The sequence below is a fragment of the Methylosinus sp. Sm6 genome, assembly GCF_019802345.1.
In the GTDB taxonomy this organism is placed as follows: domain Bacteria; phylum Pseudomonadota; class Alphaproteobacteria; order Rhizobiales; family Beijerinckiaceae; genus Methylosinus.
In genome coordinates, this window is the sequence record NZ_JAINDZ010000009.1 from 1 (window position 1) to 113185 (window position 113185).

Annotated in this window: 98 protein-coding genes, 1 tRNA gene and 1 pseudogene (1 of these 100 cut by a window edge); 52 read left to right on the forward strand and 48 right to left on the reverse strand. The window is 67.0% G+C overall.

The window, feature by feature from the left end:
* Window positions 1–212 precede the first annotated feature (212 nt).
* Entirely contained in the window at window positions 213–3926 is a 3714-nt protein-coding gene (locus K3F48_RS07970; protein ID WP_222574897.1) for an S-layer family protein, read from the forward strand.
* A 151-nt stretch (window positions 3927–4077) separates the two neighbouring features.
* On the opposite strand, the gene K3F48_RS07975 is transcribed toward K3F48_RS07970, so the two are convergent.
* A complete protein-coding gene (locus tag K3F48_RS07975) occupies window positions 4078–4671 on the reverse strand; it encodes a DUF3426 domain-containing protein (RefSeq protein ID WP_222574898.1) in 594 nt (197 codons plus the stop codon).
* Between the two features lie 144 nt (window positions 4672–4815).
* Here K3F48_RS07975 and ftsE point away from each other — a divergent pair, with 144 nt between their 5' ends.
* From ftsE to K3F48_RS07995, 4 genes are all read left to right on the forward strand, one after another.
* Window positions 4816–5478: a cell division ATP-binding protein FtsE gene (gene ftsE / locus K3F48_RS07980; RefSeq protein ID WP_222574899.1), complete on the forward strand. Its 663-nt coding sequence runs from the start codon at window positions 4816–4818 to the stop codon at window positions 5476–5478.
* Between the two features lie 7 nt (window positions 5479–5485).
* Window positions 5486–6463, forward strand: a complete 978-nt coding sequence (locus K3F48_RS07985; RefSeq protein WP_255608646.1) for an ABC transporter permease — start codon at window positions 5486–5488, stop codon at window positions 6461–6463.
* A gap of 115 nt (window positions 6464–6578) precedes the next feature.
* On the forward strand, window positions 6579–7295 hold the full coding sequence (locus K3F48_RS07990) for a YdcF family protein (RefSeq protein WP_222574901.1): 717 nt from the start codon (window positions 6579–6581) through the stop codon (window positions 7293–7295).
* A 679-nt stretch (window positions 7296–7974) separates the two neighbouring features.
* On the forward strand, window positions 7975–8748 hold the full coding sequence (locus K3F48_RS07995; protein WP_222574902.1) for a 1-acyl-sn-glycerol-3-phosphate acyltransferase: 774 nt from the start codon (window positions 7975–7977) through the stop codon (window positions 8746–8748).
* A gap of 196 nt (window positions 8749–8944) precedes the next feature.
* On the opposite strand, the gene thpR is transcribed toward K3F48_RS07995, so the two are convergent.
* Together thpR and K3F48_RS08005 are read right to left on the reverse strand one after the other, a co-directional pair.
* Complete coding sequence (gene thpR / locus K3F48_RS08000; RefSeq protein ID WP_222574903.1) at window positions 8945–9496, reverse strand: RNA 2',3'-cyclic phosphodiesterase; 552 nt, start codon at window positions 9494–9496, stop codon at window positions 8945–8947.
* A 255-nt stretch (window positions 9497–9751) separates the two neighbouring features.
* On the reverse strand, window positions 9752–10486 hold the full coding sequence (locus tag K3F48_RS08005; protein WP_222574904.1) for an arylesterase: 735 nt from the start codon (window positions 10484–10486) through the stop codon (window positions 9752–9754).
* A gap of 17 nt (window positions 10487–10503) precedes the next feature.
* On the opposite strand from K3F48_RS08005, the gene K3F48_RS08010 reads away from it, so the two are divergent.
* The 6 genes from K3F48_RS08010 to K3F48_RS08035 all read left to right on the forward strand — a co-directional run bounded on the left by K3F48_RS08010 (window position 10504) and on the right by K3F48_RS08035 (window position 18518).
* Window positions 10504–11196 (forward strand): ABC transporter ATP-binding protein, encoded by a 693-nt coding sequence (locus tag K3F48_RS08010; protein ID WP_222574905.1) that lies wholly within the window; start codon window positions 10504–10506, stop codon window positions 11194–11196.
* Window positions 11193–13742 carry an ABC transporter permease gene (locus tag K3F48_RS08015; RefSeq protein ID WP_222574906.1) on the forward strand — a complete coding sequence of 850 codons (2550 nt, stop codon included), beginning with the start codon at window positions 11193–11195 and terminating at the stop codon, window positions 13740–13742. The genes K3F48_RS08010 and K3F48_RS08015 overlap by 4 nt, the downstream gene beginning before the upstream one ends.
* Window positions 13743–14040: 298 nt before the next feature.
* Complete coding sequence (locus K3F48_RS08020) at window positions 14041–15054, forward strand: DUF2232 domain-containing protein (RefSeq protein ID WP_255608649.1); 1014 nt, start codon at window positions 14041–14043, stop codon at window positions 15052–15054.
* Between the two features lie 157 nt (window positions 15055–15211).
* On the forward strand, window positions 15212–15778 hold the full coding sequence (rplI, locus tag K3F48_RS08025; RefSeq protein ID WP_222574907.1) for a 50S ribosomal protein L9: 567 nt from the start codon (window positions 15212–15214) through the stop codon (window positions 15776–15778).
* Window positions 15779–16073: 295 nt separating this feature from the next.
* Complete coding sequence (locus tag K3F48_RS08030; RefSeq protein WP_222574908.1) at window positions 16074–17579, forward strand: replicative DNA helicase; 1506 nt, start codon at window positions 16074–16076, stop codon at window positions 17577–17579.
* Window positions 17580–17621: 42 nt separating this feature from the next.
* A complete protein-coding gene (locus tag K3F48_RS08035; RefSeq protein ID WP_222574909.1) occupies window positions 17622–18518 on the forward strand; it encodes an FkbM family methyltransferase in 897 nt (298 codons plus the stop codon).
* A 19-nt stretch (window positions 18519–18537) separates the two neighbouring features.
* On the opposite strand, the gene K3F48_RS08040 is transcribed toward K3F48_RS08035, so the two are convergent.
* Entirely contained in the window at window positions 18538–19134 is a 597-nt protein-coding gene (locus tag K3F48_RS08040; RefSeq protein WP_222574910.1) for a glutathione S-transferase family protein, read from the reverse strand.
* Window positions 19135–19191: 57 nt separating this feature from the next.
* On the opposite strand from K3F48_RS08040, the gene K3F48_RS08045 reads away from it, so the two are divergent.
* Window positions 19192–19851, forward strand: a complete 660-nt coding sequence (locus tag K3F48_RS08045; RefSeq protein ID WP_222574911.1) for a class I SAM-dependent methyltransferase — start codon at window positions 19192–19194, stop codon at window positions 19849–19851.
* Window positions 19852–19983: 132 nt separating this feature from the next.
* On the opposite strand, the gene K3F48_RS08050 is transcribed toward K3F48_RS08045, so the two are convergent.
* Together K3F48_RS08050 and K3F48_RS08055 are read right to left on the reverse strand one after the other, a co-directional pair.
* Complete coding sequence (locus K3F48_RS08050; RefSeq protein WP_222574912.1) at window positions 19984–20538, reverse strand: Uma2 family endonuclease; 555 nt, start codon at window positions 20536–20538, stop codon at window positions 19984–19986.
* Window positions 20539–20542: 4 nt separating this feature from the next.
* Entirely contained in the window at window positions 20543–21178 is a 636-nt protein-coding gene (locus K3F48_RS08055; RefSeq protein WP_222574913.1) for a glutathione S-transferase family protein, read from the reverse strand.
* Between the two features lie 99 nt (window positions 21179–21277).
* Between K3F48_RS08055 and K3F48_RS08060 the strand changes: the two genes are divergently transcribed.
* Both K3F48_RS08060 and K3F48_RS24830 read left to right on the forward strand, forming a co-directional pair.
* Window positions 21278–21508: a hypothetical protein gene (locus K3F48_RS08060; RefSeq protein WP_222574914.1), complete on the forward strand. Its 231-nt coding sequence runs from the start codon at window positions 21278–21280 to the stop codon at window positions 21506–21508.
* Window positions 21505–21759, forward strand: a pseudogene (locus K3F48_RS24830) (type II toxin-antitoxin system RelE/ParE family toxin); the annotation flags it as partial. The gene K3F48_RS08060 and the pseudogene K3F48_RS24830, both read left to right, overlap by 4 nt.
* A 35-nt stretch (window positions 21760–21794) precedes the next feature.
* On the opposite strand, the gene gyrA reads toward K3F48_RS24830, so the two are convergent.
* On the reverse strand, window positions 21795–24530 hold the full coding sequence (gene gyrA / locus K3F48_RS08065; RefSeq protein ID WP_222574915.1) for a DNA gyrase subunit A: 2736 nt from the start codon (window positions 24528–24530) through the stop codon (window positions 21795–21797).
* A 289-nt stretch (window positions 24531–24819) separates the two neighbouring features.
* Window positions 24820–26016, reverse strand: a complete 1197-nt coding sequence (locus K3F48_RS08070; protein WP_222574916.1) for a hypothetical protein — start codon at window positions 26014–26016, stop codon at window positions 24820–24822.
* Window positions 26017–26196: 180 nt separating this feature from the next.
* On the opposite strand from K3F48_RS08070, the gene K3F48_RS08075 reads away from it, so the two are divergent.
* The 3 genes from K3F48_RS08075 (at window position 26197) to K3F48_RS08085 (ending at window position 27356) form a co-directional block, all read left to right on the forward strand.
* Window positions 26197–26475: a hypothetical protein gene (locus K3F48_RS08075; RefSeq protein ID WP_222574917.1), complete on the forward strand. Its 279-nt coding sequence runs from the start codon at window positions 26197–26199 to the stop codon at window positions 26473–26475.
* 130 nt (window positions 26476–26605) lie between these two features.
* Window positions 26606–26679, forward strand: a tRNA-Cys gene (locus tag K3F48_RS08080).
* A 365-nt stretch (window positions 26680–27044) separates the two neighbouring features.
* On the forward strand, window positions 27045–27356 hold the full coding sequence (locus tag K3F48_RS08085) for a CCDC90 family protein (protein ID WP_222574918.1): 312 nt from the start codon (window positions 27045–27047) through the stop codon (window positions 27354–27356).
* Between the two features lie 256 nt (window positions 27357–27612).
* Here the strand turns inward: K3F48_RS08085 and K3F48_RS08090 are convergent, their stop codons facing one another.
* The gene (locus K3F48_RS08090) at window positions 27613–28902 is read right to left on the reverse strand and encodes a glycosyltransferase (protein ID WP_222574919.1); all 1290 of its coding nucleotides are present in this window, start codon (window positions 28900–28902) and stop codon (window positions 27613–27615) included.
* Window positions 28903–29221: 319 nt separating this feature from the next.
* On the opposite strand from K3F48_RS08090, the gene K3F48_RS08095 reads away from it, so the two are divergent.
* The 3 genes from K3F48_RS08095 to K3F48_RS08105 are packed head-to-tail and all read left to right on the forward strand — an operon-like array spanning window position 29222 to window position 33850.
* Window positions 29222–29653 (forward strand): isoprenylcysteine carboxylmethyltransferase family protein, encoded by a 432-nt coding sequence (locus tag K3F48_RS08095; RefSeq protein ID WP_222574920.1) that lies wholly within the window; start codon window positions 29222–29224, stop codon window positions 29651–29653.
* A 54-nt stretch (window positions 29654–29707) separates the two neighbouring features.
* Entirely contained in the window at window positions 29708–32905 is a 3198-nt protein-coding gene (locus K3F48_RS08100; protein ID WP_222574921.1) for an error-prone DNA polymerase, read from the forward strand.
* A 42-nt stretch (window positions 32906–32947) separates the two neighbouring features.
* The gene (locus tag K3F48_RS08105; protein WP_222574922.1) at window positions 32948–33850 is read left to right on the forward strand and encodes an MBL fold metallo-hydrolase; all 903 of its coding nucleotides are present in this window, start codon (window positions 32948–32950) and stop codon (window positions 33848–33850) included.
* Between the two features lie 31 nt (window positions 33851–33881).
* Here K3F48_RS08105 and K3F48_RS08110 read toward each other — a convergent pair whose 3' ends face one another.
* On the reverse strand, window positions 33882–34658 hold the full coding sequence (locus tag K3F48_RS08110; RefSeq protein WP_222574923.1) for a DUF1499 domain-containing protein: 777 nt from the start codon (window positions 34656–34658) through the stop codon (window positions 33882–33884).
* A 141-nt stretch (window positions 34659–34799) separates the two neighbouring features.
* Here K3F48_RS08110 and K3F48_RS08115 point away from each other — a divergent pair, with 141 nt between their 5' ends.
* The 5 genes from K3F48_RS08115 (at window position 34800) to K3F48_RS08135 (ending at window position 40109) form a co-directional block, all read left to right on the forward strand.
* Window positions 34800–35003 (forward strand): hypothetical protein, encoded by a 204-nt coding sequence (locus K3F48_RS08115; RefSeq protein ID WP_222574924.1) that lies wholly within the window; start codon window positions 34800–34802, stop codon window positions 35001–35003.
* 201 nt (window positions 35004–35204) lie between these two features.
* Window positions 35205–35561: a hypothetical protein gene (locus K3F48_RS08120; RefSeq protein ID WP_222574925.1), complete on the forward strand. Its 357-nt coding sequence runs from the start codon at window positions 35205–35207 to the stop codon at window positions 35559–35561.
* Between the two features lie 96 nt (window positions 35562–35657).
* The gene (locus K3F48_RS08125) at window positions 35658–36200 is read left to right on the forward strand and encodes a sigma-70 family RNA polymerase sigma factor (protein ID WP_222574926.1); all 543 of its coding nucleotides are present in this window, start codon (window positions 35658–35660) and stop codon (window positions 36198–36200) included.
* Window positions 36201–36321: 121 nt separating this feature from the next.
* Complete coding sequence (locus tag K3F48_RS08130; RefSeq protein WP_222574927.1) at window positions 36322–37263, forward strand: FecR domain-containing protein; 942 nt, start codon at window positions 36322–36324, stop codon at window positions 37261–37263.
* Window positions 37264–37370: 107 nt separating this feature from the next.
* Window positions 37371–40109, forward strand: coding sequence for a TonB-dependent receptor (locus tag K3F48_RS08135; RefSeq protein WP_222574928.1), 2739 nt, complete (start codon window positions 37371–37373; stop codon window positions 40107–40109).
* Window positions 40110–40220: 111 nt separating this feature from the next.
* Here K3F48_RS08135 and tuf read toward each other — a convergent pair whose 3' ends face one another.
* The 8 genes from tuf to K3F48_RS08175 form a co-directional block, all read right to left on the reverse strand.
* Window positions 40221–41411 carry an elongation factor Tu gene (tuf, locus tag K3F48_RS08140; RefSeq protein WP_222574929.1) on the reverse strand — a complete coding sequence of 397 codons (1191 nt, stop codon included), beginning with the start codon at window positions 41409–41411 and terminating at the stop codon, window positions 40221–40223.
* A 192-nt stretch (window positions 41412–41603) separates the two neighbouring features.
* On the reverse strand, window positions 41604–43949 hold the full coding sequence (locus K3F48_RS08145; protein ID WP_222574930.1) for a TonB-dependent receptor: 2346 nt from the start codon (window positions 43947–43949) through the stop codon (window positions 41604–41606).
* A gap of 190 nt (window positions 43950–44139) precedes the next feature.
* Window positions 44140–44814 (reverse strand): phosphoribosylanthranilate isomerase, encoded by a 675-nt coding sequence (locus K3F48_RS08150; protein WP_222574931.1) that lies wholly within the window; start codon window positions 44812–44814, stop codon window positions 44140–44142.
* Between the two features lie 135 nt (window positions 44815–44949).
* Complete coding sequence (locus K3F48_RS08155) at window positions 44950–46254, reverse strand: dihydroorotase (RefSeq protein WP_222574932.1); 1305 nt, start codon at window positions 46252–46254, stop codon at window positions 44950–44952.
* Between the two features lie 185 nt (window positions 46255–46439).
* On the reverse strand, window positions 46440–47804 hold the full coding sequence (locus K3F48_RS08160; RefSeq protein ID WP_222574933.1) for a TIGR03808 family TAT-translocated repetitive protein: 1365 nt from the start codon (window positions 47802–47804) through the stop codon (window positions 46440–46442).
* A 123-nt stretch (window positions 47805–47927) separates the two neighbouring features.
* Window positions 47928–49061, reverse strand: coding sequence for an acyltransferase (locus K3F48_RS08165; protein WP_222574934.1), 1134 nt, complete (start codon window positions 49059–49061; stop codon window positions 47928–47930).
* A gap of 389 nt (window positions 49062–49450) precedes the next feature.
* Window positions 49451–49789 (reverse strand): septum formation initiator family protein, encoded by a 339-nt coding sequence (locus K3F48_RS08170; RefSeq protein WP_370631377.1) that lies wholly within the window; start codon window positions 49787–49789, stop codon window positions 49451–49453.
* Between the two features lie 37 nt (window positions 49790–49826).
* Complete coding sequence (locus tag K3F48_RS08175) at window positions 49827–53354, reverse strand: DUF3971 domain-containing protein (RefSeq protein ID WP_222574935.1); 3528 nt, start codon at window positions 53352–53354, stop codon at window positions 49827–49829.
* A 176-nt stretch (window positions 53355–53530) separates the two neighbouring features.
* On the opposite strand from K3F48_RS08175, the gene K3F48_RS08180 reads away from it, so the two are divergent.
* On the forward strand, window positions 53531–54016 hold the full coding sequence (locus tag K3F48_RS08180) for a peroxiredoxin (RefSeq protein WP_222574936.1): 486 nt from the start codon (window positions 53531–53533) through the stop codon (window positions 54014–54016).
* A 22-nt stretch (window positions 54017–54038) separates the two neighbouring features.
* Here the strand turns inward: K3F48_RS08180 and K3F48_RS08185 are convergent, their stop codons facing one another.
* The 9 genes from K3F48_RS08185 to K3F48_RS08225 all read right to left on the reverse strand — a co-directional run bounded on the left by K3F48_RS08185 (window position 54039) and on the right by K3F48_RS08225 (window position 61863).
* Complete coding sequence (locus K3F48_RS08185; protein WP_255608663.1) at window positions 54039–54392, reverse strand: hypothetical protein; 354 nt, start codon at window positions 54390–54392, stop codon at window positions 54039–54041.
* Between the two features lie 104 nt (window positions 54393–54496).
* The gene (locus K3F48_RS08190) at window positions 54497–56101 is read right to left on the reverse strand and encodes a LysM peptidoglycan-binding domain-containing M23 family metallopeptidase (RefSeq protein ID WP_222574937.1); all 1605 of its coding nucleotides are present in this window, start codon (window positions 56099–56101) and stop codon (window positions 54497–54499) included.
* Window positions 56102–56280: 179 nt separating this feature from the next.
* A complete protein-coding gene (locus tag K3F48_RS08195) occupies window positions 56281–56964 on the reverse strand; it encodes a protein-L-isoaspartate O-methyltransferase (RefSeq protein WP_222574938.1) in 684 nt (227 codons plus the stop codon).
* Window positions 56965–56971: 7 nt separating this feature from the next.
* Window positions 56972–57736: a 5'/3'-nucleotidase SurE gene (surE, locus tag K3F48_RS08200; protein WP_222574939.1), complete on the reverse strand. Its 765-nt coding sequence runs from the start codon at window positions 57734–57736 to the stop codon at window positions 56972–56974.
* A gap of 192 nt (window positions 57737–57928) precedes the next feature.
* Window positions 57929–59251 (reverse strand): serine--tRNA ligase, encoded by a 1323-nt coding sequence (serS, locus tag K3F48_RS08205; protein WP_222574940.1) that lies wholly within the window; start codon window positions 59249–59251, stop codon window positions 57929–57931.
* Window positions 59252–59443: 192 nt separating this feature from the next.
* Window positions 59444–60226 (reverse strand): twin-arginine translocase subunit TatC, encoded by a 783-nt coding sequence (tatC, locus tag K3F48_RS08210; RefSeq protein WP_222574941.1) that lies wholly within the window; start codon window positions 60224–60226, stop codon window positions 59444–59446.
* Window positions 60223–60603, reverse strand: a complete 381-nt coding sequence (locus K3F48_RS24255) for a twin-arginine translocase subunit TatB (RefSeq protein WP_255608667.1) — start codon at window positions 60601–60603, stop codon at window positions 60223–60225. Before K3F48_RS24255 ends, tatC begins: the two co-directional genes overlap by 4 nt.
* 39 nt (window positions 60604–60642) lie before the next feature.
* Window positions 60643–60885 carry a twin-arginine translocase TatA/TatE family subunit gene (locus tag K3F48_RS08220; RefSeq protein ID WP_222574942.1) on the reverse strand — a complete coding sequence of 81 codons (243 nt, stop codon included), beginning with the start codon at window positions 60883–60885 and terminating at the stop codon, window positions 60643–60645.
* Window positions 60886–61065: 180 nt separating this feature from the next.
* Entirely contained in the window at window positions 61066–61863 is a 798-nt protein-coding gene (locus K3F48_RS08225; RefSeq protein ID WP_370631378.1) for a hypothetical protein, read from the reverse strand.
* A gap of 208 nt (window positions 61864–62071) precedes the next feature.
* Between K3F48_RS08225 and proB the strand changes: the two genes are divergently transcribed.
* The gene (gene proB / locus K3F48_RS08230) at window positions 62072–63196 is read left to right on the forward strand and encodes a glutamate 5-kinase (protein ID WP_222574944.1); all 1125 of its coding nucleotides are present in this window, start codon (window positions 62072–62074) and stop codon (window positions 63194–63196) included.
* A gap of 113 nt (window positions 63197–63309) precedes the next feature.
* On the opposite strand, the gene K3F48_RS24260 is transcribed toward proB, so the two are convergent.
* From K3F48_RS24260 to K3F48_RS08245, 3 genes are read right to left on the reverse strand one after another with little or no spacing between them, the layout of a single operon-like run.
* The gene (locus tag K3F48_RS24260; protein WP_370631382.1) at window positions 63310–63846 is read right to left on the reverse strand and encodes an aquaporin; all 537 of its coding nucleotides are present in this window, start codon (window positions 63844–63846) and stop codon (window positions 63310–63312) included.
* Window positions 63780–64193 (reverse strand): hypothetical protein, encoded by a 414-nt coding sequence (locus K3F48_RS24835; RefSeq protein ID WP_370631383.1) that lies wholly within the window; start codon window positions 64191–64193, stop codon window positions 63780–63782. The genes K3F48_RS24260 and K3F48_RS24835 overlap by 67 nt, the downstream gene beginning before the upstream one ends.
* The gene (locus tag K3F48_RS08245; RefSeq protein WP_222574946.1) at window positions 64138–64461 is read right to left on the reverse strand and encodes an Ig-like domain-containing protein; all 324 of its coding nucleotides are present in this window, start codon (window positions 64459–64461) and stop codon (window positions 64138–64140) included. The genes K3F48_RS24835 and K3F48_RS08245 overlap by 56 nt, the downstream gene beginning before the upstream one ends.
* A 187-nt stretch (window positions 64462–64648) precedes the next feature.
* On the opposite strand from K3F48_RS08245, the gene prfA reads away from it, so the two are divergent.
* The 3 genes from prfA (at window position 64649) to K3F48_RS08260 (ending at window position 66423) form a co-directional block, all read left to right on the forward strand.
* Window positions 64649–65719, forward strand: a complete 1071-nt coding sequence (gene prfA / locus K3F48_RS08250; RefSeq protein ID WP_222574947.1) for a peptide chain release factor 1 — start codon at window positions 64649–64651, stop codon at window positions 65717–65719.
* A gap of 133 nt (window positions 65720–65852) precedes the next feature.
* The gene (locus K3F48_RS08255) at window positions 65853–66104 is read left to right on the forward strand and encodes a hypothetical protein (protein WP_222574948.1); all 252 of its coding nucleotides are present in this window, start codon (window positions 65853–65855) and stop codon (window positions 66102–66104) included.
* Window positions 66105–66186: 82 nt separating this feature from the next.
* Window positions 66187–66423, forward strand: a complete 237-nt coding sequence (locus tag K3F48_RS08260) for a hypothetical protein (protein WP_222574949.1) — start codon at window positions 66187–66189, stop codon at window positions 66421–66423.
* 25 nt (window positions 66424–66448) lie between these two features.
* Here the strand turns inward: K3F48_RS08260 and purH are convergent, their stop codons facing one another.
* The 3 genes from purH to K3F48_RS08275 form a co-directional block, all read right to left on the reverse strand.
* Window positions 66449–68041: a bifunctional phosphoribosylaminoimidazolecarboxamide formyltransferase/IMP cyclohydrolase gene (purH, locus tag K3F48_RS08265; protein ID WP_222574950.1), complete on the reverse strand. Its 1593-nt coding sequence runs from the start codon at window positions 68039–68041 to the stop codon at window positions 66449–66451.
* Window positions 68042–68149: 108 nt separating this feature from the next.
* The gene (locus K3F48_RS08270) at window positions 68150–69355 is read right to left on the reverse strand and encodes a heparinase II/III family protein (protein ID WP_255608671.1); all 1206 of its coding nucleotides are present in this window, start codon (window positions 69353–69355) and stop codon (window positions 68150–68152) included.
* Between the two features lie 619 nt (window positions 69356–69974).
* Window positions 69975–71378, reverse strand: a complete 1404-nt coding sequence (locus K3F48_RS08275; protein WP_222574951.1) for an RsmB/NOP family class I SAM-dependent RNA methyltransferase — start codon at window positions 71376–71378, stop codon at window positions 69975–69977.
* 94 nt (window positions 71379–71472) lie between these two features.
* On the opposite strand from K3F48_RS08275, the gene K3F48_RS08280 reads away from it, so the two are divergent.
* The 7 genes from K3F48_RS08280 to K3F48_RS08310 all read left to right on the forward strand — a co-directional run bounded on the left by K3F48_RS08280 (window position 71473) and on the right by K3F48_RS08310 (window position 84090).
* Entirely contained in the window at window positions 71473–71685 is a 213-nt protein-coding gene (locus K3F48_RS08280) for a DUF1674 domain-containing protein (protein ID WP_222574952.1), read from the forward strand.
* A 72-nt stretch (window positions 71686–71757) separates the two neighbouring features.
* On the forward strand, window positions 71758–74424 hold the full coding sequence (locus K3F48_RS08285; RefSeq protein ID WP_222574953.1) for an MMPL family transporter: 2667 nt from the start codon (window positions 71758–71760) through the stop codon (window positions 74422–74424).
* Window positions 74421–74846 carry a DUF2147 domain-containing protein gene (locus K3F48_RS08290; RefSeq protein WP_222574954.1) on the forward strand — a complete coding sequence of 142 codons (426 nt, stop codon included), beginning with the start codon at window positions 74421–74423 and terminating at the stop codon, window positions 74844–74846. The genes K3F48_RS08285 and K3F48_RS08290 overlap by 4 nt, the downstream gene beginning before the upstream one ends.
* 197 nt (window positions 74847–75043) lie before the next feature.
* A complete protein-coding gene (locus K3F48_RS08295; protein WP_255608675.1) occupies window positions 75044–76600 on the forward strand; it encodes an efflux transporter outer membrane subunit in 1557 nt (518 codons plus the stop codon).
* Window positions 76597–77853 carry an efflux RND transporter periplasmic adaptor subunit gene (locus K3F48_RS08300; RefSeq protein ID WP_222574956.1) on the forward strand — a complete coding sequence of 419 codons (1257 nt, stop codon included), beginning with the start codon at window positions 76597–76599 and terminating at the stop codon, window positions 77851–77853. The genes K3F48_RS08295 and K3F48_RS08300 overlap by 4 nt, the downstream gene beginning before the upstream one ends.
* A gap of 13 nt (window positions 77854–77866) precedes the next feature.
* Window positions 77867–80995: an efflux RND transporter permease subunit gene (locus tag K3F48_RS08305; RefSeq protein WP_222574957.1), complete on the forward strand. Its 3129-nt coding sequence runs from the start codon at window positions 77867–77869 to the stop codon at window positions 80993–80995.
* Complete coding sequence (locus K3F48_RS08310) at window positions 80992–84090, forward strand: efflux RND transporter permease subunit (protein WP_222574958.1); 3099 nt, start codon at window positions 80992–80994, stop codon at window positions 84088–84090. The genes K3F48_RS08305 and K3F48_RS08310 overlap by 4 nt, the downstream gene beginning before the upstream one ends.
* A 117-nt stretch (window positions 84091–84207) precedes the next feature.
* Here K3F48_RS08310 and K3F48_RS08315 read toward each other — a convergent pair whose 3' ends face one another.
* Both K3F48_RS08315 and bluB read right to left on the reverse strand, forming a co-directional pair.
* On the reverse strand, window positions 84208–84495 hold the full coding sequence (locus tag K3F48_RS08315; RefSeq protein ID WP_222574959.1) for a hypothetical protein: 288 nt from the start codon (window positions 84493–84495) through the stop codon (window positions 84208–84210).
* A gap of 179 nt (window positions 84496–84674) precedes the next feature.
* Window positions 84675–85412 carry a 5,6-dimethylbenzimidazole synthase gene (gene bluB, locus K3F48_RS08320; protein WP_222574960.1) on the reverse strand — a complete coding sequence of 246 codons (738 nt, stop codon included), beginning with the start codon at window positions 85410–85412 and terminating at the stop codon, window positions 84675–84677.
* Window positions 85413–85850: 438 nt separating this feature from the next.
* Here bluB and K3F48_RS08325 point away from each other — a divergent pair, with 438 nt between their 5' ends.
* Window positions 85851–86255, forward strand: a complete 405-nt coding sequence (locus K3F48_RS08325; RefSeq protein ID WP_222574961.1) for a DUF2147 domain-containing protein — start codon at window positions 85851–85853, stop codon at window positions 86253–86255.
* 62 nt (window positions 86256–86317) lie between these two features.
* On the opposite strand, the gene K3F48_RS08330 is transcribed toward K3F48_RS08325, so the two are convergent.
* Both K3F48_RS08330 and K3F48_RS08335 read right to left on the reverse strand, forming a co-directional pair.
* Window positions 86318–86698: a hypothetical protein gene (locus tag K3F48_RS08330; RefSeq protein WP_222574962.1), complete on the reverse strand. Its 381-nt coding sequence runs from the start codon at window positions 86696–86698 to the stop codon at window positions 86318–86320.
* Window positions 86699–86777: 79 nt separating this feature from the next.
* Window positions 86778–90287, reverse strand: a complete 3510-nt coding sequence (locus K3F48_RS08335) for an indolepyruvate ferredoxin oxidoreductase family protein (RefSeq protein WP_222574963.1) — start codon at window positions 90285–90287, stop codon at window positions 86778–86780.
* Between the two features lie 354 nt (window positions 90288–90641).
* Between K3F48_RS08335 and K3F48_RS08340 the strand changes: the two genes are divergently transcribed.
* From K3F48_RS08340 to K3F48_RS08350, 3 genes are all read left to right on the forward strand, one after another.
* Window positions 90642–91283, forward strand: a complete 642-nt coding sequence (locus K3F48_RS08340) for a DUF1007 family protein (RefSeq protein ID WP_222574964.1) — start codon at window positions 90642–90644, stop codon at window positions 91281–91283.
* The gene (locus tag K3F48_RS08345) at window positions 91280–92290 is read left to right on the forward strand and encodes a nickel/cobalt transporter (protein ID WP_370631379.1); all 1011 of its coding nucleotides are present in this window, start codon (window positions 91280–91282) and stop codon (window positions 92288–92290) included. The genes K3F48_RS08340 and K3F48_RS08345 overlap by 4 nt, the downstream gene beginning before the upstream one ends.
* Window positions 92291–92455: 165 nt before the next feature.
* The gene (locus tag K3F48_RS08350) at window positions 92456–94177 is read left to right on the forward strand and encodes an AMP-binding protein (RefSeq protein ID WP_222574965.1); all 1722 of its coding nucleotides are present in this window, start codon (window positions 92456–92458) and stop codon (window positions 94175–94177) included.
* Between the two features lie 187 nt (window positions 94178–94364).
* On the opposite strand, the gene K3F48_RS08355 is transcribed toward K3F48_RS08350, so the two are convergent.
* The 3 genes from K3F48_RS08355 to K3F48_RS08365 form a co-directional block, all read right to left on the reverse strand.
* Window positions 94365–95630 carry an adenosylmethionine--8-amino-7-oxononanoate transaminase gene (locus K3F48_RS08355; protein ID WP_222574966.1) on the reverse strand — a complete coding sequence of 422 codons (1266 nt, stop codon included), beginning with the start codon at window positions 95628–95630 and terminating at the stop codon, window positions 94365–94367.
* A 502-nt stretch (window positions 95631–96132) separates the two neighbouring features.
* Window positions 96133–96765: a dethiobiotin synthase gene (gene bioD / locus K3F48_RS08360; protein ID WP_222574967.1), complete on the reverse strand. Its 633-nt coding sequence runs from the start codon at window positions 96763–96765 to the stop codon at window positions 96133–96135.
* Window positions 96762–97892 (reverse strand): 8-amino-7-oxononanoate synthase, encoded by a 1131-nt coding sequence (locus K3F48_RS08365; protein WP_222575021.1) that lies wholly within the window; start codon window positions 97890–97892, stop codon window positions 96762–96764. Before K3F48_RS08365 ends, bioD begins: the two co-directional genes overlap by 4 nt.
* A gap of 199 nt (window positions 97893–98091) precedes the next feature.
* Between K3F48_RS08365 and K3F48_RS08370 the strand changes: the two genes are divergently transcribed.
* Window positions 98092–98439 (forward strand): Rieske 2Fe-2S domain-containing protein, encoded by a 348-nt coding sequence (locus K3F48_RS08370; protein WP_222574968.1) that lies wholly within the window; start codon window positions 98092–98094, stop codon window positions 98437–98439.
* Between the two features lie 178 nt (window positions 98440–98617).
* Here K3F48_RS08370 and K3F48_RS08375 read toward each other — a convergent pair whose 3' ends face one another.
* Window positions 98618–99256 carry a ribonuclease T2 gene (locus K3F48_RS08375; RefSeq protein ID WP_222575022.1) on the reverse strand — a complete coding sequence of 213 codons (639 nt, stop codon included), beginning with the start codon at window positions 99254–99256 and terminating at the stop codon, window positions 98618–98620.
* 310 nt (window positions 99257–99566) lie between these two features.
* Between K3F48_RS08375 and K3F48_RS08380 the strand changes: the two genes are divergently transcribed.
* The 4 genes from K3F48_RS08380 to K3F48_RS08395 all read left to right on the forward strand — a co-directional run bounded on the left by K3F48_RS08380 (window position 99567) and on the right by K3F48_RS08395 (window position 102951).
* Window positions 99567–99992, forward strand: a complete 426-nt coding sequence (locus tag K3F48_RS08380; RefSeq protein ID WP_222574969.1) for a hypothetical protein — start codon at window positions 99567–99569, stop codon at window positions 99990–99992.
* Between the two features lie 364 nt (window positions 99993–100356).
* On the forward strand, window positions 100357–100698 hold the full coding sequence (locus K3F48_RS08385) for a hypothetical protein (protein ID WP_222574970.1): 342 nt from the start codon (window positions 100357–100359) through the stop codon (window positions 100696–100698).
* 121 nt (window positions 100699–100819) lie between these two features.
* A complete protein-coding gene (locus K3F48_RS08390) occupies window positions 100820–102136 on the forward strand; it encodes an SGNH family hydrolase (protein WP_222574971.1) in 1317 nt (438 codons plus the stop codon).
* Between the two features lie 206 nt (window positions 102137–102342).
* Window positions 102343–102951: a L,D-transpeptidase gene (locus K3F48_RS08395; RefSeq protein ID WP_222574972.1), complete on the forward strand. Its 609-nt coding sequence runs from the start codon at window positions 102343–102345 to the stop codon at window positions 102949–102951.
* A gap of 48 nt (window positions 102952–102999) precedes the next feature.
* Here K3F48_RS08395 and K3F48_RS08400 read toward each other — a convergent pair whose 3' ends face one another.
* From K3F48_RS08400 to K3F48_RS08410, 3 genes are all read right to left on the reverse strand, one after another.
* Window positions 103000–103191, reverse strand: coding sequence for a hypothetical protein (locus K3F48_RS08400; RefSeq protein WP_222574973.1), 192 nt, complete (start codon window positions 103189–103191; stop codon window positions 103000–103002).
* 8 nt (window positions 103192–103199) lie between these two features.
* Window positions 103200–104618 (reverse strand): glutamate synthase subunit beta, encoded by a 1419-nt coding sequence (locus K3F48_RS08405; protein WP_222574974.1) that lies wholly within the window; start codon window positions 104616–104618, stop codon window positions 103200–103202.
* 107 nt (window positions 104619–104725) lie between these two features.
* On the reverse strand, window positions 104726–105613 hold the full coding sequence (locus tag K3F48_RS08410; protein WP_222574975.1) for a branched-chain amino acid aminotransferase: 888 nt from the start codon (window positions 105611–105613) through the stop codon (window positions 104726–104728).
* A gap of 249 nt (window positions 105614–105862) precedes the next feature.
* On the opposite strand from K3F48_RS08410, the gene K3F48_RS08415 reads away from it, so the two are divergent.
* Genes K3F48_RS08415 through K3F48_RS08425 form a run of 3 tightly spaced genes read left to right on the forward strand, consistent with a single transcriptional unit; the run spans window position 105863 to window position 108563 of the window.
* Window positions 105863–106420, forward strand: coding sequence for a MarR family transcriptional regulator (locus K3F48_RS08415; protein ID WP_222574976.1), 558 nt, complete (start codon window positions 105863–105865; stop codon window positions 106418–106420).
* Window positions 106417–107199, forward strand: coding sequence for a response regulator (locus K3F48_RS08420; protein WP_222574977.1), 783 nt, complete (start codon window positions 106417–106419; stop codon window positions 107197–107199). Before K3F48_RS08415 ends, K3F48_RS08420 begins: the two co-directional genes overlap by 4 nt.
* Window positions 107196–108563: an ATP-binding protein gene (locus tag K3F48_RS08425; protein ID WP_222574978.1), complete on the forward strand. Its 1368-nt coding sequence runs from the start codon at window positions 107196–107198 to the stop codon at window positions 108561–108563. Before K3F48_RS08420 ends, K3F48_RS08425 begins: the two co-directional genes overlap by 4 nt.
* 135 nt (window positions 108564–108698) lie before the next feature.
* On the opposite strand, the gene K3F48_RS08430 is transcribed toward K3F48_RS08425, so the two are convergent.
* Window positions 108699–108911, reverse strand: a complete 213-nt coding sequence (locus K3F48_RS08430; protein WP_222574979.1) for a hypothetical protein — start codon at window positions 108909–108911, stop codon at window positions 108699–108701.
* A gap of 60 nt (window positions 108912–108971) precedes the next feature.
* Window positions 108972–109622, reverse strand: a complete 651-nt coding sequence (locus tag K3F48_RS08435; RefSeq protein WP_222574980.1) for an alpha/beta hydrolase — start codon at window positions 109620–109622, stop codon at window positions 108972–108974.
* Between the two features lie 113 nt (window positions 109623–109735).
* Between K3F48_RS08435 and K3F48_RS08440 the strand changes: the two genes are divergently transcribed.
* Together K3F48_RS08440 and K3F48_RS08445 are read left to right on the forward strand one after the other, a co-directional pair.
* Window positions 109736–109927, forward strand: a complete 192-nt coding sequence (locus K3F48_RS08440; RefSeq protein WP_222574981.1) for a hypothetical protein — start codon at window positions 109736–109738, stop codon at window positions 109925–109927.
* Between the two features lie 131 nt (window positions 109928–110058).
* Window positions 110059–110373: a hypothetical protein gene (locus tag K3F48_RS08445; protein WP_222574982.1), complete on the forward strand. Its 315-nt coding sequence runs from the start codon at window positions 110059–110061 to the stop codon at window positions 110371–110373.
* A gap of 54 nt (window positions 110374–110427) precedes the next feature.
* On the opposite strand, the gene K3F48_RS08450 is transcribed toward K3F48_RS08445, so the two are convergent.
* Entirely contained in the window at window positions 110428–111411 is a 984-nt protein-coding gene (locus K3F48_RS08450) for a tetratricopeptide repeat protein (protein WP_222574983.1), read from the reverse strand.
* A gap of 107 nt (window positions 111412–111518) precedes the next feature.
* Window positions 111519–112733, reverse strand: coding sequence for a PepSY domain-containing protein (locus tag K3F48_RS08455; protein WP_222574984.1), 1215 nt, complete (start codon window positions 112731–112733; stop codon window positions 111519–111521).
* Between the two features lie 244 nt (window positions 112734–112977).
* Between K3F48_RS08455 and rnd the strand changes: the two genes are divergently transcribed.
* Window positions 112978–113185, forward strand: partial view of a ribonuclease D gene (rnd, locus tag K3F48_RS08460; RefSeq protein ID WP_222574985.1) — the start only. The gene runs 959 nt beyond the window's last position; the window shows 208 of its 1167 coding nt (coding positions 1–208); it begins with the start codon at window positions 112978–112980; its stop codon lies off the right edge, out of view.

A 113185-nucleotide genomic window follows, 5' to 3' on the forward strand; every position in this document is an offset into this window, starting at 1 on the left:
AATAACAAGCCGGACCCACGCCAATACGAGATAATACTATGCCTATCTTGAACCGGACAGCCGTGCGACAAGCGCGGGCATGACGCGGTCGCACGGAATTTGTTAACCTGGATTCGAAGCCCTGGCAGACCCGAATTGGCGCATTGCCGAGCGCCAGTCGAACATGGTAAATTCGCATCCGAATATTCGCTGAGTTTACTGAGAGGTTCGCCATGCCGTCGCCTCCGCCCTATTCGGCTGACTGGAATACATCGAGCGGAAACTGGTTCGCCGCCGGCAATTGGACCGAGATCGATCCGGTCACCAATGCGATCGTGCATTATGTGCCGGGCGCCGACAATGCGGTGACGCTGAGCTACACAGCCCCCTTCACCGTCGACTACAACGGCGTCGACGAGATCTGGTCGCTGAGCGGCACCAATGCGACGCTGAACATCAATGGCGGCTCTCTCGCCGTCGATCACGACAGCTTCCTCGGCGGCGTGATCAATCTCGCCTCGGGCGCCAGCCTGTCCGCCGCCGCCGGGGCGACGCTGACATTTTTCGGCGGGTCCATCGCCGGAACGTTGGGCGGCGCCGGAACCATTCAGTTTCAATATGGCGACTTCGACCTGAATGCGGGAACGGCGCTGTCGGTCGCAAACCTCATTCTCGGCGTCTACGGCAATGGAACAGTGTCCCGGACGACGCTCGGCGCCAACCTCACCTACGCCGGCCGCTTCACCCAGATCGACTATTCCGGCAATCAGGCGCTGCTGCTGCTCAATGGCCACACGCTGAAGCTCACGGGCGGAGCGACGCTCGACGGGACCATTTCCGGGCCCGGCCGGGTGATCGTCTATGGGCGAGTGGACGAGCCGACCGGCTATGGCGGCAATTCGATCGTGGGCGGGGCGACATTGGAGGCCGCCTCCGGCGCGACGATCACGCAGAACGGCTCCGTCTTCCTCGGCGACGCCTCGAGCAAGGGCACGCTGCGGATCGACAGCGGCGCCACTTATTCGATCGCGACCATCGGCACGATCAACAGCGGCGGGAACAGCCTGCTCATCAACAACGGCCGGCTCGTCGACAAGGCGGTGGGCGCGACGGCGAGCTGGATCAACGGCGGCTTCACCAACAACGGCCGTCTGACCGTCGCGACGGGCGCGACGCTCAATTTCGCTTTTCCCGGCGCCGGGGTGGAGACCTTCGGAGGGACGATCGACGGCGGCGGCACGCTCTCCTTCAGCAATGGCGTCAAAGCGCTCGTCACCTCGACCGCGGTCACGGTCGGCCATTGGACCATAACCGACGGAACGACCGAGCTCGGCGTCGACCTGACCTATGGCGGCGCTTTCAAATTCGAGGCCGCCTTCGGCGTGCTCGACCTCGCCGGACATACGCTGACCTTGACCGGCGCATCGAATTCGCTCGCCGCCCCCTATGGCAATATCAAAGGCGGCGGAAGGCTGAAGATCGCCGGCGCCGTCACTTTCGGCGATTTGGCGGTCGGCTACGACGACGTCGCGACGACGATCGAAGTGGCGGGCTCGGCCAAGCAGACGGCGGGAATTTCCCTTCATGGGACCCTGCAGATCGACAGCGGGGCCAGCTATCGCATCGCCGGCGGATCGATCTCGTCGAGCGGCGCGAGCGGCGCGACGACGATCAACAGAGGAACCATTCTCGACGTCGCGCCCGGAACGAGCCGGATACTCGGCGCATTCACCAATGCCGGCGTGCTCACCATCGCCGCCGGCGCGACGCTCGAGTTCTCCGGCGTGGAGAAATTCGGCGGATCCATCGGCGGCAATGGCGCGCTCTCGATCGGCTTCGGCGCTCAGGCGCGGATCGACACCGCCGATGTGACGGTCGCCAGGCTGATCATCAATGGCGGCAATGGCGGCGGCACGACCACGCTCGGCGTCCATCTGAGCTACGCCGGAAACTTCACCTTCGCCAGTCAGTTCGGAACGCTCGACCTCAATGGGCACAAGCTGACCTTGAGCGGCGTCTCCAGCCTCTCCGGAACCATCGGCGGCTCCGGCAGAGTGAAGGTGACGGGCTCCTCGACCATCGCCGGGCTGACGATCGACCAAGGCTCCGGCGCCGCGACGCTCGAGGACGCCGGATCGATCACTCAGACCGATCCGCTGACCCTCGACGGCGCGCTGCTGATCGACGCCGGGGCGAGCTACAAGATCGTCTCGGCGCCCTACGGCGGCGGCATAAACAATGGCGGCTCGGCGACCATCACCAACAATGGAACCTTCGCCGTTCAGACATCCGGGGCGGCGACGATCCAGGGCTCCTTCACCAACACTGGCGCTCTGACCATCGCCGCCGGGGCGACCGCGAATTTCTCCGGCGTCGAGACTTTCGGCGGATCGATCAGCGGCGCCGGCACGCTCGCATTCGGCTTCGGCGCGCGAGCGACGATCAACACGACGAATGTCACCGTCGCCAATCTCTACATCAATGGCGGCAATGGCGGCGGCGTCGCCAAGCTCGGCGTCCATCTGAGCTACGCCGGAAACTTCACTTTCGCCAGTCAGTTCGGAACGCTCGACCTCAATGGGCGCAAGCTGACCTTGAGCGGCGTCTCCATCCTGTCCGGGGGGAATGTCGCGGGCCCGGGTCGGCTGTATATAACGGGCTCTTCGACCATCGGCGCGCTGTCGCTCGGCAACGGCGCCGCGGTGCCGACGCTCGAGGTCGCCGGGATGGTCGAGCAGAATAATTTTCTCGCGCTGTCCGGCGCGCTCGTCATCGACGCCGCCGGCGTCTGGAAAATTGTCGCCGACACCGGAATCACACTCTCGGGCGCCGGGTCGATCGCCAATTCCGGCTTGCTCGAGAAGACGGCGGGGACAGGCCTCGGCGACATTTGGCTGAACGGCCTCGCCTTCGCCAACGCCGGCACGGTGCTGGCGAAGAGCGGCGCGCTGCGGATCCACGGCTCGCTCGCCAACAGCGGGCTCGCAAAGGCCGACGGCGCGACGCTGATCATCGACGGCGCCCTGACCGGCTCCGGCTCCGCGGCGATCGACCATCAGGGAACGCTGCAGATCGGCGGGGCCGTCGCGGCCGGGGAAGAAATCAAGTTCCTGAGCGCGGCGGGCGAGACGCTCGATCTTTTGACGCCGTCGAGCTTCGCCGGACAGCTGGACGGTTTCGGCGATGGCGATCTCCTGCGGCTGCATGGCGTCGCCGCCACCGCCGCGAGCATCTCGGGCTCGAAGCTGCATGTGACCGCCGCGGGCGGCGTCGCTTATGATTTCACGCTCGCCAACGTCCAGGCCGGCTATTTCACCATCGACGTGCATGACGGCGAGAGCGACGTGCGGCTGACCACCGGCGGCGACGAACTGACCGGCGCCGAGACCGACGACACGATGTTCGGCGGCTCGGGGATCGATATTCTGAACGGCGCCGGCGGCAATGACTGGCTGAGAGGCGGCGGCGGCAAGGACGTCCTCGACGGCGGCGCCGGCGTCGACACCGCCGATTACTCCGACAAGACGGCTTCGGTCGTCGTGACATTGAATGGCGCGACCAACGCCGTGGTGAAGGTCGGCGGCGTCACCGAGGACACGATCCGCAACATGGAGAATATCGCCGGCGGCTCCGGCGCGGATCGGCTGACCGGCGACAACTCGGCCAATTCGCTGTGGGGCGGCGGCGGCGGCGACATGCTGAAAGGCGGCGGCGGCGCCGACACTTTCGTATTCACGCCCTCATTCGGCAAGGATACGGTCGCCGACTTCGCCGCCATCGACAGGCTGCAGATCGATCACACGCTCTTCGCCGATTGGACGAGCCTGCTCTCGCATACGGCGCAGGTCGGGACGAGCACGGTCATCACGCTCGACGCCGCCAACACAATCACGCTGCAGAACTTCGTCGCCGCCGATCTGACTCAATCTCAAGTCAATTTCGTCTAGTGGCGTGCGTCGCCGAATTTGCAGCCTCTCGAGAGCGAGCCTGAAGGCTCGCGGTCCAGGGGCCGCGTTCGGACCGCGAGCCTTCAGGCTCGCTCAAATCGGCTGAATCCACCCACTAGAGCGGCTTGCGCGTGGGGAACGGCGCGACGCCTCACTTATTGCCGGCCTGCAGCGCCGTGAAGCGCACCATCACATCGGTTCCGTCCGCCGGCGGCGAGGCGAGGCGCGCGCGAAAGGCCAGCGTCTCGCCGGGGGCGAGGCGCGCCTTGGGCGGCGTCTCGGTCCAGACATAGCGCTCGCGCCCGTCGGCGCCGCGCACGGAGAGCGCCACTTTCGGCACCCGATTCGATTCCGGCCGCAGATTGACGATCTCGCCCTCGACGGTCAGCACCTTGCGCGAGCCCTCCTCGGCCACCTTGGAGGTGACGGAGCGCAGATCGAGGCCGATGAGATTGACCTTCAGGCCGGCGGCCGAATAGAGCCCCGCGGTCGCGGGCGCGAGGCGAACGATGCGCTCGCGCAGGCCGATCAGGCCCATGGCGCCGATCATCACGGCGATGGCGGCGGCGATCACGGGCAGCCGGCTCGGGCGGCGCTCCTGCCACGCGTCCTCCTCGGGCGGCGGCGCGCGCCAGAGGCGCGCATGGGCGCGCTCCCAATCCTCGAGCGCCGCTTCGGCGCTCGAGGGCTCGTTCGGCCGCAAGCCGTCGAGAGCGGGATAGAAGGGAATGGGACGCTCGCGCATGAGCCGGCCTCCGAGCCGCCGCCGGCGCGCAGAAATCATAACGCCGGGCTACTTCGCCATTAATGCGCGATATGGTTAAGAGCGCGTGAACTGCTAAAGTTCGACCTGTGATTCTGACGCCGCTTCGCGAATGGAAGGCGCCTCTTGCTGAGCTTCGAGGATGTCGGGCTGCGCTATGGGACGGGGAGCGAGATCCTCACCGATCTCAGCTTCACCGTCGAGCCGCGCTCCTTTCAATTTCTGACCGGTCCCTCGGGCGCCGGAAAGACGACGCTGCTCAAGCTCGTCCTGATGTCGCTCGAGCCGACGCGCGGGCGAATCACTCTGTTCGGCCGGGATGCGGCGACGCTACAAAAGGATGAGGTCACCGATATCCGGCGGCGCATCGGCGTCGTCTTTCAGGACTTCCGCCTGCTCGATCATCTCTCGCTCTACGAGAATGTCGCGCTGCCGCTGCGCGTCATCGGCCGGGACGAGGGGAGCTATCGCGCCGAGGTGCTGGAGCTGCTGCGCTGGGTCGGGCTCGAGACGCGCATCACCGCCCTTCCCAGCGTGCTCTCGGGCGGCGAGAAGCAGCGGGCGGCGATCGCGCGGGCGCTGATCGTGCGGCCCGAGCTGCTGCTCGCGGACGAGCCGACCGGCAATCTCGACCCGACGCTCGCGCGAAGGCTCCTGCGCCTCTTCGTCGAATTGCACAAGAGCGGCACCTCGGTCGTCATCGCCACCCATGATCTGGCGCTGATGGACCAATATGAGGCGGCGCGCCGGCTGGTGCTCGCCGACGGCCGCCTGCATGTCTTCGAGTGAGCCGCGCATGATTCGAGCCCTGCTGGCGCGACGGACGACCGTCGAGACGAAGGACGAAGCGACAGCCGTCCCGCTCGACGAGGCGCTGGCGCGCGAGACGCCGCTCGTGCCGACCACGTCGATCGCCGGGCGCTCGCTCGTCATCGTCATCGCCATCATGACGTTTCTCGCCGCGCTCGCCGCCGGCGCGGCGCTGCTCGTCGCCGACGCCAGCGTCGATTGGCGGAGCGAGGTGGCGCGCGAGGCGAGCGTGCAGATTCGCCCGGTCGCCGGCCGCGACGTCGAATCCGATGTCGTTCGCGCGACGGCGATCCTCGTCGCCGCGGAGGGCGTGCGCGACGTCAAGATCTACACGAGAGCGGAGTCCGAGGCGCTGCTCGCGCCCTGGCTCGGCCAGGGACTGGATTTCGCCGAATTGCCGGCCCCGCGCATGATCGTGCTCAAGCTCGTCGAGGGGAAGCGGCCCGATCTCGCCCAATTGCGGCGCGAGCTGGCCGAGCAGCTTCCCAACGCCGCGCTCGACGATCACAGACTATGGGTCGAGCGCCTCGGCCAGATGGCGGGCGCCGCCGTCGTCGTGGCGTCGCTGATCTTCGTGCTGATCGTCGTCGCCGCCGGCCTCACCGTCGCCTTTGCGACGCGCGCCGCGATGGTCGGCAATCGCGAGATCATCGAGGTGCTGCATCTCGTCGGCGCCGCCGACCGCTATATCGCCCGCCAGTTCCAGCGGCGCTTCGTCGCGCTCGGCCTGCGGGGCGGGCTGATCGGCGGCGGCTGCGCCATGGCGTTCTTTCTGCTTTCCGGCTATCTCGCGGATCAATGGCGGGCGACGCCGGGCGGCGACCAGATCGAGGCCATGTTCGGCAGCCTCTCGCTCGGTCCGCGCGGCTTCGCGGTCATTGCCGCGATTTCGGCCGCGGCGGGCCTGCTCACCGGCTTCATGTCGCAGGAGATCGTGTTCCGCCAGCTGCGTCGGCTGCAGTAGGCAGCGGGGTCTCCCTCTGCCCTGCCCCTCCGCCACCGCCCTCTGGACAGCCTTCAGCGGCGCTCACACATTTCGACAATGGTCGCATCGCGCGACGAACAGGGACGAGACGCGCGTGACAGCAGGCCCTCGAGCGCAGAGACGACGGCGATCGACCGCGCCGCGACGCGCGGCGACGCTGGTCCTGTGCGCCGCCGGCTTCCTCGTTTCGGCCTTCGTCGCCGGCTTCATAGGCTTCGCGCTGTCGCTCGAGCGCGCCGAGCCGGTCCTCACGGTGCAAGCCGACGGAGTGGTGGTGCTGACCGGCGGCTCCGATCGAATCCAGGAGGCGGCGGAACTTCTCGCGCGGGGGCAGGCGCGTCGTCTGCTCATAACGGGCGTCAACAAGTCGACGCGCGGCGCGGAAATCGCAAAGCTTCTGCCAGTCTCGCGGCAATTGTTCGATTGCTGCATCGACCTCGGCTATGAGGCGCTGGACACCGCGGGCAACGCCGCGGAGACGCGCGCATGGGCCATGGCGCGCGGGATCGACGGCTCGCTGATCGTCGTCACCTCCAATTATCACATGCCTCGCGCTCTGGTCGAGCTGTCCGCCGCCCTGCCCGGCGTCGAGCTCTATCCCTTCCCCGTGATCAGCCCACATTTGCGAGTCGACGACTGGCTCGAGGACGTGAGCGTCGCGCGGCTCGTCGCGGCGGAATATGTGAAATATCTCTTGGCGCTGGCGCGCACCCGCGTGGCGCGCTCCTCCACCGCTGAGGACTATGGAGGGGCCGGCGCGAGCGCGGTCGCCGATCGACGCGAGCGCGACGCTCGCACGCCGGCGCGCTAGAGCGCTTTCCGATCCAGGGCCCGGGCCGCGCGTCGCCGAGCCCGGGCAAACCTCCTGCCGGTTTCGGCGCCGTCTCCATTGGCGGACGCGGGCCGTGGATGCGACGTTTCGTTCGGCGCCGACGAGCGCGCGCCTGTGAAATTTGGAACGGAGCATCTCAAATGTCCGCGAGTGACGACGCAGGGTTCGCTTTTTCCAGAGCCCCGGCGCTTTCCGCGACTGCGGTCGCCGCTTTCTCCCTCGCGCCGCATCTGTTCCTGCCAGGCCCGGCTTCCCTGGGATTTGCGGCCGTGCTGCTCGGCGTCATCGCCGGCGTCTATTTCGGCTTCGCCATTATGAACGGAACCTTTCGCGACCAGCTGACCGAGCTCGTCGTCGCATCGGGGTTCGGGCTCGCCGCGCTGCTCGGGCTGACGCTCAGTCCCTGGCTTCTGCCGGCGGCCTATATCGGCCACGGACTCGGGCGAAGCTCGGCCTCGTGCAGATCCCTCTATGGTACGTTCCCTGGTGCGCCGCGATCGATCTCTTCATCGCCGTCGGTCTCGTTGTGCTCTGGCGGCTTCACGGCCTGCTGTAGCGTCGGCCGGCGGCGGGGAGCCTCTTGTTCTCGACGCGGACTCCGTCCTATGAACGGCCGCGCCGATGGAAAGGGCCCAAAGCAACGTCAGGTCGTCGTCAAATGCTGTTCCTGCGCTCGCTGCTGTTCAACGTCGTCTTCTTCACCAATGTGATCGTGCTGATGCTGATCTGGCTGCCGGCGCTCGCCATGCCGCGGCATGCGTCGCTCGCTCTCGGCCGGGCCTGGGGGCGCACGTCTCTCTGGTGGCTCGAGAAGATCGTCGGGGTGAAGGTCGAGTTCCGCGGCCTCGAAAATATTCCGAACGGCGCCGTGATCGTCGCCTGCAAGCATCAGTCGATCTGGGACACTTTCGTGCTGCCCCTGCACTTTCCCGATTTCTCCTACATTTTGAAGCACGAGCTGATCTATATTCCGCTGTTCGGCTGGTATCTTCTGGCCGCCGAGCAGATCGCCATCGATCGCGCCAAGGGCGGCCGGCTGCTGCCGCAAATCACGCGCAAGGCGAAGGCTCTGTTCGCGCAAGGGCGGCAATTGTTCATTTTTCCCGAGGGCACGCGCCGGCCCGTCGGCGCGCCGCCGCAATATAAGTTCGGCGTCGCCCATATTTATTCGGAGACCGGCGCGCCATGCGTGCCGGTGGCGCTGAATTCCGGCCTGTTCTGGCCGCGCCGCTCCTTCATCATCCGGCCTGGAACCGTCGTCCTCGAATATCTGCCGCCGATCGAGCCCGGCCTCGACGCCAGGGTCTTTTTCGAGCGCCTGCAGGAGGCGATGGAGACGGCGACCGAGCGGCTGATCGAGGAGGCGGTGGCGCTCGACCCCGCGCTCGGCGAGATCGTCGCCCGCAACCGCGCCGCCGCGCCGACCGCCTGAGCGCTCAGGCCCAGGGCGGGCGAAGGATAAAATCCCCAACCCTCGTCCTGAGGAGCCGCCGCTGGCGGCGTCTCGAAGGACGGCCGTGGGGCAAAATCAAAGGTTTCTCCCCGTTGCCGTCCTTCGAGACGCCCGCTTCGCGGGCTCCTCGGGACGAGGGGTTGGGGAAAAAGTCCTTCTTCCGATTCCCCTGCGGTCAGGCCGCCGCCGCCTTGCCGCGCAGCGGATAATCCGCCTCGACGATATAGGGGCCGCCGCCGACCGAATCGCGCGAGGAATAGAGAACGAATCGCGCCGCCTCGAAGCGCAAGGGCGGAAAATAGCCGCGCGTCCCGAGATAGGCGGCGACCGCCGAGCTCGGCGCGCCGCGCAGCCGCGCCAATGTCACATGCGGCAGGAATTTGCGCGGCTCGGGCGGCGCGCCGAGGCGCCGCAGCAGCCGCTCGTGCTCGGCCTGCAGTTCGGCGAGAGCGGCGTCGGCGCGCGCCTTGACGATGATGGCGCGCGGCTTGACGCCGCCGAAGGAGTCGAGCCGGTCGAGCTGCACCGTCACCGGCGGACGGCGGACGGCGGCGAGCGTCATGGCCACGTCATGCGCCATGGCCTCGTCGACATCGCCGATGAAGCGCAGCGTGATGTGGTAATTTTCAGCGTCGATCCAGCGCGCGCCCGCAAGGCCTCCGCGCAGCATGGAGAGATCGGCGGCCACCCGGGCCGGGATTTCGAGAGCGGTGAACAGTCTCGGCATGGGTCCTCCATCCTGGTCGATCGCGGGCGTAAAGCGTCGCCGATAGCGATTGTCTCGTCGTCGGATGGGCCGCTCGCGGCGGATCGAAGCGGCTCTGGCGGGCGCCTCCTCACGAGTTCGCGCGTCGCGCGCAGCGGAAAACCGGATGTCATTATATCCTGAACCGCGCCTTCGCGGCGCCTCTCTCACAGGCGCCACGCGACTTTTTTTCGGCCTGACGCAAGCTTACACGCGATCGCGATCGCCGGCCTCCGTTCAGCGCGCGGCTCCGCCGGATTTTCCGGCGCGGATTGCGTCGAGTGTGTTTTCGACCACCGGCGCGATCCCTTCGACGATCCGCTCGACGCCCGCCCGGCTCGGATGCAGTCCGTCCGGCAAGGTCATGCCGTCGACGCCCAGAACGCCCTCCAGGAAGAACGGATAGAGCGGCAAGCCGCGCTCGGCGGCGAGAGCGGGAAAGATCGCGTCGAACTCGCGCTTGGTCTCTTCGCCGTAATTGGCGACGCTGACCATGCCGGCGAGCAGCACCCTGATCCCTTTTTCGTCGCAGGCGGCGATGATCTTCTCGAGATTGGCGCGCGTCCGCTTGGGATCGAGGCCGCGCAGGCCGTCATTGGCGCCGAGCTCGAGGATCAGGAGATCGCCGCCCTCCCGCAGCCCATAGGCGATGCGTCCCGCCCCCTGCCCGGTCGTCTCCCCCGAGACGCCGGCGTTGACGACCTTCGCATCATAGCCGTCCTTGCGCAGCCTCCGCTCCAGCGCCGCGGGAAAGGCGGCGTCGGCCGGCAGCTGGTATCCGGCCGTGAGGCTGTCGCCGAAGGCGATGATGCGCAGCGGCTCCGCCGGAGCCGCCTCGGCGCCCAGCAGTCCGGCGCCGAAAGCGAGAAGCGCGGAAATGCGCCGCCCGCTCCTGGAAATCAGCGACGCCTTCGCATAAGTCGGAGCGATGCGGTCGCCTCGCGCGCATCCCGCGTCGGAAATTCTCGTCATCTTCGGAAAGCCTCTTCGTGCAGCCGCCGATCATCGAACTCGAGGACGTCGATCTTACCCTCGGCGCGGGCGCGGCGCGTGCCCACGTGCTGAAAAAAATCAGCCTGACCGTGAACGAGGGCGAGGCCGTCGGCCTCATCGGCCCGTCGGGATCGGGCAAATCCACACTGCTGATGACCCTCGCCGGCCTGGAGCGTCCCGATTCGGGCCGCGTCGTCGTCGACGGCGCCGATCTGACGCGCCTGTCCGAGACTGCGCTGGCGCGCTATCGCGGCCGCCGGATCGGCGTCGTATTCCAGTCCTTTCAGCTCATCCCCGCCATGACGGCGCTCGAGAATGTCGCGGTTCCGCTGGAGCTCGCCGGCCGCGCCGACGCCTTCGCACGGGCGAAGGAGGAGCTGGAAGCGGTCGGGCTCGGCGCGCGGCTCGCGCATTATCCGGCGCAACTCTCCGGCGGCGAGCAGCAGCGCGTCGCCTTGGCGCGCGCGCTCGCGCCGGACCCGGCGATCCTCGCCGCGGACGAGCCGACCGGCAATCTCGATTCGGAGACCGGCGCCGCGATCATCGATCTCATTTTCGCGCAGCAGGCGCGGCGCGGCGCCACTCTGGTGCTGGTGACGCATGACGCCACGCTCGCCGCGCGCTGCGGCCGCGCCGTGCGGCTGCGGTCCGGGCGGATCGAGTCCGCCGAGACGGCCGCGCGCGCATGAGAAGCCCGCGCCTGCCGCTGCCGCTTCGCTTCGCTCTGCGCGACCTTTTGGGCGATCTGCGCGGCTTCGCCGTCTTCATCGGCTGCATCGTCATCGGCGTCGCGGCCATATCCGGGGTCGGCGCGGTCTCGCATTCGCTGACGGCGGGCCTCGCGCGCGAAGGACGGACGATCCTCGGCGGCGACGTCGCCCTCGCCGTCACGTCGCGCCGACTCGCGCCGGAGCAGCGCGCCGTCCTCGAGCGCGCCGGACGAGTCGGCGAAATTGCGCTGGTGCGGGCCATGGCGCGCACGCAGGCCGGCGAAGCCGCCTTGGTCGAGATCAAGGCCGTCGACGGCGCGTTTCCGCTCGCCGGCTCCGTGACGCTCGCGCCGCCGCAGGCCTTGGGCGAAACGCTGGGCGCGAGCGACGGCGCCTTCGGCGTCGCCGCCGATTCGACGCTGATCGCGCGGCTCGATCTCAAGGTCGGCGATCGGCTGAACATCGGCGCCGCCTCCTTCATCCTGCGCGCCGAGCTCGTCGCCGAGCCCGACAAGCTCGCCGGCGGGCTCGCTTTCGGCGCGCGCGTCCTGATGAGCGACGCCGGCCTCGCGGCGACGGGGCTCGACCGGCCCGGCGTCATTTTGCGCCGCGTGGCGCGCGTCGCGCTCGGCGACGGCGCTCGGATCGCCGCGGACGCCGAGGTCGAGCGATTCGTCGGCGCGCTCGGCGCCGCCTTCCCGGACGCCGGCTGGGAGCTGCGCCGGCGCGACGCCGTCTCGCCGCAGTTCTCGCGCAATCAGCAGCGCTTCACCCAGCTCCTGACCCTGGTGGCGCTGACGGCTCTGGTCGCCGGCGGCGCGGGCGTCGCCAACGCGGTCGACGGCTTCGTCGCCCGGAAGCGCGATTCTTTCGCCATTCTCAAGGCGTTGGGCGCCTCGGGCGCGCGCGTCTTCGCCATCGCTTTCACCGAGGTGCTGCTGGTCGCCGCGCTCGCCGTCGCCGGCGGCCTCGCGCTCGGCTCGGCCCTTCCCTTCCTGCTCGCCCGCGCGCTCGGCTCCATCGGCCTGCCCTTCGCTCCTTCGGCCGATCTCCACAGCCTCGCCGTCGGCGCGCTATGCGGCCTGCTGGTGACGCTGATCTTTTCGCTCGGCCCGCTCGGCCGCGCCTATGGGACGCCGGTGGCGCGGCTGCTGCGCGAAGAAACCGAAGCGGCGCGGACCCCTCGCCGATTCGTCGCCGGCGCCTTGGCTTCGGCGGCGCTGCTCGTCGCCGCGGTTCTGGCCTTCTCGGCCGATTTGCGCCTCGCCGCCGCTTATGCGGCCGCGACGGGGACGGCCTTTCTGCTGCTGCGCGGCGTCGCAGCGCTCGCCGTGCTGGCCGCATCCCGCGCACCGCGCTTTGCGAGCCTCAGGCTGCGGCATGCGGTCGCCAACATCCGCCGGCCGAAGAATCTCGCGGCGCCGCTGGTGCTGTCGATCGGACTGACGCAGACGCTGCTCGTCGCTCTCACGCTGATCGAGGCCTCCGTCCACGCCGAGCTCGCGCCGACCGACAGGGCCCGCACGCCGAGCTTTTTCTTCATCGATGTCGCCAAGGAGCAGGCGGCGGAATTTTCCGCCTTTCTCTCCGCCTTCGCGGCCGACGCGCGGCTCGAGCAGGCGCCGATGATGCGCGGGCGCATCGTCGCGGTGAAGGGCGTGCGCGCCGAGACGCTGAAGCCGCCCGACGACATCGCCTGGGCGCTCGAAGGCGATCGCGGCGTGACTTTTTCCGCGGATTTGCCCGGGGGCTCGACGCTCGCCGCGGGACGATGGTGGCGGGCGGACGAGGACCTCGCGGAGGCACCGCTCGTCTCGCTGGAAACGCGCATCGCCGAAGGGCTCGGCCTGTCGATCGGCGACGAGATCGCCGTGAATGTGCTCGGGCGCGAGCTGACCGCGCGGGTCGCCAATCTGCGGCGCGTCGACTGGCGCAGCTTCGGCATTAATTTCGTCATGGTGTTCTCGCCCGCCGCCTTCGCCGACGCGCCCTATTCGCAAATGTACACGGTCGCCTTCGATGCGCGCGACGACAGCCGCGATGCACGGCTGACGCGGGAGGTCGCCAAGCGCTTTCCGATGATCGCCGCCTTGCGGGTGAAGGATGCGCTCGATGCGGCCGGCGATCTCGCCGACCGGCTGACCACCGCCGCGCGCGCGGCGGCGGCGATCGCGATTCTGACGGCGTCACTGGCGCTCGGCAGCGCCGTCGCCGCCTCTCAGCAGACGCGCCTGCGCGACGCCGCGGTTCTCGGCGCGCTCGGCGCGACGCGCGGCTTTCTGACGAGCGCCTATGCGATCGAGTTCGCCCTGCTCGGCGCAGCCGCCGGCGCGGTCGCGGTCGCCGCCGGGACCGGCGCGGCCGCATTCATCCTGGTGAAATTAATGCGGATGGATTTCGCCTTCCATCCATGGGCGGTCGCCGCCACGACGCTCGGAGCGCTGGCCTTCGCCATTGCGCTCGGCCTCGCCGGCAGCTGGCGGATCCTCGGACGACGGCCCGGCGCCGCGCTGAGAGGCCGCTAGACCAGTGGCGTGATTCAGCCGATTGAGCGAGCCTTCAGGCTCGCTCCCGAGAGGCTTCGAATTCGTCGACGCAAGTCCCTAATGCCGCTGGCGCATTTTTCGGGCGATTCGGCCGCTTTTCGTCCCCTCTCGGGCGATTCGAGCGCGTTTTCGGCGGGCGAAACATTCCGCGGGCGAAACTCTTGCCCGCGAGACGCGCAGGCCGTAAAAGGCTCCCTTCGCCAGCGTCCCGCAAGGCTGGACGCGAGACGCTCGCGCTCGCCCTCGAGGATCCCTAGCCGAGAAGATCCGTAGTCGAATGCCTCAATCGCTGCCAGACCGCAGGAAGCCGCCCGTCCCCGACAATGGCGACGTTTCCCTGCCGAACATGTTCGCTTCGCTCGGCGGCGGCGTGGCGGCGGCGGCCGTCTTCGCCGTGCTCACAAAGGGCACGCTGGCCGGCCTGCTGCTGGCGCATCTGTCGCCTCTGCCGCTGATGATCGTCGCGCTCGGCTTCGGACTGCGCCATGGCGTGACCTCGGCCCTGATCGCCACCGGGCTGCTGTCGATCTGGCCCAATCCGGCTTTCGGCCTGACCTACGCCGGCATTGTCGCCATTCCGGCGATGATCGCGTCCTATGTCGCTCTCGGCGCGCCGTTCCGCGGAACGGAGCGGGTCGCGAGCAATCGCGCGGCCACGGCCGTGCTCGGCGCCGGCGTCGCGCTGATCCTTGCCTTCGGCGCCGCGGTCGCGATCGCGTCCGTTCATTTCGGCAACCTCGACGAGGCGCTGAACCCGCTCCGCGCCAAGGCCTATCTGATCATCGAGGACATGCTCCGGGCACAGGACCTCGGCGACCGCGTCGACGCCAAGCATCTCTCCGGCGTCGCGGCATTCGCCTTTCCGGCGACGGTCGCGGCCTATGCGCTGCTGATTCACTCGCTCAATCTCTGGGGCGCCGGCAAGCTGGTGAAGGCCTCCGGCCAGCTCACCGCTCCCTGGCCGGACATCGCCGCCGAATTCACGCTCCCGCGCGTGGTCGCGGCCGCCTTCGTCGTCGCGGCCGCCCTCGCCGCGATCGGCGATCTTCCCGGCGAACTCGCCCTCATCGTCGCCGAGACGCTCGGCCTCGCCTTGGCGCTGCAGGGACTCGCCGTCGCGCATCTGCTGCTGCGCGACGCCAAGATCGGCACTGTGGCGCTGCTCGTGGGCTATTTCACGATCGGCCTGTTCGGCTGGCCGATCCTTTTGTTCACCGCCGTCGGCGTCGCCGACGCCGCTTTCTCCTTCCGCGCCCGCAAGCGGGCGACCGCGCCGCAACGGCGCGGCTGACGGAGAGACGGCCATAGGGGCGGATCCCCTGGAGCGCTTTCCGATCGAACGGAATCGTTCGATCGACCAGAATTCGCTCAAACGGAAAGAATGCTAGAGCGTTATCCGATCCGTTCGGATCGGATAACGCTCCTAGGAGAGACATGAGGAGAAGACGATGGTCGAGGTGATTCTTCTGGAGCGCGTGGCCAAGCTCGGCCAGATGGGCGACACGGTGCGCGTTCGCGACGGCTACGCCCGCAACTTCCTGCTGGCGCGCGGCAAGGCGCTGCGCGCGACGGAGTCGAACAAGAAGCATTTCGAGACGCAGCGCTCGCAGATCGAGGCGCGCAACCTCACCGCGCGCAAGGAGGCCGAGCAGGTCGGCGAGAAGCTCGAGGGTCAGACCTTCGTCATCATTCGCCAGGCGGGCGAGAGCGGCCATCTCTATGGCTCCGTCGCGACGCGCGACATCGCCGATGCGGCGACCGCGGGCGGCTTCTCGCTCGGCCGCAGCCAAATCGAGCTGCAGCACCCGATCAAGGCGCTCGGCCTGCACAGCGTGCCGGTGCATCTGCATCCCGAGATCGAGGTGAAGATCGTCGTCAACGTCGCCCGCTCGGCCGAAGAGGCGGAGCGTCAGGCGCGCGGCGAGGCGGCGACGGCGCGCGAGGAGACGACGCTCGACGATCTCGGCCTCGAGGTCGGCGCGGCGCTGGCCGAGGCCGGCGACGTCGAGCTCTGAAGGCTCGCTTCGAATATAGCCCGAATCAGCGACGGCCGGAGGCGGAAACGCCTTCGGCCGTTTGCTGTGGCGGCGCCGTTGCAGAACTGCCACACTCAACAGCAATCCTGCGATTCATCGATTCATTTTCACTAGGCGTGTGGAAATGACTCACAAGCGCGCCGCCGCGCCTTTGCGCGATCTTTGTCATTGGCGCCGCGCTCCCATTGGGGCAGAGTCCGCTCCGTTCTTTCGAGCGCTGGTCGCGTTGAGTCTCACGGCGTCGAAGACATTTCAGCGCCACACGCGAGAGACCATGCCAGCAATCGAACAATTGCCGGGCCTGCGGACATTGCAGGTCGCGCCGCTCGACGCCCCGAACTATCGCACGCCGCCCCACAACATCGAGGCGGAGCAGGCGCTGCTCGGCGCCATTTTGATGAACAACGACGCCTTCGACCGCGTGTCCGATTTTCTTCTGCCGGCGCATTTCTCCGAAGAGCTGCACCGACGCATCTACGAGGTCGCCTCGACGCTCATCCGCGCCGGACGCACCGCCACGCCCATCACTCTGAAGACGCATCTCGGCGACATCGAGCTGCCCGGCGGCGTCACCATGCAGGCCTATGTCGCGCGCCTCTACCGCGAGGCGACGACGATCATCAATGCGGAGGACTACGGCCGCACCATCCACGATCTCGCCGTGCGGCGCGAATTGATCACGATCGGCGAGGACGTCGTCAACGCCGCCTATGACGCGCCGATCGATTCGACGCCGCGCCAGCAGATCGAGGAGGCCGAGCGGCGTCTCTATGCGGTCGCCGAGACCGGCCGCTACGAAGGCGGCTTCCAGCGCTTCTCCGACGCGCTCGTCACGGCCATCGACATGGCGAGCAGCGCCTATCAGCGCGACGGCCATCTCTCCGGCACGGCGACGGGGCTCGCCGATCTCGATGAGAAGATGGGCGGCCTGCAGCGATCGGACCTCATCATCGTCGCCGGCCGCCCCGGCATGGGCAAGACCGCGCTCGCCACCAATATCGCCTTCAACATCGCCAAGGCCTATCAGGCCGAGCAGCAGCCGGACGGCTCGCTGAAGACGGTGAATGGCGGCATCGTCGGCTTCTTCTCGCTCGAAATGTCGGCCGAGCAATTGGCGACGCGCGTCATCGCCGAGCAATCGGGCGTCGCCTCCTATAAGATTCGCCGCGGCGACATCAACGAGGACGACTTCCGCCGCATCACCGACGCCGCGCGGCAGATGCAGAGCATTCCCTTCTTCATCGATCAGACCGGCGGCATCTCCATCGCCCAACTCACCGCGCGCGCGCGGCGGTTGAAGCGGCAGCGCGGACTCGATCTGCTCGTCGTCGACTATCTGCAATTGCTCTCGGGCTCGAAGTCGCGCGGCGACAATCGCGTGCAGGAGCTGACCGAGATCACCACCGGATTGAAGGCGCTCGCCAAGGAGCTCGCCGTGCCGATCGTCGCGCTGTCGCAGCTCTCGCGTCAGGTGGAATCGCGCGACGACAAGCGCCCGCAGCTCTCGGACCTCCGCGAATCCGGCTCGATCGAACAGGACGCCGACGTCGTGATCTTCGTCTATCGCGAGGAATATTACCTGCGCAATCGCGAGCCGCGCGAAGGCACCGAGGAGCATATCACCTGGCAGAACGAGATGGAGCGCGTGCATGGCCGCGCCGAGGCGATCATCGGCAAGCAGCGCCACGGACCCACCGGCACGGTGACGCTCGCCTTCGAGGCCGAGGTGACGCGCTTTTCCAATCTTGCGGAGGAGGACAAGCTGCCGGCCAGAATGTGAACGATTCTCATATTGCGAGTGCATTTTTTTAGGAGCGGACTCATGATCGCGCATTTACTGCTGAAAATCAGGGAAGCCTATCATCCCTTGTTCTATTTGAGACGGTACCGCCTATTCAGGGAGTTCGTGAAGCTGCTCGACTTCACGATCGGCATCCGATTTCCATTCGTCGACCACAAGATATTCATCAGCTTCTCGAAAAACGCATCGCTGTGGCTGTCCCGCGGAGAGGCGGGAGAGCAGAGAGAGCGCGAGAATTTTCTCGAGATCGTGTCCCGCGGCGGCTTCACGACATTCTACGACGTCGGCGCGAACGTCGGCGTCTATGCGTTCATGTTCAAGAGCCGAGTCGAACGGGGCCGCGTTCTCCTGTTCGAGCCCGATCCTGGCAACGCCGCGCGAATCCGGTCGACGATCGCGAACAGCTCGCTCGGCGACGTCGAGCTGCTCGAATGCGCCGCATCGGACAAAAAATCGCGTGAGGACTTCTATGTCGACGAGGCGTCCTCGGCGACGGGAACGATCCGAGACGACGGCGCCCTCACGTCTTTTCACGCGGTGTATCACGGCGTCACGCCGAACAAGATCGTCGTCGACACAGTCACTCTCGACGAGATCGCATTATCGCGCTTCGACCCCGACATCATCAAGATCGACGTGGAAGGCGCCGAAGCCAAGGCGTTCGCCGGCGCATGGAAGCTGATTCAGCGGCGCCCTCCGGCCATCATGTTCGAATGCAGCACATTCGACGTCAGCATTCGCGAAAAGCTTCTCGCCGCCGGCTATGAATTATTCGACATGGAGACGCTCGAAAGCGCATCGAGATTGCACCTCAACAATTTGGCGCTGCACCGCCAGCGCCATCGCGACCTCATCGAAGCGATCCGCAAGCGCGACGGCGCCGAGGCGCGGCGCCTCGCCGAAACGAGCGGCGCATAGACCCCGAATAGAGGTTCGGTCACACGGCGCGCGTCGCCTCGAAGACCGGAACCTCGCGCGCAAATTCGTCTAGCCAGACGGCGAGCGCCGAATGAGCCTCGCGCCAGGCGCCGGCGAAGCGCAAATCGAGATAGCCGAGCGCGCAAGCGACGGCGATGTGGCCGATGGCGACAGGAAAGGCCGGCGGATGCGCGTTCAATTCGGCGAGGGCGCGATCGATCTTGCCCTGCTGCAGCGCGATCCAGCTCGGATCGCGCAAATTCTCGGCGCGGGTGATCTCATAGCGTATGAGCAGCGCCGCGTCATTGATTCCGTCGCCGAGCGCCTGCAATGTCAGCGCGGCGACGCGCGCGGCGGGTTCTGTCGGGATCAGCTTGCCGCCGCCCGCGAGAAGGTCGAAATAGTCGCAGATCACGCGACTGTCATAGATCGTCTCGCCGGACTCGAGGATCAGCGTCGGCACTTTGCCGAGCGGATTCTGCGCGCGCAGAGAATCGGCGGGATCGGTGGCGCTGGCGCCTTCGAGCGTCAGGCTCGCGCCGAAGCCGCAGAGCTCGGCGGCGATGCGCGCCTTGCGGGCATAGGGCGAGGCGGCGGAATAGCGTAGGATGGGCATGGGACGATCCTTCCCGAACGAATTGCGAGCTCCCACAGCGAATAGGGCTTTCGAGAGATGACCGCCAGTCCCCGAGAGGTCGAAGCCGGTCAGGCCGTGTATACGCCCGCCGTGCTGCGGCTCTACGACCTTCTCGTGCTCGGCGTCTCCAACCGTTACGTCTGGAAATGTCCGACGCAGCGGCTCCTCGCGCATTACGATGCGCATGTGACAGCGAATCATCTCGATGTCGGCGTCGGCACGGGCTATTTTCTCGACCGTTGCCGCTTTCCCACAGCTTCGCCGCGCGTCGCGCTGATGGATCTCAATGAGAATGCGCTTCGTTTCGCGGCAAATCGCATCGCGCGCTATGCGCCGAAGACATTTCGGCGCAATGTGCTGGAGTCGATCGCCTTCGAGGCCGAGCCTTTCGAATCGATCGGCGTCAATTATCTGCTGCACTGCCTGCCCGGCTCGATCGCGGAGAAGGCGCTTCTCTTCGATCATCTGCGGCTGCTGATGACGGAGGGCGCCGTTCTGTTCGGCTCCACTCTGCTGCAAGGCGGCGTCACGCGATCGGCGGCGGCGCGTCGGCTAATGGCCTTCTACAATCGCAAAGGCGTGTTCTCGAACGAGGCGGATGATCTCGACGGGCTGACCCGTGCGCTCGAGCAATGTTTTCGCGACGTCTCGATCGAGGTCGTCGGCTGCGCGGCGCTGTTCTCGGCGCGCAGGTGAGCGGATTTGCTATCCCTCGTCAGTCGAGCCGAGGCGTTTCGAAGAGCGAGCCTGAAGGCTCGCTCTCGAGAGATCGCAAACGTTCGGAGCGAATCTGATCGCTCGAATGATTCCGTTCGAGCGGAAAGCGCCTCAGAGCGCGCCATAGAGGGAAGACATCGGCAAAGTCAGGCCGGGCGGATCGAGCGCGATCTCGCCCTCATGATGGACGCGCGTCAGAATATCGCGCCCCTCCCCGCGCCGGTGATGAATGACGAGCGGCTTGTCGGGATCGATGATGAGATAATGGACGACGCTCGGAATAAGGAAATAGCCCTCGAGCTTGCCGAGCGCGTCATTGCGCCCGGTGGACGGCGAGAGCACTTCCACGACGATCATCGGCTCGCGAATGAGCAACGTATCGGACGCGAGCTCCGGCCCGCAATAGAGCTGCGCGTCGGGCTCGAACACCGTAGATGCGTCGACGCGCACGGCCATGCCGTCCGGCAGCACATGGCACGGCGCGCCGGCGCGTTGCACGGCGTCCGTCAGCGCGAAGGCGACCGAGAGCTTCATCTTCGCATGAGCCAAGCGCTCCGCGGCCTGGGCGTAGACCTCGCCGTCCATCAGCTCATAGCGTCCTTGCTGCGCCTCGGCCCAGACGACGAATTCTTCGGCGGTCATCTTCTCTTTCGGGACCGCGTTCATCGGCTCAGCCTTTCAGATCGGCGAAGGGAACCATCACATGCTGGCGATAGGCCGGCCGCTCCTGCAGCCGCGCATACCAGGCCTCGACATTGGGGAGCGCCGGGCGCTCGATATCGAGCTCGAAATAGCGATAGAGCGTCGTTCCGGCCGGAATGTCGGCGAGCGTCAGATCGTCGCCCGCGACATAGGGCCGGCCCGCGAGCCATTGGTCGAGAAAGGAATAATGGCTCGCGCAACGCGCGATCGCCGCGCGGATCGCCGGCCAGTCGCGCTTCTCCTCCGGCGTGCGGTAATAGGCGACGAAGACGCCGTCGACGAAGGTGGGCTGCAAGCTCGTCTGCGCCCAATCCATCCAGCGATCGGGGTAGGAGCGCGCGGCCGGATCGGCCGGAAAGAAGCGCTCGCCGCCATAGCGCGCCGCGAGATAGCGCAGAATCGCATGGGATTCCCAAACGGTGACGCCCTCGTCCTCGATCACCGGAATGCGCCCATGCGGATTGCGCGAGCGGAACTGCGGATCGTCTAGGCCGCCGAAGGCGCCGCCGAGCGGCACATGCGCATGGTCGAGCCCGAGCTCGTCGACGAGCCAGAGGACCTTCTGAACATTAAAGGAATTGCGCCGACCGTAGATCGTGAGCATGAGAAAATCCTTCGCCGATGCCGGGACGAGCCGGACGCGCGCCGCTGGCGTTCCGAAAAAAAGCGCCTATTCTTCCCTCATGCAAGGGGTGATCGACGCATGAGCAAGCTACTCGAACTGGCGATTGCGCGCTCACGGGCGCTGCCGGAGGCCGAACAGGACCGGATCGGCGCGCTGCTGCTGGAGGCGATCGAGCCGCAAACGCCTTGCGCCCCGCTGGATGCGGAGACGATCGAGGCGTTGGACGAGGCGCTCGCGCAGTCCGAACGCGGGGAGTTCGCTTCGGAAGATGAGATTCTCGCCTTGTGGTCGCGCCGCGGCCGGAAATGAAAGTCCGATATACGCGGCGAGCGCAACGGGACCTCGAGCACATGCTCGACTACCTCGACGAGCGTAGCCCGCAAGGCTCCGAAAGCGTCGAACGCGCGATCCGGCGTACGACAGAGACGATAGCTGTCTTTCCCTCGGGAGGACGACTGGCGGGACATAGAGACGTCCGCGAACGTCCCGCCTCCCCTTATCCATGTATCGTCTATTGGACAGTCGTCGGCGAGGAGGCGCATATTCTCCACATCCGTCATGCGGCGCGCCGCCCTCCTTTGGATTTAAGAGCGCCCTACTCCTCCACGACTTCCGCCTCGGCGCCGGTCTCGCCGATATGCTCGACCGACACGACCCGCTCGCCCTCGGCGGTGTCGAACACGATCACGCCCTGCGTGCCACGGCCGACGATGCGGATGCCGTCGACCGGGCAGCGGATCAGCTGGCCGCCGTCGGTCACCAGCATGATCTCGTCGCCGCTGCCGACCGGGAACGACGCCACGAGCTTGCCGTTGCGGGCGTTGACCGCCATGGCGACGATGCCTTTGCCGCCGCGTCCGGTAATGCGATACTCGAACGAAGAGCTGCGCTTGCCATAGCCGTTCTCGGAGACGGTCAGGATGATCTGCTCGGCCTGCTCCATGTCGCGGAAGCGCGCCTCGCTCAGCTCGATCGACGCCGAGCTCTCCTCGACCTCGGCCGCGCCCTCCTCCGCGCCATTTTCCTGGGCGCCGGCGCGCCGCTGCGCCGCGGCGCGCTTCAGATAGGCCGCGCGCTCCTCGCCGCTCGCCTCGAAATGCCGCAGGATCGACAGCGAGATCACCCGATCCTCGCTGGCGAGCGCGACGCCGCGCACGCCCATGGAGCTGCGGCTCTGGAACACGCGCACATCGGTGACCGGGAAGCGGATGCACTGCCCCTCGCGCGTCGTCAGCAGCACATCGTCATTCTCCGAAGCGGTGGCGACATCGACGATCGCCTCGCCCTCGTCGAGCTTCATGGCGATGATGCCGGAGCGGCGCACATCAGAAAAATCCGAGAGCTTGTTGCGCCGCACCGTGCCGCGCGTCGTCGCGAAGATGGCGTCGAGCGTCGCCCAGCTCGATTCGTCCTCCGGCAGCGGCATGATGGTGGTGATGCGCTCCCCCTGCTCGAGCGGCAGAAGATTGACCAGCGCCTTGCCGCGCGCCTGCGGCGCCGCCAGCGGCAGGCGCCACACCTTCTCTTTATAAGCGCGTCCGAGCGAGGAGAAGAACAGCACCGGCGTATGCGTCGAGGCGACGAACAGGCGATGGACGAAATCCTCCTCCTTCGTCTGCATGCCGGAGCGGCCCTTGCCGCCGCGCCTCTGCGCGCGATAGGTCGAGAGCGGCACGCGCTTGATATAGCCGGCATGGGACACGGTCACGACCATGTCCTCTCTCGCGATGAGGTCCTCGTCCTCGACGTCGCCGTCGCCCTCGACGATCTGCGTGCGGCGCGGCGTCGCATATTGCTCCTTCACCGCACGCATCTCGTCCTTGACGATGCCGAACAGTTTTTCACGAGAGCGAAGGATCTCGAGATATTCGGCGATCTCGGCGGCGAGCTTGTTCAGCGCCTCGGCGATCTCCTCGCGGCCGAGCGCGGTGAGACGCTGCAGGCGCAGATCGAGAATGGCGCGCGCCTGCGCCTCCGAAAGGCGGATGGTTCCGTCCTCGTGCAGCACATGGCGCGGATCGGCGATCAGCGCCACCAGCGGCGCCATGTCCTTGGCCGGCCACATGCGCGCCATCAGGGCCTCGCGCGCCGTGGCGGCGTCGGCCGAGGTGCGGATGAGGCGGATCACCTCATCGATGTTGGCGACGGCGATGGCGAGGCCGACCTGCAGATGCGCCGCGTCGCGCGCCTTATTGAGCCGGAACTTGGTGCGCCGCGTGACCACGCTCTCGCGAAAGTCGACGAAGGCGACCAGCACGTCCTTCAACGTCAGCAGCTCCGGCCGCCCGCCGTTGAGCGCGATCATGTTGACGGGGAAGCTCGACTGCAGCGCCGTGTGGCGCCAGAGCTGGTTCAGCACCACATCGGCGACGGCGTCGCGCTTCAGCTCGACGACGATGCGCATGCCGTCGCGGTCGGATTCGTCGCGCAGATCGGAGACGCCCTCGATCTTCTTCTCGCGGACGAGTTCGGCGATGCGTTCGATCAGCGCCGCCTTGTTCACCTGAAAAGGAATCTCGGTGAAGATGATGGCTTCGCGCTCCTTGCGCAAAGTCTCGATCTCCGCCTTGGCGCGCATGATGATCGAGCCGCGCCCGGTCGCATAGGCGTTGCGAATGCCGCCGCGGCCGAGGATCGTGGCCGCCGTCGGGAAATCCGGGCCGGGCACGATCTCCATCAGCTCGGCGACGCTCATGTCGGGACGGTCGATCAGCGCGATGGCGGCGTCGATCACCTCGCCGAGATTATGCGGCGGGATGTTGGTCGCCATGCCGACGGCGATGCCGCCGGCGCCGTTGACGAGCAGGTTGGGGAAGCGCGCCGGCAGAACCGTCGGCTCCTCCTCCTTCTCGTCATAGTTCGGCTTGAAATCGACGGCGCCTTCGTCGAGATTTTCGAGCAGGGCGAGCGCGGGCTTGGCGAGCCGCGACTCGGTGTAGCGCATGGCCGCGGGCGGGTCATTGTCGACCGAGCCGAAATTGCCCTGCCCGTCGATGAGCGGCAGCCGCATCGAGAAGGGCTGCGCCATGCGCACCAGCGCGTCATAGATCGCCGCGTCGCCGTGCGGGTGATATTTACCCATGACGTCGCCGACGATGCGCGCCGATTTTACATAGGGCTTGTCGGGCGTATGGCCGTTCTCGTGCATCGAGAACAGGATGCGCCGATGCACCGGCTTCAACCCGTCGCGCACATCGGGCAATGCGCGGCTCACGATCACGCTCATCGCGTAATCGAGATAGCTGCGCTTCATCTCATCGGCGATCGATACCGGGCGAATGTCGGAGCCGGGCGCAGCCGCTCCAGTCTTCTCTGAGTCGTCGTCGGCCAAGGGCTCCGCCAATCCGATAGTCGTCGCGGGCGACCTGCGACCGAAGCTGGTCGCAGCGCAGCCGCCTCTATTCGAGAAGGACCGCCGCCTCGTCGCCTTGGGCGAGGCGTCGCCGAAGCCGCGCCGGGGAACATCGAGCGCCCTGTCGGTCGCGCCGTCGAGGCCCGTCGTCGGCGATTTCGCCGCCCTCGGGCGACGCTCGCGATCGTCGACGTTCTATAGGCGATTCTGCCGTGAGGCGCCAGTTTGTGACGCCACGTCCGAGCCACCTCCGCCACCGCGGCGCGGATCAACTCTGGCCGGCGGCCTGAAGCTTGCGGCGGGCGCTCATCACGAGCGCGCGCGCGCCGGGGGAGCCCGGCTCCAGCAGCTCGATTCCGTCTTCTTTGTCCTGATCCCAGCGACGCGCGTCGGCTTTGGGCGCCGGGCTTTCCGAAGCGCCGGCGGGAATGTCCTCGGCCTGCGGCGTCGACGCCGGAGCGGCCCGCGCCCGCAGGGTCGCGGAAATCTGCGCCCATTCGGCGGCGGTCTGCGTCTCGCGATCGCTGTCCCCCTTGCGACGACGCAAATTGCGCAGCCGCGCGAGCAGCGCGAGCGCAACAGCACCGCCCCTTGCGCGCAGGACCGCGAGAAGAGGCGCGAGCCGACCGGGCCTCGGCGGCGACGGAGCGGCGACGGACGCCGGAGCCGGCGCAGAGGCGAGCGCCGGCGCGCGCCGCGCTTTCAGGCGACGCGCCGCCGTCAGGCCGAGGATTGCGAGAACGGCGGCAATGAGCGCCCAATCGGTCCAAGAGCCCGAGTCCTGCTCCTCCTCGGCAGGGATCGCCACTGGCGGCGGCAATTCGGCGGCAGGCGCGGGAGCGGCCTCGATGGCCGGATCCGCCGGCGATGCGGCTTCCGACGCCTCGGCGCGAGGCGGGTTCGGCGTGTCGGCGCTCGGTTCGGCGGCGGGAGCCGCCTCCGCCCCCGGCGCGGACTCCGCCGAAGCGAGCGGCTCCTCTGTGGGAGGCAGCGGATCCGCCGCGGAAGGGAGCGGCGCCTCCGCCATTGGAGCGGGCGCCGGCTCCTCCACGCGCTCTAGCGGGGGCTCTGGATGCGCATCGGCGGCGAGCGTCTCTCGCATCTGCGCTTCGGGCGGCTTTTCAGGCGCCGGAGCCGGCTGTGGCGTCACCGCCGCCGCTGCGGACTGCTCCGAAACCGCGCCGATCACGGGCTCGCTCTCGGGCGCCGCCGCCGGGCCGGCCGCAACGGCGGGCGCGGCGACTGCCGCGCCCGGCGCCCCGCGGCGGACGGGCGCCAGCGGCGGCAGCTGCACGACGATCTGGTCGAATCCCTCGCGTCGGGGCGGCGCGATTTCGTCGATCGTGGCCTCGCGCCGCGGCGCGCGATGCGCCGGCTGCGCAGCCAGGGGCGCGGCGAGGCCAATCGCGAGAAGGACAGGAGCGCCCGAGACGAGCAAGCGGGCGAACGCAGGCGACAACCGCATCAGGAGCTCCACGGACGCGAGACGACGCCGGGAGCTTGGCCAGCGGTGCTGAAAAAAGACTTATGCGCGTCGAGCGTCGCTATGGGATAGTTGACGAATCCCTAATGGACCATTCACCACTCGTTCAAGCTTGATGGCGAGTATGCAGCCTGTCGCTCCGCTTCGTCCTTGGAGAAGAACATGAACGCTAAGCAACTGTTGCTCGCCGCGGCTCTGGCCGCCGGCGCGGCGCTGGCGAGCGCGCCGGCCGCGCACGCCATGCCCATATCGCCCGCTCCCGGAGCCCAGGAGCCTCATCCGCTCGTGCAGGAAGTCGATTTGCCCTGCGCGCGCGGCTGGTGGCTCAATCGATGGGGCCGCTGCGTGCCCAAGCGGGCTTGGGGCCCGCCGCGCCGGTGGGGCCCGCCGCCCTATTGGAGACGCCCCCCGGTTCGCCGCTACTATTACCGCCACTGGTGACGGCTCGACGCGAGGCGGAGCCCAGACTCCGCCTTGCGCGAATTCGGACGGGACGCTTGCCGTCCGCAGATCGCTCCTGTAAGAGCGGGCCTGCTCTCGGCGACGCCATTGGTCGAACGCCGGCGCACGGGGCCTCGTGGCGGAGTGGCTACGCAGAGGACTGCAAATCCTTGTACGGGGGTTCGATTCCCTCCGAGGCCTCCAATAAAATCAATACCTTAAACCGATTTCGAGAAGCCGTCAAAAACGCCTTCGGTGAACCGTCTTTGCCGAGCCCGATCCGCGTCAGCCCCTTGTCCTCACTTCTTTAGTATTGCGGCCCCGCCAAGTAAGTATCCCCCGGCAAGGCCGGGGGCTTTAGGAGGTGAGCCGCGCGAGCGGAGAAAGCCGGCCGGCCTCCCGCCTCGGCCGAGGCTATGGCGAAGCGCGCCGCGCTCGAGGCTACAGGCGTGATCTTCGTGGCGGAGAACGGCGAAGGGCCGGGCGTGAGGCTGAGGAAGGGGCGCCGCGCTGGACGCGAAGGCGCAGCCAAGCCATATTCCGCCTGAAAGCTCGGGAAAGGACCGGGAATGAGCGCCGCCGTCGCCTTCGACACGCTGAAATTCGTCCGCAAGCTGGAAGCCGGCGGCTTCACACAGGCGCAGGCGATGGCCGCCGCCGAGGCGTTTGCGGACGCGACGAGCCAGGAATTGGCGACGAAAGCCGATCTCGCCGCCGTCAAAGCCGAGATGAAAGCCGATTTGCGCGATGTCGAGGTCAGGCTCGAGGCGAAGATCGAGACGACGGCCGCGTATCTCAAAGTCGATATACTGCGTTGGCTCGTCGTGACCCAGGTCGCGCTCGGAGGATTCATCTTCGCGGCGTTCAAATTCGTGAAATGACAACATCTCGCGCAACATCGAGAAGCGCCCGGCTGGCGGGATAACGACCGCGGCGAGCGAGAAAGACGACAAGGCGCGAGCGCATCGCAGGAGGCGCTGAGCTGCGCGCCTCGCTCTACCGAGCTGTGCCGAGACGCTCGCCGAGCGCATGCGGACAGAAAACGCGCCGACCTATTCGAACGACGGAAAGCGAGCAGTGGCAGCGCGCCGCGATATGCATGCTCCTCTTCGAGATTCTGCGATCACTCTATGCAAGCTAAACGCGCTCCGCCCAATCGGCGACGGCTTCGACCCCAGGCTCCCCGCGGATCGATAGGGCGAAGCTAGACGCGGCGCGCTGATAGCTGTCGTCACAGAGCTCCGCGAGAGCGCGGGTGACATTTGGCAGATTATAGCTGGAGAGCTTCAACGCCAGGCCGACGCGCAGACGCCGGACGCGCTCGCCGTGATCCGGCTGGTCGCCGAAGAACGGCGCTATCAATTGCGGCTTTCCCGCTCGCAGGGCCTGGGCGGTCGTTCCAATCCCGCCGTGATGCACGATGCATGCGGCGAAGGGGAAGAGATCATCGTGCGGGGCCTCGGAGCATAGGAATTCGTCTGGTCCGATCGAAGCCGACAGCCTCGCGGCGTCCTTTGTCCCGGCGAGCAGGACCGCACGGCGCCCGAGAGCGCGGGCCGCTTTTATGCTGACGTCGTAGAAGTCGCCCGACACTTGCGGAGCGAACGACCCCAAGGTGAAAACGATCGGCGCGCTCCCGGAGGTCAGGAAACGCGTCAAAGGCTCGCCGAGCCCGCGCCTTCTCTCGTCTCGCGCTTCGTAGAAGGGAAAGCCTGGAACCTCCATATTGGCCGGGCCATCCGGCGGGCGCGGCGCGAAACGGGACGAATAGAGCCCGAAGATTTTCGACGCGCCATTCTCGCCGCCGAAATCGAGGAAGAAATCCTCATCGGAGCGCGGCAGCCCGAGCGTTCTTCGGAACGCATGGAAGCGCGTCATCCGCATGTTCACGCCAATCCTTATGAATGAGCGGATCAATCTGTTGAAGCCGATCGCCGCGCGCGAGCCAGGCTGAAGAATGTAGGGCGCGGGAGGGGTCAGCGACGGATTTGCAGCCGATTGCACATACAAGGGCGCAAGGGCGACTCTCGCAGTCGGGAGACCGGATGCTTCAGCGGCCAAATTGGCGCCGACGAGCAGATTGTGCGTGACGATGGCGTCCGCTCCTTGCGCCGCGGCCAGAGTGTCGTCGTAGGTTTCCGCAAGGAAGCGAAGATAGATCTCGTCCAAGATGAAGTAAGGGTTCTTCAGCATGATCCGGAAGGCGCCGGCAGGATCGACGCCGAGCGCGCCGACGATGTCGTTCTCATGCGGTCGCAAGCGAGCATATGCGAGCCCCTCGCGCTCTATCGACCCTTTATGCATCTCGGGCGCAGCGACGACCACGTCGAGGCCGCGCCGACGCACCGCGTGAGCCATGGCGATAAACGGATATATGTCGCCGAGAGTGCCGAAGGTCGCCAGCAATATGCGCTTGCGCCGCCCCATTCGCTCTTCCGCAAATCAAAGGCGCTTCACAGCCAGCGCGCCGTCTCATGTCCTCGAGAACAACGCGGCCTCGGCGCGCGGGGATGTAGATGTATATGATAATGTCCTTTATGGATCAATCGATTTGTGACATGCGAATATCCGTCGCCGCAGACGTTCCTGTGACAATAGCGACGGTTTTCCAGATAGATCGGACGAATGACCATGCCGCGCTCATGAGTGGGCCTTCTCGTTGAGCCGGCGTGTGATACAAACAAGATGCGAAGTCGGGTCTCTTGCGGGGAGCATTAACATGCAAGACAGGGCTGATGTTCGGATCATGCCGCCGATCATTCTGATAGCCGCGCTCGGACTCGGGCTTATGGCGCGAGCTCATTTCGGCGCGAGGATTCTCCCGTCCGAACCGGCCGCGGCAATCGGCTCGCTTGCGATCGGCGCGTCGATCGCCCTTGTTTTCTCCGCCTTGCGTGAGCTGCAGCGCGCGAAAACAGCATTCGATGTGCGCAAGCCGACTCGGTCTCTCGTCGAGACAGGCGTTTTTGCGCTCAGCCGCAATCCGGTCTATTTGTCGATGATGCTGCTTTATGTCGGCGCGGCATTTCTGCTGAATTCGCTATGGATGCTGCTTCTGTTTCTTCCGACCGGGAGCGCGCTTTGCCTGGCCGTCATCAGGCCGGAGGAGCGTTACCTCGAGCACAAGTTCGGAGACAGTTACCGCGCCTATCGGCGCAGAGTGCGCCGCTGGATTTAGCGCGCTTTCCGATCGAATGCTGCGGGACGAGAACGCAATCGACGAATCTCCGCCATGGCGCCCCGATACGCCGAGCTCGCGACGACCACCAATTTCTCCTTCCTGCGCGGCGCGTCGCATCCGGAGGAAATGGTCGCGCGCGCCATCGAGCTTCGCCATTGCGGCGTCGGCATAGCGGATCGCAATTCTCTCGCCGGCGTCGTGCGCGCCTTCTCCTTCCTGCGCGAGCATGCGGCCTCTGCGCCCGGCTTTCGGCTCGCGGTCGGCGCGCGCCTCGTCTTCGCCGACGCGACGCCCGACATTCTCTGCTATCCTCGCGACCGCGCCGCTTACGGTCGCCTCTGCCGCCTGCTCACGCAGGGCAATATGCGCGCGGAGAAGGGCGCGTGCCGCCTCATTCTCGACGATCTCCTCGCCTTCGGCGAAGGCCAACAGCTCGTCGTGATGCAGAATGGCGCGCTTCCGCCCGCCGTCACCGAGGCCTTTCGCGGACGTCTGTGGCTTGCGGCCAGCGCGCTCTATGGCGCCGACATGCGCCGGGCGCTGCAGCGCCGCATCGCTCTCGCCCATGAGACGAAGCTGCCGCTCCTCGCCGTCAATGAGCCGCTGATGCATGACGCAGCGCGCCGTCCGCTCGCCGATGTGCTCGCCTGCGTGCGCGAGAAGACGACGCTGGACGAAGCCGGCTTTCTGCTCTCCGCCAACGCCGAGCGCTGCCTGAAGAGCGGGGCCGAAATGGCGCGCCTCTTCGCCGCTGCGCCGGCGGCGGTGGAGGAAGCGATCCGCTTTCTCGACGGTCTCTCCTTTCGCCTCGACGATCTCGCCTATCACTATCCGAGCGAATTGCGCGAAGGCTTTCCCAGCGAGCAGGAGGCGCTCGAATATTTTGCGCGCGAGGGCGCGAAGGCGCGCTATCCGGACGGCGTGCCGGACGAGGTCGAGGCGCTGCTGCGCCACGAGCTGACGCTGGTTTCGCAATTGAACTACGCCGCCTATTTTCTCACCGTGCACGACATCGTGCGCTTCGCCCGCTCGCGCGACATTCTCGCGCAGGGGCGCGGCTCCGCCGCCAATTCGGTCATCTGCTATTGTCTCGGCGTCACCGAGGTCGACCCGACGAAGCATGATCTCCTGTTCGAGCGCTTCGTCTCCGCCGCGCGCAACGAGCCGCCCGACATCGACGTCGATTTCGAGCATGAGCGGCGCGAAGAGGTGATGCAATATATCTACGAGCGCTTCGGCCGCGAGCGCGCCGGCCTCGCCGCGAGCGTCGTCACCTATCGCTCGCGCTCGGCCATTCGCGAGGTCGGCAAGGCCTTCGGCCTCTCGGCCGACGTGGTCTCCCGCCTCTCCGGCAATGTCTGGGGGGTTTCCCGCGAGGGCGTGTCGGGGGAAGGCGCAGCCCGCGCCGGCATGGACGCGCGCGAGCCGCGGCTCGCCAAGGCGCTGGAGCTGACGGGCGAGCTCACCGGCTTTCCGCGCCATCTCTCGCAGCATACGGGCGGCTTCGTCATCACGCGCGAGCGCTTGGACGAGGTGGTTCCGCTGGCGCCGGCGGCCATGGAAGGCCGCACGACGATCGAATGGGACAAGGACGATCTCGACGCGCTCGGCATATTGAAGATCGACGTGCTCGCCCTCGGCATGCTGACCTGCATGAGAAAGGGCCTCGCCCTGCTCGCGGAGCGCTACGGAATCGTCCATCGGCTCTCGACGATTCCGGCAGAAGAAAAATGCGTCTACGACATGATCTCGCGCGCCGACACGATCGGCGTGTTCCAGATCGAGAGCCGCGCGCAAATGTCGATGCTGCCGCGGCTGCGCCCGGAAAAATTCTACGATCTCGTCATCGAGGTGGCGATCGTGCGCCCCGGACCCATTCAGGGCGACATGGTGCATCCCTATCTCCGCCGCCGCACGGGAAAGGAGAAAATCTCCTATCCGTCCGCGGAGCTGGAGCAGGTGCTCGGCAAGACTCTCGGCGTGCCCTTGTTCCAGGAGCAGGCGATGCGCATCGCCATCGTCGCCGGCGGCTTCACGCCCGAGGAGGCGGACCGCCTGCGCCGAGCGATGGCGACCTTCAAGCGCGTCGGCACGATCGGCCTGTTCCGTGAAAAAATGCTCTCCGGAATGATCGCGCGGGGATATCGACAAGACTTCGCCGAGCGCTGCTGGAGCCAGATCGAGGGCTTCGGCTCCTATGGCTTTCCCGAGAGCCACGCCGCCTCCTTCGCTCTGCTCGTCTACGCCTCGGCCTGGCTCAAATGCCGCTATCCGGATGTGTTCTGCTGCGCATTGCTCAATTCGCAGCCGATGGGCTTCTATGCGCCGGCGCAAATCGTGCGCGACGCCCAGGAGCATGGCGTCGGCGTGCATGAGGTCGACGTCAATTTCTCCGATTGGGATTGCACGCTCGCGCCACGCGCCGGCGAGACGCGGCTGCATCCGCGCCATGCGCAGATGGCGCGGGACATTCGCGCGACGCATGACGTGCGTCTCGGCTTCCGCCAGATCGTCGGGCTGAAGGAGGCCGATATGCGCCGCCTCGTCGCGCGGCGCGGCTGCGGCTATGATTCCGTGCGCGATCTCTGGCTGCGCGGCGAGCTCTCGCCCGCCGTGCTGGAGCGCCTCGCCGAGGCCGGCGCCTTTGCGTCGCTCGGCCTGCCGCGCCGCGATGCGCTCTGGGCCGTGCAAGGCCTCAATCGCGCCGGCGACAAGGACGATCTGCCGCTGCTGCGCGACCTCGCATTCGCGCCGCAGGAGCCGGACGCCAATCTGCCGCCGCTGCCGCCCGGCGCCGAGGTGATCGAGGATTATCGCTTTCTCTCGCTGTCGCTGAAAGCGCATCCGCTGTCGTTTCTGCGCGCGCGGCTCGAGGCGAAGGGGATCGTCCCCTGCTCGGCTCTCGGCGGCGGCCCGGCGGGCCGGCGCGACGGCGCCCGCGTGACCGTCGCCGGCCTCGTGCTGGTGCGGCAGCGGCCGGGCTCGGCGAGCGGCGTCATCTTCATGACCATCGAGGACGAGACCGGGATCGCCAATATCGTCGTCTGGCCCAAATTATTCGAGCGCCAGCGCCCCGAGGTGATCGGCTCGCGGCTGGTCGCGGTGACCGGCCGGGTGCAGAACGAGTCCGGCGTCGTGCATGTGATCGCGCAAAAAATCGAGGATATGAGCGCCGACCTGCGCCTGCTCGAGCGCTCGCGCGCGGCCAAGGCGCGGGAGGCCATGCCCAAGGGCCGCAATTTCCAATGACGAAGATGACAGGGCGCGGCGGCGTCGCTATGTCACGCTCGCATGAATGAGATCGTCGCCACTTTCGACGCCCCGCCCGGCGCGCTCGTGCGTGTCGCGCCGGCGACGCGGCGCGTCATCGCGCCCAATCCGGGCGCCTTCACCTTCACCGGCACCTGCAGCTACATCCTCGGCGAGGGCGAGGTCGCGATCGTCGACCCGGGCCCGGCGATCGCTTCGCATATCGAGGCGCTGCTCGCGGCGATCGAAGGCGAGCGACTTCGCTACATCCTCGTCACCCATACGCATCGCGACCATTCCCCGGCCGCGCGCCTCCTGAAGGAGCGCGCCGGCGCGACCGTCGCCGGCTGCGCGCCCTATGCGCCGCCGCCCGATCTTTCCGTCACCGGCCCCGGGCTCGATGCGGCGCATGATCGCGATTATGCGCCCGACCGCGTCCTCGCCGACGGCGAGCGGATCGACGTCGGCGGCCTGACCGTGGAGGCTGTGGCGACGCCGGGCCATACGACCAATCATCTCTGCTTCGCGCTCTGCGAGGAGCGCGCGCTGTTCACCGGCGATCATGTGATGGGCTGGGCGACGACAGTGGTGGCGCCGCCGGACGGCTCGATGGGCGATTACGTCTCCTCCCTGGAGAAGCTGCGCGCCCGCGACGATCGTCTCTATTGGCCGGCCCATGGCGGTCCCGTGCGGGAGCCGCAGCGCTATCTGCGCGCCCTGCTCCACCATCGCCGCCAGCGCGAGCTGGCCATAATGCAACGCCTCGGAGAGGGCGACGAGACGATCGCGACGATGGTCGCGCGCATTTATGAAGGGGTCGACGTCCGCCTACACGGCGCCGCCGCTCTCTCCGTCTTCGCCCATCTCGAAGATCTGGTCGAGCGCGGCCGCGTGACCTGCGACGGGCCGCCGACATTGACGGCGAGATATTGGGCGAGGCAGTAGGGACTTCTACTACTGCCTACTGCCTACTGCCTCACTTCTCGTTCAACGCCTCCTGCAGCTCCTCGGCGAATTGCCGGATGCGCTTGGCGTTGGCGCCGAAATCATGCCGCCCGTTGCGCGAGGTCGAGCGCATGTCGATGCGCGTCTGGCCGGCGAGCGGGCGCAGGCGCACGGTGATGTCGTCGTCGAAGCCCATCACGAGAGTGCGGTCCACGAAATCGACATGGGCGACGCCGGAGCGCCCAGTGGGCGGACGCTGGTCGACGACGCGCCAGCCGCGGTTCTTCGCCGTGTCGAGGACGAGCTGAAACGCCTCGTCCGCCTCGAGGTCGACGACGACCGGCTCTATATCGGGATAGGCGGCGCGCTGCGCCTCCGCCCCATCCGGCGAATAGGGCCGCGGCCGATAAGATTGGCGGGCCTGAAGCGCGGCGGTCGACAGGGAAAATTGCGGCGGATCGGAAACATCGGTGGAAATATCGGCGAGCACCGGCAGACGCACCGCCTCGAACGCGAGATAGGCCGGATAGCCGAGCGTCAGAGCGGCGAGCAGCAGGCCGATCAACGCCTCGCCCAGGCCGCGGCGACCGGTCTGCCAGATGACGACGCAGGCGGCGAAGAACAGCAGGATCGCGACGAGAGCGACGAGTATCGCTCCGCCGACCACGGCGAGGCTCGCCTGCGGCTCCACCGCATGCATGCGCGCGAGCGCCACCGCAATGACCGCGACCGGGACCGAGAACAGCCCCAGCCGCCGGCACCAGACGGCGGCGTTGGAGACCGGCTCCTCGGGAATCTGGCGCAGCATGGCGAAAACATAGCACCGATCGCCACGACCTCGCCAGCGACGCCGCGCCTGTGGACGACATCGGGAGTTTTACCGATCATTAACTCGGGAAAGCGACACTTTAAATCGAATTCTTCGCAACTCCGTAGCAGAGTTCCGGCCATGTCCAACGTCTCCATGAACAATTTCAACGAGCCGCGCCCGAGCGATCACCGCACGGATCTGCTCGCGCGCCTTTATCGGGAGATCGGCCTCTCGGCGGTCGCCGCCGCCCTCGGCGTGATGGCCTATCCGAGCGAGCCCGAGCACAAAGAGGCCTCGCAGGCGAAAGTTCCGGCGATCCTTCAAGAAGACCTCGCCGCCTGATCGGCCGACCAGAGCGGTCGCGCGCGCATATCTCGCAATATGCTGCGATGATCCGCACAGGAATGGGGCGAGAGGACGCCGAACTGTGACCTCGTCGCAACAGCGGTTCGGATATTGGCGCTGTGCGCATCCGCGCGTTGACCGGGGAAATTCGCCCGATTTATTTTCGGTGGAATGAGGAAGCCATTCTCACCGCGCCCATTGCCGCGCCGGCTCATCGCCGGCGCGGCGGCTTTCCTCTTCGCCCTGCAGGCGCTCGCCTTGGTCGGCGCCGCGGCGGCTCGCGCCGGGGCCCTGTTCGGCGCCGGCGTCTCCGAGACGCGCTGCGCCGGCGCGCGCGAGGATGCGCCGCTCACGCGCCACGGCGTCGAAGATCACTGTCTGCAATGCGCGAGCAGAGAGGCGCCGGCGCCGGCCGTCGAGCCCACCAAGACGAAGATTTTCGCCCCGCTCGGCGCGCGAGGGTCCGTCTGGACCACGAACGCAAATTCGCCGCGCGCGCCTCCGCTCGGCTGGGCCAGCTCCTGGTCCTCGCGCGCTCCGCCCTTCCCGTCCTGATCGCCGGCGCCCGCGACTGCGGCCGACGCGAAAATCGCGTCGGCGCGTCACATTTCTGGACCGAGCGCATATTGCGCAGCATCAGGACAGATTTCCGTGGCTCATGGGATTTCGGACGGCGAGCGCCGGGCGCAGGCCAAGCCGTGGCGGCTTCGCGCGCTGTTCCTCGCCCATCGGGGCGATTTGCTCGGCTTTTTGATCCGCAAGGTCGGCGCCGTGGACGCGCCCGATCTTCTGCAGGAGACATTCCTGCGGCTGATCCGGCACGACCGGCTCGACGCCATCGACGATCCGCCGGCGTTCATGAAGCGGATCGCGGTCAATCTCGCGCGAGATTTCGCCCGCCGCCGCCGGACCGAGGAGCGACGCCTCCAGGTCGGGGATTTTTTCGTCGAGCTTCCCTCGGCCGAGAAATCGCCGGAAGAGCTGTTCGAATTCGAGCGGCGATCGGCTCTCCTGCGCAAGGCGATCGAACAGCTTCCGCCGCGATGCCGCGAAGCGTTCGAATTGCATATCTATAAGGATACGCCCTTGAAGGAGGTGGCGCTGCGAATGGAGATCTCCGACCGGATGGCGAGAAAGCATGTGAGCCTCGCCCTGAGGGCCTGCCGCGACGCGCTGAGGAGCCCGAGCGAATGAATTTTCCTTCGCGCGAGGTTCCGCATCGCCGCGCGGCTGCGTCACCTCATCTGCGGAGCCGAGCGGTCGACGCCGATCCGGCGAGAGACGAGCACATTCCGGCCAAAGGACGGGTCGACGCATGAACGACGGCGAGAAAGAGCCGGAAACGGACGAGGCGGGGGACATCGCCATCGATTGGTTCGTGAGATTGCGCGCGGGGCCGCTCAGGGCCGACGAGAAGGCGGAGCTCGACGCCTGGCTGGCCGAAGATCCGGCGAACGCCACCGCCTTCGATGACGTGCTGCGCATGTATGGCCATTTGGCTGAAATGCGCCCGTCCCGTCCCGGGCGGCCGGCGCGACGCGCCTCCCCGCGACTGCGCATCGCCGCCCTGGCGGGCGCCGCGGCTGCGGCGGTCGCCCTCGTCGCATCCTTCGACGAAATCGCCGCGCGGCTGCGGGCGGATCATTACGCCGGCGCCGGCGAGCGAAAGCTCGTCACGCTCGAGGACGGCTCACGCGCTTTGCTCGACTCGAGGTCCTCGATCTCCGTGCGCTACAGTCCCGCAGAGCGACGGCTCTCCCTCCTCACCGGCGAGGCCTGGTTCGAGGTCGCGCCCGATCCGTCGCGTCCCTTCGTCGTGGAGGCCGGCGGCGGAACCGTGACCGCGCTCGGCACCGCCTTCGACGTCGCCCTCGAGGCGTCGGGCGCGCGCGTCACCGTGACCGAGCATCGCGTCAGCCTGTCCAGCGGAGGGCGGTCCGTGATCGTCGATGAAGGGCGCCAGAGCGCCTTCGAGCAGGGCGTCGCCGCGCGCGCGCCCGAGCCGGTGAACGTCGATTCCGTCACGGCCTGGCGGCGCGGCAAGCTGATCGTCGCGAAGAAGCCGCTTCGCGACGTGCTCGCCGCGATCGGCCGCTATCATCGCGGCTTCATTTATTGCGTCGATCGGTCGATCTGCGAGCGGCGCGTCTCCGGCGTGTTCGGCGCCGAGGACGCGCTGGAGTCGCTGCGCGAAATCGAGACGTCGCTCGGCCTGCGGGTGATCCATCTCACCAGCTATATGATCCTGCTGTACTGAAATCGCGCCGCGCCGCACGGTCGAGCTTCGAATTTTTTTGATGAAGGAGGTTCCGCGTTTTCGGCCTGCCGCGTCCTGTCGCGAGAAGCCAATGCTCGAGGTCGGGCATGGCCAACGACAGGACGGAAAAGGCGATGGCGGGGAACAGGCCGAAAGGCAGGGGCGCAAATATGAGCTCGACGGCGATCGCCTTGGCGCTGAGCGTGATGACGATGGGCGCGGACGCGCCGGTCCATCCCGCGCAAGCGTCCATTTCGCCGCGCGAGCGCAATGGCGATCTGCGCGAATATCACATTCCTGCGGGGTCGATGGAGGCGGCCCTCGCGGCCTTCGCCGATCGCAGCGAGCTGCATGTCGTCTTCGACGTCCGTCTCACCGAGGCCCTCGAGACGCGCGGCGTCTCGGGCGTCTATTCCATCGCGGACGGTCTCGAACGGCTGCTGTCCGGGACAGGCCTCACCTATCGGCTGTCGAACAACGGCCGCTCCGTGTCGATCATTCTGGCGCAGGCCGCGACCGGCTCGATGACCGACGCCGTCGACGCCGCGCTGCCGCCGATCGACATCGGCGCCGATGAGCGCAAGCGCGTGAGAGGCGGCGCCAACGCCCCGGGATTCGACGCCGCCCGCGCGCGGGAGCCGATCTATCGCGACCCGCCCGGGCAGACGGTGACGACCATCGATCATCGTTTCCTCGACACGACGCCTTTGGCCACGGTGCAGGAAATGCTGCAATATAGCCCGGGCGTGTCGCTCGGCCAGGGCACGATTCCGCGCGAGCTGATGCCGTCGATCCGCGGCTCCGGCAACCGGCTCGGCACGACCTATCCTTTCTCCGTCCGCAACATCATGATGCTGGAGGACGGATTTCCGATCGTCACCGCCGACGGCAACGGCCGCACCGACATGCTCGACCCGCACGCCTTCTCCGGGATCGACGTCTATCGCGGCCCCTCCTCGGCGCTGTTCGGCAACAACGCCTATGGCGGCGCATTCAATTTCCGCAGCTTCACCGGCGCGGAGATCGACGGCGCCGAGACGGGCTCGGAATTCGGCAGCTTCGGCTACATCAACAATTATCTGCGCGCCGGCAAAAAGGTCTCCGACCCTCGGCTGGGCGATTTCGATATCTCTCTGTTCGGCTCGGATCTGCGCGGCGACGGCTATCTCGCGCGGGGCGCCCATGAGTTCGAGCAGGGCAAGGTCCTCGCCACCTGGGCGCCCACGCCGGCCGACCGGCTGACGGTCAAATTCGTCTTCAACAACTCCTTCGCGGAGTTCATGAACCGCAGCTCGCTCACGCAATTCTACACCAATCCATACGGCAAGAGCGTCGACTGCCGGATCGCCACCGACGCCAACCGGCCATACTGCAACAATCTCTTCGTTCCCGCCAATGGCGCCTATACGAGCGCGAAATCCGGCCTCGTCAATCAGAGCGTCTGGCAGCTCGGCACGCATTGGCACGTGGTCCGCGACATCGTCGGCCTGCGCTACGAGCATGATTTCGACAGCGCCACGACGTGGCGCACGCAATTCACCTACGACTATCAGGACTATATCAACAGCACCTGGCCGCCGCCGAAGGTCGGCCCCGCTTTCCTCGGCGGACTCGGCGGCCCGGTCGCCATTCGCGGCCCGTCCTATGGCTTCAGCGCATCGACCGATGTCACGAACCACGGCGCGCTGTTCGGCCTGCCGGCGACGCATTATCTCGGCTTCTTCTACGACGACCTGAAAACGGTGAACCCGTTGTTCTCGCAGGTTCCCAATGTGTGGGGCTATGGAGCGACGGGCGGCGGGATCGGCAATATCGAGGCCTCTCACTCCAATGTCGGCCTCCGCGCGCGCGAGGAGATCGCGCTCACCCCGCAGCTCACCGCGGCGATCGGCTTCAGCGCCAATTGGAACAGGGTCAGCGGCGTCTATAGCGTCGCCAATTACGCGATCAATGGCGCGCTGCTCGCGCCGACGCAGGTCGGCGTCGACAATGATTATTGGAACACCGCGCCGGAGGCCTCGCTCACCTGGCGCTACAGCCCCGAATGGCAATTCCGCGCGCGCTACGCCACCGGCTATGGCACGCCGAATTTCATGTATCTCACCAACACGCCGACGGGCGCCGGCAACAACACGTCGCTGCAGGCGCAGACCAATATGGGCGTCGACCTCGGCGTCGACTGGACTCCGACGAATAATCTGACGATCAGCCTCACCGGCTATCATGAATGGTTCCGCAACGAGATTCTCTCACAGGCCAACGGGCTGGTGACCTATCAATTGAACGCGCCCGCCTCGATCCATCGCGGCTTCGAGGCGAGCGTCGACTGGCGCCCCTTCGACGGCTGGCGGCTCATCGGCGCCTATAGCTACAATGATCAGTTCTTCACCGAATTCCGCGACAATCTCTCCGCCACCGTCGCCTATGATCGCGCCGGCAAGCGCATTCCCAATGTGCCGATGCATACGCTGACGAGCCGCCTCGGCTATGACATTCCCGGCGGCGATCTGAAAGGGCTCGGCGCTTTCGTCGAATATATCTATAAGAGCGACTATACGATCGACAACGCCAATCTGTTGACGATCCCGAGCTATGGCATCGTCAATCTCGACGTCCACTATGGCCGCGAGATCGCCGGCTCCATCCTCAAGAGATTCGATCTCTATTTCGATGTGAAGAATCTCTTCGACCGCACCTATGTGGCGGGCGCGAATACGCTTGCGAACACGCTGGTGGCCGGAACCACGCAGCAGACGCCGGCCGCGGGTCTCGCCACCTCCACCGGCGCGGGGATCATCGCCGGCTCGCCGCGCGCCTTCATCGGCGGGGTGAAGTTCAAATTCTGACAAAAAAGCGATCGGCGGCCCGGCCGCCGATCGCCTCCTGGACCGCGAGCCTTCAGGATCGCGTTCACCATGCGGATTGCGAGCCTTTAAGGCTCGCGGTCCAAATCCCTGTTACTCGATGATCGAGGCGACGACGCCGGCGCCGACGGTGCGGCCGCCTTCGCGGATGGCGAAGCGCAGCTTCTCCTCCATGGCGATCGGCACGATGAGGTTCACTTCCATCGCGATATTGTCGCCCGGCATCACCATCTCGACGCCTTCGGGAAGCGTCACGATGCCGGTCACATCCGTCGTGCGGAAGTAGAACTGCGGACGATAATTGGTGAAGAACGGCGTGTGGCGGCCGCCCTCCTCCTTGGTCAGGATATAGGCCTCGGCCTTGAACTTGGTGTGCGGCTTCACCGAGCCGGGCTTGGCCAGAACCTGGCCGCGCTCCACATCCTCGCGCTTGGTGCCGCGCAGCAGCGCGCCGATATTGTCGCCCGCCTCACCCTGATCGAGCAGCTTGCGGAACATTTCGACGCCGGTCACCGTCGTCTTCACCGTCGGGCGAATGCCGACGATCTCGACTTCCTCGCCGACCTTGACCACGCCGCGCTCCACGCGGCCGGTCACCACCGTGCCGCGGCCCGAGATCGAGAACACGTCCTCGACCGGCATCAGGAACGGCTGATCCTTCGGACGCTCCGGCTGCGGAATATAATCGTCCACCGCCTGCATCAGCTTCAGGATCGCGTCATGGCCGAGCTCGGGGTTCTTGTTCTCGAGAGCGCACAGCGCCGAACCCTTGATGATCGGAATATCGTCGCCGGGGAACTCGTATTTCGACAGCAGCTCGCGCACCTCGAGCTCGACGAGCTCCAGCAGCTCCGGATCGTCGACCATGTCGACCTTGTTCAGGAACACCACCAGCGCCGGAACGCCGACCTGGCGGGCGAGCAGGATGTGCTCGCGCGTCTGCGGCATCGGGCCGTCGGCGGCCGACACCACCAGAATGCCGCCGTCCATTTGCGCGGCGCCGGTGATCATGTTCTTCACATAGTCGGCGTGGCCGGGGCAGTCGACATGCGCGTAATGGCGGTTCTGCGTCTCATATTCGACATGCGCCGTCGAGATGGTGATGCCGCGCGCGCGCTCCTCGGGGGCCTTGTCGATCTGGTCATAGGCCGTGAAGGTCGCGCCGCCCGTCTCGGCCAGAACCTTGGTGATCGCCGCCGTCAGCGACGTCTTGCCATGGTCGACGTGTCCGATCGTGCCGATGTTGCAATGCGGCTTCGTGCGTGAGAACTTTTCCTTGGCCATGCTTGTCGTTTCCAGCTGTGGTCGCGGCGCGCCCGTCCGGCCCGCGCGCGTGGCTTTAAGGCGGTTGCCGGCAATCTTCAAGTGCGATCGGCCGCTGAGGCGGCGCGCATTCGGCGCGAGGCCGCAGCGGCTCACGCCGGCGCGGCCTCGAGCGTCACCGTCTATGACTGCGATGCGACCGCTCGATGACGCTCAGAACCGCACCTTCACGCCGCCATAGGCGGCGAGCGGCGAGATCGGTCCGAGTGTGCGCGGATTGGAGAGGCCGAGGAAGCCGATCGCTTCCGAACCCGTCTCGAAATAGGTTCCGAAGCTGTAGGCGCGTCTGTCGAACAGATTGTTCACGAGGCCATAGACCTCGATATTATCGGTGATCTTGTAGGAGGTTTTCAGATTGACGACGCCGAAGGACGGCAGCGGCTTGTCGAGATTGGCCTCGTCGCCGGCGAGATGCACGCCGGTGCGGAAGATGTAATCGAGGCCGAAGGTCCATTGCGGCGTGACCTTGAAGTCGAAGCCGACTTTCACGCGATGCCGCGGGATCCCCGGCAGCACATTGCCGGGCTGGACGTGAATCTGGCCGTTCTCGTCGGCGTAAGGATTGTCGCCGGAATTGAGCGTCAGATGATTGCGAAAAGTCGCGTCGATGAGCGCGTAATCGGCATAGACTTGGACGAGGTCGTTCTGCCAGGTGACGCCCGCCTCCACGCCCTGACGGCGTGTTTGTCCGACATTGGCGAAATAGCCGCGACCCTGGATCACATCCGACGGCAGCGACAGAATATCGTCGACGCTGTCGGTGCGGAAGAGCCCGGCGCGCCAGTCGAGACGGCCATAGTCGCCGCCGAAGTCGCGACGTCCGCGCAATCCCGTCTCCCATGTGCGCGCCACCACCTGCTTGAGCGGCGGATCGGAGACGAGGAAATTGTCGATCATGCACGGATGCAGCCGATCCGAGCAGCCGTTCTCCAGCGCCGTCGGCGCGCGATTGGCCTCCGAGTAATTGCCGTAGACGGTGAGCTCGGGGAAGAAGGAATAAGTGAGGCCCGCCACCGGATTGACGCGCTGGTAGAGCGCATTGCTGTTCAGCGCCGCGCCGACATGATCGAACAGCGCGACCTCCGCGCTGTTGAAGCGCAGGCCCGCGGTGGCGGTGAGCTTGTCCGTCACCTCGAGCGTGTCATGCGCATAGACGCCCCAATAGAGATTGCGTCCGCCGACATGCACGGGCTGGAAGCCGCCCTCGGGCACGAGATTGGAATAGAGAACGCCCGTGCCGGCGACGGAGAGGTCGTTCTGGAGGACGCCGAGCTCGGAATAGCCGCGGAAGTCGGAATGCTGGCGATCATGCGCGGCGCCGATGACGAGCTTGTTCGCAAAGCCGAGGATCGCCTCGTCGTAAGTTCCCTGCAGCGCAAAGCCGAACGCGCGCGAATTGACCCGCGTGTAATCGAGGCTGCCGACGCCGCCGTCGTTCAGGAGCGAGGCCGGAATGCGCCGGCCGGAGGAATCGCGCAGCACGACCTGTCGAATGCTCGGCTCCGACGTGAAACCGTCCGTCTCCTGGCACAGCCATTTGTCATTCGCGCCGCAAGTCTCGACATCGGCGAGATTGCCGTCGATGTGCTGCTGGCGGAACTGGCGGAAATAGGCGTTGCCGTTGAATTTGAGATGCGAGCTCGCCTCATAGGCGCCCTTGAGGTTCACGAACAATAGATCATTGTAGGAGCTCTGCGGCGTCGTGAACACCGAGCCATAATCCCGCTGCAGCATTTCGATCGGCGTCGCCGCCGCATTGCCGAGGCGCGTGCCCGCGCCGGTGAAATTGAGGTGGAACTCGGTCTTGTCGCCCTTATAGCCGAGATCGGCGTAGCCGCGCAGGATCGACGAGCCCGATCGCTTGCGCCAGCCGTCCTCGCCGAGCCCCTCGAAGGCGAAATAGACGGCGAAATCATCGATCTTGCGGCCATATTGCAGGCTGCCGAAGCGCCGCCCGAAGGAGCCGCCGCGCCCATCCGCTTCAAAACCTTGCCAGGTGAAGCCGTTCTTCATTTCGAGCGTCAGCGCGCCGCCGAGCGCGTTGAGGCCGAACAGCGGATTGCCGCTGACGATGTCGCCCTTGGCGATGGCGACGCTCGGGATCAGATCGAAATTGACCGAATCGCCGAACGCCTCGTTGATGCGCACGCCGTCCTGATAGACCGCGAGGCCCTGCGGCGTGCCGGGAACCGGAGAGGCGGCAAAGCCGCGATAGCTGATGTCCGGCTGGAACGGATTGCCCGCCACTTCGCTCGAGGAGACGGACGCGTTGCGGCGCAGCAGCGTGTCGGTGACGATCACGGCGTGATCGCGATCGAGATCGCCGCGCGTGAGCGAGATCGGATTGGTCGAGATCTTCGATCTCTCGATTTTCGCACCCGCTTCCGGCGCGGTCGCGATGTCGATGTCCGGCAGCGCCTCCTGGGCGCGCGCTGCGAGCGAAGAGGTCGCAGCCGCGAGCAGCGCGACGAGCGAGAGTCGAGAACGGCGCCAAGGCATCTTGCTATTCCATCTCCGGCGAGCCGATCCCCCCGATCGGCCTCGACGCCGAAGACACGCGCTGCGCCGCCGCAGTGAATTCCGCAACCTTCGGCTCGGGCAAAATAGGGGTGAAGCTGCGCCGCGCCTATTGCAAAGTTTCACCTTCGTATTTCGGAATCCTCCCGAAGCTCGGCCGCAGCCGGCGCGCTCAGCCGATCCGCAGCGCGTCGTCCGCTCGCCGCACGGCGCCCACGAAAGCCTGCAGCTTGAGCCTATCGAGACGGCCGTCGGTGCGGACGGCCGAGCACAGATCGACGCCGAAGGGACGGACACGTCGGATCGCTTCGCCCACATTGGCGGGCGACAGGCCTCCGGCGAGAAATACCGGCAGCGCGCTCGCTCGCACGAATTGCGCGCTGATCGTCCAATCGTGAACGCGGCCCGTGCCGCCGAGCTCGGCGACCGGCGCATGGGGGCGACCGGAATCGAGCAGGAATGCATGCACATGGGCGCTATAGGCGTCGATCAGGTCGAGCGCGTCCGGGCCTGCGACATGAACCACCTGGACCCGGCGCACATGCGGCTCGATCTTCGCCAGCCGGGCCGCTTCCGTGGGATCGAGCGGCGCGACGATCTGCACCGTCGAGGGATGGGTTCGACGGATATGCGCGGAGATGGCGTCGGCGGTCGTTTCGCAGGTGAGCAGGAAGGTCGCGACCGCCGGCGGCGCGGCCGCCGTCACCTCGGCGATCGCGTCGTCGGATATCGGACCTGGCCCCGAAGGCATTCGCGCCACGAGGCCGAGCGCGTCGGCGCCTTCGCCGACGGCGATTCTCGCCTCGTCCGGCGAGGCGATGCAACAAACCTTGATCCGCGTCCGCATGGTCGAAATCGCCGCCTGGAGCGCTTTCCGACCGAACGGAATCGTTCGGTCGATCAGAATTCGCTCAAACGAAAGACTGTTAGAGCGTTATCGATCCATTCGGATCGGATAACGCTCCAAGGGAAGCTCGACGCTTCAAATCCCGTGATGTTCGAACGCCGTTTCTCCCGCCACCACGGTCAGCTTCACCCGCCCCTGCAGGCGCGCCGTGTCGAAAGGCGTGTTCTTGCAGCGCGAGCGCAGCTCGGCGGGATCGACGACGAAAGGCTCGTCCGGATCGAAGCGGATCACATCGGCCGGCGCACCCTTGGCGAGACGCCCCTGCTCCAGCCCCAATATTTCCGCCGGCCGCGACGACATGGCGCGCAGCAGGCCGGCGAGGGAGATGTCGCCCGAATGGACGAGGCGCAGCCCGGCCGCCAGCATGGTCTCGACGCCGACGGCGCCGGCCTCGGCCTCGGCGAAGGGAAGGCGCTTCATCTCGACGTCCTGCGGATCATGGTCGGAAACGATGACGTCGACGAGGCCGGAGGCGAGCGCCTCGACCAGAGCGCGGCGCTCGTCCTCATGACGCAAGGGCGGGCGCAGCTTCAGGAAGGTGCGGTAGTCGCCGATGTCGTTCTCGTTGAGCGTCAGATGATTGATCGTCGTCCCGCAGGTGACGGGCAGGCCGCACTGCTTGGCCGCCGCGATCGCCTCGAGCGACAAGGCCGCGGTGACGACGCTGGCGTGATAGCGCGCGCCGGTGAGCGCCACGAGCCTCAGATCGCGGTCGATCACGACGGTCTCCGCCTCGCGCGGAACGCCGGCGAGGCCGAGCCGCGCCGCGAGCTCCCCCTCATTCATCACGCCCTCGCCGGCGAGGTCGCGATCCTCCGCAAAATGCGCGACGAGCGCGTCGAAATCGCGGGCGTAAGTGAGCGCGCGGCGCATCACCTGGGCGTTGCGCACAGACCGTTTGCCGTCGGAAAAAGCGACGGCGCCCGCCTGGCGCAGCAGGCCGAACTCGGAAATTTCGCGGCCTTCCCTGCCCTTGGTGAGCGTCGCCATGGGCAGCACGCGCACGCGGCCGGTGTCCCGCGCGCGGCGCAGCACGAAATCGACGACCGCCGGATCGTCGACCGGCGGCGAGGTCTCCGGAGCCGCGACAATGGTGGTGACGCCGCCCGCCGCCGCGGCCGCGGTGGCGCTGGCGATGGTCTCGCGATGCTCGGCGCCGGGCTCGCCGACGAAGCATGTGAGATCGACGAGCCCCGGCGCGACGACATCGCCGCCGCAGGCGATCACGCGCGCCCCCTCCGGAGCGGAAGCGGCGGTGACGGACGGGCCGAGATCGGCGATGCGGCCGTCGCGAATGAGCAGCCCGCCGCGGCTCTCGACGCCGGACGCCGGATCGACGAGCCGCGCATCGGCGAGCAGGAGGGGACGAGGCGCTGTCATGGCGCCTGATTAGGATGTTTTGCGGGGGAAGGGAACCGGGGCGCGGCGAGGAGGAAATTCCGGCGACTTGGCCGTACGGATGCCCGCATGGACGAGCCGTCCCACTCGGCGAGCGCTGCAAAGTCGACACGTCATGGCTGCAGGAGAAACGAGATGCCCCGGACCTCGGGTTCTCCCGATCATGTCTAATAAGATCGATTGTTGCCCACGAAGATATTGCCGATTTGAGCGTCGTAGTGGTTTCCGTAGTCGGTGCTGCCCGCCACGCGCCCGACAGTGCCGGCGCTATCGTTGAATACGACAGAAACGATCGCGCCGCCTGCGGCGCCCTGAATTTGGTTGCTCGAAATGATAATCTGCCCGGCTCCGCTTTGAGCACTATAGCCAATGCCGATCGGACTCGTCAGAATCAAATTGCCATTGACGTTGAGATCGTGGGTCGAGGCATTGTGACCGGAGATGATTCCGATTCCGGCCGCTCCATCGACGATATTGCCCGAGATAACAGCTGCACCTTCCGCATAGATGCCAAAGGCGAGGCTGACAGTCGGAACATACCCCGGGTCGTTGATCGTCTGATGGATGATGTTGGTCACTCGGTTGCCCGTGATGGTGACGCTTTTTGCGGTGCCTTGGCCACCCATTCCCGAATTTGCGACGGCAATACCGTTGCCCGCCGTGTCGATAATGTTTCCCGAAACTACCGCGCCATTCAGGTCGATCCCCGCGTTTGGCGCTTCGATGAAAATCGCCATCTCTCGAGAGCCATAGCAATTATTGCCTTGAATAATCTCATTACCGCCGCCATTGCATCGGATTGCGGAATATTTGCATCCGCTAATGGTGTTTGAAGATATCGTGACAGCGACCGCACGGAATACAACGATCCCATTCCCATTTTGACCGGCGCCGCTTCCACTTTGAATAGTATTTATATTATTCCCGGATACTATGCTGCCGTTGCCGGTGACAGTCGATGTCCAAATCATTATACCGTTATTGGCGCAATTCTGGACCCTATTGCCATTTACGTACAAGACAGCGTCCATACCCCAAATGCCGTAGCTGCATTGATAAACAAGGTTGTCTCGTATCGTGCATGATGATCCAGATATATATACACCACAAGCCACAGAATTATAAAATTGGCAATTTATAACCTCACAATATGGCGCATTAGTGATCGACAAGAGAGCGGAGGAATCGTTCAGGTTCGTAAAGTTTACATTATTTCCATTGAAATTAATGCCATCTATCCTGCAACTATATATTCCATTTATTGTCAAAAGATTGCTGCCTGACGTCAATTGTAATACGACAGTGCCCGGAATTGCGTAAACAGAGAGAGTTTGTCCCCCACCGGTACTCGAGTTCACGAGGATATTGGTGGTCGTATAGACGCCAGGCTTGATGAACAACGGAAGTCCATTGCTGCGAGACTGGTTAAAAGCCGCTTGAACATTGGCGACAGTCGTCCATCCAGTGCCAGGCGACGATGATGCATTCTGAAGGACGACGGCCGCGTCGGAAATTTTCGTATAGAGGGGCACAGTCAAAATCTCCAAAATAGGCGAGTGAAGTTGCTCAAATCACGCGGTTCCACCATTCAGCGTGTGTACGATCAAATGCTAACGTAGCTACAGCGGAGCGTAAACGGGAATTATTGGCGCCGCTCAGAAGCGAACGGTCTCCGAAGATGATATCGCCGCTGATCCGCTGTCCCGGCGAGGGCTCGGCGAGGTCGATTTGCCGACTCGCATCATCCAACTCCGCATCGGCCGCTCGAAATAGCGGTAGGAAAGCAGGGACAGCACGATCGTGATCCCGAAGCTCGCGAAGGCGAAGGCGAAGGTCCACGGCGTCTCGATCAGATGCAGCCGCCGCGCCACGATCAAAAGCGGCACGCTCACGAGAACGTGCGACATGTAGAGCGCGTAGGAACTCGCCCCGAGAGCGAGGAGAACTCGGCTTTTCATCAGAGTCGGGGCGCCGCCTGCATCCGCGAGCGCGGCAAGAGCTATGAGCGAGCAGAAGACCGGCAGGAGCAATTCACGCCGGACGTCGAGGGACAGCACGACCAGCGCGCTCGCAGCCAATGCGTGAACAGTCCACCAGGACGGCTTGCCGCGCAGCTGGCCGTTGCACATCGCCTCGGCGATCGCGGCGCCGGCAAAGAAGCTCGGGAGGGCGCGCAGCATTCCGAACCGATAGGTCAGCTCCATCCAGTCTTGCACGCCCAGCGCATTTTGGGCCGCGATCATGACGGTCGCCATCAGCAGAGCGCACAGCAGGCTGAACGCGAGACTGACATGGCGGACGATTGCGAAAACGGCGGGAGCCAGCAGGTAGACGAACCACTCCGCGCTGATCGACCACGAGGGGACATTGAAGCTCGGATGGTCGAGGAGGCCCCAGGCCTGCACGAGAAGCAGGTTCGCCGGCAGGCCGGAAAGCGCCAAAATTTCCGGGTGATTCGGCTGAAACCGCAGGACATGAGCGATAGCGACGAGCAACAGATAGCAAGCCAAGGTCAGCACATGCAACGGATAGATGCGCGCCCACCGCGCTCGTAGAAATTCCCCGTATTCCCGAGCCGATCCGAGACGGCTCCGATAGCCCTGCACGATGACGAAACCGCTGAGAATGAAAAAGAAATCGACCATGCAACTAAGATTTGCGACAACGGGAAACCGGGTCGCCAGCCCCAGCTGAAAGTCGATATCATAGTGAAACAGGACGACGCCGCTCGCAGCCAGGAAGCGATAGCTGTCCAGCACGAGATACCTGACCGATTTCGTGGACTGCATGGCGACCGCCTTACCAATCAATATGGATACTAATTTCGGAGAAGCGGGTTGTAAGAATTTGCCGTCTCTGACGACGAGAGGCAGACGACCTTCAAATCAGGCGGCGATGAATAGGCTGGCGAGACGCCTTCGCCGCACAGGGCAGTCCGGTGAACGCAGGAAGAGGCGTGCTACCCTCCCCTTTAGGGGGAGGGTCGGACCGCCATAGCCCGGCGCTTGCGACGGGCGTTCTTCCACAACGCCCTATGGCGGTCCGGGGTGGGGTTTTCGCGGCAAACACTCGGGGAGCACCCCTCCCGAGCGCCTTCGGCGCTCGACCTCCCCCTCGAGGGGGAGGTGGCGCGCCTCTTCCAGCAACAATTCTCGATCACCCGATTCCCCGCTTCGCCTCACCTCTCCTCTTCCCGCCTCGCCGGCTGCGGCGTGAGAATCACCACCTCATTGCGGTGCACGCGCCCGAGCGTCGCGCGCGCCTGCTCGTCGAGCATGTCGGCGTCGATGGCGTCGCCGCGCATCAGAGCGATGCGGCGCTCCCATTGCTTGCGCTCGGCGACGAGCGCGGCGTGCTCGCGCTCGAGCTCGGCGAGGCGCTCCGCATATTCCTCGCCGGCTTTGAGTCCGCGCTGGCCGTTGACGCCGTGCCAGACGAAATAGCCCGCGACCAGCCCCGCTCCGCAATAGAGCAGGAGGGGGAACAAGAGAGAGCGCAGGACGAAGCGAAGCATCATGGCCTCGCAGCTTGCGCCGAACAGGGTGTAGGCGCAGTTAACGCGCCGGCGCCGTCTCGGGCAGGCGGCCGGTGCCGTCCAAAATGCCGAACAGCTTGCGCAAGAGGCCCGGCGCGATCACCGACAGCGGATTGACCGTCAGCGTCGGCGCGCTGAAGGCGCCGGTCACGCGAAAGCTCACCGCGAACATCCCCTCATTCTCCCCGCCGGTGAGAACGACGCCGATCAGCGGAATATTCGCCACGAGATTGTTGAGCCCATAGACGGGCACGAAGGTCCCCGACACGTCGATCTTGTCGCGCGCGACGTCGATATAGCCGTCGACGGTGAGGCCGGTCTCCGGCCCCGACATCACGCCGTCGCGCATGGCGAGCCGCCCGCCCGACCAGGTGAAGCCGGACTGCACGCGCGAGAATTTCACCGAATCGGGATCGAAGTGCTGCGCGCCCTTGTCGTCGGTCCGCGCGGCGCCCTGCATCACCAGCCGGCGCATGGCCGGCTCGTTGCGCAGATAGAAATCGCTGATCTTGATGACGCCGTCCGAGCGGCCTTGCGCCATCTGCACGCTCGCGGTCAGCGCCCCGCTCTCCATGCGATGATAGAGATCGAGGAAAGAGAGCAGCGCGCCGCCGTCGCTGGTCGAGAGCTCGATGAGCGGCGCGCCGTTCTGCTGGCGCGCGAGCGTCGCCGCCAGCGGCTCGCGGCCGAAGCTGCCGGTCATCGACAATTGCTCGAGACGCCCGCCGCGCCGCTCATAGTCCAGCGCGACATTGGCCAATATCTGCCGGCCGAAGCCGGTGACGATCGGCGATTTGAGATCGAGCTCGAGATCGTCGGACGCCGGCTTGCCGGCGCCCCCGGACCCCGCCGCCGCGTCGGCGGAAGGCTGCGAGAGATAGCGCAGCAGCGGGCGGGCGTCGATATTGGCGCCGCGCACCACGAGCTTCATCCCCTCGCCGACGCGCGTCGCCTCGACGCGCATGTCGTCGCCGGGCGAGAGCCGCACCTGCATGAGACGCGCCGAACGAAACGCCCCGTCGCGCGCGAGCTCGACGACGCCCGAGAGCTGCGCGCCGCCCGCCTCGGCGGATAATTGCTCCAGCGCCGAGCCGTCCGGCCGCTTGACCAGAGTGAAGCTCGCCTTGCCGGGCTTGCCCACGGGCTTGGCGACGCCCGGCAGCGGATGCTCGAGCCCGGCCTTGAGGAAGTCGAGCTCGATCTGCGCGTCGGACTCCTCGAACGGCAGGCTGGTCGCCACCTGCACGCCGACGATTCCCGAGACGCCGGCGACGGCGAAGCCGGCCTTGGCGCGCGCGGAATCGTCGAGCTGCAGCGATATCTGCGCCTGCGCCTTGGATTTCTCGCCCGGGGGGCGGCGCATCTCGAAGGCGACCGGAGCCCCGAACGCGCGGCCGGAACCGCTGGCGCGCAATCCGTCGACATCGGAGACGAGCCTCAGCGCGCCGCCTTCGAGCCGCTCCTTGCCGAGGAAGCGCTCGATCGAAACATTGGTCGCCTCGGCGTCGATCGCGACGCGGGTCTTCTCGTCCTTGGCCGCCTTGCCCATTTCGAAATCGATGCGCAGGCGCCCGTCCACCTGTCCATGCAGAGCGCCGGCGTCGACCGGCGCGTCGGCGACGGCGGCGATGCTCTCGAGCGCGAGAATGTCGGCGACCGCCTCGACATTGCCGGACAGCCGCAAGTCGATCGACGCCGGCGCCGGATCGACGCCGAGCGCCGGCACGCGAAACGCGCCTTGCGTGATGGCGAGCCGGCGTCCGGGCGCGCTCTCCATGGCGCCGGCCGTCGCCGTGAAGGCCACGGTGCGGCCGGTGAGCGCGATATGGCCGCGGACGCCGGTCAGCGGCCACAGCCCCGGGAAAGCGTCGGCGATCGTCGCCCCCTCGAGATCGAAATCGCCGCGCAGCGCGGCGTCCGGCGGCGGCCGCTCATAGCGTCCCTCGAGCATGGCCTGTTGGTCGAGATCGGCGGTGAGCAGGCCGGAGCGCAGGAGTCCCGCCGGCACATGAGTCTCCATCCAGCTCCGCGTCGGCGCCGCGACATGGGTCGGCCAGATGCGCAGCACGGAGCGGAGCGGCGTGTCCCTCGCCTCGATGCGATAGGTCAGATGCGGCCCGTCCGGTCGGCCGCCGTCGAAGCCGATGGCGGCGGAGGCGTGAATCTCCGGCCCCTCCAATGCGACCCGCTCGATCGTTGCGCGCTTGGCCGCGAGATCGAAAGTCGCCGCCAGGCTCGCGCTGCTGACGAGCATCGGCGCCTCGCCCGGACCGTCCGACAGGAACCGGCCCGGCTTGGCGAGCGCCACGGCCAGGGTCCAGAGATCGGAATGGACGGCGCCGTCCTGCTCGGGCGGCGTCAGGACGCCCGCGAAGCCGAGCCGGGCGGCGCCCGCCGCGATCTCGATCGGCTCGATGGCGATGCGGCGGCGCGCCGCGTCCCAGCGCGCGGCAAGGGCGATCCCGCCGACCATGAAAGGCTCGGAATCGGGCTCCTCGAGCCGGAAGAACCCCTCCCCCATCGAAAAGCGCCCGTCGGCTTCGAGAATCTCATCGGCTCCGTCGACGGCGAGACGCAGATCGAGCGACAAGGGCGCGTCGGTGTCGAAGGGAAGCGAGCGCAGCCCGGCGATGAGCGAAATCTCGTCGAGCGACAGCCGGCGCAGCTTCACGTCGAGCGCGCGCCGCTCGCCCGGCCGCCCCTCCGCCTTGGCCTCGGCCGTCGCGCGTCCGGATGGTCCCGTCGCGCCGATCGTCAGGCTCGTCGCGCCCGCCGATTTCTCGAATTGCACCGCCACGTCGCGATAGGTGGTCGTGCGGTCCAGCGTGCGGTCGTCGATGACGAGCGTCGCATGGGAGACGCCGACGCGATCGATGGCGGCGATCGGGCTGTCGGGGCCGGTGACGAAGTCCATCAGCGCGCGCAGCGCGGCGCCCGCCTGCCGCGCCAGCACGGGGCGCGCCACGGGCGTGACGACGGCGGCCGTCTCGACCGCAGCCGGACGCGGCTCGAGCGGGATCTCGACCGGCTCGGCGCCGGGCGTGGACACCGCGACGACGCCGTCCGGCCGCACCGCCAAGCGCAGCTCGAGATCGAGCGCCTCGAGCCGTCGCGGCATCAGCCGACCGAGCATCAGCGCCAGCGGATCGACCGACAATTGCGCCTTCGGAACCGCGATGATGGCGCGATCGCGGTCCTTCACCTCGAGCCGGTCGACGGTCAAGGTGAGGCCGAGCCGGCCATGGTCGATCGCCGCGGAGCCGAGCGTGAAGGCGTAGCGATGGCCGTAGAGGTCGTCGAGCGATTCGACGATCTTGGGAACCAGCCAGTCGGAGCGTATCGGACCGCGCGCCAGCGCGGCGAAGAACGCGCCGATCGAAAGCGCGACGACCAGCAGTAGAAAGACGGCGACGGCCGAAACGCAGCGTCCGACGCAGAAGGAGCGCAGCCTCAAGGCCGTGCGCGCCGCGCAGGTCGACGTCGGCCAAGACGAGTCCTGCAGGCCGCGCGGCTCCATCGGCGAACCTTCGTCGAAGCCTTGCGTCAAGCCCCCGCCTCTCGGTGAGTCCCGCGCGCCGCGCCGGCGCCGATTCTGCAATGAGATTTGATGGACATTTCCCGGGCCGGACGCAATCGGAGATTTTTCGGCGACGCCCTTGCGAAGCGCGGCGGCGTCTGCATTGCTGCAGATTGTAGACCGGATGAGACGAAAGGAAGGCGAAGGTGAGCCAGGCTGCGACCAATTCCGTGCTGAGCGAGGGCGACCCCGCCCCATCCTTCGATCTTCCGGGCGCCGGCGGCGAGCGCGTGGCGCTCGCCTCATTCGCCGGCAAGAGGCTCGTTCTCTATTTCTATCCGAAGGACGACACCTCCGGCTGCACCAAGGAGGCGATCGAGTTCAACGCCCTGGCGAAGGATTTCGCGAAGGCGGGCGCGGCGGTGGTCGGCGTTTCGCCCGATTCGCCGGCGAAGCACGACAAGTTCCGCGCCAAATACGAGCTGACCTTCCCGCTCGCCAGCGACGAGACGAAGGAGATGCTCTCCGCCTATGGCGTCTGGGTCGAGAAGAGCATGTACGGCCGCAAATATATGGGCGTCGAGCGCTCGACCTTCCTGATCGGCCCGGATGGACGCATCGCGAAAATCTGGCGCAAGGTCAAAGTGCCGGGCCATGCCGCGGCGACGCTGGCGGCGGCGAAGGCGATTTGATCAGGGCTCGAGCGAGCTCCGGCTATTTCGACATGCAGCTCTTGATGTCGCTCCTCGTCTTCATGTCCTCGAAGGTCGCAACGCAGAATTTCTCCAGCGCCGGCCTCAGCTCGGGGTTGGAGGCGTTGGCGCGCAGGCTCATCGCGCCTTCGAGCAGTTCCTTCTGCGCGGCGTGCGCCTGGGCGCGCGGCAGCTCCGGCGAACATTCCTCATAGCGCTTCAGCAGCGCGTCGCATTCAGGAATGCCGGTCGGATCGACGGCGACGGCGGGGGTCGAGAGAAAGAGGACGGAAGCGAAGACGAAGCCCTGTTTCACTGTGCGCTCATGTCCCTGGTACGGCGCCGGACGCGGCGCGCCGGCAGGCAGGCGCGTCATAGAGCCATCGGGCAAAAAAAGAAACGGGCGACGGGCGTCTCTGCCGCCCGTCGCCCTCACTCCGGCGCAGTGTCTCGCGAACGCCCGAGGTTTCGTCCGCGGGGTCAGAGCCCCGCGAGATAGCCGGTCGGATCGACCGGAGTCGCTCCCTTGCGCAGCTCGAAGTGCAGCTGCGGCGTGCCGACATTGCCCGACTGGCCCGATTTGGCGATGGTCTGCCCGCGCTTGACCTGATCGCCGCGCTTCACATCGAGCTCGCCATTGTGGGCGTAGGCCGAGACGAAGCCGTTCGGATGCCGGATCAGCACCAGATTGCCATATCCTTTCAGCTCATTGCCGGCATAGGCGACGACGCCGCCCTCGGCCGCCTTCACCTGCGTGCCCTCCGGCACCGCGATGTTGATCCCGTCATTGCCGCCCGAATTGAAGCCCTGGATGATGCGCCCGCGCGCCGGCCAGCGGAATTCCGGATGAGCGTCGGCGGCCGCGGCCACAGCCGCGGCGGCTGTCGCCGGCGCCGGCTTCTCCTCCGCCTGCTGCTGAGCGGGCGGCAGCGACGCGACCGGCGTGCGGTCGATCCGCTGCGCCGGCTGAGCCGGCTGCGGCGCGGCGGCGATTTTCTTCTCGGCCTTTTCCACCGCGGCCTGCCGCTTGGGCTCGGGCGCAGGAGCCGGCGGCTCCTTCTTCGCGACCTGCTCTCGCGCTTTCGGCTCCGCCTTGGGCGCCGACTTGAGCTCCAGCTTGCGCGGCTCCGCCTTGGCGACGTCCTTGGGCGCGACAGGGCGCTCCTTGCGCGCGGACTCGGCGGCGGCGACCTTGCGGTCGGCCTCGACCTTGCGCGCCGGTTCGGGGGCGGCCTTGCGCGCCGGTTCAGCGTGAGCGGCCGCAACCACCTTGGCGGGCGCGACGGCCTCGGCGCGGATCTGCGGCTTCGGCTTCTCGGCTTTCGCTTCGGCCGGCTGCGGCTTCGGCTTTTCGGCCTTCGCCTCGACGACGGGCTGCGCCTTCGGCTTCTCGACCTTCGCCTCGACGGGATGAGTCTTCGGCTTTTCGATCTTGGCCTCGGCGACGACGGCCTTCGGCTTTTCCGGCTTCGGCTCCACGACCGGCGCGCGCTTCTCCGCATGCGCCACCGCGACGATGGCGCGGCTGCGCTCGGGCGTCGGCTCGGCGGCGTGGCCGCCCCTGCCGAGACGATCGCGCATGTCGGCGACACGGGCCGGCTCGACGGCGGCCGGCGCGGCGCCGGCGCGATAGACAGGGATCACCAGGCGCGAGCCGGGATGAATCTCGGTCGGCCGTGAATAGCCGTTGACGCGCAGCAGCGCATCGAGCGGGACGCCATAGCGCGTCGCCACCACGCCCGCGGTCTCGCCGTCCGAGACGACAATCGGCGTGCCGCCTTCGGCGTTCCAATGATTGTAGCTGCCGGCGAGACGCGCGGCGGGCGCCGGGGCGGCCGGCGCAGGCGGCGGCGCATAGCGCTCGGCTTGCGCCATCGGCTGCTGCTGCTGCTGCGGCGGCAGCGGGCGCGAATGGATCACGCTGCGCGGCGGCGCGGCCTCGGCATAGGTGCGTGGGGGAATGGTCCCGGTCGGGGCGCGATCGACTCGCGGCGCTCGATCCTCGAACGGATCGGCCATCGGATCGGAAAATCGCGTCGCATCGGAGCAACCGGCGAGCAATCCGGCCGCGCCGGCTGCGAACATGAGCCGCCACGCGACTCGCGACAAGAAAACACGACGCTCAATTGCCATGACGCGACCCACACTCGAACGCGACTTCAGTGGGGTTCATCTAGCCATGCGGCGGTTAAGGGAGCGTTTAAGATGAATGCGCGTTCACGACGACCGACGCGATTTTAAGTAAATGCGCGAATTGGGGCGGGTCACATCGCCCGCGCCGCCCCTTCCAGCACGGCGCCCAGCCGGCAGGGGCCGAGATCGGCTTCGCTCCACAGCGCGCCGCCGTCGCGGCGCAGGCGACGCAGTCGCTCCTGCGGCCGCGCCTCCGCCGACCTCGCCGGCTCGATGCGTCCGAACTGAGCGACGCCGCCGGGCGCGAGCGCGTCGAGCAGCCATTTGGGCGGACCCGCCCGAAACGACATATGCAGCACGATGCGGTCGAAGACGCCGACGGTCCGCCCCGGCGCGAGACCATCGCCGCAGATCGCCTCCACATTGCCGGCGCCGAGCTCGGCGAGCCGCAGCCGCGCCTCGCTCGCCAGCGTCGCAAAGCGCTCGATCGTCACGACCTCGCGGGCGAGACGCGCCAGCACCGCCGCGCCATAGCCCGAGCCCGTGCCGATCTCCAGCACCCGATGATGCGGCTCGACCGCCAGCGCCTCGAGCCGCCGCGCGAGATCGGCGGGCGCGGGCAAGGTCTGACCGCAGGCGATCGGCAGAGCGATGTTGCGCGCGGCGAGGTCGCGGAGGCGGTAGGGAGCAAAAAGCGCGCGCGGCGTCGTCTCGAAGGCGCGCATGACCGCAAGATCGCGCACGCCGACGCGCCGCAATTGCAGCAGCAGAGCGGCGCGCTCCTCGATCGTGCGTCCGTCCGCGCCCTCTTCCATCGGCGTCCTATTCGAAGGCGGCGGAAAGCCGCGTCAGGGTCGGATGGTCGGTGAAGTCGAGGCGCAGGGGCGTCACGGAAATCCGGTTCTGCTCCACCGCCTCGAGATCGGTGCCCGGTCCCGGCGTGAAATTGCCGCGCTGGAACGATATCCAATAATAGGGAATGCCGCGACCGTCCTTGCGATCCTCGATGCGCATCAGATCATTGCTGCGCTGGCCCTGCATGGTGACGGAGACGCCCCGCACCTCCTCGGGCCGGCAATTGGGGAAATTGACGTTCATCAGCACGCCCTTCGGAATGCCCGCCTCGACCAGCCTGCCGATCACCGCGGCGGCGTGCGCCTCGGCGCAGGCCCAATGAATATGCTGCCGGCCGGAGAAAAAATCATAGACCTGCGACAGGGCGATCGAGGGAACGCCGAGCAGCGTCCCCTCGATGGCGCCGGCGATGGTGCCGGAATAGCTCACATCCTCGGCGAGATTCTGTCCGGAGTTCACGCCTGACAGAATGAGATCCGGCGGCTTGTCGGCGAGCAGCTTGCGCACAGCCATGATGACGCAATCGGTCGGCGTGCCTTTGACAGCGAAATGGCGCGAGGAGATTTCGCGCAGGCGCAGCGGATCATTGATCGATAGCGAATGCGCGACGCCCGACTGCTCGCTCTCCGGCGCGACGACGAAAACGTCGTCGGTGAGCGTGCGCGCGACCCGCTCGGCGAGAGCGAGGCCCGCCGCGTGAATGCCGTCGTCATTGGTGATGAGGATGCGCATCGCTCGATTGTCCTCTTCTCCCGCTTGCGGGAGAAGGTGGCCCCGCGAAGCGGGGTCGGATGAGGGTCCCGACGAGTGCGAGCGCCCTATCCGTCCCCTGATCCAATTTTTGCGGAGCCCGAAGGACCCTCATCCGACCCTCGCTGACGCGAGGGCCACCTTCTCCCACGAGTGGGAGAAGGAGACGCCCGACTATCCCGCCTTCGTGATTCGTTCCAACCCGCCCATATAGGGGCGCAGAACCTTCGGCACGGTGACCGAGCCATCGGCCTCCTGATAATTTTCGAGCACGGCGACGAGCGCGCGGCCGACCGCAACTCCCGAGCCGTTGAGCGTATGGACGAAGCGCGTCGCCTTGCCCTCGGCCGGCCGATAGCGCGCGTTCATGCGCCGCGCCTGAAAGTCGCCGCACAGCGAGCAGGAGGAAATCTCGCGATATTTCCCCTGCCCCGGCAGCCATACCTCGAGATCATAGGTTTTTTGCGAAGCAAAACCCATGTCGCCGGTGCAGAGCGTGACTTTTCGGTACGGCAGCTCGAGCAGCTGCAGCACTTTCTCCGCGCAGCCGCTCATGCGCTCGTGCTCCGCGAGCGATTGTTCCGGCGTCGTGATCGAGACGAGCTCGACCTTGTAGAACTGATGCTGCCTTATCATGCCGCGCGTGTCGCGCCCCGCGGCGCCGGCTTCCGCGCGGAAGCAGTAAGTGCCGGCGGTGAAGCGCAACGGCAGCTGCGCTTCGTCGAGGATCGATTCGCGGACAAGATTGGTCAGCGGGACTTCGGCTGTGGGGATGAGCCAGTAGTCGGAGGTCGTCGACGCCGGCTCGTCGCCGTCCGTTCGACCCGCCGACACCGAAAACTGATCATCGCGGAACTTCGGCAATTGCGCCGTGCCGAACATCGCGTCATCGCGCACCAGCAACGGCGGACTCACCTCGGAATAGCCGTGCTGATCCGTGTGCAGATCGAGCATGAATTGCGCGAGCGCGCGCTCGAGGCGCGCCATCGGCCCTTTGTTCACGACGAAGCGCGCGCCGGACAATTTCGCCGCGCTCTCGAAATCCATCAGCTTCAGGCCTTCGCCGATGTCGAAATGCTCCTTCGGCGGAAAGTCGAAATTGCGCAGGACGCCCCAGCGCAGCGCCTCGACATTGTCATGCTCGTCCTTGCCTTCGGGGACCTGGTCGAGCGGCGTGTTGGGGATTTCCGACAGCGCCGTGTCGAGCGCGGCGCTGGCCTCGCGCTCCTTATGCTCGAGCTGCGGAAACTCCTCCTTGAGCGTGGCGACCTCCGCCTTCAGCGCCTCGGCGCGGGCGGCGTCCTTCTCGCGCATGGCGAGGCCGATTTCTTTCGACGCGGCATTGCGCCGCTCCTGCGCCGCCTGCAACGCCGCGATCGCCGCGCGTCGCGAATCGTCGAGCGCGAGGAGGCTGTCCGAAAGCGGCGGGAGGCTGCGACGGCGGCGGCCTTCGTCGAAAGCGGCGGCGTTGTCGCGAATCCATTTGATGTCGTACATGACTCTTTCCGCCGCTCGGGGACCCTCATCCGACCCGGCTTCGCCGGCCCACCTTCTCCCGCGCGCGGGAGAAGGGAGCGGCCGACGTTTCGCGAAAACTCGGTGCGCGAATCCTTCTCCCACTCGTGGGAGAAGGTGGCCCCGCGAAGCGGGGTCGGATGTGGGTCCTTCTCCCGCATGCGGGAAAGAGGGTCAACCCGTCGCTTCGGTCTGCTCCGCCGCGGCGCGCTTCTTCTCGATCAAGCGCACAGAAATGATCGACGCCTCATAGAGCAGCAGCCCCGGCACGGCGAGGGCGAGCTGGCTGAACACGTCGGGCGGCGTCAGAATCGCCGCCACGATGAACACCAGCACGATCGCATAGCGGCGCTTCTCGGCGAGGAATTGCGAGGAGACGATGCCGATCTGCCCGAGCAGCGTCAGCGCCACCGGCAGCTGGAACACGACGCCGAAAGCGAGCACCAGCGTCATGATCAGCGAGAGATATTCGGAGACGCGGGGCAAGAGCTCGATCTGCGCCTTGCCGGGCTCGTTGGCCTGCTGCATCGAGATGAAGAAATGCAGCAGATTGGGCATGACCAGGAAATAGACCACGAGCGCGCCGAGCGCGAAGAAGACCGGCGTCGCGATCAGATAGGGCCGGAAGGCGTTGCGCTCGTGCTTGTAGAGGCCCGGCGCGACGAAGGCGTAGAGCTGGCCGAACACGACGGGACAGGAGATGAAGGCCGCCGTGAACATCGCCACTTTGATCTGGGTGAAGAAATATTCCTGCGGCGCCGTGTAGATGAGCTTCGCCTCCGGCCCCGCCGCGAGCGTGTAGGGCACGACGAGCAGATTATAAATGTCCTTGGCGAAGAAGAAGGCCACGATGAAGGAGGCGAGAAAGCCCATCAGCGCGCGGATGAGGCGCTCGCGCAGCTCCATCAGATGCTCGATCAGCGGCGCCTTGGTCGCCTCGATATCGGCGTCGCTCATTGGGACGGGCCTTCCGCGGGTCTATCCGCCGCCGGCCCATCCGCCGCCTGCGGCGGGGTTGCGGGCGCCGGGGTCGCGGGGGCCTCGATCGCGCCGACGATCTGCTCGCGCGCCTCGGTCAGCGGGTCGAAGGCGATATCGGTCTTGACCGCGGCGAAGGCGGAGTCGACCTCGCTCTTCAAGTCCTTTTGGACGTCGGCGAGCTCGGCCTCGCGCATCGCCTCCATGAACTGGCCCTGAAACTCGGCCGCCATGCGGCGCACGCGGCCGATGAGCTGGCCCACCTGGCGCAGCACGCGCGGCAGGTCCTTCGACGGAATCGCGATGAGCGCGACGATGCCGATGACGATCAGCTTGCCGGCGTCGAAATCGAACATGGCGCTGCGCAGCCTGTCTTCTCGAAGAGCGGCCCGGGATCAGAGCTTGCGGGCTTCGGCGGGCTTGTCGTGCGCGGCCGCGTCATGGGCGAGCGGCTGATGCTCGAGGCTCTTCTGCGGCTCCTCGGCGGGCTTCGACTCGTCCTCGGCGAGGCCCTTCTTGAAGGCCTTTATGCCTTTGGCGACGTCGCCCATCACCTCGGAAATCTTGAACTTGCCGCCGAACAGAATAAAGGCCACGGTGCCGACGACAATCCAGTGCCAGAGCGACAGACCACCCATGGCGACCCTCCGATTTCTCTCGAGACAGGCCGCACCTCCGGCCGAAGTCGGGGCGAACCTAGGACGCCGGACGTATAAATACAAGCCGAATAGAGAGGATGGCGCGGCGCCTTCGGCGTATCGCCGACGCTCGCGCCGAGCCGTGGTCGCCGCTCCGGCGCTCACGGCTCGCGGGAAAGTTCATCCGGCCCGCGGCACGATCGTTCGGACGCGCTCGGCTCCTTCCGGCGTCGCGCGGAGCGGCCGACCGGCGAATCCGAGCGGCGGACCGCCGATTCCGAACGGCGGACCGCCGCCGGGAAGCTCGACGCTCCTGACGGCGGTCCGGTCGACCCTCACAATGAGCGAGGCGACATAGCCGCGCGCCGTCTCGCGCAAGTCGCCTTGAACGGTTTCCCCGGCCTGCAGGGCGATGGCGTCGGTCGCGTTCAGCGTGTCGCGCAGACGGCCGCGCTCATAGGCCGGAACATTCGCGTAGAGATATTCGCTGAGAGCGTCGGGAAGGAAGAGCTGCGAGGTGAGCCGCGTCGTCGAGCCGTCGATCACCTTGAAATGAACATGGGCGGTGCGGCCCGGATACCAGCCGGGATAGACGCTCGAGAAGCGCGCCGCGCCGTCGGCCGCCGCCCTTTGCGTTCCGCGCAGAAAGGTCTCGCCGCGCGCGTCGGTCTTTCCTCCGTCTCCCTGGCCGGAGAACCCGGAATAGCGGCCGAGAGCGTCGCAATGCCAGACGTCGACGCGCGCGCCTTCGAAGGCCGCCCCGGTCTGATCGCGAATCGTGAAGACGATCTCGAGCGGAACGCCCGGCCGCCCCTCCGCGATCTCGGCGCGCGAGAGCGAAAGGTCGAGATAGAACGGCCCCTCGACCGCCGCCGCGGTGAAGGGAGCGTCGGCAGCCGCGGCGGGAACCGGCGGCAGCGCCGCCGCCGCCGCGCCGCCGAGCGCGCCGGCGACCAATCCGCGCCTCGTGGTGAACACTTGCGTCTCCTCGGTTCGAGTTGGCAGGACCGCCAGCATCGGTCCCGCACATTTCCCCATGGCGACGGAACGCCGCTCATTGTTTCCGCTCGCTATCGGGAGCGCAGCCGCCGAAGATCGACGGGCGCGCTGCGCGGCGGCGCAGGACGCGCTATAAGGCGCCGGCGCGGCGATCCGGCCGCGTGTTCGCTCGAGAGCCCGACAGATCGTGACGCGCCCTTCCCTCGATTCCTTCCGCCGCATCGTCGTCAAGGTCGGCTCCTCGCTGCTCGTCGATCCGCGCAAGGCCGAGGCGAAGCGAGACTGGCTCGCAAAGCTCGCCGGCGACCTCGCCGCGCTGCACCGGCGCGGCGCGGATGTGCTGGTCGTCTCCTCCGGGGCGGTGGCGCTCGGGCGCAGCGTGCTCGGCCTGCCGCCGGGGCCGCTGCCGCTCGAGGACAGCCAGGCCGCCGCCGCCGTGGGCCAGATCGCCCTCGCCCGCCTCTGGTCGGAGACGCTCGGCGATCTCGGCGTCGCCGCGGGACAAATCCTCGTCACCTTCGGCGACACGGAGGAGCGCCGCCGCTACCTCTACGCGCGCGAATGTCTCAACCGGCTGCTGGCGCTGCGCGCCATGCCGGTGATCAACGAGAACGACACGGTGGCGACGGCGGAAATCCGCTATGGCGACAATGACCGGCTCGCCGCCCGCGTCGCCACCATGGCCAGCGCCGATCTCCTGGTGCTGCTCTCGGATATCGACGGGCTCTACACCGCCCCGCCGGCGAGCGATCCGTCGGCGAAGCGGATCGAGGTCGTGCAGCGGGTGACGGCGGAGGTCGAGGCGATGGCCGGCGGCGCCGCCTCGCTCTATTCGCGCGGCGGCATGCGCACCAAGATCGAGGCGGCCAAGATCGCGAACACCGGCGGCGCCCATATGGTGATCGCCGACGGACGCGTCGACGCGCCGCTCTCGCGCATCGCCGCGGGCGGGCCCTGCACCTGGTTCCTCACCTCCTCCACTCCGGTCACGGCGCGCAAGAAATGGATCGCCGGCTCGCTCGAGCCCAAGGGCGTCGCGCATGTGGACCAAGGCGCCGAGCGCGCGCTGTTTTCCGGCAAGAGCTTGCTGCCGGCGGGGATCACGGCGATCGAGGGCGGCTTCGCCCGCGGCGATTGCGTCGTCATTCGCAACGCCGCCGGCGGCGAGATCGGCCGCGGGCTCGTCACCTATGACGCGACCGACGCGCTCCGCATCATCGGGCGGTCCTCGCGCGAGATCGAGGGCGTCCTCGGCTTCAAGGGACCGGACGAGATCATTCATCGCGACGATATGGCGCTCAACGGCGATTGACTCCGGCTTGACCGGGCCGAGGATCAGCCGGTATCGAGGATCAGCGCGGCGCTATGGCGACGATGCGCGCCGGGCCGCCGGCGCCGTTCGTGATCTTCATCGTCGGCGGCAGCTCAATCGAGATGGGCCAGATCGAGCTCCCCGACGAGAGTCGCGCCATGCTCGAAGGCCCGGCTCAATCGGGTCGAGGCCCGAGACCTTCGAGTCGCCGCACGAGCCGTCAGGGCTCGAGGCTGCGCCAGCGGAACAGCAGTCCGGCCGTCAACCCGCCGAGCAGGGGCGCGGCGAAAAACAGCCACAGCTGCCTTGCCCCCGACGAACACCGCCAGGCCGAGCGAGCGCGCCGGATTGACGGAGGCGCCGGTCACGCGAATGAGCGCGATATGAATGACGACGAGAGCGAAACCTATGGCGATTCCCGCCTGGGCGGAGCCGCCATTGGCCGAGGTCGCGCCGAGGATGACGACGAGAAACAAGAATGTGCCGACGAGTTCCGCCAGAAACGCCGAGGCCGTCGAAATATTGCTCCAGCCGTTCTGACCGAGGCCCGCGACGGCGACGTCATATCCGCCTTCGCGCCCATTCAATATGGCGTAGAGAATAGCCGCGCCGGCGATCGCGCCGATGCATTGCGCGATGATATAGCCGATCGCGGACGAGGGCCGTGAAGCCGGGCACGTTTCTGGGGGTGTAGCGTGGCAGGGTCGTCCCGTTGCCGAACTCGCCCCACCCGTACGCGATTTGGCGTGAGGCGGTCTGTCCGCGTGCCGTCGCCGAGCTGGCCATAGAAATTCGAGCCCCAGCACTTGCCATCGCCGGCGCTGGTCACCGCGCAGCTATGGCTGGAGCCTGTCCCGATAGCGACGACGCCGTTCGAAAGAGTCGACACATCGACAGCGGTGCGGCGGATCGTCTGCGCGCTGCCGTCGCCGAGCTGGCCATCATAATTGAACCCCCAGCACTTGACGGCTGGTCGAAGTCGAGGCGCAGATATGATATAAGCCGGTGGCCAACGTTCCCAGCCCCATTCCGACGGACGACAGCGTCGCCGAGCCGAGGGGAGCGGAGCCGTCGGCAAAGCTCACCGAGCCTGTCGGCGCGCCGCGGCCGAGGCCGTCGACTTCCGCAATGAGCTTCACCGTCTCGCCCACCTTCGACGGATCGGGCGCGGCGAGCAGCCGCGTGCGCGACGGGTCCCGCGCCGAGGCCGGCGCCGCGAGGGCGAGAGACAGGGCCGCGACGGCGAAAAATCTGAAAGCGCTCATGAGCAAAGCCTCCAAAAGGCGAGCGCAGACTAAACAGTCTGCGCGCGAACACAAGATTTGCCCTTTCCAATCGCGTGCGACCGTTCGGCTCATCCTGCCCGCTCGAGCGGCCCGTCGTTCGAGCGGCTTGGGATTTCCGCCCGGAAGCGGCTAAAGGAGACCGGCGCGGATTCGCCTCGGACCCCAAATGTTCGCACAAGACAAGCTCGACCTCATCCTACGCCGTCACGACGAGATCGGCGCCCGGCTCGCCGCCGGGCCCGATGCGACGAGCTTCGTCGCGCTCTCGCGCGAGCTCGCCGCGCTCGACGACGTCGTCGCCAAGATCAAGACCTATCGCGCGACCGGCGCGGAAATCGCCGGCCTCGGCGAGATGCTGGCCGATCCCGCGCTCGATCCCGATATGCGCGAATTCGTCGAGGGGGAGCTGAACGCCGCCGAGAGCGCGCTCGAGAGCGCCGCGCATGACTTGAAGCTCGCTCTGCTGCCCAAGGACGCCGCCGACGAAAAGGGCGTCATTCTCGAGGTGCGCGCCGGCACCGGCGGCGACGAGGCGGCGCTGTTTGCCGGCGATCTCTTCCGCGCCTATCAGAAATACGCCGGCGTCAAAGGCTGGGGCGTCGAGATTCTCTCGGCGAGCGAAGGCGCGCTCGGCGGTTATAAGGAGATCGTCGCCGAGATTTCCGGGCGCGGCGTCTATGCGCGGCTGAAATTCGAATCCGGCGTGCATCGCGTGCAGCGCGTGCCGGCGACCGAGACGCAGGGCCGTATCCACACCTCCGCCGCGACAGTCGCGGTGCTGCCGCAGGCGGAGGAGGTGGACGTCGCCATCGACGACAAGGATCTGCAGATCGAGACCATGCGCAGCGGCGGCGCCGGCGGCCAGCATGTGAACAAGACCGAATCGGCGATCCGCATCACGCATGTCCCCTCCGGCATCGTGGTGATGATGCAGGAGGAGCGCTCGCAGCATCGCAACAGGGCGAAGGCGATGGAGGTCTTGCGCTCGCGCCTCTATGACGCCGAGCGCATACGCCTCGACAGCGCGCGCGCCGCCGACCGCAAGGCGCAGGTCGGCTCGGGCGATCGCTCGGAGCGCATCCGCACCTATAATTTTCCGCAAGGCCGCGTCACCGACCACCGCATCAATCTGACGCTCTACAAGCTCGATCGCGTGATGGAGGGCGAGATGGACGAGATCGTCGACGCGCTGACGACGGACCATCAGGCGAAGCTCCTCGCGCAGAGCGAGGAATGAAGAGGCGCCTTCGAAGGCTCGCGTCCGTCGATGCGGGATGTGCGTGAACGCACAGCGCGCAAGTCGCGCGCTTCATAAGTTCGGCCTGCTCGACCAAAGCGACGAGCGACGCCGACACGAAGGAGCGCGACCCATGAACAAGACCATTCTGACCGCCGGCCTGCTGGCCATCGCCCTCGCGGGCTCCACGCTCTCCGCCGACGCCCGCCCGTGGCGCCATCATCATCATCACGGCCCCGGCGCGGGCGTCGTGGCCGCCGGCGCGCTGGGCGCCCTCGCTCTCGGCGCGGCCATCGAGGACTCAGATTGCTACATCGCCCATCGCCCGGTCACCGACCATTGGGGCAATGTGCTCTATCTGCGCGACGTGACGGTCTGCGACTGAGCGCGCGCATGATGCTGTCGTCGAAGGGCCGGCGCCCCCGCCGGCCCTTTCGCGCATCGAAGGCAGAGCCTCAGGCAATCGGGTGAAGGATAAAATCCCCACCCCTCGTCCTGAGCCGCTGCAGGCGGCGTCTCGAAGGACTGCCGCGCGGGGCGCAATCAGGGACATCTTCCGCCGCAAAGGCGCCTACGCCCACTTCAAGAACCTGCTGGCGCGCCGAGGCGCGCTCGACGCATGGCATGAATTCGAGGCCAAAGCGCAGAAGCAGGCGCAGAAGCAATGGTGCGACGACAATGCGATCGAGCTGATCGAGGACTAATCGGCAGAGCGGCGCTCTCTGAAGATCAGTGCCGGAAGTGCCGGACGCCGGTCAGCACCATGGCGAGCCCGGCCTCGTCCGCGGCGGCGATCACATCCTTGTCGTTGACCGAGCCGCCCGGCTGGATGACCGCCGTCGCCCCGGCCGAGGCCGCCGCCAGCAGACCGTCCGGGAACGGAAAGAAGGCGTCGGACGCCACCACCGAGCCAATGGCAAAACTCTCCGTCACGCCCGCTTCCCGCGCGGCGTCCTCCGCCTTCACGGCGGCGACGCGAGAGGAATCGACGCGCGACATCTGCCCGGCGCCGACGCCGACCGTCGCCAGATCGCGCGCATAGACGATGGCGTTGGACTTCACATGCTTGGCGACGCGGAAGGCGAATTTCAGATCGGCCAGCTCGCGCTCGCTCGGCGCGCGCTTCGTCGCGACGGTCAGCGCCAGATCGTCGACGACGGCGTTGTCGCGCGACTGCGCCAGAAAGCCGCCGGCGACGCTGCGGAACGTCACGCCGCGCGAGCGCGGATCGGGAAGGCCGCCGGCGAGCAGCAGGCGCAAATTCTTCTTCGCCGCGACGATGGCGATCGCCTCCTCGTCGGCGTCCGGCGCGATGATGACCTCGGTGAAGATCTTGACGATCTCGCGCGCGGCTTCGACGTCGAGCCGACGGTTGAAAGCGACGATGCCGCCGAAGGCGGACACCGGATCGCAGCGCAGCGCCTTCGCATAAGCCTCGGCGAGCGTCGCGCCCTCGGCGACGCCGCAAGGATTGGAATGCTTGATGATGGCGACCGCCGCCGTGCGCGCCGGATCGAATTCGGCGACCAGCTCATAGGCTGCGTCGGTGTCGTTGACATTATTATAGGAGAGCTGCTTGCCCTGCGCCTGCCGCGCCGTCGCCACGCCGAAGCGCGCGTCTCCGGAGAGATAGAAGCCCGCCGACTGATGCGGATTCTCGCCATAGCGCATCGGCTCGGCGAGCTTGCCGCCGAAGGCGCGCCAGGGCGGCGTCGCCTCGCCCAGAGAGGCCGCGAGCCAATTGGAGATCGCCGCATCATAAGCGGCGGTGCGGGCGAAAGCCTTTTGCGCGAGGCGCCGGCGCGTCGCCAGAGTCGCGGCGCCATTGTTGGCCTCGAGCTCGGCGAGCAGCGGAGCGTAATCCTCGGGGTCGACGATCACCGCGACGTCGTCATGGTTCTTGGCGGCGGCGCGGATCATCGCCGGCCCGCCGATGTCGATATTCTCGACGCAATGCTCGAAAGAGCCGCCCGCGCGCAGCGTCTCCTCGAAGGGATAGAGATTGACGACGAGCAGATCGATCGGGCGAATGTCATGCGCCAGCATCGCCGCCTCGTGCTCGGGATTCTCGCGGATCGCCAGGAGTCCGCCATGCACCTTGGGATGCAGCGTCTTCAAGCGTCCGTCCATCATCTCCGGAAAGCCGGTGACGTCGGCGATGTCGCTGACGGAAAGGCCCGCATCGGCGAGCGCCTTGCGCGTGCCGCCGGTGGAGACGAGCGCGACGCCGCGCGCGGCGAGCGCTCTCGCGAGATCGACGAGGCCGGTTTTGTCGGAGACGGACAGAAGAGCTCTGGCGATGGGGCGCAGATCGACCGGCATTCGGGTCCTTTCGAGGCGAGCGTTCGAGCGATCAGAATCCATTCGCGACGCTGCGGCTTTTCTGAAAAAAGCTCCAGCGTCGCGGATGAGAGGTCGGCCCGGCGATTATCATATATCCCGAGGAGCGGAAACCAACTCCTCGCCGCGCTCGTCGACGCGGGTGAAGGACCAGCGCAGGCGCGAATCCTCGCGTCCGCTCCCCTCGACGACGAGCTGCGCGCATTTGCGCGCGCCGCCGGCTCCGGCGAAGAACACGCTGTCCTCGATCGCGACGCGCGCGTCGGCCTCGAAGGCGACATGGACGGAACCGCAGGAGATGAGCGCGCCCCGCCCCTCCGCGAGCGGCGCGACCCGCGCCTTGGGATGCAGATGAAAGCGCAGCACGAAGGCGCGCGCCGCCGCGCCGGCGCGCGCCGCGACGATCCTGTCCTCGCCGAACAGCTGCGCGCCGTCATGAGTGAGCGAGACCACGCGCTCATGCGTCAGGCCGAACTCGGCCGCATAGCCATCATGCGCGAGCTCCAGCACGCGGCTGGAGCCGGTCGCTCGCCGCGCCGCCCGCACCTCGCGCGGCCCGGCGACGATGCGCTCCTCGCCGCCGCGCTCGCGAATGCGACAGCAGGAGCGATCCTCGACGATCAGCGTCGAATGAGCGGCGGTGACGCGGGCGGCGCGGCGTGAAGCGTCGGCGCTCGCCGGCGGCGCGCCGCAGTTCACGACGATGCGCTCGGCGCCGACCGAATACTCGAAAGAAAGGCAGCCGGCATGCGCCGCGCCGGAGAACGCCGGCGGCGGCGGCGGCCCGGCGTCGACGATGACGACCGCCTCGCCCGCCTCCAGGCGCCGATAGCCCGATTGCGGCGCGTCGAGCGGCGGCGGCCGGGAGGAAGCGTCATGGGCGAGAATGGTCGCGAGCCGATCCGGCGGCGCGCAGCCCATGCCGTTGAACAGCGCCAGCGAGCCGTCGCCGTGCTGCATCATCCGCAGAAAGGCGATCATCCTGGAGATGGAGGCCGGCAACCTCTCCGGCGGCCGCCGCCCGCGCGCGGAATAGGCTTGGCGCAGCGGCAGCAGATCGAGCAGCAGCTCGAGCGGCGCTTCGGGGTTGCGGCAGACATGGCCGCCATCCTCGAGAATCTGCCGCGCCAATTCGGCGTCGAGCAGATCGGTCGCTCGGGCCTCGAGCTTGCGGCTGGCGTCGGCGCAGACGCCGAAGGCGGCGAGCGCCGTAGCGCAGAGCAGCCGATCGGAGCTCGGCCGCGGCGCGGCGAGCGCGCGCAAGAGGCGGCGGGCGTCGCCGCCGAGCGCCTCCATGAAGCGGTCGTAAAAATCCTGATCGGCTTCCTCGAGCAGGATCGGCGATTGCGCCAGCCAGGACAGAGTGCGCCGCGCGACGACGGCGGGCTCGAAAGCGGGATCGTCCGGCGCGGGACGACGAATGGCGAGGAAATCCTCGGCGAGGGCGCGGGCGTTGGCGCGCGCCAGCGCCTTGTCGGCGGCGCGCAGATGGCGCAGCCAGGCGAAGCCCGCCAGCGAGCGCCGCCAGGCGGCGGAGGGCGGATCGATCGCGAAAGGCGAGCGCCCCTGCGTCTCGACGATCTTGCCGGCGAAGGAGAAATAGCCGGCGTAGATTTCGTCGGCGACGGTGGGGTCGGCGGTGCGTATGTCCTGCGGCGCGATGTGGAGCCGTCCCGGCGCGCTCAGTCCCAGGGCCTGAACGGCGTAATAAGGCGCCCGGACGACGCGCGCGACGGAAACGGCGCCCTTGCGCGCGAAAAGGCCCGCGAGCCTCAGTCCGGAGCGGATGGCCGTGTCGCTCAGAGCGCCCTCCTCACGCGCCGATCAGCGTCCGGGCGCGCATTCTTCGCAATCGTCGCTCGCACCAAATCGACACGAGCTCGACGCACGCAAATACCATCGGCTCCGCGCGGCGTCAGCCGCGCCGCGCGAAGCGCGCGGCGAAAAAACCGTCGAGGCCGCAAAAGCGCGACTCCGGGTGCGGCCAATGCGAGGGCAGCGTGCGCAGATCGCCCTCCGCGGTGACGAATTCCTGCGGAATCCCTTCTCCCGCGGCGTCGATGGGAATGCGGCGCATGTCCGGCTGGCGGCGCAGGAAGCCGGCGACCTGCGCCTCGCCCTCCTCCGGCTCCAGCGAGCAGGTGCAATAGACCATGCGCCCGCCGGGCCGCAGCAGGGCGGCGGCGCGGTCGAGCATTTTCGATTGCAGCGAGACGAGCGCGTCGAGATCGCCGGGCTTCTTGATCCAGCCGACGTCGGGATGACGGCGGATCGTGCCCGTCGCCGAGCACGGCGCGTCGACCAGGATCGCGTCGAAAGGCCGCGCCTGAAAGCTCGTCGCATCGCCGACGGCGATGTCGGCGTGCAGGCGCGCGCGCTGGAGATTGGCGGCGAGCAGCTTCAGCCGCTCGGCCGAGCGGTCGAGCGCCGTGACCTGCGCCCGCGCCAGCGCGAGCTGCGCCGTCTTGCCGCCGGGCGCGGCGCACATGTCGAGGATTCGCTCGTCCGGCTCGGCGCGCAGCAGCCGCGCCGGCAGAGCGGCCGCCGCATCCTGCACCCACCATTCGCCCTCGTCATAGCCGGGAAGGCCGGCGATGGGCGCCGATGTGCGCAGCCGCACCGAGCCGGTCGGCAGCACGAGCCCGTCGAGCCGCTCCGCCCAGAGCGCGGGCTCTGATTTGACGGTGACGTCGAGCGGAGACTCCAGCATATGGGCGCGAGCGAAGGCGCGCGCCTTTTCTTCGCCATAGGCCTTCGTCCAGCGATGGGCGAGCCAGGAGGGCGTGTCGCAGTCCAGCGGGTCCGTATCGAGGAACTCATCCCGGCGCCGCACGAGATTGCGCAGCACGCCGTTCACCAGCCCGGCGAAAGGCGCGGTCTTCGGCTCGAGCCGAGCCGCGCGCACGGCGAGATCGACGGCGGCGTGGTCGGGCGCGTCGAGAAAGAAGATCTGCGCCGCGGCCGCGATCAGCAGCCATTCGAGCCGCGCGCCCTGCTTGGGCAGGCCCTTCTCCATCAGCGCGGCGAGCGCATGCCGGATCGTGCCGAGCCGGCGAATTGCTGCGCAAGCGATCGAGCGCGCCAGCGCCGCGTCGCGCGCGTCGAGACCCGCGACCCGCTGCGGAACGGCCTGAGGCGAGAAGCGTTCGTCCAACCGCCGGCCGCCCTGCACCACATCGGCGATCACATGGGCGGCCGCGATCCGCGCGGCGAGGCCCGGGACCTGCGCCGCCTCGGCTTCCCGCGCCGCCTCGGCCGGCACGAAAGCCGCGCGCGGCTTGATCTTGGCCTTGGTGGAGCTGGGCTTATCGTCCGTCATGACCAAATCACACCTTCGACGCGGATCGAATCGTCGTTTATATCACACGCGGAGCTGGCGCCGGGCGGGCGCCGCAGCAGGAGCGAAGCAAAGCATGGACAATGAGCAGACGGGCCGACCCGAGACCTCGGGGGAACCGACGCGGCGCCTGACGCCCGAGGCGCGCCGCGCGCTCGCCGAGGCTGAAGAGCGACGCGGCCGGCGTTCCGAGGAAGCCGCCCCCGCCCGCGAGCTCGGCGGGCGCGGCGGACTCGACCCCGCCCGCTACGGCGACTGGGAAACCAGAGGCCTCGCCAGCGATTTTTGAAGATCGCGCCGTTTCGCGGCCATTGCTTCGTCCACGCCGGCGGCGCCGGCCAGATGCGTTCGAGGAGTCTAGATGCTGGAAAGTCTCGTGAGCTGGTGCCTTCGCAGGCCCTGGATTGTGGTCATCGTCACGCTCGCGCTCACCGGGGGCGGCGCCTATCTGACCGCGACGCGCTTCGCCATCGACACCGACACCGCTCATCTGTTCTCGCCACAGGTGCCCTGGCGCGCCAATGAGACGCGCCTCTACAAATCTTTCCCCGAGCTCGAGGACCTCATCGTCGCCGTCATCGACGCGCCGACGCCCGAGCGGGCGGACGAAGCAGCGAACGCGCTGCGCGACAGCCTCGCCGGAAAGCCGCTGATCTCCAAGGTCTGGCGCCCCGACGACAACGCCTTCTTCCGCAAGAACGGCTTCCTGTTCCTCAACCCCGAGGAGATCCGCCGCAGCATCGCCTCGCTCATCGCCCAGCGCGAGATTCTGCAGCCGATCGCCGAAGACCCGTCGCTGCGCGGCCTGACGCGCGCGCTGCTCTCCGGCCTCGAGCAGATCGGAGCCAGCGAGCGCGGCCTCGAGGCCTACGCCAAGGGCCTCGACCAATTCTCCGACGCCTTCGATCGCGTGCTCGCCGGCGAGCCGGCGCAGGTCTCCTGGGAGAAGCTGCTCGCGGGCGGCTCCGAGCCCGCTCAACCCTCCGTCGGGCCGAGCAAGGAGCCGCGGCGCATCCTGCTGATCAAGCCGATCATCGATTTCTCGGCGCTGGAGCCCGGCCGCGACGCGGTGCGGCTCGTGCGCGAGACGGCGAGCCGCCTCGGCCTCGTGAAGGACGCGGGGATTGCCGTCCGCCTCACCGGACAAGTGCCGCTGGCCGACGAGGAGTTCGCGACGGTCGCCGAAAACACGGGGCTGAACGTCTCGGCCACTCTCGCCGTGGTGACGCTCATCCTGTGGGCGGCGCTGCGCTCGAAGCGGCTGATCCTCGCGGTGCTGGCGACGATCATCGCCGGCCTCGCCATGACCTCCGGCCTCGGCATCTTCCTGATCGGGCGCTTCAATCTGATCTCGGTCGCCTTCGCCGTGCTGTTCATCGGCCTCGGCGTCGACTTCGGCATCCAATTCGCCACGCGCTACCGCCAGGAGCGGCACGACCATGACGATCTGCGCGGCGCGCTGCTCGGCGCGACGCGCGGCATCGGCTGGTCGCTGACGCTCGCCGCCGTGGCGCTGCTCGCCGGCTTCTTCTGCTTCCTGCCGACCGAGTTCCGCGGCGTCGCCGAGCTCGGCCTCATCGCCGGCCTCGGCATGATCATCGCCTATGTCGCGACGCTCACCTTCCTGCCGGCGTTGATCCTGCTGCTCAATCCCAAGGGCGAGGCGGAGCCGGTCGGGGTCGCCTCGCTCGCCTCGGTCGATCATTGGATCGCGAAGCATCGCCGCCTCGTGCTGCTCGCGACCGCCTTCGTGGTGCTCGGAGGAGCGCCGTTCCTGCTGCATCTGTCCTTCGACTCCAATCCGATGAATCTGCGCGACCAAACGGTCGAATCGGTGGCGACCTTCCTCGAGCTGTCGAAAAATCCGCAGACCGCGCCCAACAAGATCGAAGCGCTGGCGCCGTCGCTGCCCGCGGCGCGCGAGCTCGCCGAGAAAGTCGCCGCCCTCCCCGAGGTCGACCACGTCACCACCATCGACGCGCTGATTCCCGCCGATCAGGACCAGAAGCTGCCCATGATCGAGAACGCGCGGTTCCAGCTGCGCAAGGTGCTGGAGCCGGCGCGCAAGCCCGCGCCCTCGGAGGAGGAGACCAAGAAGGCGCTGACCCGCGCGGCCAAGATCATCCGCAAGGCGGGCGCCGCGCGCGGCGCGCCGGCGGCGCTCGTCCGCTTCGCCGATTCGCTCGACTCTCTCGTCAAGGCGAGCCCCGAGACGCGCGAGACGGCGCGGGTCGCGGCGCTCTCCGATTTCGAGCGGCTGATGGGCGATCTGCGCCGGGCGCTCGACGTCTCGCGCGTCACGCCGGAGACTCTGCCGGCCGATCTGCGCAACGAGTGGATCTCGCAGACCGGCGAGGTGCGCGTGGAGATCACCGCCAAAGGCGACAGCAACGACCGGGGCGTGATGACGGCCTTCGCCGAATCGGTGCAGACGCTCGCCCCCGACGCCAGCGGCCCGCCGGTGATCGTCGCGGAGGCCGGCAAAACCGTCGTGCGCGCCTTCATTCAGGCCGGCGCGCTCGCCTTCGCCGCGATCTTCGTGATTCTCGCCGTCGCGCTGCGGCGGCCCTTGGACGTGGCGCTGACGCTCGGCCCGCTCCTGCTCGCCGGCGTGATGAGCCTCGAGGCCGCCGATCTCCTCGGAATGTCGCTCAATTTCGCCAATATCATCGCTCTGCCGCTGATGTTCGGCGTCGGCGTCGCCTTTCACATTTATTATGTGATCGCCTGGCGCAGGGGCGTCGCCGACATGCTGGCCTCGAGCCTCACCCGCGCGATCTTCTTCAGCGCCCTCACCACCGGAACCGCCTTCGGCAGCCTGTTTCTGTCGAGCCATCCGGGAACGGCGAGCATGGGCGAGCTGTTGGCGATCTCGCTGTTCTTCACTCTGATCGCCGCCTTCGTGATCGTCCCCGCCTTTCTCGGCCCGCCGCGACAGGAAGCGGCGCCAGCGGGCGAAGCCGACACCGCCGCGCAGGACGCAAATCCTGTCCATCGCTCTTCGGACGTGCTAGGCTCACGGTCATGAAGACGGCGACGATTTTTATTCTGAGCGGCCTTGCGGCCGCGTCGCCGGCGTTCGCCGGCCCGACCGACCCGATCTATGGCGTATGGGTGCGGGACGGCCACAATCAGAAGCTCGAATTCTTCGATTGCGAGGGCCATCTCTGCGCGCGCGGCGTATTCCCGCCGCCGCCGCCCGGCGCGCAGCCGGCGCTGATCCTGCGCTACGCCGCCAGGACCGAGCCCAATCGCTGGAAGGGCGATCTGTTCAATCCCGAGAACGGCAAGACCTATTCCGGCACGATCACCCTGGACAGCCCGACGCGGCTCACACTCACCGGCTGCCTCATCGCCTTTTTGTGCCAGAGCGAGGGCTGGACGAAAATTCCCGTGGAAACGCCTTCGCAGAAGACCCCGACTCCACGCCGACGAGTTAACAATCCGTAACTTGACCATTGGGCCGGTCGCCCACAATTTGCGCCCGGTCTCGGAGGTCGACGACGTCCAGAGCCGCAACAGGCTCGGGTCCGCCGTCATGTGAGCGCATTCACGCGCGAGCGTCGTCACCCGACTTCGATTCTCCCGCGCCGCGGGAACCGCGTCCGCCCGGGCGCGGGGAGGCCAATTTGAACGGAAGCTGTTTCTTGTCGGCAACGAGACCATTCTTCCGGCCGCGCGGATTGTCCCGCGGCGCCTGCGTCCTCGCGGCGTGCGCGGCGCTCTCCGGCTGTGTGCTGGACTGGGAAAAGCCGGAGGCCAGCGTCGAGACGCCGCCGACCTTCCGCGCCGCGAAGACCCCGCGTTCGGCCCCGCCGATCGCCGCGGCGCGCGAATGGTCGCGCGGTTTCGCCTCGACGGAGCTGACGTCGCTCGTTCAAAAAGCGCTCGACCAGAATCTCGACATCGCCGCGGCCGTCGCGCGCATCGAGCAGGCGGATGCGCAGGCGCGCATCGACAGCTCGTCGCTGTGGCCGCTGCTGACCGCGACCGGCATCGCCAGGCGCACGCAGACCCCCTCTTCGATCACCAGCGCCACCAGCACCTCGGCCTCGACCGACGCCACGACGACGACGAGCGGCGCCGGCGCCTCCAGCCTGCTGCGCTCGCGCCGCGCCAATTTCTTTCAGGCTCAGCTCAATGCGAGCTATGAGATCGACTTCTGGGGCAAGAACCAGGACGCCTCCAACGCCGCCCGCCTGCTCTCGCATGCGAACCGCTTCGACCGCGACGTCGTCGAGATTTCCACCGTCGCCTCGCTGGTCAACGGCTATTTCCAGGTGCTGACCGCCCAGGACCGCATCCGCATCGCCAAGGACAACATCAAGATCGCCGCGACGGTCCTCGCGGCGATCAAGGCGCGGCTGGACGTGGGCACAGCGACCGCGCTCGATTATTCGCAGCAGGAATCGGTGCTCGCGACGCAGCGCGCGACAGTTCCGCCGCTGGAGCAGACGCTGCGGCAGACGAAGAACACGCTCGCCGTGCTGATGGGCCTTCCGCCCGAGGTCTCGATCGTCAAGGGCGGCTCGCTGACGCGGCTGCGCTTCCCGAAGATCGAACCGGGCCTGCCCTCCGAGCTGCTGCTGCGCCGGCCGGACATCGCCGAGGCCGAAGCCAAGCTCGAGGCGGCGGAGTTTTCCGTGCTGCAGGCGCGCGCGGCCTTCTTCCCGTCGATCCAGATGACCGGCTATTACGGCGTGCAGAGCGTCGCGCTGCGCTCGCTGTTCCGGCCCGAGGCGATTGCCTGGCAGATCGCCGGCAATCTCACCCAGCCGGTGTTCGACGGCTATAATCTGCAGGGCCAGCTGCTGCTGCAGAAGGGCCGCTACGCCGAGCTCGCCCAGACCTATCAGAAGCAGATCCTGACCGCTTTCTCCGATGTGGAGAACGCCCTCATCGCCATAGAGGAGACCCGCCGGCAGCTGAAGCTGCAGGGCGAGGCCGTGGCGGCGGCGCGGCGCGCCTATGAGGTCGCGGAAGCGCGGCTGCGCGAAGGCACGATCGACATCGTGACGCTGTCGACCACGGAAACGACATTGTTCCAGAGCCAAGACGTGCTGGCGCAAGTGCGGCTCGCCCATTTCCAGGCGGCGACGAGTCTCTATCAGGCGCTCGGCGGCGGCTGGTCCGGCGTGACCCGCGCGCTCGAGATCGCGGCGGAAGACGCCGCCTATGAATCGGACAAGGGACCCTGGCCGTGAGCTGGCCGAAAAATCGACTGCGCCTCGTCGTCGCGCTGCTCGCTCTCGTCGGGCTCGCAGGCGCCTATCGCGCGCTGCGGCCGGCGCAGACCGACGAGACGGCGACGGAGGGCGCGCCCGGCGGAAGGCGCGGGCGTCGCGGCTTCGACGGGCCGACCGTGGTGACCGTGGCGCAGCCGCGGATCGCAGATGTTCCGGTGACGATCGACGCGGTCGGCACGGCGCAGGCGCTCAACACGGTCACCATCCGCACGCAGGTGGACGGGCGGCTGATCGAGCTCGCCTTTCAGGAAGGCCAGGACGTCAAAAAGGGCGACATCGTCGCCCGCATCGATCCGACCCTCTATCAGGCGGCCTATGACCAGGCGGTCGCCAAGAAGGCGCAGGACGAGGCCAATCTCGCCAATGCGCGCGTCGACGTCGCCCGCTATCAGAAGCTCGCCGCCAGCAATTTCGGCTCGCAGCAGCAATATGCGACGCAAAAGGCGCTGGTCGCGCAGCTCGAGGCGCAGATCCGAGCCGATGACGGCGCGATCGACAACGCCAAGGCGACGCTCGACTACGCCACCATCCGCTCGCCGATCGACGGGCGCACCGGCATCCGCCTCGTCGACGTCGGCAACATCCTGCATCCGTCCGATCAATCCGGCATCGTCGTCATCACCCAGCTGAAGCCGATCTATGTCGTCTTCACGCTTCCGCAGCAGCATCTGCCGGCCGCGCAGAAGGCGCAGGCGCGGGCGCAGGCTCCCGCCGTCGCGCTCGGCGCGGACAACGCCACCGCGCTCGCAACCGGCGTCGTGAAGGTGATCGACAATCAGATCGACCCGATGACCGGCACGGTGAAGGTCAAGGCGATCTTCGCCAATGAGCGCCTCGCGCTGTGGCCCGGCCAGTTCGTCAATGTGCGGCTCACCGTCGACACGATCCGCAATGCGCAGGTCGTGCCGAGCGCCGCCGTGCAGCGCGGCCCGAGCGGCCCCTTCGTCTATGTGCTGAACGACGCTTCGACCGTCTCGATGCGGCCGGTCGTCATCGCCCGGCAGGACGAGGCTCAGGCGGTGGTCGCCTCCGGCCTCGCGCCGAGCGAAAAAGTGGTGACGAGCGGCTTCGGCCGTCTCGCCGACGGTTCGCGCGTGCGCGTCCTCGACGCGACGGCGGCTGCGCCGGCAGGCGAAGCCGGCGCGAGCGCGGACAGCGCGCCGCCGCGCCGAGGCCGCGGGGAACGCGCCGCCGGCGGCGCGCGGCCATGAGCGGCGCGCGGCCATGAGCGTTTCGACGCCCTTCATCGAGCGGCCGGTAGCGACGTCGCTGCTGAGCCTCGCCGTTCTCCTGTTCGGCGTGCTCGGCTATTACCGGCTCTCGATCTCGCCGCTGCCGCAGGTCGACTTCCCCACCATTCAAATCACCACGAGATTGCCCGGCGCCAATCCCGACACGATGGCGTCTCTGGTGACGGCGTCGCTCGAGCGGCAGTTCGGCCAGATCCCGTCGCTGCAGACGATGTCGTCGCTGAGCTCCTACGGCCTGTCGCAGATCACGCTGCAGTTCGAGCTCGACCGCGACATCGACGCCGCGGCGCAGGACGTGCAATCGGCGATCAATTCGGCCGCTTCGACGCTGCCGCGCGGCCTGCCCTATCCGCCCGTCTATGCGAAGGTCAATCCGGCGGACACGCCCATCGTCACCTTGACGCTGCGCGCGAACAACGCGAGCCTGCGGCAGCTCAGCGATCTCGCCGACACGCTGATCGCGCCCAAGCTCTCGGAGACGCGCGGCGTCGGCCATGTCGCGGTCGAGGGCGGCGTGCGTCCCGCCGTGCGCATAGAGGCCGATCTCGCCCGGCTCGCGGCCAATCGCATGAGCATGGAAGAGCTGCGCGCGGCGATCGCCGGGGCCAATGTGGCGGGCGCCAAGGGCGCGCTCGACGGACCCTACCAATCCTACACGCTCGACGCCAACGACCAGCTGATGGCGGCGCAGCAATATCGGACCATCGTCATCGCCTATCGCAATGGCGCGCCGATCATGCTGAGCGATGTGGCCGACGTCGTCGACGGGCTGGAGGACGCCCGCGTCGGCGGCTGGTATCGCGGCGAGCCGGCGATCATTCTCGACGTGCAGCGCCAGCCGGGCGCCAATATCATCGATACGGTCGAGCGGCTGCGCGAGGAGCTGCCGAACATCAGGCGCACTCTGCCGGAGGGCGCGACGCTCGATGTGGTCAGCGACCGCACGCAGACGATCCGCGCCTCGATCGAGGAGGTGGAGTTGACGCTCGTCATCGCCACGGCTCTCGTCGTTCTCGTCGTGCTCTTGTTCCTGCGCAGCTGGCGCGCGACGCTGATCGCCGGCGTCAGCCTGCCTCTCTCGATCATCGCCACCTTCGCGGTGATGGCGCTCGCCGGCTTCTCTCTCGACAATCTGTCGCTGATGGCCCTCACCATCGGCGCCGGCTTCGTCGTCGACGACGCCATCGTGATGATCGAGAACATCGTCCGCAACATGGAGCTCGGCAAATCGCCGCATCGGGCGGCGCTCGACGGCGCGCGGGAGATCGCCTTCACGGTCGTCTCGCTCACCGTATCGCTCGTCGCCGTGTTCATTCCGCTGCTGTTCATGACCGGACTCGTCGGCCGCATGTTCCGCGAGTTCGCGCTGACTCTGACCGCGCAGGTGGTCGTCTCGGCGATCATTTCGCTGACGCTGACGCCGATGCTGTGCGCGAAGCTTCTGAAGGCCGGGTCGGGCCACGGCCATGGCTCCGGCGCCTCGAGCGGCATCGGCGCAAAGCTCGACGCCTTTTATGCGCGAACGCTCGAGCTCGCCCTGCAGCGCCAAAAGCTCATGCTCGCGCTGACCTTCGGCACGCTGGCGCTCACTCTCGCGCTCTACGCCGTCATTCCCAAGGGCTTTCTCCCGCGCCAGGACACGAGCCTGCTCAATGTCGTGCTCGAGGGATCTCCCGAGTCCTCCTTTGCGGCGATGACGAAGCTGCAGGCGGAAGTCGCGAAACTCTTCGACGCCGACGCGGAAGCGACCGGAACCATTTCCGTGCTCGGCGTCGGTCCGCTCAATGCAACGACCAATGTCGGCCACCTCGTCGTCACACTGCGCGGACGCGACATTCGCAGCCTCGGCGCCGACGCCGTCGCCGAGCGGCTGAAGGCGGCGGCCGAGCAGGTTCCGGGCGCGACGGTCTATATCGAGCCGGTCCAGGACATTCAGATCACGACGCGGGCGAGCCGCTCGCAATATCAATACACGCTGACCGCGCCCGATTCCGCCGAGCTGCAGCGCTGGTCCGAAACGCTCCTCGAGGCGATGCGCGCGGACGGCGTGTTCCGCAATGTCGCCACGGAGTCGCAGAACGGCGGCCTGCGCGCCTTCCTGCGCATCGACCGCGAGAAGATGGGCCGGCTCGGCATCACCGCGCAAATGGTCGACGACACGCTGAACGACGCCTTCGGCCAGCGCCAGATTTCGACCATCTACGCGCAGTCGAACCAATATCGCGTCATCCTCGAGGCGGCGCCGCAATATCGGCGCGACGCCACGGCGCTCGACAAGCTCTATGTCGCGCCGGCCGGCGGCGGCCCGCAGACGCCGCTCTCCACCTTCGTCACGCTGGAGCAGAAGACGGCGCCGCTCGCCATCGCGCATCAGGAGCAGTTTCCCGCCGCGACCATCAGCTTCGACCTCGCCCCCAACGCCGCGCTCGGCGACGCGGTGGAGGCGATCGCCCGGGCGGAGGAGCGGATCGGCCTTCCCTCCTCCATCATCGGCCTGTTCAGCGCCGACGCGGAGGAGTTCCGCAAATCGCTGGCGAGCGAGCCCTGGCTCATCCTCGCCGCGGCGATCGCCATCTATGTGGTGCTGGGCGTTCTCTACGAGAGCTACGCTCATCCCTTCACCGTGCTGACGACATTGCCTTCGGCCGGCGTCGGCGCGCTGCTGGCGCTGATGGCGACCGGCCTCGACATGTCGCTCGTCGCGCTGATCGGCGTGGTGCTGCTGATGGGCATCGTCAAGAAGAACGCCATCATGATGATCGACTTCGCGCTCGAGGCCGAGCGCTTCGAGCAGCTCTCCGCGCGCGATGCGATCGTGCGCGCCTGCCGGCTGCGCTACCGGCCGATCATGATGACGACTCTCGCCGCTCTGTTCGGCGCTCTGCCGCTGGCGCTCGCCCATGGGCCCGGCAGCGAGCTGCGCATCCCGCTCGGCGTCTCGATCATCGGCGGGCTGCTGCTGTCGCAGCTGCTGACGCTCTATACGACGCCGGTCATCTATCTCGCCGTGGAGCGGCTGCGGGTCCGGCTGCGCGGCGCGCCCGCGGCGTCGCCGGCCGCGCGCATCGAAGGGGCCGGCGTGCGGAGGGAGGCGGCGGAGTGAACATATCCGCTCCCTTCATCCACCGCCCGGTGGGAACGAGCCTGCTCGCGACAGCGGTGTTCCTGCTCGGAGCAGTGGCCTATTTCTTCCTTCCGGTGGCGAGCGTTCCCGCGGTCGATTTTCCGGCGATCGCGGTTTCGGCGGGACGCCCCGGCGCCGATCCGGCGACCATGGCCGCGACCGTCGCCGCGCCGCTGGAGCGACGCCTCGCCCGCATCGCCAGCGTCGATCAGCTCACATCGGCGAGCTCGCTCGGCTCCACCTCGATCATCGTGCAGTTCGACATAGACCGCAATATCGACGCGGCGGCGCGCGACGTGCAGGCGGCGATCAACGCCGCGGGCGCGGACATGCCCGGCGATCTGCCCGTGCTGCCCTTCTTCCGCAAGTTCAATCAGTCATCGACGCCGGTCATGATCCTCGCTCTGACATCGAAGACACTGCCGACCAGCGTCATCTATGACGCGACCGACACGGTCGTCGCGCAGCGCATCTCGCAGATCCCGGGCATCGGCGAGGTGCGGGTGGCGGGCGCGGAGCAGCCGGCGATCCGCGTGCAGGTCGATCCGGCGCGGCTCGCGACAATGGGCATCGCCATGGACGAGGTCGCGAGCGCCATCGGCTCGGCCAATGTGCTGGCGCCCGTCGGCGCGCTCGACGGCGACGCGACAGCAATGACGCTCGGCGTCAATGATCAGCTCGCGACGCCGCAGGACTTCCGCGACATCGTCGTCTCGTCGACGAATGGCGCCGTGGTCAAGCTCGGGGACATCGCCACGGTCGAGCGCGGCGTGCGCAACCGGCTCGCCGCCGGCTGGTACAACGGCCAGCCCGCGGTGCTGCTCGTGATCTCCAAGCAGGCCAACGCCAATGTCATCGCCACGGTCGAGCGGGTGAGAGAGCTGCTGCCCGAGCTGCAGCGCTGGATTCCGAGCGGCATCGACATCGCCATCATGTCCGACCGCACCCAGACCATTCGCGCCAGCGTCGCCGAAATTCAGCGCACGCTGCTGTTGTCGGTCGGCATGGTGATGGCGGTCGTCTTTATCTTTCTTCGTCGCGCCGTGCCCACTTTCGCGGCCGGCGTGACCGTGCCGCTGTCGCTGGTCGGCGCCTGCGCGGCCATGTGGGCGGCGGGCTTCTCCGCCGATAATTTCTCGCTGATGGCGCTCACGATCGCCGTCGGCTTCGTCGTCGACGACGCAATCGTGATGATCGAGGCGATCGAGACCAATGTCGAGCGCGGCATGGGTCGTCTGGAGGCAGCGCTCGCCGGCGCGCGCCAGATCGGCTTCACTGTCGTCTCGATCAGCCTGTCGCTGATCGCCGTGTTCGTGCCGCTGCTGTTCATGGGCGGGATCATGGGCCGGCTCTTGCGCGAGTTCTCGTTCACGCTGGCCTTCGCCATCGTCATCTCGACCTTCGTCTCGCTGACCGTGACGCCGATGATCTGCGCCCGCTTTCCGGTGCGCTCGCGGACTCCGACGCGCCTCGACAGAGCGGTGGAGGGCGCGCTCGCCGCGACGACCCGCTCCTATGCGCGGAGCCTGCGCCCGGTCGTCGATCATCCCTGGATCACGCTCGTCGCCATCGTCCTGACCATCGCCGCGACCGTCCAGCTCTATCGCACCATACCGAAGGGCAATCTGCCGCAGGACGACGTCGGCTTCCTCAACGGCGCGGCGCAGGCGGCGCCGGACGTCTCCTTCTCGGAAATGTCGCGTCTGCAAAAAGCGGTCGTCGCCGCCGCCAAGGAGGATCCGGATGTGATGAACGTCGCCTCTTTCATCGGCCCCGGGCGCCCCGGCTCGCCGTCCAATGAAGGACGCCTGTTCGTCGCCCTGAAGCCGATCGGCGAGCGCCATTCGTCGAGCCTCGAGGTGATGGCGCGCCTGCGCAAATCCTTCGCGCGGATCGCCGGGATCGAGGTGTTTTTGTTTCCCGCGCAGGATGTGAGCGTGGGAGGACGGCCGAGCAAGGCGCAATATCAGTTCACGCTCACGGCCGGCTCCGTGCAGGAGCTCGCGGAATGGACGCCGAAGTTGATCGAGCGCCTGCGGCGCGCTCCCGAGCTCGTCGACGTCTCCAGCGACCAGCAGCAAGGCGGCCTCAGCGCGAAGGTGGTGATCGACCGCACGGCGGCGTCACGCATGGGCGTCGCGATCAGCTCGATCGACGCGGCGCTGAACAGCGCCTTCGGCCAGCGCCAGGACTCGATCATCTACACGCAGCGCAATCAATATCGCGTCATCGTCGAGGCGCCGCTGTCGCGCCAGCGCGATCCCCGCGACCTCGCGGGGATTTACGTGGCCGCCGCCGATGGGACCCAGGTGCGTCTCGACGCGCTCGCCCATGTCGAGCGCGGCCTCATGCCGCTCGTCGTCAATCACCAGGGCGTCTCGCCGGCGTCGACGATTACCTACAATGTCGCTCCCGGCCATATGCTGGAGGCCGCCAACGCCGCCGTGCTGCGGGTGGCGAATGAGCTGCGCATGCCGAGCAGCGTCCAGGCGGATTTCGCCGGCGACGCAAAAGAATTGTCCAAGCTGGCCTCGGGCGTCCCCTTGCTGATCGTCGCCGCCCTGCTCGCCGTCTACATCATTCTCGGCGTGCTCTATGAGAGCCTCGTCCATCCGGCGACGATCATCTCCACCCTGCCCTCGGCCGGCCTCGGCGCGCTGCTGGCGCTCGAGGCGTTCGGGGCGGAGTTCACCGTCATGGCGCTGATCGGCATTCTGCTGCTCATCGGCATCGTCAAGAAGAACGGCATCATGCTGGTCGATTTCGCGCTGCAGGCGGAGCGCGAGAAGGGGCTGTCGCCGCACGACGCGGCGCTGGAGGCGGCGGTCGAGCGATTCCGGCCGATCCTGATGACCACGCTCGCCGCCATGCTCGGAGCTCTGCCGCTCGCCTTCGCGAGCGGCGTCGGCGCGGAGATGCGGCGCCCGCTCGGCATCACCATCGTCGGCGGGCTGCTGCTCAGCCAGGCGCTGACGCTCTACACGACGCCGGTGATCTATCTGCTGATGAGCAAGCTGCAGAGGCGCAGGCGGCCGAGGGAAAGCGCGCACGCGCCCGAAGCCGCGCGAGCCTGAGGCGACTGCCGCAGCTCGGCAGTCGGAAATAGGCAGTCGGCGGCGACTGCCGATCGCCGACCGCCATTGAAACAGCATTGGAGCATTTCATTCGCGGCGCCGCCTAAAGGGACGCGGTCAATGCGCCGAGGAGGGCCGCGTTTCGAAGAAGAGCCTCAGCACGTGGAGATCGCCGCAATCCTCCACTGGGACGTGCCAGAATTTGGAGCCGAACTCGGGAAAAAGCGCCATCGGCAGGTGAATTTCCGTCAGCCGCTTCTGCTTGCCGAAGCCCTCGATCATGGCGCTGCCGAGCAGATCCAGCAGATCCTCGAGCCGTTCGGGCACCTTCGTCACGGTGAGGGTGGTCGTGCTCGACAGCGGCACCGCTTTGTCGAATAAGCGTTCGTAATCCGCAGGCTTCATCGTCCGACCCCGCTTTCAACGGCTCTGCTAAAGCAATATCCATGCCGCCACTGGAACCCCAACCAGCGATCGAGGGCGGTCCTCACGATCGTCCAATCGCTGGAGCGTGGCCGCACAGCAGGCGACTCGTTCGTTACATTTTATTGAAGCGAATGTGACCAAATTCGAGCGGACGCGGCTTATTCGCGCTCCCGCGGGAACGGAGCGGCGGCGCCCCATCGATCCGCGAAGACGAGATCGTCGAGCGGCAAGCGGCGCGCCCACCGCCGGACTTCGAGCTCGGGCCGAACATAGGCGCGCGCGACCCGGCCGACGCAGAGATAAGCGACGATCGCGATTTCCGAAGGGATCGAGAGAATTGCGCGCAGGTCGGGCTCGCGCAGAATGCTGACCCAGCCCACGCCGATGCCTTCCGCCCGCGCCGCCAGCCACAGATTCTGCACGGCGCAGGCGGTGGAAAGAAGATCCGTATCCGGCTGCTGCGTGCGGCCGAGGCCGGTCCGCCCGTGGCGCGCGCGGTCGCAGGTCACGCAAATATTGAGCGGCGCCTTCGAAATTCCCTGCAGCTTCAGGCTGCGATACTGCTCGCGCCGCTCGGGCTCCAGCATCTCCGCCTCCGCGGCGGCGGCGCGCTCGAAGGCCTCGCGCACGCGGGAACGCACCGCCGCGTCGCGGATCACGATGAAATTCCAGGGCTGCATGAAGCCGACCGAAGGCGCGTGATGAGCGGCCTCCAGAAGGCGACGCAAGACGTCGTCGGGGACGTCGTCGGGCATGAATTCGTCGCGGACGTCGCGCCGCGTGACAATGGCGCGATAGACCGCCGCCCGCTCCTCGGCGGAAAACGGCGCCGCCTCGGCGAGCTCTCGCTCCTCGGCCGCCCTGCCCTCCCCGCCATTCGCCGCATCGGGCGTCATATCCGTTCTCCCCCGACGGGCCGCGCTGAGGCGGCAATATGCCGCATTCGACGACGGGCGCAAACCACTCTTCGGGTTCCGAAGCTGGGCGATCCTCGCCGGTCGGCTCGACATGGGGCGCCCCGCCCGGCGAGTCGAGGCCGAGCGTCCCATGCGCGCCGCGCATCAGGGAGAATTCGCTCTCGACTGAAAAGGATGCGCGATCGAGGATCGATCCGCCGCGCCGCAGACGATGGAGCGACTGCTCGGAATCGAAGAATGATGCTGCGGCGCGATCGGCGCCTCTCCGATCCGGGCGCGTCGATCGCCGGAACCGCCGACCGCCGGCGGAGCGCGAGCCTTGTGCGGCGCAGCACGCTTCTTTGCCTCGGCCGTCTTGGTCTGCGGCATGGCTGAGCCCTATACTGACGGCCCGGATTGTTCGGACGGAGACTATGAATGAAGCGGTTGTGGATTTGCGCGTCGATCCTCGCGGCCCCCGCGGCGGCGGGAGCGGCGGACGCCGATCCGATCGGCAAATGGCGCGTCGCCGACGGCACGGCGCTTGTCCAGATCAGCCGCTGCGGCCCGGCCATGTGCGGCAAGATCTCCTGGATGGCCGAGAAGGGCGTCGACGAGAACAATCCCGATCCGCGCCAGCGCAGTCGTTCGCTGCTCGGCCTGCCGATTCTCAGCGTCGAGCCCAAGGGCGCGAACCTCTGGTCCGGCACGATCTACAACGCCAAGGACGGCCAGAACTACTCGGCCAATCTCGCGCTGCGCAGCGAAACCGTGCTGCGGCTCGAGGGCTGTCTCTCCGGAACGAAGATCTGCGGCGCCGAAGATTGGACGCGGGTGAAGTGAGATTCCATTTCATTTCTCGCTTCACCCGCAGCGCCCAGCGCGGAGAAGCCTCGAGAACGCCATTAACATTGTCCGAATATGCCGCAGTTTATGATAAACCCTGCGATAGGCACCATTATTAGCCCGGCCCCGATGCTTTCATATAAAGCAAATACGCTATATCTTGCTATAATCCGCATGTCGTTTTCAGATATTCCGTATCTGCTGCTTTCAGCTGCAATATTTAAAAACAAATTATTTGAAGTCATAAAAAATACATGATAGACTTTTTTAGCGTCTGCCTCGCATTTTCGCCCTGCGAGACGCGCATTTAAAATATAAATACAATTCAGGATTAAAAATGCGACGAGTATAATACAGAATAACCACTGCTTTTGACTGATCATAGCCAAGCTTAACGCGCCTTGCTCCGCATAATGCAGCGACGCAGACACGGAGTTCATTTAAGTTACGCTCCCACTTGTCTTATGCTGAGCGGGCAGCCTTGGACTCGACGGAGCGTCGACGCTACAGCGCCCCATCTCATTCCGCCGCCAGCTTCACATCCGCCCGCGCATTGTGAAATTCGCCCGAGAGCCGCGCGATCTCCGCCCGCGCCTCCTGCGCATGACGCGCGCGAATATGGCCGAAGCCGCGGATCTTCTCCGGAATGCGCGCCAGCGCGAGGGCCGTCGCATGATTGGCCGGCGAAAGATGCGGCAGAATATCGTCGAGCAGCGCCTGATAATCGGCGAGCATCTTGCGCTCGGCGATGCGATCGCTGTCCGGACGGAACGGATCGAAGATGGTGCCGCGCAGGCCCTTCAGCCGCGCGAGCAGCTTCAGCACATGGAACATCCAGGGCCCGAAGGTGATCTTGCGCGAGCCGCCAATGTCGTTCTTGCATTGGAACGACACCAGATTGGGCGCGAGATGCAGCTCCATGCGCAGATCGCCCTCGAACATTTCGTCGAGCTGCCGCTTGAACGAGCCGTCGGTATAGAGCCGCGCGACCTCGAACTCGTCCTTGGGCGACATCAGCTTGAACAGATTGCGCGCCACCGCCTCGGTGAGCGCGCTCGCGCCGGGCAGGCGCTCCTTCTCGAGCCGCCGCACCGCCTCGACGCGCGAGCGGTAGCGCGCCGCATAGGCGGCGTTCTGATAATCGGTGAGAAAAGCGACGCGGCGCTCGATCACTTCGTCCAGCGTGCGCGAGAGATCGCGCGTCTCATTGCGGGCGCGCAGCGAGGCGACCACGGCCGTGACGCTCGAAAGATCATGCGCGGCGCGCCGGCCCCAGGCGAAGGCCGAATGATTCATCGCCACCGCCTCGCCATTGAGCTCGATGGCGCGCAGCAGCGCGGCTTCCGACAACGGCAGATAGCCCTTCTGCCAGGCGTAGCCGAGCATGAACATATTGGCGGCGATGGAATCGCCGAGCAGCGCCAGCGCCAGCTCCGTCACATCGAGGAAATCGGCGCGATCGCCGGCCGCGTCGCGGATCGCCTGCTCGATGCGCTCGGCCGGCAGAGTGAAATCCGGGTCGCGCTCGATATCGCCGGGAAAGACCTGGGCGCGATTGACGAGCGCGAAGCTGCGCTCCTGGTCGATCGCCGAGAGCACCTGGCGCGCGCCGGCGACGACGAGATCGCAGCCGAGCACGAGATCGGCCTCGCCGGCGGCGATGCGGATCGCATGGACGTCGTCGCGCGTGCGGCCGATCTTCACATGGCAATAGACCGCCCCGCCCTTCTGCGCGAGGCCGGCCATGTCGATGACGCCGACGCCCTTGCCCTCGAGATGCGCCGCCATGCCGAGAATGGCGCTGACCGTGACGACGCCGGTGCCGCCCATGCCGGCGACCAGCACGCCATAGGGCGTGCGGCCGATCTCCGGCACGACCGGATCAGGCGGCGCCGGACATTGCGTCTCGCTCGGCAGCGCCGCCTTCTTCATGCGCGCGCCATGCACGGTGACGAAGCTCGGACAAAAGCCCTCGAGGCAGGAGAGATCCTTGTTGCAGCTCGACTGATCGATGCGGCGCTTGCGGCCGAACTCGGTCTCGAGCGGCTGCACCGACACGCAATTGGAGGCGCGGCCGCAGTCGCCGCAGCCTTCGCAGACGAGCTCGTTGATGACGACGCGCACGTCGGGGTCGGGATATTCGCCGCGCTTCCGCCCGCGCCGCTTCTCGGTCGCGCAGGTCTGATCATAGATCAGCACGGTGACGCCCTCGGTCGCGGCGAGCTCGCTCTGCACGCGATTGATGACGTTGCGGTGGTGAATTTCGAGTCCCGGCGGCCATTGGATGTCGGCCGAATATTTGTGCGGCTCGTCCGAAACGAGCGCGATTTTGGCGACGCCCTCGGCCGCGACCTGATGGGCGATGGCCTCCACGGTCAGCTCGCCCTCATGCTTCTGGCCGCCGGTCATGGCGACCACGCCATTGAAGAGAATCTTGAAGGTGATGTTGGTCCTGGTGGCGACGGCGAAGCGGATGGCGAGCGAGCCGGAATGATTATAGGTGCCGTCGCCGAGATTCTGGAACACATGCTTGCGCGTCGAGAACGGCGCCTCGCCGATCCAATTGGCGCCCTCGCCGCCCATATGGGTGTAGCCCTCGGTCGAGCGGTCCATCCATTGCGCCATGTAATGGCAGCCGATGCCGGTATAGGCGCGCGCGCCCTCCGGCACATGGGTCGAGGTGCTGTGCGGACAGCCGGAGCAGAAATGCGGCACGCGCACGGCGACGTCGCTCATCGCTTTGCGCCGCGCCTGCAGCCGCTCGAGCCGCACGACGCGCTGCTCGAGCTCGTCGCTGCGATAGTATTTCAGCAAGCGGCGGCCGATGGCGATCGCAATGTCATTGGCGTCGAGCGAGCCCTTGACCGGGAACAGCCATTCGCCTCGCTCGTCCTTCTTGCCGATGCACACGGGCTGATGCGCGGCGCCATAGAGCTGCTCGCGCAATTGCACCTCGATCAGCGAGCGCTTCTCCTCGACGACGATGACGAGATCGAGCCCGCGCACGAACTCGCGCAGGCCTTGCGGCTCGAGCGGCCAGGGGCAGGCGATCTTGTAGAGGCGCAGGCCGTATTCATTGGCCCTGACCTCGTCTATGCCGAGATCGTCCATCGCCTGGCGCACGTCGAGATAGGACTTGCCGACGGTGATGACGCCGATCTTGGCGTTCGGCCCGCCGGAGGTCACGATGCGGTTGATCCGGTTGGAGCGGATCCAGGCGAGCATGGCGTCGCGCTTGCTCTCCTGCATGCGCTCTTCCTGCGCCAGCACCGGATCGCGCGGACGAATGTTCAGCCCGCCCGGCGGCATGAGAAAATCGAGCGGCGCCACCGGACGCACGCGGTCGAGCGAGCCGTCGACCGAGGCTGTCGACTCCACCGTGTCCTTGATGAGCTTCAGGCCGACCCACACGCCCGCAAAGCGCGACAGATGGAAGCCCATGAGGCCATAGTCGAGAATCTCCTGCACGCCGGCGGGCGCGAGGATCGGCATCATCACATCGACGAAATGATATTCCGATTGGTGCGCCGTGGTGGAGGACTCGGCCGTATGATCGTCGCCCATCAACGCCAGCACGCCGCCGCGCGAAGACGTTCCCGCGAGATTGACGTGGCGAAGCGCATCGCCGCTGCGGTCGACGCCCGGTCCTTTGCCGTACCAGACGGAGAACACGCCGTCATATTTGCCTTCGCCGCGCATCTCCGCCTGCTGCGCGCCCCAGATGGCGGTCGCGGCCAAGTCCTCGTTGAGGCCCGGCATGAACAAGATGTCGTTCTTCTCGAACAGCGCCTTGGCGCGATGGAGCTGCGCGTCCATGCCGCCGAGCGGCGAGCCGCGATAGCCGGAGACGAAGCCGGCCGTGCGCAGGCCGACGCGCCGATCCAGCTCCTTCTGCATCAGCAGCAGGCGAACGACCGCTTGCGTGCCGTTGAGGAGCGCCAGAGGCTTGGAAAGATCGAAACGGTCGGCGAGAGACACATCGCCCGAGGCGGGGCCGGTTTTTCCGTGGCCGGCGATCACATCCGCCATACGAATCCTCTCCTGCAAGTCACGACGCCCGATGCGGCGCGAGCGCGTCGCGCTCCGCTCGGCTTCGAGCTACGCTGTACTGAACAACGACGGCTTCGTCGTGACGGCGCGAGGCCCGCGGTCGCCCTCTCGGCTTGTCGCGGGACCGTCGCCCGTGCCATTATACGGCGCCGCGGCGGACGCCTTCAAGCGAGGACGAGCCGCAGGCTGCGCCGGGTCGCCTTCTCCCGCGAAGCGGATTCGCGCGTCGAGTGTTCCGCGGCGCGACCATGGCGCCGGATCGCCTTGTTCGGCCCCTATTCTGGCGGCGATTCGCTCGAGTTCCCGATCGGCCCAACCGGAGGTGCGCGGCTCATGCGTTCGAAATTGCCCGGCGTTCTGGCGGTTTTCCTCGCTCTGCTTCCCGGCCTCGCGCTGGCGCATCCGCATGTGTGGGTCGCGGTGCGCAGCGAGGTGGCGTTCACGCCGGACGGGAAAATTCGGGGCGTGCGCCACGCCTGGACCTTCGATGAAATGTATTCGGCCTTCGCCCTGCAGGGCCTCGGCAAGGACGGCAAGCCGCCGACGCGCGAGGAGCTGGCGCCTATCGCCAAGGTCAACGCCGACTCGCTGGCGGAGTTCGAGTATTTCACCTTCGCCAAATACGACAACGCCAAGGCGAGCTTCGGACCGCCCGAGGACGTTTTTCTCGAGGCCGACGACAAGAAGATCGTGACGATGCATTTCGTGCTGCCGCTCGAAAAGCCCGTGTCGGCGCGCAAGCCCTTCTCCTTCCAGGTCTACGATCCGACCTATTTCGTCGCTTTCGATTTCGAGAAGCAAAATCCGGTCGCTCTCGCCGCCGCGCCGTCCGGCTGCTCGACCAGCCTCGTGCAGCCCAAGCCCTTGCTCGCGACGGAAACGCAGAAGCTCAGCGAAGCTTTTTTCAGCAATATGTCGCCGGGCGCGGATTTCGGCATCAAGCTCGCGACGCGGGTCGTGGTGGCCTGTCCGTGAGAACCCGGGCTGTCATCGGCCGGGCGGCCATGGCCATGCTCGCGGCCGCGGCCCTGCTGCTTCTGCAGGACGCCGCGTTGGCGCAGGCGGCGCGCCACCCCTTCGCCGTGGGTCCGTCGGAGAGCGGCGGCGCGGCGGGCGGCTTCGCCGGACTGATCATCGCCTGGCAGAGCAAGTTCCAGCTGCAGTTGCAAGCCGGCGTGCGGGCGCTGAAGACCGATGGCGGCGCCTTTTTTCCGCTGGCCGCGGCGAGCTTCGCCTATGGCGTGTTCCATGCGGCGGGACCCGGCCACGGCAAGGCCGTGCTCGCATCCTACATGATCGCCAATGAGACCGCGCTGAAGCGCGGCCTGCTGCTGGCGGCGCTCGCGGCCCTGCTGCAGGGGGCGGTGGCGATCGCCATCGTCGGCGTCGCGGCCATCGCCTTCTCCGCCACGGCGCGGGAAATGACCGACACGGCGCGCCTCGTCGAGGCCGCGAGCTATCTCCTCATCGCGGCGCTGGGGGCGAGGCTGGTCTTTGTGAAGGGCCGCGCCTTTTCGGATGCGCTGCGGGAGCCGGTCCTCGCCCTCGCGCCGGCCCGCGCCTTCGCCTGCGAATGGGCCGGCGATGCGACACATGTCCACGGTCCCGATTGCAGACATGCGCATATGGTCGACCCGGCGACGCTGGGCGCCGGATTTCGCTGGAGCGACGCGCTGACGACCGTGCTCGCGGCGGGTCTTCGACCCTGTTCCGGCGCCTTGCTCGTGCTGGCTTTCGCGCTCGCACAGGGCGTGTTTCTCGCCGGCGCCGGGGCGATCCTGCTGATGTCCGCGGGCACGGCCATCACCACCGGCGCATTGGCGGCGACGGCCGTCTTCGCCAAGGGCGCCGCGGCGCGGCTGACGCAAAAGAGCTCGCGGCGCGCGACGATGATCTTTCGCGGCGCCGAGCTGGCCGCCGCCGTCCTGGTGCTCGTCATCGGCGTCGCGCTGCTCGCCGGCTGGCGGGCGCAATCCTCCTGAAGTGAGCGGAGCGAATGCGAGCCTGAAGGCTCGCCGATCGCTCGCGATTGCTGCGTCGCCGCATAGGAAGGCGCGAGCCTGGGGCTGCGCCCGTGGGCGATGCGCGCTATGTGTTCATGGGATTCGCTCTTTTCGTCGCGCCGCCCGCGCGTCACGAGGCCACGCATGACAGCCGCATCTCTCGCGCTCGATCCCTATGCCGAGCGTCCCTGGCTCGCGTCCTATCCGGCATCCGTCGCGCCGGAGATCGATCCCGCCGAGCCGCGCACGCTGGTGGAGATTTTCCGCCGCAGCGTCGCCGATCATGCCGACAGCGTCGCGCTCGAGAGCTTCGGCGCAACGCTCACTTTCGCGCAGTTCGGCCGCGCCGCGCGCGACGTCGCCGGCTGGCTGCAAGCGCAGGGGCTGAAGAAAGGCGACCGTATCGCCATCATGTCGCCCAATGTGATGGCTTATCCGCCGCTCATCTTCGGCGTGCTGCTCGCCGGCGGCGCCGTGGTCAATGTCAATCCGCTCTACACGCCGAGCGAGCTAGCGTTTCAGATCAATGATTCGGGCGCGCGCATGCTGTTCGTGCTCGAAAATTTCGCGCATACGGTCGAAGCCGCCTGGCCGTCCATGTCGCTCGACCTCGCGGTCGTCATGACGCCCGGCGATCTCCTCGGGCTCAAAGGCAAGCTCGTCGATTTCGTCTCGCGCCACGTGAAGCGCGCCGTGCGCCCCTATCGCCTGCCGCGCAGCCTGCGTTTTGCCGCCGTGCTGAAGCAGGGCGCCGCGCAGGAGCCGCGCGACGCCGACATCGCGCCGGACGATCTCGCCTTTCTGCAATATACCGGCGGCACGACGGGCGTCGCCAAGGGCGCGATGTTGCTTCATCGCAATGTCGCGGCCAATGTGGCGCAAGCGACCGCCTGGCTGCATCCCTTCGTGCTGGAGGCCTCCGGGCGCGAGCGGCCGCAGAAGATGGTGGCGGCGCTGCCGCTCTATCACATTTTCGGCCTCACGGCCTGTCTCCTCGTGCTGGTGCGCATCGGCGGCTCGTGCCTCCTCATCGCCAATCCGCGCGACATAGCGGGCTTCGTGAAGACGCTGCGCAGATCGCGCTTCTCGATGATCTCCGGCGTCAACACGCTCTATGCGGCGCTCGCCGACCATCCGAAATTCGCCGATGTCGATTTCTCCCGCCTCGTCTTCTGCATCGCCGGCGGCATGGCGACGCAGGACGTCGTCGCGCGCAAATGGAAAAAGATCACCGGCCGTCCGATCATCGAGGGCTATGGGCTCTCCGAGACATCGCCCGTCATCGCCTGCAACCGGCCCGATCTCAAGGAATTCTCGGGAACGATCGGCTATCCGCATCCCTCGACTCTAGTGTCGATCCGCGCGCCTACGGGCGAGCCGGTTCCCTTGGGCGAGCGCGGCGAGCTCTGCGTGAAGGGACCGCAGGTGATGCCGGGCTATTGGAACAGGCCCGCGGAGACCGAAGCGGCCTTCACATCGGACGGATATCTGCGCACGGGCGATGTCGCGATCATGCTGCCGGACGGTCAGGTGAAGCTCGTCGATCGCCTGAAGGAGATGATTCTCGTCTCCGGCTTCAACGTCTATCCGAACGAGGTCGAGAATGTGCTGGTTCAGCATCCGAAGGTGAAGGAGGCGGCGGTGATCGGCGTGCCGGATCCGCATTCGGGCGAAGCGCCGCTCGCCTTCATCGTGCCGCGCGACGCCGGCGTCACCGGCGCCGAGCTGCACGATTTCTGCCGCAAGACGCTGACCCATTACAAGGCGCCGCGCCATTTCGAATTCCGCGACAGCCTGCCGAAGAGCAATGTCGGCAAGGTGCTGCGGCGCGTGTTGCGCGAAGAGGTCGAAGCGCGCAAAAAATAGAGCGGAATGACGACGCGCGCTCCTTCTCCCGCTGAGCGGGAGAAGGTGGCCCGACGAAGTCGGGTCGGATGAGGGCATGCGCCGAAAAGGCGCGATGTCGACGCGCCGCTAATCCCGAGGAGCCTCATCCGACCGCGCTTCGCGGGGCCACGTTCTCCCGCGAGCGGGAGAAGGAAAACGCAAACCTTCAGGCAAAGCGATCTGCGGCTTCTTCGATCGCGTCATAAACCGCGTCGAGCTCATTCGCCTCCACGCAATAGGGCGGCAACACATAGATCGTATTGCCGAGCGGGCGCAGCAGCAGGCCGCGCGAGACGAAGAAGTCGTGCAGCGCCGGGCCGATCGTCGCCAGATAGCCGCTGTCGTTCACACGCAGATCGAGCGCCGCGATCGTGCCGATGCGACGCACGTCGGCGAAGCGGTTGCTGCGCGCAAAGCGCGCGAGCCGCTCCTCCTGCATCGCGCAGAGGCGCGCGATGCGGCCGCGCACATCCTCGCTCTCCCAAATATCGAGATTGGCGAGCGCCGCGGCGCAGGCGATCGGATTGGCGGTGAAGGAGCTCGAGTGAAAGAACGCGCGCGCGCGGTCGGTCGAATAATGCGCGTCGAAAATCTCCGCCTTGCACATTGTGACGGCGAGCGGCAGCGAGCCGCCGGTCAGGCCCTTGGCATAGCAGGCGATGTCGGGAACGATTCCGGCCTGCTCGCAGGCGAATAAAGTTCCCGTGCGGCCGAAGCCGGTCATCACCTCATCGGCGACGAACAGCACGTCATGCGCCGCGCAGATGCGCCGCATCTCGCGCAAGGTCTCGGCGCCATAAACGAGCATGCCGCCGGCGCCGAGCACCAGCGGCTCGACGACGAAAGCCGCAGCGTCGCCTTTGCTGCACGCCGCCTCCAGCGCGTCGAGCGTCGCCTGTTCGGCGCCGGCGCGCGGAAAGGGGATGCGCGTCACATCGAACAGCAGCGGCTCATAGGCCGCGTTGAACACCGAGCGCGCGCCGGTCGACATGGCGCCGATGGTGTCGCCATGATAGCCGTGCTCCAGCGCCAGCACGCGCGCGCGCGGCTCGCCGCGATTGCGGAAGAAGCCGAGCGCCATTTTGATCGCGACCTCGACCGAGGTGGAGCCGCTGTCGGAATAAAATAGGTGATCGAGCCCCGCCGGGGTCATCGCGACGAGCCGTCGCGCGAGGCTTTCGGCCGGCTCATGCGTGAAGCCGGCGAAGATCAGCTGATCGAGACGATCGGCCTGATCCTTGATCGCCTGCACGATGCGCGGATGGCGATGGCCGTGAGTGATCACCCACCAGGAGGAGATGGCGTCGAGAATGCGGCGCCCGTCCGCCGTCTCCAGCCAGGCCCCCTCCCCGCGCGTGACGAGGATCGCGTCCTTCTGCAGCGCGTGCTGCGTGAAGGGCCGCCAGATGGGCGAGGAATCGGAAGGGCTCATGGCGTCGCTCCGCTCCCGTCGCGCGTTCGGACGGCGGCGCCGGAAGATCGCCAGCGACGATCGAGCGCGACTCCTTCTCCCAAGGAGAGACGGCAGCCTCGCGAAACGAGGTCGGGTGAGGGGTTGTGCAAAAATCGGAGAGGCAGCGACCTATCCCCCGGCCGCTCCGCGGCCACCCTCTCCCTATAGGCTACCGCATGCACACATCTTGGAATGCGCAGCGCCGTCATGGCCAGGCTTGTCCCGGCCATCCACGCCGAGCCGCCGAGATAGTTTTGGAAAGCGCCAGCGATCTGCGAATGTCTCGTTTTTGCGCCAAGTCGCGGAGACTGTCGCCGCGGCGTCGACGCCGCGCATGAATGTGCGAGACACCTCGGCGTTGCGGCGTGGATGGCCGGGACGAGCCCGGCCATGACGGCCTCCTGGAAATGAGCGACTCCCTTAGCCCTATGGGAGAGGGATGCGCCCATGCTTGAACGATTTGCTCGGCGCTGGTCGGGGATCAAATGTCATCCCCCGAAAAATCCGCGAGCCGAAACGCCTCCTCGAAGCTCGCGCGCAACTCTTCCGCCGTCAGCGAGGCGAGGAGCGGCAGACGCCCAAGATCGCGCGCGCCCGACATTTGCGCGATGATGCGCCGCGTCTCCTCATTCTCGTCGCCGATGAAGGCGACGCCGAGCACGGGGATGTCGCGGCGGCGCAGCGCCTCCAGCGACAGCAGGCCGTGATTGATCGCGCCGAGCGTCGTGCGCGCGCAGAGCACTGTGGGCAGGCGCCATTGCGCGAGGAGATCGGCGGTCGGCAGCGTCTCGGTCAGCGGCGTCATCAGCCCGCCGGCCATCTCGACGACGAGCGGCGCCAGCGACGGCGGCGCGAGGCGAGCGGCCTCGATCGTCATCCCGTCGAGCCGCGCGGAAAAATGCGGCGACGCAGGCGTGCGCAGCGAATAGGCTTCCGGCAGCAGCCTCGCGCTCGGAAGGCCGGAGAGGCGCGCGACGGCTTGCGTATCGGTCTCGCCGTCGAGCCCCGCCTGCACCGGCTTCCAATAATAAGCGCCGAGCGCGCCGGCGAGCGCCGCGGAGAAAACCGTCTTGCCGACATTGGTGTCCGTGCCGACGACGACGAGGCGCGTCATGACGCGAGTCTCGCGATCTCCGTCGCGAGATCATCGATCATCGCGGCGATCTCGGCCTCGCTCACATCGAGCGTCAGCGTGACGCGCAGCCGCGCCGTTCCCTCGGCCACGGTGGGCGGGCGGATGGCGCGAGTGTCATAGCCGCGCGCCTGCATGGCCGCGGCGAGCGCGAGCGCGCGCGCGTCCGAGCCGACGACGATCGGCGCGATCTGCGACAGCGGCGCCGCGAGCCCATGGCGCCGCAGCGCGCGTCCGGCGAGCGCCACGCGCGCGGCGAGCGCCGCACGGCGATCTTCGGCGCCGTCGATGATCGGCAGCGCCGCGCGCACGCAGGCGGCGAGGAACGGCGACGGCGCGGTGGCGAAGATGAAAGGCCGGCAGCGATTGACGAGAAACTCCCGCAACACGCGCGGCGCCAGAGTCAGCGCGCCGGAGAGGCCGAGCGCCTTGCCGCAAGTGTGCAGCGTGACGACATTGTCGCGCCCCTCGAGCGCCGCCGCGAGGCCGCGCCCGCCGGGGCCGAACACCCCCGTCGCATGCGCCTCGTCGATGAAGAGGAACGCTTCATATCGCTCCGCGAGCGCGGCGAGATCGGCGAGCGGCGCGAAATCGCCGTCCATGCTGTAGAGGCTCTCGACGATCAGGAAGGGCCGGCCGGTTCCGCCGGCGCGGCGAAAGGCGTGGATCGCCGCCTCGAAAGCGTCGACGTCATTATGCGCGGCGGCGACGCTCGTCGCCCGGGAGAGGCGCATGCCGTCATGCGCGCTCGCATGCACCAGCGCGTCATGCACGATGAGATCGCCGCGCTGCGGCAGCGTCGCCAGCAGAGCGGCATTGGCGGAAAAGCCGGCGCCGAAGAAGAGCGCGCTCTCGGCCCCGAAGAAGGCGGCGGCCTCTTTCTCCAGCGCCTCGTGCTCGGGATGATTTCCGCGCAGCAGGCGCGAGCCGCCGGCGCCGAGCGGAACGCCGCGCGCCAGAGCCGCGGCGGCGGCCTGCGCATATTCGGGCGACTCGGCGAGGCCGAGATAATCATTGGAGGTGAAGTCGAGGCCCGTGCGCGGCGCGAGCCTGCGCAGCCTGTCATGGGCGGCGAGGCCGGCGAGATCGGCGGCATAGGCCCCGAGCAGCCCGCCGCCGCCGGGCTGCGCCTTCGATGTTTGATTCGGCACGAGCTTCCTGTTTGCTGCGGCGAGACCGGCCGATGACGCCCGTCCGGGGAATAGGGCGTCGCCGGCCGCCTGTCGAGTCCCGCCCGGCGCGCTGGTGATGCGCTGGTCCGCAACTTGCGTAACGGTCGGACTGTCCTTGACGAGAAGGCGAGCTTCGATGGCGTTCACCTCCATTTGCAACAAAGACGCCGTGAGCGAGGGCGGCATGGGCCTGTTCCAGGCCGGCCGCAAGAGCGTGCTGCTGGTCTGGCCGGAGGGCGGCGAGCTCAAGGCCTATCGCGGACGCTGCCCCCACGCCGACATGCCGCTGACCGAGGCCACCTTCAACGGCGCGACGGTGACCTGCCCGCATCACATGTGGGGCTTCGACGGCGCGAACGGCAAATGCGTCACCCATCTCGTCCGCAATGCGCTGCATCCTTACGAGCTGCGCGTCGAAGGCGACGAGATCCAGGTCGATGTCGGGCCGGCGCGGCCGCCGCGCTCGGGCGGCGAATCGGCCTGACGCCGTCACTCGCGAGACGCAGCGGCGGCGCTCGACGAGCGACGCCGCCCTGGCAGCCTGCGCCGGCAAATTCGAAGCCTCTCGAGAGCGAGCCATCAGGCTCGCTCTCGAAGCCCATCAAATTCGATCATCGAACGGAATCGTTCGATCGATCAGAATTCGCTCGAACTGAAGAATGCTAGAGCGGCGGCGGAACCGAGATCTCGCCTGCGCGGCAGCTCTGCCGCGCGACCTCGGGACAGGCGCGGAATTCGCGCAGATCGCGCGAGAAGCACAAGCGCACCTCGGCGAGCGCGCCCTTGCGGCAGGTGACGGCGAGCATTCCGGGCCGCAGCCGCGGATTGGCGGCGACGAAGGCGCGCTGAATGTCGAGCGGCGCGAAGGTCTGCGGCTCACGCGGATGCTCGAAGGGCGCCGGAATGGCGACGCTCTCCCGGGCGCGCCGCACATCGCCGAAATAATCGCTGGGGCTCTTGCCGGAACAGCGGCCGTGCTTGCGCCACTCGTGACGCGCGAGCCCTTCGTCCGGGAAAAGTCCCTCGGCGCGAGCGAGCGCGATGCGCGACGGCGACGCGGCGCCGTCGCAATCGCTCGGGAAGCCGTGCTCATATTGCGGCCAGAGGCCATGCACGACGAAAGCCTTGCCTGCTCCCGGCGCGCATTGCGCACGGCGCTGCGCGCCGTCGCTCTCGCAAAAGCCCGGCGACCAGGAGAGGCTGAGCACATAGAAGTCGAAGTCGCCACCCGCGCGCGGCGTAGGGCCCATTGAATCCGCCGGCTCGCCGCGGGCGAGCGCCGGCTCGGCGCAAAGGCGCATTGGCGCGAGCGCGACGAGGGCCGCGACGGCAAACGCCGCCAGCGGAGCCGCGAAGCGCAGCGCCTCGGCACGCGGGCTCCCTTGCCGAAAAGCGAGAAACCTCGAAGCGGCGCGTCGCATCCTCGGCCTCCGACCATGTCGTAATTCGCCCGATTGATGCAGGAGCGAAGCGCTGCGCGTCAAGAGCACTTTCGCGGTCGAAGGCGCGCAGGGCCGTTGACACCGGATAATAGCCTAGCTAGCTAATAGGATTATCGCGACGGCCTCGCGCTCGAATCCACACAGGGAGCGCGAAACAGGGAGAGCGAAAATGAGCGATCAATGGGACTATCAAATTCGTCTCAACCTCTCCGACGACATCGCCGACATCGCGCGACGCGACCCGTCGAATGAGGCGATCCGCCCGCTGGCGGAGATTTTGACGCGGCATCACGCCGCGCTGCGCAACCAGTTCGACGCCTTCGCCGATTATGTCGCCGCCGCCGAAGCGCATGGCGTCGAGCAGTTCCCGCTCTATAAATGGACTAAGGCCACGATCGAGGACCCCGAAAAGAAGGCCAAGCATATCCGCGCCTTCTCGCTCCATGTCGATGGCGAGGAGGTCTATCCGAAGGCGGCGGCCGATGCGCTCGAGGCCGAGCTGGCGCCGCTGGTCGGCGGCGGGATCGTGGTCAAGCTGTCCAAGCACGACACCAATCCGGCGAATAACCCGCAGGCGCCGGCGCATCTGCGCTGAGCAGGGTAACGGCGCGTCGCCGTCGATTTCGGCGAAATGGTCGGCGCGTCCGCGAACTCTGCGCTCAATGATTGTATTGCGACGACGGAGCGGATATTAATTTGCATCGTTCAGTTCCAGCTTCCCATTGCGGAGCAAAACTATGTCGTCCTCTTGTCGTGCCGTTGTCATTCTCGCCGTCGCCGTCGCCGCCACAACTGCTTGAGCAGCCGAGCAAAGCTTCGGCGCCAATCCTCAATTCGGCATCAATCCTCTGACGAGCGGGGCGAGTGGAGGCTCCGACTCGCCCCAGGCCAATCCGGCTGCATCCGTCGCGCGCTCGGGAGTTGTCGCCGTCAGCCTCTCCGGCACGATCAAGTCAAACGTGCCGCCGGTAGCTTCGCGCAAGCTGTACTGTAGCTTATCCATCCGCTCGACTGGAGCAAGCTACAATTCCCGCAATGCGTTCATTCCGGCCGTGATTTCCGGCAGCAACTTTGCCTGCTCGGCCAAGCTGGCTTACAAATGGCAGATCGAGCCGACTACGGAACGCCTCGCGGCGAGCGCCGCCGTCACTGCCGCCGACTCGTCGATCCCGATCTCGGACATGGTCCAGGCGAACATCGGTTTCACAGGCAACTTCATCGGCTACAACTTCCCAAACACATCGCCCTTCCCCGCCAATAACGCGACGACGACACTGTCGGCCACCGGCCTCGTATTCTGACTTGCGGCGAAACCCGCCGGCGCTTTCCGCCTCGGCCTTCGAGGCAGAGCGACTTTTCCGCGCAGCGGCGCCCGCGCCAGCGCGGATCAAAAAACTGCAGAAGCGCGCTATAATGCGACGCATGACCGCGCTCCCTCGTCTCTCCTCGCGCCGGCTCGGCGCGCTTCTCGCCCTGGCGGCGCTGCTCCTGTTGAGCGCCGCCGACGCCGCGCGCGCGCAGGATCCGTTCGGCGATTTGCTGCACGGCCTGTTCGGCGGCGGGCAGGCCCCGCGGCAGGCGCGTCGACCGCCGAGCGACGAGAGCCCGCGCATGCGGCGCCTCGTGCCGCATCGCGAATATGGCGCCCCGGCCTATTGGCGCGGCCAGACGCGCTCCGCCAAAAAAGCCAAGCCTCAGCAGCCGACCGACCCCAACGCCCCGAGCTTTCAGGTCGTGGCGATCGGCGACACGCTCGGCCAGCAGCTCGCCGACGGGCTCGACGAAGCCTTCGCCGACCGTCCCGACGTGCGCATCCTCCATCGCGGCAAGGAGAGCTCGGGCCTCGTGCGCGATGATTTCTTCGACTGGCCGAAAGCCGTGCGCGAGCTGCTCGCGGGCGGCGAGAAGATCGACGTCGCGGTGGTCATGATCGGCAGCAACGACCGCCAGGCGATCCACGAAGGCGGACAGAGCTTCGAGCCGCTCTCGCCGCTCTGGCGCCAGCACTATGCCGCGCGCGTGGACGCCATCCGCGCCGCCTTCAAGGAGAAGAAGATTCCGCTCGTCTGGGTCGGCCTGCCGGTGACCAAGAACGAGCATTTCTCGGCGGATATGGCCAAGCTCAACGATATTTATCGCGACCGCGCGACGCTCGACGGCGCGCCCTTCATCGACATCTGGGAGGCTTTCGCCGACGAGCGCAATCAATATCAGGCCTTCGGTCCCGACATCAACGGCCGCATCGTGAAGCTGCGCGCCGGCGACGGCGTGCATTTCACCGACGTCGGCGCGCGCAAGGTCGCGCATTTCGTCGAAGGCGAGATCAGGCACGCAATCGAGGCGATGCGCCAGCCGGCCCCGCCTCAGGCCGCGCCGGCGGCGCCGGAGGCGGCCGCGCCGGCGGGCGAAGCGGATACGCCTGCCGAAGGACCGCAGCAGGCCGCCGAACCCGCGCCGCAGATCGTCGCGCCCGGCGCGCCCATTCCGGTCGCGGCGCCGACCCTGCCCGACCGGCCGGCGATCGGCCCGATTCAGCCGCTGACGGCGACGGTCGCCGCCGAGGGCGAGCTCGCGCGGCGCAACCGGCCCGCCGCCCCGCCTGCAGACGCCCGCGGAGCCGCCGCCCGCGCCCTGGTCGATCACATTTATGTGGAAGGCGGCGACCAGCCGACCCATCCGGGCCGCGCCGATGATTTCGCCTGGCCGAAGCGCGCGCCGAACCAGGCGCAGCCGCATTGAGCGCGGGCCTGCCGACTTGCTTCGGACAGGGTGACGTCCGCCGTGCGGGCAATGAGGATTTTCGTCAAATCGCCGCATCCTCATAAAGCGCGGATTCGAGCTGCCCGCGAGGAATGCCGAGACGTCGCCCTCCGGCGCGGAACGCCGGCGGGCCAGCCGCATTTTTCTCCCGCATTGCCAACCCTCGGCTATGTAAGGAGAATATCATGGCCCATTGTTTGCGCGCGGGGGCGGCCGCCCTCGTTCTCGCGCTTTGTGGCGCGGGCTCCTCCGCGCAGGCGTTCGAAAATCCGCTGGCGCTGCTCTTCGGCGGCGGCGGCTCCCGCGTCTCGTATGGCGACGCGCATCTTTCCGGCGATTACGGCTCCGGGACGCGGTCGGTGGTCGAGGATCCGACGCGCAGCCGTCCGGGAACCATCACCGTCGACACGCGCAACCGCTATCTCTATCTGTCGATGAACGACGGACACGCCATCCGCTATGGCGTCGGCGTCGGGCGCCCGGGCTTCACCTGGCGCGGCCACACCCATATCGGCCGCAAGGAATCCTGGCCGAACTGGACGCCGCCCTCCGCCATGCTGCGGCGCCGGCCGGATCTGCCGCGTCATATGGTCGGCGGCGCCAATAATCCGCTCGGCGCGCGCGCCATGTATCTCTACTCGGGCAAGCGCGACACCATGTTCCGCATCCATGGCTCGAACGAGCCCTGGACGATCGGCCAGGGCGTGTCCTCTGGCTGCATCCGCATGATGAACGGCGACGTGACCGATCTCTATAATCGCGTGAAGGTCGGAACGAACGTCAACGTTCTGTGAGCGAGCGCGATCGGGCGGCGGCCGGCTCGCCGTCGCCGCCCGCCTTCGTCAACCCACGCAGTATATACTGGTCGTCGTCGTCATGGCGATCTCCAGGACGACCCACGCGCCGATCAGAATCCAAGCCAGGCGCTGCTTCTTCTGCCCATAGAGATAGGCGCCTGCGAGCGGCAGGGTCAACAGCACATAGGGAAGGGTCGAGTTTCCGATATTCTCGCAGTACCAGATTGCCGTCGGCATGTTGACCATCACCTCGGTAGGTTGGTGTCGCCCATCAGAAAAGCGTCGACCGCGGCCGCGCATTGCCGGCCTTCGCGGATCGCCCAGACGACGAGCGACTGTCCACGCCGCATATCTCCGCACGCGAACAGTTTTTCGCGCGACGCCGAATAGGTGTTCGTGTCCGCCGCGACATTGCCGCGCCCGTCGAGCGCGACGCCGAGCGTCTCCAGCAGCCCCTCGCGCACCGGCGAGACGAAGCCCATGGCGAGCAGCACCAGATCGGCGGGGAGCGTGAAGGCGCTGCCGACGATAGGCTGCATCTTGGCGTCGACGCGCTCGCAGCGCAAACCGGTCACCACGCCGTCGCGACCGATGAACTCGCGCGTCATCACCGCGAAATCGCGCGCCGAGCCCTCCTCGTGCGAGGATGAGGTGCGCATCTTCAGCGGCCAGTCCGGCCAGGTGACGAGCTTGTTCTCCTTCTCGGGCGGACGCGGCATGATCTCGAGCTGCGTCACCGACAGAGCGCCCTGGCGCACCGACGTGCCGATGCAATCCGAGCCGGTGTCGCCGCCGCCGATGACGACGACATGCTTGCCCGAGGCGAGAATGGGTTCATTGGTCGCGAGCGGCTCGCCGGAGACGCGGCGGTTCTGCTGCGGCAGGAAATCCATGGCGAAATGCACGCCGCGCAGCTCGCGGCCGCGAATCGGCAGATCGCGCGGCTGCTCGGCGCCGCCGGCGAGAACGACCGCGTCATGCGTCGCGACCAGCTCGTCCGCGGCGAAATCGACGCCGACATGCACGCCATAGTGGAAGACGACGCCCTCGGCCTCCATCTGCGCGACGCGGCGGTCGATCAGCTGCTTCTCCATCTTGAAATCGGGAATGCCGTAGCGCAGCAGGCCGCCCGCCTTGGCGTGCTTCTCATAGACATGCGCCTCATGACCGGCGCGCGCGAGCTGCTGCGCCGCCGCGAGGCCGGCGGGACCGGAGCCGACGATGGCGATGCGCTTGCCGGTCTTGCGCTTCGGCGGCTCGGGCGTGACCCAGCCCGCCTCGAAGCCGCGGTCGACGATCGCGCATTCGATGGTTTTGATGGTGACCGGCTGATCGATGAGATTCAGCGTGCAGGAGGCCTCGCAGGGCGCGGGGCAGACGCGGCCAGTGAATTCGGGAAAATTATTGGTCGAGTGCAGATTGGCGAGCGCCCGGCGCCAGTCGCCGTGATAGACGAGGTCGTTCCAGTCCGGGATCTGATTATTGACCGGGCAGCCATTGTGGCAGAACGGAATGCCGCAATCCATGCAGCGCGCGGCCTGGTTGCGCGTCGCCTCTTCCGAAAGCGCGATGACGAATTCGTCGTAATGGCGGATGCGGTCGGCGGCCGGCTTATACTTGCGGTCCTGCCGGTCGATCTCGAGAAAACCCGTCACCTTGCCCATATCGTCGCCAACCTTGCGGCCGAGGCCGCTCGCTCGCGAGCGTCGCGAGACGCTCCACCCTCTATCCAATTCCTAACATGAAGCCGGAAGCCGCACGACGGCAAATTCTACGCCGCGCTCGCCTTCGGAACCACCTCGCGCGCATAATCCTCGACCATCTGCCGCGACAGCGCGCCGGGCGTGAAGCGATAGGGCCCCGCTTCGGCGACCGGAGTCACCTCGGCGCCGGTGCCGCAGATGAAGCACTCGCTGAACTCGGGCAGCTCCTCCGGCATGATGCGCCGCTCGACCACCTCGATCCCGCGGCGCTGCGCGAGATCGATCACCGTGCGGCGGGTGATGCCGTCGAGGAAGCAGTCGGCGATCGGCGTGTGCAGCACGCCCTCCTTGACGAAGAACACATTGGCGCCGGTGCATTCGGCGACGCGGCCCTGCCAGTCCAGCATCAGCGCATCGGCATAGCCGCGCCGCTCGGCCCGATGCTTGGAGATGGTGCAGATCATGTAGAGGCCGGCTGCCTTGGCCAGCGAGGGCGCGGTCTGCGGATCGGGACGGCGATAGTCCGCGATGTCGAGGCGAATGCCTTTCATCTTGGTCTCGACGTCGAACATGCTCGGCCAGTCCCACACCGCGATCGCCACATGAATGGTCGAGTTCTGCGCCGCGACGGCCATCATCTCGCTGCCGCGCCAGGCCACGGGACGGACATAGCAGCTCGAAAAGCCGTTGATGTCGACGACGGCCTTCTTGGCCGCGTCGAGCTCGGCGACGCTGTAGGGAATTTCGAAATCGAGAATCTGCGCCGAGCGGCGGAAGCGCTCGGAATGCTCGGTCGACTTGAAGATCACGCCGCCATAGGCGCGCTCGCCCTCGAACACGCTGGAGCCATAGTGCAGGCCGTGCGAGAGCACATGCAGCTTGGCGTCGCGCCAGGGGAGAAGCGCCCCATCATACCATATGTGGCCGTCGCGCTGATCGAAGGGCAGGACCGACATTGGAGTCTCCGCTGGGCTATGATCGCCACTCTGTCCAAGACCACTAGCCACGCGCCAGAAATATGTCAATATAGCTGACGTAAGAGCGATGACGCGCCATGTCGTCGAAGGGCGTCGCGGAATGAGCAAGCCTATGTTTCTCGACTCGCTTTTTCATCCTTTCGAAGCTTCTGCGCCGCTCTCGAAAGCAAGGGCGTGTTCCTCTCCCATAGGGAGAGAGCAGCCGGCGGACATAGCGCGGGCGCGAATGTGAAGACGATCGTCGAACGCAAGCTCGTCAAGGGAGCGGCGGCTCCGCCAGCGGCGGGCCGCGCTCAGACGGAGGTCCAGAACGAGCCGATGGTCGATTTCATCGAGCTGTTCTTCTTCGCCTATCGCGACTTCGTCGGCGACGCCGACCGTCTCCTCGAAAATTACGGCTTCGGCCGCGCGCATCACCGGGTGCTGCATTTCGTCAGCCGCAGGCCGGGACTTCCCATCGCCGCCCTGCTCGACATCCTGAAGATCACCAAGCAAAGCCTCAACCGCGTGCTGAAGCAATTGCTCGACGCCGGCTTCGTCGAGGCGCGGCCCGGCGCCATCGACCGGCGCCAGCGGCTCCTGTTCGCGACTGCGAACGGCGCGCGGCTGGCGCAGGAGCTCGCCGCGCTCCAATCGGAGCGGTTCCGCCGCGTGTTCGGCGAGCTGCCGCCGGACGCGCAGGACGCGGCCGCCGATTTTCTGCTGGCGATGGTCAATTCCTCGGACCGCGAGCGGGTGCGCGCGCATCTCTCGCCGCGCCGCCGGCGGCGGGACGAGATCGCATGAGCGTCGCCGCTGCAGCTGCGCCGCCTGAGGATCGCGCGCGGCGGCATATTCTCGTCGTCGACGACGACAAGCGCATCCGCACCCTGCTCACCCGCTATCTCCTCGCCGAAGGCTATCTGGTCAGCGCCGCCGCCGACGCCGCCGAAGCCATGGCGCGGCTCGCCGACATGGCCTTCGACCTCATCGTGCTCGATGTGATGATGCCGGGCGAGAGCGGGATCGACTTCGCGCGCCGGCTGCGGCGGGAGCCCGAACCGCTGCGCTCCGCGCCGATCCTGATGCTGACCGCGCTCGGAGAGACGCGCGACCGGATCGAAGGGCTGGAGGCCGGCGTCGACGATTATCTCGCCAAGCCGTTCGAGCCGCGCGAATTGTCGCTGCGCGTTGCCGGCATATTGCGGCGGACGATCCGCTCCGACCGGCCGCGCGGCGTGACGGCGGTGCGCTTCGGCGCCTTTTTCTTCGACCTCGAAAAGGGCCGATTGCTGGAGCATAACCGCATCGTCCATCTGACGACACGCGAAAGCGAGATGCTGACCGCGCTTTCGCTCGAAGCGGGCGCGATCCTGCCACGGCGACGGTTGGCGCAGCGCGCGGTCGATGGCAAGATCGAGTCCGCGGGCGAGCGCAGCGTCGATGTCGAGATCGCGCGGCTGCGCCGCAAGATCGAGCGCGACGAGGGCGGCCCGCGCCATCTGCAGACGATCCGCGGCCGCGGCTATCGGCTATGGGTCGACGAGATGATCGGCGAGGACGAGGAAAACGGAAGCACGCCATGACCTTAGCTCTTCCCGCTCCGCTCGACGCGCCGCGCCGCCTGTGGCGCGGCTTCGCCGGCTGGCTGCATGAGCGCATGCCCAAAGGGCTGTACGCCCGCTCGCTGCTGATCGTGATCTTGCCGATCGTGCTGCTGCAATCGGCCGTGGCCTATTTCTTCATGGAACGCCATTGGCAGGCGGTGACCTCGCGTCTCTCCGCCGCCGTGGCGCGCGACGTCGCCGCGCTCGTCGATCTCTACGACGTCGTGCCGGAGGCGACGCGACGGGAGACGCTGCAGCGCATCGCCGGCATGGATCTCAACGTCGAGCTGCATTTCCTACCCGAGGAGCCGCTGCCGCCGACGACCGGCAAGCCGTTCTTTTCGCTGCTCGACCACACGCTCTCACGCGAATTGTCGCGGCGCATCTCCCGCCCCTTCTGGATCGACACGGTCGGGCGCTCGCATGTGGTCGAGATTCGCGTCGGCCTCCCGGATGCGACGATGCGGATTCTCGCCAGCCGCACTTACGCCTATGCCTCGAATTCGGAGATTTTCTTCATCTGGACGGTGATCGCCTCGCTCGTCATCATCGCTATCGCCACTTCGTTTCTGCGCAATCAGATCCGTCCGATCCTGCGGCTGGCGCGGGCGGCGGAGGAATTCGGCAAGGGTCGCGAGGTGGACTTCAGCCCGCGCGGCGCGCGCGAGGTGCGCCAGGCCGGCGCCGCCTTCCTCGAGATGAAGCGCCGGGTCGAGCGCGCCATGGAACAGCGCAAGACCATGCTGAACGGCGTCTCGCATGATCTGCGCACCATCATCACCCGCTTCAAGCTGTCGCTGGCGCTGATCGGCGAATCCCCCGAATCGGCCGAAATGAAGAAGGACGTCGCCGAGATGGAGCGCATGGTGGAGGGCTATCTCGCCTTCGCCCGCGGCGACGCCGGCGAGACGACGGAGATGGTCGACGTCGCCGCTCTGCTCGAGGAGATAAAGGGCGAATCGCAGCGGCTCGGGCTCGAGGCCGAGGCGCGCTTCTCCGGCCGTCCGCGAGCGGCGGTGCGGCCCGCGGCCTTCCGCCGCTGCCTCGCCAATCTCGTCGGCAACGCCCAGCGCTACGGCAAGCGCATCGCCCTCTCCGGCGTGAACGACGGCGTGCGCCTCGTCGTCCATATCGACGACGACGGACCCGGCATTCCCGAGGACAAGCGCGAGGACGCCTTCCGGCCGTTTTATCGGCTGGACGAATCACGCAATCAGGACGAGAGCCATTCGGGCCTCGGCCTCGCCATCGCGCGGGACATCGCCTATGCGCATGGCGGCGCGGTGAAGCTCGCCGAGTCGCCGCTCGGCGGCTTGCGCGCGACGGTTTCCCTGCCGGTGTGAGCGCGTCCGGTCATCCGCCCTCACCCCGAGAAGCCCGCGCAGCGGGCGTCTCGAAGGGGCGTCCGCAGCGCCTACTGAAGCATCCTTCGAGGCGATGCGCTTGCCGCGCGGCGCGGCGATCGAAGGCGAGCCGCGTCACGACTCCGGCGGACAGGGAATCTCTCGCGTCACGCCTTCGAGAAAAGCCTTCATTCCCGCATTGGCGCGCAGGGGGCTCGGCTTCTTGTTCGCCTCGAAGGTCAGAAAGGTGACGATGCCGCGCGGATTTATGGCGATCACCTTGTATCGCTCCGATCCGCCCGTCGCATAGCATTTGCCCTCTTTGATGTCCTCGGCCGTCAGAGCCATGATCGGTTCTCCTTTCGCGTTCGACGCTCGACGCCGTTCCGCAAGAGCCGTGCCGAAAGCTCAGTGGTCGTGGTCGTGATCATGATCGTCGTCGGCGCCTTTCTTCTGGACGACATGCTCGGTCAGAAAATCGCCGGCGGCGATGACGCCGTCGTCGTCGAGCGCGTGGCCGAGCCCTTTGCGCGTCATCGACCAGACGCGCCCGCCGCCGGCCGCGATCGACGCTTTCGCCTCGCGCATCGCGGCGAGCGGCGCGACCTCGTCGGCGTCGCCGTGGATCAGCAGCATCGGCGGCGCGGTCTCGGCCCGCGGCGCCGGCGCACCGTATGGACCGCCGGAGAAGGCGACCACCGCCTTGACCGGCCCCGGACGCGCGAGCCCGGCCAGGACGGCGAGCGTCGCCCCTTGCGAGAAGCCGACCAGCGCCAGATGCGAAGGCGGCAGATGGCGCTTTTCCAGCGCCGCGTCGAGGAAGCGGTCGAGCGCCGCGATCCCCTTCTCGAGCCCGCCCTCCTCGGCCGGATCGAACCAGCGCCCGCCCGGCGCCTCGGCGGCGAGAAATTCGGCCTTGGGCAGGGTCGGCGCCCAATTGAGCGCCTGATCGATGATAGATTGTCCGCTCTCCCCTTCGCCATGCAGCAGCACGACGAGAAAAGCGGGCTTGCCGCAGGACAGGGCGGCGAGCGCCGGCCCTTCGACGATTTCGGTCATGGCTTCTCCTCGGCGCCGGCCGCGCTGGCGCCCAATCTGCTTCTCGAAATTTGGCGCCGAAGAGGGATCGGCGCGCAACGAGAACCGATGCCGCAAAGCAAGAGGAGGACCGCGTGGCGGACTATCAAGTGACGGTCGAGGAGCAGCCGGACGGCAAATGGGCGTGCTTCCTGCATGTGCCCGGCGAGGAGCCGTACAACCTCGGCAAGACCTTCAAGAACGAGGAGCGCGCCGAGGCCTGGCTCACTGTCGGCGAGGCCACGACCGCGATCGACATGGCGGTCGCGAAGCTCACGAAAAAGTAAGCCGGCGGAAGACGCAGCGGGCTCGCGCTGTCGGATATCCGACAGCCGACCCTCGTCCTTCGTTCCTATTGTCCGACGCGGGAGGCGCGGAATCGCCGCCCTCCCGCAGCAAGCACTCCGTGGGGACCTCGATGACGGTAGATCTCAAGAGCGATTGGACCGACGCCGACATTGCAAAGCTGATCGGATCGGTGACCGACGACCGCGACTGGCGCCTCGAGGTCAGCGCCGAGGGCGTCGCCTCGCTCGTCGACAAGACCGCCCATCCGACCGACGCCGCCTATGACGACACGCTTCATTGCTTCCTGGAGACCTGGATGCAGGGCACGGATTTCGTCGGCCCCTCGGCCGCCGGCGACAAGGAGCTGGTCGGCAAGATCGCCAAGGCCCTGCGCGAGAACTATCCTGCTCTGAAGGGCCCGAAATTCGTCTACGTCTCGCTGTGAGCGCGGCGCGTCGTCTGCTTTGGCTCCGGGAAGACGGCGCGCCCCCGCTCTCCGCTACTTGCTCGCGCCCCGCGCGGCGAGCAGCTTCGTCACATCCTCGAGCGCCTTTTTCGCCGGAGCGAGATTGGGATCGAGACGCAGCGACGCCTCGAGATCGGCCTTGGCCGGCTCCAGCTCGCGCTTGCCGCGGTAGGCGTTGGCGCGATTGAGAAAAGCGCGCGCATAAGTCGGATCGAGCTCGACGGCCTTGCCGAAATCGGCGATCGCCTTGTCGAAATCGCCCTTGGCGTGCAGCGCGAGGCCGCGATTATTATAGGAGATGGCGTGCTTGCCGTCGCGCGCGATCGCCGCGTCATAGTCGGCGATGGCGTGGTCGAGATCGCCCTTGGCCTGATACAGAGCCGCCCGATTGACATAGGCCTGCGCCGCCTTCGGCTCCAGCTTCACGGCGGCGTCGAAATCCGCCAGCGCATGATCGAGATCGCCCTTGGCTCGGTAGGCGCGGCCGCGATTGGCGAGCGACGTCGCCGATTTCTTGTCGAGCTGCAGCGCCTTGTCATAGTCGGCGATGGCGCGGTCGAAATCGCCGGCGGTCTGGCGCGCGTCGCCGCGCCCGACATAGGCCGCCGCCGATTTCGGCTGAGCCTCTATCAATGTGTCGTAATCGCCGATGGCGCCGTCATTGTCGCCTTTGGCGCGCTTGGCGGCGGCGCGGGCGGCGAGAGCGGCCGCCGCCGTCCGGGCATCCATCTGCAAGGCCATGTCGTAATCGGCGATGGCGCGGTCATATTGGCCCTTGGCGTGGAACGCGCCTCCGCGATTCATATGGGCGATGACGTGATTGTGCAGGGTCTCCTTGCGCCCGCGATCGATCACCTCGGTGCAGGCGGCGATGCGCGCATCGGGATCGGAACTGCGGCAGCCGACCCACGGATCGCTCGCTGCGCCGGCGCCGCCGCCCGCGAGCGACAGAACCGTCGCGGCGACGACGAGGCGAACGGGCGGCGAAAGGTCGAGGACGAACGAAAGACGCGCCATTTGGCCGACGGGCTCCATGAAGTTGACAATTCTGGTATGGTTTCACTTCGACGCCCGGAGGGCAATCCGGAATCGCGCGCCGACGCTCCTCATCGCGCCGGCGCTCGTCAGTGCGCCGAGGCAGGCGCCCCGCGCTTGGCGGCCGCGCGGCGCGCGTTGCGCTTGTGCATCCAGCGAATCACGCCGGTGACGAAGACGAGCGGCCAGGAGAGGCCGAACAGGAACACGGCGATGCGTCCCGGCCAGCCGGCGACATAGCCCGAATGAAGCGGCCATTGCCAGGCGATGAAGCCGTCGCCGTCGCCCGACAGCGGGTCGTTCACATGCCGCACCTCGCCGCTATAGCGGTCGACGAAAACGGTGCGACGACCCTCGAGGCCGAAGCCGATGGGAAAGAGCTGATTGACGGCATAGGGCGATTCGTCGGTCGCCGGCTGAACCGTCGAATAGACGCGCCCGCCGGGAAAGCGGCGCTGAACCGTCGCCACGGCGTCGTCCAGCGTGGCGCGGCCGCCCTCGGCGAGCGAGCGGATCGTCTGCGGCTTCGTCAGCGGCGAGAACAGCTCGACCGCTGCGCGAAACTGCTCCGGCAAATTGAAATAGACGCCGGACATCAGCACGGCGATCGCCACCGGCAACAGAAATATGCCGGAGAGCCGATGCAGGTCATAGGTGACCCGCTCGGCCTTGGCCGGCCATTTCATGGTGAAGGCGTTCTTCCATTTCCCATTGCGCGGCCACCAGAGATAAACGCCGGTGAAGGTCGAGACGAAGGCGAGAAGGGCGATGACGCCGACCACGAGGTCGCCGGTCACCGGCCACAGCAGATCGTAATGCAGATCGAACAGGAGGCGGACGAAAGCGCCGCGAAGCATGTTCTCGGGATCGCGCCACAGGCGCTCGCCGGTGACCTTCGCCGAATAGGGATCGACGAAGACGTGCCAAGCCTGCGGCTTCTCGGCTCCTTCGACGGGGCGGCGGTAATAGAAGAGAAAAGCCTGGTCGTCGCTCTGCGGCCAATAGGTGAAGCCGAGCCTCGCATCCGCCGCTATGCTTTTGCGCGCGGCCTCGGCGATCTCCTCGAGCGGCCGCCATGCGCTCCGCCCCTGCGGCGGCGCGGCGACGATGCGCAGTTCGGGGTTCAGCGCCTGATCGATCTCCTGGAAGAACACCAGAGCCGAGCCGGTCACGCCGATCACCGACAGGAACAGGCCGAGCGCGAGCCCGAGCCAGAGATGAACGGCGCGCCAAATCTCGCGCCAATTCCGCAAGGTGGAGAGGCGTCGCGCGGAAGCGGGCGCCGCCAAAGCGATTTCGGTCATATCGAGGCCTCCGGATGACCGGCCGTCCGCCGCCGCCGACAATCCGCCGTCATCGGAGCCGAGACTGACGAAGGCCCGGCGGCTTTGCAAGAGCCCGCGGCGGCGGCGCGCTCGAAAAAAGCGCGAGCGGCGGCGGTCCGGCGCACGGCGCGCTCTTGAAAACAGTGGCGTTCCCGCCGAATTCGGGCGAAAGAGGCGCCGAGACTCTTCAGATCGGCGCAAAATTATTCTAAGACAGAGTTCGATGAGCCTCTTGACCTCGACCGAAGATCTCGCTGCGGCCTGCGACCGCCTCTCCCGCCATCCTTTTGTGACCGTCGACACGGAGTTTCTTCGCGAGACGACCTTCTGGCCGAAGGTGTGCGTCATTCAGCTCGCCTCGCCCGAGGAGGCTTTCGCCGTCGACACGCTCGCCGAGGGCCTCGATCTCACGCCCTTCTTCGAGCTGATGG

What these genes read in the sequence shown, in the direction of transcription:
- K3F48_RS07970 (WP_222574897.1), top strand. Translation starts at nt 213, where the DNA reads ATGCCGTCGCCTCCGCCCTATTCGGCTGACTGGAATACATCGAGCGGA.
- K3F48_RS07975 (WP_222574898.1), bottom strand. Translation starts at nt 4,671, where the DNA reads ATGCGCGAGCGTCCCATTCCCTTCTATCCCGCTCTCGACGGCTTGCGG.
- K3F48_RS07985 (WP_255608646.1), top strand. Translation starts at nt 5,486, where the DNA reads ATGATTCGAGCCCTGCTGGCGCGACGGACGACCGTCGAGACGAAGGAC.
- K3F48_RS07995 (WP_222574902.1), top strand. Translation starts at nt 7,975, where the DNA reads ATGCTGTTCCTGCGCTCGCTGCTGTTCAACGTCGTCTTCTTCACCAAT.
- thpR (WP_222574903.1), bottom strand. Translation starts at nt 9,496, where the DNA reads ATGCCGAGACTGTTCACCGCTCTCGAAATCCCGGCCCGGGTGGCCGCC.
- K3F48_RS08005 (WP_222574904.1), bottom strand. Translation starts at nt 10,486, where the DNA reads ATGACGAGAATTTCCGACGCGGGATGCGCGCGAGGCGACCGCATCGCT.
- K3F48_RS08015 (WP_222574906.1), top strand. Translation starts at nt 11,193, where the DNA reads ATGAGAAGCCCGCGCCTGCCGCTGCCGCTTCGCTTCGCTCTGCGCGAC.
- K3F48_RS08020 (WP_255608649.1), top strand. Translation starts at nt 14,041, where the DNA reads ATGCCTCAATCGCTGCCAGACCGCAGGAAGCCGCCCGTCCCCGACAAT.
- rplI (WP_222574907.1), top strand. Translation starts at nt 15,212, where the DNA reads ATGGTCGAGGTGATTCTTCTGGAGCGCGTGGCCAAGCTCGGCCAGATG.
- K3F48_RS08030 (WP_222574908.1), top strand. Translation starts at nt 16,074, where the DNA reads ATGCCAGCAATCGAACAATTGCCGGGCCTGCGGACATTGCAGGTCGCG.
- K3F48_RS08035 (WP_222574909.1), top strand. Translation starts at nt 17,622, where the DNA reads ATGATCGCGCATTTACTGCTGAAAATCAGGGAAGCCTATCATCCCTTG.
- K3F48_RS08040 (WP_222574910.1), bottom strand. Translation starts at nt 19,134, where the DNA reads ATGCCCATCCTACGCTATTCCGCCGCCTCGCCCTATGCCCGCAAGGCG.
- K3F48_RS08045 (WP_222574911.1), top strand. Translation starts at nt 19,192, where the DNA reads ATGACCGCCAGTCCCCGAGAGGTCGAAGCCGGTCAGGCCGTGTATACG.
- K3F48_RS08050 (WP_222574912.1), bottom strand. Translation starts at nt 20,538, where the DNA reads ATGAACGCGGTCCCGAAAGAGAAGATGACCGCCGAAGAATTCGTCGTC.
- K3F48_RS08055 (WP_222574913.1), bottom strand. Translation starts at nt 21,178, where the DNA reads ATGCTCACGATCTACGGTCGGCGCAATTCCTTTAATGTTCAGAAGGTC.
- K3F48_RS08060 (WP_222574914.1), top strand. Translation starts at nt 21,278, where the DNA reads ATGAGCAAGCTACTCGAACTGGCGATTGCGCGCTCACGGGCGCTGCCG.
- K3F48_RS08070 (WP_222574916.1), bottom strand. Translation starts at nt 26,016, where the DNA reads ATGCGGTTGTCGCCTGCGTTCGCCCGCTTGCTCGTCTCGGGCGCTCCT.
- K3F48_RS08075 (WP_222574917.1), top strand. Translation starts at nt 26,197, where the DNA reads ATGAACGCTAAGCAACTGTTGCTCGCCGCGGCTCTGGCCGCCGGCGCG.
- K3F48_RS08085 (WP_222574918.1), top strand. Translation starts at nt 27,045, where the DNA reads ATGAGCGCCGCCGTCGCCTTCGACACGCTGAAATTCGTCCGCAAGCTG.
- K3F48_RS08090 (WP_222574919.1), bottom strand. Translation starts at nt 28,902, where the DNA reads ATGGGGCGGCGCAAGCGCATATTGCTGGCGACCTTCGGCACTCTCGGC.
- K3F48_RS08095 (WP_222574920.1), top strand. Translation starts at nt 29,222, where the DNA reads ATGCCGCCGATCATTCTGATAGCCGCGCTCGGACTCGGGCTTATGGCG.
- K3F48_RS08100 (WP_222574921.1), top strand. Translation starts at nt 29,708, where the DNA reads ATGGCGCCCCGATACGCCGAGCTCGCGACGACCACCAATTTCTCCTTC.
- K3F48_RS08105 (WP_222574922.1), top strand. Translation starts at nt 32,948, where the DNA reads ATGAATGAGATCGTCGCCACTTTCGACGCCCCGCCCGGCGCGCTCGTG.
- K3F48_RS08110 (WP_222574923.1), bottom strand. Translation starts at nt 34,658, where the DNA reads ATGCTGCGCCAGATTCCCGAGGAGCCGGTCTCCAACGCCGCCGTCTGG.
- K3F48_RS08115 (WP_222574924.1), top strand. Translation starts at nt 34,800, where the DNA reads ATGTCCAACGTCTCCATGAACAATTTCAACGAGCCGCGCCCGAGCGAT.
- K3F48_RS08130 (WP_222574927.1), top strand. Translation starts at nt 36,322, where the DNA reads ATGAACGACGGCGAGAAAGAGCCGGAAACGGACGAGGCGGGGGACATC.
- K3F48_RS08135 (WP_222574928.1), top strand. Translation starts at nt 37,371, where the DNA reads ATGGCCAACGACAGGACGGAAAAGGCGATGGCGGGGAACAGGCCGAAA.
- tuf (WP_222574929.1), bottom strand. Translation starts at nt 41,411, where the DNA reads ATGGCCAAGGAAAAGTTCTCACGCACGAAGCCGCATTGCAACATCGGC.
- K3F48_RS08145 (WP_222574930.1), bottom strand. Translation starts at nt 43,949, where the DNA reads ATGCCTTGGCGCCGTTCTCGACTCTCGCTCGTCGCGCTGCTCGCGGCT.
- K3F48_RS08150 (WP_222574931.1), bottom strand. Translation starts at nt 44,814, where the DNA reads ATGCGGACGCGGATCAAGGTTTGTTGCATCGCCTCGCCGGACGAGGCG.
- K3F48_RS08155 (WP_222574932.1), bottom strand. Translation starts at nt 46,254, where the DNA reads ATGACAGCGCCTCGTCCCCTCCTGCTCGCCGATGCGCGGCTCGTCGAT.
- K3F48_RS08165 (WP_222574934.1), bottom strand. Translation starts at nt 49,061, where the DNA reads ATGCAGTCCACGAAATCGGTCAGGTATCTCGTGCTGGACAGCTATCGC.
- K3F48_RS08170 (WP_370631377.1), bottom strand. Translation starts at nt 49,789, where the DNA reads ATGATGCTTCGCTTCGTCCTGCGCTCTCTCTTGTTCCCCCTCCTGCTC.
- K3F48_RS08185 (WP_255608663.1), bottom strand. Translation starts at nt 54,392, where the DNA reads ATGACGCGCCTGCCTGCCGGCGCGCCGCGTCCGGCGCCGTACCAGGGA.
- K3F48_RS08190 (WP_222574937.1), bottom strand. Translation starts at nt 56,101, where the DNA reads ATGTTCGCAGCCGGCGCGGCCGGATTGCTCGCCGGTTGCTCCGATGCG.
- K3F48_RS08195 (WP_222574938.1), bottom strand. Translation starts at nt 56,964, where the DNA reads ATGGAAGAGGGCGCGGACGGACGCACGATCGAGGAGCGCGCCGCTCTG.
- surE (WP_222574939.1), bottom strand. Translation starts at nt 57,736, where the DNA reads ATGCGCATCCTCATCACCAATGACGACGGCATTCACGCGGCGGGCCTC.
- serS (WP_222574940.1), bottom strand. Translation starts at nt 59,251, where the DNA reads ATGTACGACATCAAATGGATTCGCGACAACGCCGCCGCTTTCGACGAA.
- tatC (WP_222574941.1), bottom strand. Translation starts at nt 60,226, where the DNA reads ATGAGCGACGCCGATATCGAGGCGACCAAGGCGCCGCTGATCGAGCAT.
- K3F48_RS24255 (WP_255608667.1), bottom strand. Translation starts at nt 60,603, where the DNA reads ATGTTCGATTTCGACGCCGGCAAGCTGATCGTCATCGGCATCGTCGCG.
- K3F48_RS08220 (WP_222574942.1), bottom strand. Translation starts at nt 60,885, where the DNA reads ATGGGTGGTCTGTCGCTCTGGCACTGGATTGTCGTCGGCACCGTGGCC.
- K3F48_RS08245 (WP_222574946.1), bottom strand. Translation starts at nt 64,461, where the DNA reads ATGAGCGCTTTCAGATTTTTCGCCGTCGCGGCCCTGTCTCTCGCCCTC.
- prfA (WP_222574947.1), top strand. Translation starts at nt 64,649, where the DNA reads ATGTTCGCACAAGACAAGCTCGACCTCATCCTACGCCGTCACGACGAG.
- K3F48_RS08255 (WP_222574948.1), top strand. Translation starts at nt 65,853, where the DNA reads ATGAACAAGACCATTCTGACCGCCGGCCTGCTGGCCATCGCCCTCGCG.
- purH (WP_222574950.1), bottom strand. Translation starts at nt 68,041, where the DNA reads ATGCCGGTCGATCTGCGCCCCATCGCCAGAGCTCTTCTGTCCGTCTCC.
- K3F48_RS08270 (WP_255608671.1), bottom strand. Translation starts at nt 69,355, where the DNA reads ATGGAGGCGCTCGGCGGCGACGCCCGCCGCCTCTTGCGCGCGCTCGCC.
- K3F48_RS08275 (WP_222574951.1), bottom strand. Translation starts at nt 71,378, where the DNA reads ATGACGGACGATAAGCCCAGCTCCACCAAGGCCAAGATCAAGCCGCGC.
- K3F48_RS08280 (WP_222574952.1), top strand. Translation starts at nt 71,473, where the DNA reads ATGGACAATGAGCAGACGGGCCGACCCGAGACCTCGGGGGAACCGACG.
- K3F48_RS08285 (WP_222574953.1), top strand. Translation starts at nt 71,758, where the DNA reads ATGCTGGAAAGTCTCGTGAGCTGGTGCCTTCGCAGGCCCTGGATTGTG.
- K3F48_RS08290 (WP_222574954.1), top strand. Translation starts at nt 74,421, where the DNA reads ATGAAGACGGCGACGATTTTTATTCTGAGCGGCCTTGCGGCCGCGTCG.
- K3F48_RS08305 (WP_222574957.1), top strand. Translation starts at nt 77,867, where the DNA reads ATGAGCGTTTCGACGCCCTTCATCGAGCGGCCGGTAGCGACGTCGCTG.
- K3F48_RS08315 (WP_222574959.1), bottom strand. Translation starts at nt 84,495, where the DNA reads ATGAAGCCTGCGGATTACGAACGCTTATTCGACAAAGCGGTGCCGCTG.
- bluB (WP_222574960.1), bottom strand. Translation starts at nt 85,412, where the DNA reads ATGACGCCCGATGCGGCGAATGGCGGGGAGGGCAGGGCGGCCGAGGAG.
- K3F48_RS08325 (WP_222574961.1), top strand. Translation starts at nt 85,851, where the DNA reads ATGAAGCGGTTGTGGATTTGCGCGTCGATCCTCGCGGCCCCCGCGGCG.
- K3F48_RS08330 (WP_222574962.1), bottom strand. Translation starts at nt 86,698, where the DNA reads ATGAACTCCGTGTCTGCGTCGCTGCATTATGCGGAGCAAGGCGCGTTA.
- K3F48_RS08335 (WP_222574963.1), bottom strand. Translation starts at nt 90,287, where the DNA reads ATGGCGGATGTGATCGCCGGCCACGGAAAAACCGGCCCCGCCTCGGGC.
- K3F48_RS08340 (WP_222574964.1), top strand. Translation starts at nt 90,642, where the DNA reads ATGCGTTCGAAATTGCCCGGCGTTCTGGCGGTTTTCCTCGCTCTGCTT.
- K3F48_RS08350 (WP_222574965.1), top strand. Translation starts at nt 92,456, where the DNA reads ATGACAGCCGCATCTCTCGCGCTCGATCCCTATGCCGAGCGTCCCTGG.
- K3F48_RS08355 (WP_222574966.1), bottom strand. Translation starts at nt 95,630, where the DNA reads ATGAGCCCTTCCGATTCCTCGCCCATCTGGCGGCCCTTCACGCAGCAC.
- bioD (WP_222574967.1), bottom strand. Translation starts at nt 96,765, where the DNA reads ATGACGCGCCTCGTCGTCGTCGGCACGGACACCAATGTCGGCAAGACG.
- K3F48_RS08370 (WP_222574968.1), top strand. Translation starts at nt 98,092, where the DNA reads ATGGCGTTCACCTCCATTTGCAACAAAGACGCCGTGAGCGAGGGCGGC.
- K3F48_RS08375 (WP_222575022.1), bottom strand. Translation starts at nt 99,256, where the DNA reads ATGCGCCTTTGCGCCGAGCCGGCGCTCGCCCGCGGCGAGCCGGCGGAT.
- K3F48_RS08380 (WP_222574969.1), top strand. Translation starts at nt 99,567, where the DNA reads ATGAGCGATCAATGGGACTATCAAATTCGTCTCAACCTCTCCGACGAC.
- K3F48_RS08390 (WP_222574971.1), top strand. Translation starts at nt 100,820, where the DNA reads ATGACCGCGCTCCCTCGTCTCTCCTCGCGCCGGCTCGGCGCGCTTCTC.
- K3F48_RS08395 (WP_222574972.1), top strand. Translation starts at nt 102,343, where the DNA reads ATGGCCCATTGTTTGCGCGCGGGGGCGGCCGCCCTCGTTCTCGCGCTT.
- K3F48_RS08400 (WP_222574973.1), bottom strand. Translation starts at nt 103,191, where the DNA reads ATGCCGACGGCAATCTGGTACTGCGAGAATATCGGAAACTCGACCCTT.
- K3F48_RS08405 (WP_222574974.1), bottom strand. Translation starts at nt 104,618, where the DNA reads ATGGGCAAGGTGACGGGTTTTCTCGAGATCGACCGGCAGGACCGCAAG.
- K3F48_RS08410 (WP_222574975.1), bottom strand. Translation starts at nt 105,613, where the DNA reads ATGTCGGTCCTGCCCTTCGATCAGCGCGACGGCCACATATGGTATGAT.
- K3F48_RS08420 (WP_222574977.1), top strand. Translation starts at nt 106,417, where the DNA reads ATGAGCGTCGCCGCTGCAGCTGCGCCGCCTGAGGATCGCGCGCGGCGG.
- K3F48_RS08425 (WP_222574978.1), top strand. Translation starts at nt 107,196, where the DNA reads ATGACCTTAGCTCTTCCCGCTCCGCTCGACGCGCCGCGCCGCCTGTGG.
- K3F48_RS08430 (WP_222574979.1), bottom strand. Translation starts at nt 108,911, where the DNA reads ATGGCTCTGACGGCCGAGGACATCAAAGAGGGCAAATGCTATGCGACG.
- K3F48_RS08435 (WP_222574980.1), bottom strand. Translation starts at nt 109,622, where the DNA reads ATGACCGAAATCGTCGAAGGGCCGGCGCTCGCCGCCCTGTCCTGCGGC.
- K3F48_RS08445 (WP_222574982.1), top strand. Translation starts at nt 110,059, where the DNA reads ATGACGGTAGATCTCAAGAGCGATTGGACCGACGCCGACATTGCAAAG.
- K3F48_RS08450 (WP_222574983.1), bottom strand. Translation starts at nt 111,411, where the DNA reads ATGGCGCGTCTTTCGTTCGTCCTCGACCTTTCGCCGCCCGTTCGCCTC.
- K3F48_RS08455 (WP_222574984.1), bottom strand. Translation starts at nt 112,733, where the DNA reads ATGACCGAAATCGCTTTGGCGGCGCCCGCTTCCGCGCGACGCCTCTCC.